73 protein-coding genes, 1 pseudogene and 2 riboswitches are annotated in these 81213 nt (G+C 47.1%); of the genes and pseudogenes, 49 read left to right on the plus strand and 25 right to left on the minus strand.

Features of this window, described 5'->3' with window-relative positions; genetic code table 11:
* Positions 1 to 130: 130 nt before the first annotated feature.
* The gene (locus tag ACTQ34_RS05110) at positions 131 to 1573 is read right to left on the minus strand and encodes a nicotinate phosphoribosyltransferase (RefSeq protein ID WP_441362808.1); all 1443 of its coding nucleotides are present in this window, start codon (positions 1571 to 1573) and stop codon (positions 131 to 133) included.
* A 250-nt stretch (positions 1574 to 1823) separates the two neighbouring features.
* On the opposite strand from ACTQ34_RS05110, the gene ACTQ34_RS05115 reads away from it, so the two are divergent.
* From ACTQ34_RS05115 to ACTQ34_RS05170, 12 genes are all read left to right on the plus strand, one after another.
* Positions 1824 to 3077 carry an argininosuccinate synthase gene (locus ACTQ34_RS05115; RefSeq protein ID WP_441362809.1) on the plus strand — a complete coding sequence of 418 codons (1254 nt, stop codon included), beginning with the start codon at positions 1824 to 1826 and terminating at the stop codon, positions 3075 to 3077.
* Between the two features lie 65 nt (positions 3078 to 3142).
* The gene (argH, locus tag ACTQ34_RS05120; RefSeq protein ID WP_441362810.1) at positions 3143 to 4537 is read left to right on the plus strand and encodes an argininosuccinate lyase; all 1395 of its coding nucleotides are present in this window, start codon (positions 3143 to 3145) and stop codon (positions 4535 to 4537) included.
* Positions 4527 to 5447 carry an N-acetyl-gamma-glutamyl-phosphate reductase gene (argC, locus tag ACTQ34_RS05125; RefSeq protein WP_441362811.1) on the plus strand — a complete coding sequence of 307 codons (921 nt, stop codon included), beginning with the start codon at positions 4527 to 4529 and terminating at the stop codon, positions 5445 to 5447. Before argH ends, argC begins: the two co-directional genes overlap by 11 nt.
* A 39-nt stretch (positions 5448 to 5486) precedes the next feature.
* A complete protein-coding gene (gene argJ, locus ACTQ34_RS05130; protein WP_441362812.1) occupies positions 5487 to 6695 on the plus strand; it encodes a bifunctional glutamate N-acetyltransferase/amino-acid acetyltransferase ArgJ in 1209 nt (402 codons plus the stop codon).
* Between the two features lie 30 nt (positions 6696 to 6725).
* Complete coding sequence (gene argB, locus ACTQ34_RS05135) at positions 6726 to 7598, plus strand: acetylglutamate kinase (RefSeq protein WP_441362813.1); 873 nt, start codon at positions 6726 to 6728, stop codon at positions 7596 to 7598.
* A 16-nt stretch (positions 7599 to 7614) separates the two neighbouring features.
* A complete protein-coding gene (locus tag ACTQ34_RS05140; protein WP_441362814.1) occupies positions 7615 to 8796 on the plus strand; it encodes an aspartate aminotransferase family protein in 1182 nt (393 codons plus the stop codon).
* Positions 8797 to 9711: an ornithine carbamoyltransferase gene (argF, locus tag ACTQ34_RS05145; RefSeq protein WP_441362815.1), complete on the plus strand. Its 915-nt coding sequence runs from the start codon at positions 8797 to 8799 to the stop codon at positions 9709 to 9711.
* Positions 9712 to 9748: 37 nt separating this feature from the next.
* Positions 9749 to 11164 carry an MATE family efflux transporter gene (locus ACTQ34_RS05150; protein ID WP_441362816.1) on the plus strand — a complete coding sequence of 472 codons (1416 nt, stop codon included), beginning with the start codon at positions 9749 to 9751 and terminating at the stop codon, positions 11162 to 11164.
* 149 nt (positions 11165 to 11313) lie between these two features.
* Entirely contained in the window at positions 11314 to 11850 is a 537-nt protein-coding gene (locus ACTQ34_RS05155) for a YcxB family protein (RefSeq protein WP_441362817.1), read from the plus strand.
* Between the two features lie 99 nt (positions 11851 to 11949).
* Positions 11950 to 13632 carry a serpin family protein gene (locus tag ACTQ34_RS05160; RefSeq protein ID WP_441362818.1) on the plus strand — a complete coding sequence of 561 codons (1683 nt, stop codon included), beginning with the start codon at positions 11950 to 11952 and terminating at the stop codon, positions 13630 to 13632.
* A 342-nt stretch (positions 13633 to 13974) separates the two neighbouring features.
* Entirely contained in the window at positions 13975 to 15729 is a 1755-nt protein-coding gene (gene thrS, locus ACTQ34_RS05165) for a threonine--tRNA ligase (RefSeq protein ID WP_441362819.1), read from the plus strand.
* A 59-nt stretch (positions 15730 to 15788) separates the two neighbouring features.
* The gene (locus ACTQ34_RS05170) at positions 15789 to 17606 is read left to right on the plus strand and encodes an S-layer homology domain-containing protein (RefSeq protein WP_441362820.1); all 1818 of its coding nucleotides are present in this window, start codon (positions 15789 to 15791) and stop codon (positions 17604 to 17606) included.
* 3 nt (positions 17607 to 17609) lie between these two features.
* Here ACTQ34_RS05170 and ACTQ34_RS05175 read toward each other — a convergent pair whose 3' ends face one another.
* On the minus strand, positions 17610 to 17903 hold the full coding sequence (locus ACTQ34_RS05175; protein ID WP_441362821.1) for a carboxypeptidase-like regulatory domain-containing protein: 294 nt from the start codon (positions 17901 to 17903) through the stop codon (positions 17610 to 17612).
* Between the two features lie 77 nt (positions 17904 to 17980).
* Between ACTQ34_RS05175 and proS the strand changes: the two genes are divergently transcribed.
* Together proS and ACTQ34_RS05185 are read left to right on the plus strand one after the other, a co-directional pair.
* Positions 17981 to 19420 (plus strand): proline--tRNA ligase, encoded by a 1440-nt coding sequence (proS, locus tag ACTQ34_RS05180; RefSeq protein ID WP_441362822.1) that lies wholly within the window; start codon positions 17981 to 17983, stop codon positions 19418 to 19420.
* 116 nt (positions 19421 to 19536) lie between these two features.
* The gene (locus ACTQ34_RS05185) at positions 19537 to 20334 is read left to right on the plus strand and encodes a mechanosensitive ion channel family protein (RefSeq protein ID WP_441362823.1); all 798 of its coding nucleotides are present in this window, start codon (positions 19537 to 19539) and stop codon (positions 20332 to 20334) included.
* Positions 20335 to 20802: 468 nt separating this feature from the next.
* Here the strand turns inward: ACTQ34_RS05185 and ACTQ34_RS05190 are convergent, their stop codons facing one another.
* The 7 genes from ACTQ34_RS05190 to ACTQ34_RS05220 form a co-directional block, all read right to left on the minus strand.
* A complete protein-coding gene (locus ACTQ34_RS05190) occupies positions 20803 to 21996 on the minus strand; it encodes a tyrosine-type recombinase/integrase (protein WP_441362824.1) in 1194 nt (397 codons plus the stop codon).
* A gap of 78 nt (positions 21997 to 22074) precedes the next feature.
* Positions 22075 to 22278, minus strand: a complete 204-nt coding sequence (locus tag ACTQ34_RS05195; RefSeq protein ID WP_441362825.1) for an excisionase — start codon at positions 22276 to 22278, stop codon at positions 22075 to 22077.
* Positions 22279 to 22696: 418 nt separating this feature from the next.
* Positions 22697 to 22945: a helix-turn-helix domain-containing protein gene (locus ACTQ34_RS05200; RefSeq protein WP_441362826.1), complete on the minus strand. Its 249-nt coding sequence runs from the start codon at positions 22943 to 22945 to the stop codon at positions 22697 to 22699.
* Positions 22929 to 23369 carry an RNA polymerase sigma factor gene (locus ACTQ34_RS05205; protein ID WP_441362827.1) on the minus strand — a complete coding sequence of 147 codons (441 nt, stop codon included), beginning with the start codon at positions 23367 to 23369 and terminating at the stop codon, positions 22929 to 22931. Before ACTQ34_RS05205 ends, ACTQ34_RS05200 begins: the two co-directional genes overlap by 17 nt.
* 632 nt (positions 23370 to 24001) lie before the next feature.
* Positions 24002 to 25762: a methyl-accepting chemotaxis protein gene (locus ACTQ34_RS05210; RefSeq protein WP_441362828.1), complete on the minus strand. Its 1761-nt coding sequence runs from the start codon at positions 25760 to 25762 to the stop codon at positions 24002 to 24004.
* Positions 25763 to 25767: 5 nt separating this feature from the next.
* On the minus strand, positions 25768 to 26049 hold the full coding sequence (locus ACTQ34_RS05215) for a hypothetical protein (RefSeq protein ID WP_441362829.1): 282 nt from the start codon (positions 26047 to 26049) through the stop codon (positions 25768 to 25770).
* 34 nt (positions 26050 to 26083) lie between these two features.
* Positions 26084 to 26884 (minus strand): chemotaxis protein CheW, encoded by an 801-nt coding sequence (locus ACTQ34_RS05220; protein WP_441362830.1) that lies wholly within the window; start codon positions 26882 to 26884, stop codon positions 26084 to 26086.
* 616 nt (positions 26885 to 27500) lie between these two features.
* On the opposite strand from ACTQ34_RS05220, the gene ACTQ34_RS05225 reads away from it, so the two are divergent.
* The 4 genes from ACTQ34_RS05225 (at position 27501) to ACTQ34_RS05240 (ending at position 29794) form a co-directional block, all read left to right on the plus strand.
* On the plus strand, positions 27501 to 27830 hold the full coding sequence (locus tag ACTQ34_RS05225) for a plasmid mobilization protein (protein WP_441362831.1): 330 nt from the start codon (positions 27501 to 27503) through the stop codon (positions 27828 to 27830).
* Positions 27791 to 29131 (plus strand): relaxase/mobilization nuclease domain-containing protein, encoded by a 1341-nt coding sequence (locus tag ACTQ34_RS05230; protein ID WP_441362832.1) that lies wholly within the window; start codon positions 27791 to 27793, stop codon positions 29129 to 29131. The genes ACTQ34_RS05225 and ACTQ34_RS05230 overlap by 40 nt, the downstream gene beginning before the upstream one ends.
* A 92-nt stretch (positions 29132 to 29223) precedes the next feature.
* Positions 29224 to 29490: a helix-turn-helix domain-containing protein gene (locus ACTQ34_RS05235; protein ID WP_441362833.1), complete on the plus strand. Its 267-nt coding sequence runs from the start codon at positions 29224 to 29226 to the stop codon at positions 29488 to 29490.
* Complete coding sequence (locus ACTQ34_RS05240; protein ID WP_441362834.1) at positions 29441 to 29794, plus strand: hypothetical protein; 354 nt, start codon at positions 29441 to 29443, stop codon at positions 29792 to 29794. Before ACTQ34_RS05235 ends, ACTQ34_RS05240 begins: the two co-directional genes overlap by 50 nt.
* Before the next feature lie 172 nt (positions 29795 to 29966).
* On the opposite strand, the gene ACTQ34_RS05245 is transcribed toward ACTQ34_RS05240, so the two are convergent.
* The 4 genes and pseudogenes from ACTQ34_RS05245 to ACTQ34_RS05260 all read right to left on the minus strand — a co-directional run.
* Positions 29967 to 30332 carry a cysteine-rich VLP domain-containing protein gene (locus ACTQ34_RS05245; RefSeq protein WP_441362835.1) on the minus strand — a complete coding sequence of 122 codons (366 nt, stop codon included), beginning with the start codon at positions 30330 to 30332 and terminating at the stop codon, positions 29967 to 29969.
* Complete coding sequence (locus ACTQ34_RS05250; RefSeq protein WP_441362836.1) at positions 30329 to 30535, minus strand: transposon-transfer assisting family protein; 207 nt, start codon at positions 30533 to 30535, stop codon at positions 30329 to 30331. Before ACTQ34_RS05250 ends, ACTQ34_RS05245 begins: the two co-directional genes overlap by 4 nt.
* A 2-nt stretch (positions 30536 to 30537) precedes the next feature.
* Complete coding sequence (locus ACTQ34_RS05255; protein WP_441362874.1) at positions 30538 to 30951, minus strand: DUF4316 domain-containing protein; 414 nt, start codon at positions 30949 to 30951, stop codon at positions 30538 to 30540.
* A 63-nt stretch (positions 30952 to 31014) separates the two neighbouring features.
* Positions 31015 to 31947, minus strand: a pseudogene (locus ACTQ34_RS05260) (DNA topoisomerase); the annotation flags it as partial.
* On the opposite strand from ACTQ34_RS05260, the gene ACTQ34_RS05265 reads away from it, so the two are divergent.
* From ACTQ34_RS05265 to ACTQ34_RS05320, 12 genes are all read left to right on the plus strand, one after another.
* Entirely contained in the window at positions 31943 to 33715 is a 1773-nt protein-coding gene (locus tag ACTQ34_RS05265; protein ID WP_441362837.1) for a BglG family transcription antiterminator, read from the plus strand. The pseudogene ACTQ34_RS05260 and the gene ACTQ34_RS05265 sit on opposite strands and share 5 nt — an antisense overlap.
* A 22-nt stretch (positions 33716 to 33737) precedes the next feature.
* Positions 33738 to 34172 carry a PTS sugar transporter subunit IIA gene (locus ACTQ34_RS05270; RefSeq protein ID WP_441362838.1) on the plus strand — a complete coding sequence of 145 codons (435 nt, stop codon included), beginning with the start codon at positions 33738 to 33740 and terminating at the stop codon, positions 34170 to 34172.
* A 31-nt stretch (positions 34173 to 34203) separates the two neighbouring features.
* Positions 34204 to 34491, plus strand: a complete 288-nt coding sequence (locus ACTQ34_RS05275) for a PTS sugar transporter subunit IIB (RefSeq protein ID WP_373162944.1) — start codon at positions 34204 to 34206, stop codon at positions 34489 to 34491.
* 23 nt (positions 34492 to 34514) lie between these two features.
* The gene (locus tag ACTQ34_RS05280; protein WP_441362839.1) at positions 34515 to 35789 is read left to right on the plus strand and encodes a PTS ascorbate transporter subunit IIC; all 1275 of its coding nucleotides are present in this window, start codon (positions 34515 to 34517) and stop codon (positions 35787 to 35789) included.
* A 45-nt stretch (positions 35790 to 35834) separates the two neighbouring features.
* Complete coding sequence (locus ACTQ34_RS05285; RefSeq protein ID WP_441362840.1) at positions 35835 to 36578, plus strand: SIS domain-containing protein; 744 nt, start codon at positions 35835 to 35837, stop codon at positions 36576 to 36578.
* Positions 36579 to 36847: 269 nt separating this feature from the next.
* The gene (locus ACTQ34_RS05290) at positions 36848 to 37291 is read left to right on the plus strand and encodes an NfeD family protein (protein ID WP_441362841.1); all 444 of its coding nucleotides are present in this window, start codon (positions 36848 to 36850) and stop codon (positions 37289 to 37291) included.
* A 26-nt stretch (positions 37292 to 37317) separates the two neighbouring features.
* Positions 37318 to 38229: an SPFH domain-containing protein gene (locus ACTQ34_RS05295; RefSeq protein WP_441362842.1), complete on the plus strand. Its 912-nt coding sequence runs from the start codon at positions 37318 to 37320 to the stop codon at positions 38227 to 38229.
* Between the two features lie 126 nt (positions 38230 to 38355).
* Positions 38356 to 38868 (plus strand): hypothetical protein, encoded by a 513-nt coding sequence (locus ACTQ34_RS05300; protein ID WP_441362843.1) that lies wholly within the window; start codon positions 38356 to 38358, stop codon positions 38866 to 38868.
* A 92-nt stretch (positions 38869 to 38960) separates the two neighbouring features.
* Positions 38961 to 40895, plus strand: coding sequence for an HlyD family efflux transporter periplasmic adaptor subunit (locus ACTQ34_RS05305; protein WP_441362844.1), 1935 nt, complete (start codon positions 38961 to 38963; stop codon positions 40893 to 40895).
* A gap of 10 nt (positions 40896 to 40905) precedes the next feature.
* On the plus strand, positions 40906 to 41664 hold the full coding sequence (locus ACTQ34_RS05310; RefSeq protein WP_441362845.1) for an ABC transporter ATP-binding protein: 759 nt from the start codon (positions 40906 to 40908) through the stop codon (positions 41662 to 41664).
* Positions 41665 to 41702: 38 nt separating this feature from the next.
* Positions 41703 to 42911 carry an ABC transporter permease gene (locus ACTQ34_RS05315; protein WP_441362846.1) on the plus strand — a complete coding sequence of 403 codons (1209 nt, stop codon included), beginning with the start codon at positions 41703 to 41705 and terminating at the stop codon, positions 42909 to 42911.
* Positions 42912 to 42927: 16 nt separating this feature from the next.
* Entirely contained in the window at positions 42928 to 45201 is a 2274-nt protein-coding gene (locus tag ACTQ34_RS05320; protein ID WP_441362847.1) for an S-layer homology domain-containing protein, read from the plus strand.
* A 183-nt stretch (positions 45202 to 45384) separates the two neighbouring features.
* Here ACTQ34_RS05320 and thiD read toward each other — a convergent pair whose 3' ends face one another.
* Positions 45385 to 46167, minus strand: a complete 783-nt coding sequence (gene thiD, locus ACTQ34_RS05325; protein WP_441362848.1) for a bifunctional hydroxymethylpyrimidine kinase/phosphomethylpyrimidine kinase — start codon at positions 46165 to 46167, stop codon at positions 45385 to 45387.
* Positions 46164 to 47063: a radical SAM protein gene (locus ACTQ34_RS05330; RefSeq protein ID WP_441362875.1), complete on the minus strand. Its 900-nt coding sequence runs from the start codon at positions 47061 to 47063 to the stop codon at positions 46164 to 46166. The genes thiD and ACTQ34_RS05330 overlap by 4 nt, the downstream gene beginning before the upstream one ends.
* 111 nt (positions 47064 to 47174) lie before the next feature.
* Here ACTQ34_RS05330 and metF point away from each other — a divergent pair, with 111 nt between their 5' ends.
* Genes metF through ACTQ34_RS05345 form a run of 3 tightly spaced genes read left to right on the plus strand, consistent with a single transcriptional unit; the run spans position 47175 to position 51054 of the window.
* Complete coding sequence (gene metF, locus ACTQ34_RS05335; protein ID WP_441362849.1) at positions 47175 to 48035, plus strand: methylenetetrahydrofolate reductase [NAD(P)H]; 861 nt, start codon at positions 47175 to 47177, stop codon at positions 48033 to 48035.
* The gene (locus ACTQ34_RS05340; RefSeq protein WP_441362850.1) at positions 48032 to 48679 is read left to right on the plus strand and encodes a vitamin B12 dependent-methionine synthase activation domain-containing protein; all 648 of its coding nucleotides are present in this window, start codon (positions 48032 to 48034) and stop codon (positions 48677 to 48679) included. The genes metF and ACTQ34_RS05340 overlap by 4 nt, the downstream gene beginning before the upstream one ends.
* A 2-nt stretch (positions 48680 to 48681) precedes the next feature.
* Positions 48682 to 51054: a homocysteine S-methyltransferase family protein gene (locus tag ACTQ34_RS05345; RefSeq protein WP_441362851.1), complete on the plus strand. Its 2373-nt coding sequence runs from the start codon at positions 48682 to 48684 to the stop codon at positions 51052 to 51054.
* Positions 51055 to 51282: 228 nt separating this feature from the next.
* Here the strand turns inward: ACTQ34_RS05345 and ACTQ34_RS05350 are convergent, their stop codons facing one another.
* Both ACTQ34_RS05350 and ACTQ34_RS05355 read right to left on the minus strand, forming a co-directional pair.
* Complete coding sequence (locus ACTQ34_RS05350) at positions 51283 to 52281, minus strand: helix-turn-helix transcriptional regulator (RefSeq protein WP_441362852.1); 999 nt, start codon at positions 52279 to 52281, stop codon at positions 51283 to 51285.
* Entirely contained in the window at positions 52274 to 52798 is a 525-nt protein-coding gene (locus ACTQ34_RS05355; protein ID WP_441362853.1) for an O-acetyl-ADP-ribose deacetylase, read from the minus strand. Before ACTQ34_RS05355 ends, ACTQ34_RS05350 begins: the two co-directional genes overlap by 8 nt.
* A gap of 135 nt (positions 52799 to 52933) precedes the next feature.
* On the opposite strand from ACTQ34_RS05355, the gene ACTQ34_RS05360 reads away from it, so the two are divergent.
* Positions 52934 to 53956: a tyrosine recombinase XerC gene (locus ACTQ34_RS05360; RefSeq protein ID WP_441362854.1), complete on the plus strand. Its 1023-nt coding sequence runs from the start codon at positions 52934 to 52936 to the stop codon at positions 53954 to 53956.
* Between the two features lie 51 nt (positions 53957 to 54007).
* Here ACTQ34_RS05360 and dapB read toward each other — a convergent pair whose 3' ends face one another.
* From dapB to asd, 3 genes are read right to left on the minus strand one after another with little or no spacing between them, the layout of a single operon-like run.
* On the minus strand, positions 54008 to 54775 hold the full coding sequence (gene dapB, locus ACTQ34_RS05365; RefSeq protein ID WP_441362855.1) for a 4-hydroxy-tetrahydrodipicolinate reductase: 768 nt from the start codon (positions 54773 to 54775) through the stop codon (positions 54008 to 54010).
* Between the two features lie 31 nt (positions 54776 to 54806).
* On the minus strand, positions 54807 to 55697 hold the full coding sequence (dapA, locus tag ACTQ34_RS05370; RefSeq protein ID WP_441362856.1) for a 4-hydroxy-tetrahydrodipicolinate synthase: 891 nt from the start codon (positions 55695 to 55697) through the stop codon (positions 54807 to 54809).
* Positions 55698 to 55711: 14 nt separating this feature from the next.
* Positions 55712 to 56794, minus strand: coding sequence for an aspartate-semialdehyde dehydrogenase (gene asd / locus ACTQ34_RS05375; protein ID WP_441362857.1), 1083 nt, complete (start codon positions 56792 to 56794; stop codon positions 55712 to 55714).
* Positions 56795 to 56929: 135 nt separating this feature from the next.
* A riboswitch (Lysine riboswitch) is annotated at positions 56930 to 57111 on the minus strand.
* Positions 57112 to 57192: 81 nt separating this feature from the next.
* Between asd and ACTQ34_RS05380 the strand changes: the two genes are divergently transcribed.
* The 7 genes from ACTQ34_RS05380 (at position 57193) to groL (ending at position 66182) form a co-directional block, all read left to right on the plus strand.
* Positions 57193 to 58887, plus strand: a complete 1695-nt coding sequence (locus ACTQ34_RS05380) for a SpoIID/LytB domain-containing protein (RefSeq protein ID WP_441362858.1) — start codon at positions 57193 to 57195, stop codon at positions 58885 to 58887.
* A 62-nt stretch (positions 58888 to 58949) separates the two neighbouring features.
* Positions 58950 to 59975, plus strand: coding sequence for a tRNA preQ1(34) S-adenosylmethionine ribosyltransferase-isomerase QueA (gene queA, locus ACTQ34_RS05385; protein ID WP_441362876.1), 1026 nt, complete (start codon positions 58950 to 58952; stop codon positions 59973 to 59975).
* A gap of 48 nt (positions 59976 to 60023) precedes the next feature.
* Positions 60024 to 61166: a tRNA guanosine(34) transglycosylase Tgt gene (tgt, locus tag ACTQ34_RS05390; RefSeq protein WP_441362859.1), complete on the plus strand. Its 1143-nt coding sequence runs from the start codon at positions 60024 to 60026 to the stop codon at positions 61164 to 61166.
* 93 nt (positions 61167 to 61259) lie between these two features.
* Complete coding sequence (locus ACTQ34_RS05395; RefSeq protein ID WP_441362860.1) at positions 61260 to 62822, plus strand: oligosaccharide flippase family protein; 1563 nt, start codon at positions 61260 to 61262, stop codon at positions 62820 to 62822.
* A gap of 110 nt (positions 62823 to 62932) precedes the next feature.
* Positions 62933 to 64057, plus strand: coding sequence for a THUMP domain-containing class I SAM-dependent RNA methyltransferase (locus ACTQ34_RS05400; protein ID WP_441362861.1), 1125 nt, complete (start codon positions 62933 to 62935; stop codon positions 64055 to 64057).
* Positions 64058 to 64243: 186 nt separating this feature from the next.
* Complete coding sequence (locus ACTQ34_RS05405) at positions 64244 to 64528, plus strand: co-chaperone GroES (protein WP_110436870.1); 285 nt, start codon at positions 64244 to 64246, stop codon at positions 64526 to 64528.
* 28 nt (positions 64529 to 64556) lie between these two features.
* The gene (gene groL / locus ACTQ34_RS05410; RefSeq protein ID WP_441362862.1) at positions 64557 to 66182 is read left to right on the plus strand and encodes a chaperonin GroEL; all 1626 of its coding nucleotides are present in this window, start codon (positions 64557 to 64559) and stop codon (positions 66180 to 66182) included.
* 123 nt (positions 66183 to 66305) lie between these two features.
* On the opposite strand, the gene ACTQ34_RS05415 is transcribed toward groL, so the two are convergent.
* On the minus strand, positions 66306 to 67166 hold the full coding sequence (locus ACTQ34_RS05415; RefSeq protein WP_441362877.1) for a helix-turn-helix domain-containing protein: 861 nt from the start codon (positions 67164 to 67166) through the stop codon (positions 66306 to 66308).
* A 159-nt stretch (positions 67167 to 67325) separates the two neighbouring features.
* Between ACTQ34_RS05415 and ACTQ34_RS05420 the strand changes: the two genes are divergently transcribed.
* The 8 genes from ACTQ34_RS05420 to ACTQ34_RS05455 all read left to right on the plus strand — a co-directional run bounded on the left by ACTQ34_RS05420 (position 67326) and on the right by ACTQ34_RS05455 (position 77803).
* Positions 67326 to 68687, plus strand: a complete 1362-nt coding sequence (locus ACTQ34_RS05420; RefSeq protein ID WP_441362863.1) for an MATE family efflux transporter — start codon at positions 67326 to 67328, stop codon at positions 68685 to 68687.
* A 360-nt stretch (positions 68688 to 69047) separates the two neighbouring features.
* Positions 69048 to 71675: an alanine--tRNA ligase gene (gene alaS / locus ACTQ34_RS05425; RefSeq protein ID WP_441362864.1), complete on the plus strand. Its 2628-nt coding sequence runs from the start codon at positions 69048 to 69050 to the stop codon at positions 71673 to 71675.
* Positions 71676 to 71712: 37 nt separating this feature from the next.
* Positions 71713 to 72051 (plus strand): histidine triad nucleotide-binding protein, encoded by a 339-nt coding sequence (locus ACTQ34_RS05430; RefSeq protein WP_441362865.1) that lies wholly within the window; start codon positions 71713 to 71715, stop codon positions 72049 to 72051.
* Positions 72052 to 72112: 61 nt separating this feature from the next.
* A complete protein-coding gene (locus ACTQ34_RS05435) occupies positions 72113 to 74347 on the plus strand; it encodes a ComEC/Rec2 family competence protein (RefSeq protein WP_441362866.1) in 2235 nt (744 codons plus the stop codon).
* A 55-nt stretch (positions 74348 to 74402) separates the two neighbouring features.
* On the plus strand, positions 74403 to 75398 hold the full coding sequence (gene holA / locus ACTQ34_RS05440; protein ID WP_441362867.1) for a DNA polymerase III subunit delta: 996 nt from the start codon (positions 74403 to 74405) through the stop codon (positions 75396 to 75398).
* Position 75399: 1 nt separating this feature from the next.
* Entirely contained in the window at positions 75400 to 76005 is a 606-nt protein-coding gene (locus ACTQ34_RS05445; RefSeq protein WP_441362868.1) for a toprim domain-containing protein, read from the plus strand.
* Positions 76006 to 76047: 42 nt separating this feature from the next.
* Positions 76048 to 76179: riboswitch (FMN riboswitch) on the plus strand.
* An 89-nt stretch (positions 76180 to 76268) separates the two neighbouring features.
* Positions 76269 to 76883 (plus strand): ECF transporter S component, encoded by a 615-nt coding sequence (locus ACTQ34_RS05450; protein ID WP_373166620.1) that lies wholly within the window; start codon positions 76269 to 76271, stop codon positions 76881 to 76883.
* A gap of 20 nt (positions 76884 to 76903) precedes the next feature.
* The gene (locus tag ACTQ34_RS05455; protein ID WP_441362869.1) at positions 76904 to 77803 is read left to right on the plus strand and encodes a metallophosphoesterase; all 900 of its coding nucleotides are present in this window, start codon (positions 76904 to 76906) and stop codon (positions 77801 to 77803) included.
* 129 nt (positions 77804 to 77932) lie between these two features.
* On the opposite strand, the gene ACTQ34_RS05460 is transcribed toward ACTQ34_RS05455, so the two are convergent.
* From ACTQ34_RS05460 to ACTQ34_RS05475, 4 genes are all read right to left on the minus strand, one after another.
* Positions 77933 to 79378, minus strand: coding sequence for a hypothetical protein (locus tag ACTQ34_RS05460; protein ID WP_441362870.1), 1446 nt, complete (start codon positions 79376 to 79378; stop codon positions 77933 to 77935).
* A 3-nt stretch (positions 79379 to 79381) separates the two neighbouring features.
* Positions 79382 to 80134 (minus strand): ATP-binding cassette domain-containing protein, encoded by a 753-nt coding sequence (locus ACTQ34_RS05465; protein ID WP_441362871.1) that lies wholly within the window; start codon positions 80132 to 80134, stop codon positions 79382 to 79384.
* Positions 80135 to 80149: 15 nt separating this feature from the next.
* Positions 80150 to 80626: a hypothetical protein gene (locus ACTQ34_RS05470; protein WP_441362872.1), complete on the minus strand. Its 477-nt coding sequence runs from the start codon at positions 80624 to 80626 to the stop codon at positions 80150 to 80152.
* Positions 80613 to 81213: hypothetical protein (locus tag ACTQ34_RS05475; RefSeq protein ID WP_441362873.1), on the minus strand; the 601-nt coding region annotated here is incomplete at its 5' end. The genes ACTQ34_RS05470 and ACTQ34_RS05475, both read right to left, overlap by 14 nt.

Below are 81213 nucleotides of genomic sequence, written 5' to 3' on the forward strand. Positions count from 1 at the left end.
AGTTTGCTTGCTCCTTTCGAATGTTTGTGTGGTAACTTCATTCTACCAGAGCCTGCAAGCTATGTCTTCTTTTATGCGATTTTCAATTTGCGCAACTTATTGTACCTTATCCGGTCGTTCTTGTTATATGTTAAATGCGGCATGCTTCCAGCAATGCATGCTTGCAGTCCCACAGCTTTTGAGATAGATCTACAAAGTAGGTCTGCGGGTTTTCAAATCGCTTGATTTGCTCCCAAAGTGTATCTACTTCGGATAGACAATAGTCGCGGATAGCATTGATGTTCGGGCTGGTGTATACACAGCGGCCTTCTTTGAAAAGCTGCACACGCAATGGACGCACAGTGTAATCGGTGACCACTCTTTGCTTCCATGTATGAATGGGATGGAACAGGGTATAAGGTTGATTGCTGTCAATGACCTCATCATAAATTGTCAGCACATCTCCCAACGCTTTGCCGGTTTTATTGTCAAATAAGCGATACACCTGCTTAAAGTGAGGTGTAGTGATTTTCTCCACGTTTTCGGAAACTTTGATTTTGGGAATGATTTCACCCTCGGCGTTTTCAACTGCGGCAAGCTTGTACACACCGCCAAATACCGGTTCGGATTTGGAGGTGATTAGACGCTCGCCAATGCCAAAAGAATCCACGCATGCACCTTGCACCAGCAAATCGCGTACCAGATATTCGTCCAGTGAGTTGGATGCCATGATTTGCATATCCGGGAAACCGGCCTCATCCAGCATTTTACGAGCCTCGATGGAAAGATAAGCAATATCTCCCGAGTCCAAACGGATGCCGCGCGGGCGAATGCCTTTCTCTTCGACCATCTCGCGCGCAACGCGCAATGCGTTAGGTACACCGGACTTGAGAACGTTGTAAGTATCCACCAGGAAAATGCAATTATCAGGGTAGATATCCGAATAGGCTTTGAATGCCTCGTATTCGCTGTCAAACATTTGTACCCATGAATGTGCCATGGTGCCACCGGCGGGAATTTTGAAATCACGGTCGGCCAGTACGCAAGCGGTACCCTGACAGCCGCCAATATAGGCTGCGCGCGCGCCGTAAATAGCGCCGTCATAGCCTTGCGCACGACGGGAGCCGAATTCAAGCACCGTACGACCCTGTGCTGCGCGTGTAATGCGATTTGCTTTTGTGGCAATCAGCGTCTGGTGATTGATAGTAAGCAGAACCATTGTTTCTACAAACTGCGCTTGTATCATCGGTCCTGCAACAGTGACCAGCGGCTCACCGGGGAATACCGGCGTACCTTCCGGCACCGACCAGACATCGCACTGGAATTTAAAATGTCTAAGATAATGGAGGAATGCTTCAGAAAAACAGCCGCGGCCGCGCAGGTATTTGATATCTTCTTCGGTGAAGTGCAGATTTTTAAAATAGTCGATGAGCTGTTCGACGCCTGCCATGATGGCATAACCGCCGCCATCCGGCACACGACGGAAAAACATGTCAAAATATGCGCGGCGATCCGCGATTCCTTTTTCAAAGTAGCCATGTGCCATGGTAAATTCATAAAAGTCGGTCAACATGGTTAGATTCTTGTCTGTCATTGCGAAAACGCCCCTTTGCGCACGTAACCTGTGCGCTTTTATTCATTCTATGTATCTGTCTTGACACAGTACATTTATAGATATCATAGTACGATTTCGCCAAAAGTGCAAGTATTTCTTTAATGGAGAAAATACATAATATGAATAAATATGCATAACATAAAATATTTATAAATTATTCTTGCCAAACGATGGGATAGGGAGTATAATGAAACAGTCGAAAAAATGACAGGTATGGAGGTCAAGAGAAATGGAAAAGAAATATAACAAAGTTGTTCTGGCATACTCCGGCGGTTTAGATACTTCGGTACTTATTCCGTGGCTCAAAGAGCATTATGGCTGTGAGGTTATTGCGGTGTCCGGTAACGTCGGTCAGGCTGGTGAGTTGGAAGGCCTGGAAGAGAAAGCACTCAAGACCGGCGCGTCCAAGCTGTATATCGAAGATCTGACCAAAGAGTTTGTTGATGATTATATCATTCCGACCATGAAGGCCGGTGCTACTTATGAGCAGTATCTGCTTGGCACTTCGTTTGCGCGTCCAATTATTGCCAAGCGCATCGTTGAGATTGCACTCAAAGAAGGTGCGGATGCCATCTGCCATGGGTGCACAGGCAAGGGCAACGATCAGGTGCGTTTTGAACTGGCAATTCATGCGTTTGCGCCGCAGATGGATATTATTGCTCCGTGGCGTTTCTGGGAGCTGAACAGCCGTGAAAAGGAGATTGCTTACGCGGAAGCACATAATATTCCGCTGAAGATCAATAAGGAAACCAACTATTCTAAAGATAAGAACCTGTGGCACCTGAGTCATGAGGGCCTTGACCTTGAATTGCCTTCCAATGAGGCGCCGATCAATCGGCCGGGCTTCCTTGAGCTGGGTGTTTCGCCTGAGCAGGCGCCTGACAAGCCGACTTACGTTACCATCCACTTTGAGAAGGGCGTTCCGACTGCGGTAGATGGAGAAGAGATGGATTCGGTTGCCATCATCGAAAAGCTCAATAAGCTTGGCGGTGAAAATGGTGTCGGTATTCTGGATATTGTTGAGAACCGTTTGGTCGGCATGAAGAGCCGCGGTGTATATGAAACTCCGGGTGGTGCGGTGCTGTACGCGGCACATCAGAAGCTCGAGGAGATTACGCTTGATAAGGAGACGGCGCATTATAAGGCACAGGTTGCAATGAAATTTGGCGAGTTGGTTTATAACGGCCAGTGGTACACTCCGTTGCGTAAGGCACTCTCCGCATTCGTAGATTCCACGCAGGAGACCGTTACCGGCGATGTGAAGCTCAAGCTGTACAAGGGCAATATTATCCCGGCATCCGTCACCTCGCCGTACAGCCTGTACTCCGAGGATATGGCGACCTTTAACGAGGACGATTGCTATGATCAGGCGGATTCTGCAGGCTTCATCAATCTGTTTGGTCTGCCGCTCAAGGTACGTGCGCTGAATGACCAGATTCTTTATAAAAAGACCGGAAAGCACTTCCCGTCGGTAGAAAAGTAATTTAATGTTGTAGGGCGGCATGTCCGAATGTGCCGCCCTACGGGTATTTTGTGAGGTAACGCAATATGGCAAAATTATGGGCAGGACGGTTTCAGAAGGAAACCGATCTGGTGGTAAACGATTTTAACTCGTCCATCCTGTTTGACTGCCGGTTATATAAAGAGGACATTACCGGATCGATCGCACATGCCACTATGCTGGGCAAGCAGGGTATCATTGAGAAACACGAGGCTGAAAAGATCGTTGAAGGATTGAAGGGGATCCTCAAAGACATCGAGGACGGTAAGGTGGAGTTCTCGCTTGACTATGAGGATATTCATATGAATATCGAACAGCTGCTGACCGAACGCATCGGCGATACTGGTAAACGGCTGCATACCGGCCGTTCGAGAAATGATCAGGTGGCACTTGACATGCGCATGTATGTCAAAAGCGAGATACAAGAAATCATTTCTATGATCTGCACGTTCATGAAAGCGTTGTGCAAAAAAAGTCGCGAAAATCTGGATGCAGTCATGCCGGGTTATACACATTTGCAGCGCGCGCAGCCGACCACATTTGCACATTACATGATGGCATATGCCAATATGCTCAAACGAGACATTGGCCGTTTGCAGGACTGCTTCGATCGCATGGATGAGATGCCGCTCGGATCGGGTGCACTGGCATCCACGACTTATCCTATCCACCGTGAGTTCGTCCGCCAGCAGCTTGGCTTTGCTCGCCTGACCGATAACTCGCTTGATGGTGTTTCCGATCGCGACTATTGTGTTGAGCTGCTTTCGGCGCTGTCCATTTTGATGATGCACCTGTCACGTTTGTCGGAGGAGATTATCTCGTGGTGTTCGTGGGAATTCAAGTTCGTGGAGCTGGATGACGCCTATTCCACCGGATCGTCCATTATGCCGCAGAAGAAGAATCCGGATGTATGCGAACTGATTCGCGGTAAGACCGGTCGCGTGTATGGCGCGTTGACGACCATGCTTACCGTACTCAAGGGTCTGCCGCTTGCGTACAATAAGGATATGCAGGAGGACAAGGAGGCGGTGTTCGGTGCAATTGACACGGTTAAGCAGTGCCTTGAGGTATTTACGCCCATGTTCTCCACGATGACGCTGCGCCGGGATAATATGCGCAAGGCAGCGTCCGGCGGCTTCATCAATGCTACCGACTGTGCAGATTATCTGACCAAGAAGGGGATGCCGTTTCGTGACGCGTATAAGACGGTTGGCCGTTTGGTCAATCAGTGTATCAAAGCAGATGAAACGCTTGAAACCATGACAATGCGCGACTTTGCTGCGATTTCGGATAAATTTGGCGACGATATTTACGATGCGCTCGATCTGCGCACTTGTGTCGCCGGAAGAAAGGTAATCGGCGGTCCGGCACCGCAAGAGGTCACGCGCCAGATTGATAAAATCGAAAACTTCATCGCGGAGGTAGAGGGCGATGAAGCCTAAGATATATATTGACGGCAAAGAGGGCACAACCGGTCTGCAGATTTATGACCGCCTTTCTGGTCGGGATGACATTGAACTGCTACTGATTGACGAGGATAAGCGCAAGGATACAGATGAGCGCCGCAAGTTTTTGAACGCAGCGGATATTGTGTTTCTGTGTCTGCCGGATGCTGCGGCGAAAGAAGCGGTTTCTCTGATTGAGAATCAGAACACTCGCGTCATTGATGCTTCGACCGCACACCGTACCAATCCAGACTGGGATTATGGCTTTGCTGAGTTATCCAAAGCACATCGTATGGCAATTGCGGACTCCAAGCGGGTTGCCAATCCCGGCTGCCATGCGAGCGGATTTATCGCTTCGGTGTATCCGCTGGTAGCGTGCGATGTCGTGCCGGCAGATTTTGCCTTTACCTGTTCATCACTGACCGGGTATTCCGGCGGTGGTAAGAAAATGATTGCAGAATATGAGGACACAACTCGCGATCCGAAACATGATTCTGAACGTATCTACGGCTTAAAGCTGCATCACAAGCATCTGCCCGAAATGGAATACGTCTGCGGACTGATGCAGTCGCCAGTGTTTGTGCCTGTGGTGGGCGATTTTTATAAGGGCATGGCGACAACTGTTATGCTGCCCGGTCTGGATGCAAAATGTGTCCACGAAGCACTTTCAAAGCATTACGAAGGACAGAAGCTGGTCACGGTCGCGCCGCTTGGTGGTGATGAGCCGGTGATTTATGCCAACACGCTTGCCGGTCATGACAGCCTGCGGCTGATTGTGTGCGGTCATGAGGAACAGACCATCGTCACCGCGCTGTTTGACAATCTCGGCAAGGGAGCGTCAGGCGCAGCGGTGCAAAATATGAATATTATGCTCGGAATCGAAGAAACGACTGGGCTGACACTGTAATTATCCTGAAGGCGCTGTGCGTAAAGGAGAAATGAAACAATGAAAATTATTGAGGGCGGCGTGTGCGTCGCACAAGGCTTTACTGCGGGCAGTATTCGCTGTGGCATCAAGGACAGCCGCATAAATGATGACACTGCAATTATCTTTAGTGCGTGCGAATGTACTGCTGCAGCGACCTATACGATGAACCGCGTCAAGGCGGCGCCGGTATATGTCACCATGGAGCATCTGGAAAACGGTGTGGCGCGTGCGATTATCGCCAATGCCGGCAATGCCAATGCCTGTGCGCCGGACGGTATGGAGAATGCGCGCCGTATGGCGAAGGCAGCAGCTGAACTGCTTGGCGTGGATGAGGAGGACATTGTCGTCGCTTCAACCGGCGTCATCGGTCAGCGGTTGCCGGTTGAGCGCATTGAGGAGCACCTGTCGGAAATCAAGCTGGAAGAGAACGGCTCGGAGAAAGCAAATCTCGCCATCATGACGACCGATACTCGGACTAAGACTGCGGCGGTCGAGTTCACCATTGGCGGAAAAACTTGCCGCATCGGCGGCATCTGCAAGGGCAGCGGTATGATTCATCCAAACATGGGAACCATGCTGTCGTTTATTACGACCGACTGCGCGATAACGCATGAAATGTTGACAGATGCCCTACAGGAAAGCGTACGTAAGACATATAATCGCGTTACAGTCGATGGTGATACCTCGACCAACGATATGTGTGTTGTATTGGCTAACGGTAAGGCAGGCAACGAACTGATTGATTGGCAGGACGAGGATTATCAGCTGTTCTGCAAGGCACTGGGAGAAGTAAACACTCGTCTGGCGCGTCAGATTGCGGCAGATGGTGAGGGCGCGACGAAGCTGGTTACCTGTACAGTAAGCGGTTCGCGTTCGGAAGAGACAGCTGAGCGATTGGCCAAGGCGGTTGTCGGCTCGAATCTGGTCAAAGCAGCCATGTTCGGCGCGGATGCCAACTGGGGTCGAGTGCTGTGTGCGATGGGCTATTCCAAGGCGCCGTTCCGGCCGGAATATGTTTCCGTTGCGTTTTCGTCTGCTGCGGGCAGCATTACGGTTTGCGAAAAGGGCGAGGCAGTCGATTTTGACGAGGATGCTGCCAAGAAGATTCTGTCCGAAAAGGAAGTCGTTATTGCAGTCAATGTCAATGAGGGAGAAAACTGTGCAACAGCGTGGGGCTGCGATCTGACCTATGACTACGTTAAGATAAATGGGGACTACCGTACCTGATAATTTCAGAAGATAAAGGGAAGAGGCAACATGGATACACAACTTGATGCAGAGCTCAAAGCCAAGATACTGGTTGAAGCGCTGCCATACATTCAGAAATATTACGGCCAGACCGTTGTGGTGAAATACGGCGGAAATTCTATGATAAATGAGGAGCTTAAGGACGCGGTCATCCATGACCTTGTGCTGCTCAATCTGGTCGGCGTAAAGGTTGTCGTGGTGCACGGCGGCGGGCCGGAAATTTCCGAAATGCTCAAAAAGATCGGGAAGGAATCCCGTTTTGTCAACGGCTTGCGTTATACGGATCGGGAAACGATGGACATTGTGCAAATGGTGCTGTGCGGCAAGGTCAACAAAGACCTTGTGACGCTGCTCGAGAAGGCGGGCGGTCGCGGCATCGGTCTGGGCGGCATGGATGGCGGCATGTTTCAAGCAAAGCGTTTGACCGACCGCACCGGTACGGACTATGGTTATGTTGGAGATATCGTAGATGTGAATCCTGCGCCGGTTATCGATGTGCTTGAACAAGGATATATCCCGGTTGTTTCGACAGTAGCGCAGGGCATTGATGACGAGACAAACTACAACATCAATGCAGATACCGCAGCATGTAAGCTCGCGGTAGCGCTGGGCGCAAAGAAACTCATTTTGTTGACCGATGTGCGCGGTCTGATGCTTGATCCGGATGACGAATCAACGCTGCTGACCAACCTTAAGGTTTCCGAGGTGCCGCGTCTGATGCGCGACGGCGTTATCAAAGGCGGTATGATCCCCAAGGTGGATTGCTGCGTGGAGGCGGTTCGCAAGGGCGTAGATCAGGCAAATATTCAGGATGGTCGTGTCAAGCATTCGATTTTGATTGAATTGCTGTCAAAAGTGGGCGTTGGCACGATGTTCCAGTAAGAAAGAAGCGAAATAAATGACATATCAAGAACTCAAGGCTGAGGAAAATCAATATGTGATGAATACCTATGGCCGTTTCCCGATCGCGCTTGATCATGGCGAGGGCGCGACGGTGTGGGATGTGGAAGGCAAGAAATATATTGACCTTGCCTCGGGTATCGGTGTCAACTGTATGGGGTATAACAACCAGAAGATTATTGACGCCATCACCCAGCAAGCGCACAAGCTGATGCATGTGTCGAATTTGTTTACCACTGCACCGATGGTACAGGTAGCTAAAAAGCTGGTGGAGAAGACACACTTGAACGGCAAGGTGTTTTTTGCCAACTCGGGTGCAGAGGCGAACGAGGGTGCAATCAAACTTGCGCGCAAGTATTCGTATGACAAATATGGAGAAGGGCGGTATAAAATTGTAACGCTCATCAATTCATTCCACGGACGCACTGTGACCACGCTTAAAGCCACTGGTCAGGACCGATTCCACAACTACTTTTTCCCATTTACCGAAGGGTTTGATTACGCGGTAGCAAACGACTTCGATTCGGTACGCAAAAAGGTGGATGACATGACCTGCGCGGTGATGATGGAGCTAATTCAGGGCGAGGGCGGTGTGTTGCCGCTCGATCCGGATTTTGTCAAACAGGTCGAAGAATTGTGCCGTGAAAAGGATTTGCTGCTCATTATAGATGAGGTGCAAACCGGCATTGGCCGCACAGGCAGCCTGTTCTGCTTTCAGCAGTATGGCATTCGACCGGACGTCGTGACTATGGCCAAAGGCCTCGGCGGAGGTATGCCGATTGGTGCGGTACTGGCGGCAGAAAGCTGCTCGAATGTTTTGACACCCGGTACGCACGCAACGACTTTTGGCGGCACGCCCATTGTATGCGCTGCGGCAAATGCTGTGCTCGATACCATAGGGGATGGGCAATTTCTTGCTCAGGTGCGCGAAAAAGGCGAATATCTGAAAAATGGGATTTTGTCGCTCGATTCGCCCAATATTCACGGCGTGCGCGGTATGGGACTGATGCTGGGTATCATCGTAGATGAAGGAAAGCATGCGACTTTTGCAAATAAACTGATCGATAAAGGTGTGCTGGCAATTACGGCTGGAAAAAACGCCGTTCGTCTGTTGCCGCCGCTGACCATTTCAAAGGAAGAGATGGACGAAGCGCTCAATATTATGAAAGAGGTGTTCTGATTGAAGCATTTACTTAAACTGCTGGATTGTTCGACTGAGGAGATCATTGGTCTGCTCGATCTGGCCGATCAGCTGAAGTATGAAAAAAAGCATAATATTTCTCATCGCCATCTGGAAGGAAAGAGCCTTGGCATGATCTTTCAGAAGTCTTCCACACGTACACGCGTCTCGTTTGAGACTGGCATGTATCAGCTGGGCGGACAGGCGTTGTTCCTATCCAATCGTGATTTGCAGATCGGCCGCGGCGAGCCGGTACAGGATACTGCCCGTGTACTCAGCCGCTATTTGGACGGCATTATGATTCGCACCTATGCACAGAAGGAAGTCGAGGATCTGGCAAACTACGGTTCGATTCCGGTCATCAATGGTTTGACCGATTTCTGCCATCCGTGTCAGGTGTTGGCGGATCTGATGACCATTCGCGAGAAGTTCGCGGTGCTCGAGGGAATCAAGATGTGCTATATCGGCGATGGAAACAATATGGCTAATTCGTTGATTGTAGGCGGACTCAAGACTGGGATGAAGGTATCGATTGCAACGCCGGAAGGCTATCGGCCGCACGAAGAGGTCATGGCATTTGCCCAGGGCAATCCGGATTTCTTTATTACCGATGATCCGATGAAGGCAGCAGAAAATGCAGATGTTGTTATTACCGATACTTGGGCATCCATGGGTATGGAGGCAGAGAAGGAAGTCCGGATGAAGGCGTTTAAGGGTTATCAGGTCAACGATGAACTGCTTGCTGCGGCAAAGCCGGGATGCATGGTGCAGCATTGCCTGCCGGCCTATCGTGAGCAGGAAATCACCACAAAGGTGTTTGAAGAACATGCGGATGAGATTTTTGAAGAAGCGGAAAATCGTCTGCACGCGCAAAAAGCAGTTATGGTCTCGCTGATGGGGAATCAGGAAGTGTAAAGTAGATTGCTGAAAGAGCAGACGAGGGAGGGGCGGAATGCTCCTCCCTTATTTCTGTCAGGTCGGTGTGATTTGCAATGGGGGTAATAAATTGAGCGCGCAACAAATTGATTTTTCCAGGGGGAGTGTGCGTAAAAGTACATTGGCCGTGGCGGCGCCGATGTTGGTGGCACAAGCACTGAATCTACTGTATAACATTGTAGATAGAATCTATATTGGAAAAATTCCGGGAGAGGGAACAATTGCATTAGCTGGTCTGGGTATCAGCTTTCCGATCATTACACTGGTAACAGCGTTTGCAAATTTGTTTGGACTGGGAGGTGCACCTCTGTGCTCCATTGCACGCGGACAGAAAGATGAAGCAGGAGCACGCAAGGTAATGACGAATGCCTATTTCATGCTGATTGCAACAGGGCTTGTCATTACCGTTTTTGGAATTGCATTTCATAAGCCTATTTTATATCTGTTTGGTGCAAGTGACGCGACTTATCCCTATGCTGCGCCCTATATGATTATTTATCTACTGGGCACGGTTTTTGTGATGACTTCGCTCGGGCTAAATCCATATATCAACAGTCAGGGGTTTGCGCGTATTGGCATGCTGACAGTGTTGCTTGGCGCTGTATCTAACATTGTGCTGGATCCGGTGTTTATTTTTGTATTTCAGATGGGAGTGCGCGGTGCGGCCGTAGCAACGATTTTGTCGCAATTATTATCGGCTGTATGGGTGCTGCGTTTTTTAACCGGAAAAGAGGCTGAGCTAACCATGCACTTTCACGGGTTTCGACCGGATTTTGGATGTATCCGTAAAATTACGCTTTTGGGAACAGCAAGTTTTGTAATGTCGTTTACCGATTGCCTGGTACAAGTGGCATGCAATACGACGTTGCGTCAGTTTGGGGGAGATATATATATCAGTGTGATGACGGTTATCAATTCTGTGCGCCAAATTGCGCAAACACCGGTGATGGCAATCTCGGACGGTGCCTCTCCGGTAATCAGCTATAATTATGGCGCCCATGCGTTTGCGCGGGTACGTGAGGCCATTCGATTTATGACACAGCTTGCCTTTGGATACACAATGCTCATATGGGGGCTGGTTTCTGCCTTTCCAATGTTTTTTATCAAAATATTTAACCATGAGGCTGAACTGCTTACGCTGGCGGTTCCTGCGCTGCATATTTACTTTTTTGGTTTTGTGATGATGGCATTTCAGTTTTCTGGGCAATGTGTATTTAAATCGCTTAATAAACCGCGCTTGGCTATCTTCTTTTCCTTGCTGCGCAAGGCTGTGATTGTAGTTCCTCTTACATTGTGGCTACCGCATGTGGGTGGATTAGGTGTCAATGGAGTATTTATCGCTGAACCGATTTCTAACTTGATTGGTGGCTTGTTGTGTTATGCCACGATGCGCGTTACGGTAATGCCAGAATTAAAGCGGAATGAGGCATAATGAGATTGTACGCAGAAAGAAATATCTGATTTTATGGATATAAGCGGACGTGTGCGCGTGAAAAAACATATCAGAATGCCTTGCTTTTGTAGAATCTTTTCGGTATAATGTCTGCGTAAGCGGCAAAAATGCCAAAAGGAGAACGATTCATGGAATTGCAATACAACATTACCCAGCAGGATTATATTGATTTTAATTTGAATTATTATGTAAACAATGCGGTGATACAGCGCGGTATTTTAATGACGCGTATTGCTACGGCAGTGATTGTCGTTTTAGGCGGCACGGCATTGATGTACTGGGTCAAAGGCTTGAGCGTGTGGAGTGTGCTGGTTTATCTGATCCTTGCGGCGGTCTGTTTCTTTGGTACGCCGTGGTATATGAAACGCAAGGTAGTCAAAAACACGGAGCGTATTCTGCGAAACGCGCGAAATAAACAGCTTTGCGGCCCGAAGACATTGACGCTGCGGGAGGACTCGTTTGAACTTTCCGGAGAAAATGAAGATACCACGTATCAGTATGAGGCTGTCCAGCGTACTGCTTCGGATGATAAACACTATTATATCTTTGTGGATGAGTTTTCTGCGATTATCGTGCCGTTTTCTGCATTCTCTGACGAGACACAGAAACAGGAGTTTTATGACCGTATTACAGTAAATATCAAGGACGAAGCGCTTAAATGCTGAAAAAAGCTCCCCTTAGGGGGAGTTTTTTGCGTTTCACAGGGAACGACATCCTAAAGCGGTACGTCTAACCAGGTACAATAAAACGAGGGAGGGATTATCATGAAACGACGGATTTTGGCGACAGTACTCAGCTTATGTCTGCTGTTGCCGGCGGCGGCCGGAGCAACCAGCTATTCGGCGGAAGGAGAACAGGCGGCGTTGTCACGCATTGGTTTCCTGAGCGAACTAGCGCAGGCAACCGGTGTGGATACCAGTGTGTATGCTGATGTGGAGTTGCCGTTTACCGATTGCTCGCGGGAGCCAAGCGTTGCGTGGGCGTGGTACAACTGGCTGATCAACGGAGATGGAACAGGTGCCTGTCGTGCCAATAATGTCAACCGTGAGGAAGCGGCGACCATTCTTGGACGTTGGATGGACAACACCTATACTGAGCTGCCGGGGGGCTGTGGTACGGGTGCACCGAGCATGGATAATATCTCCGAATGGGCGCAGGATGGCGTAATGAAATGCTGGATGTACGGTATCATCGACACGAACGATGCGGCGGATTTCCGGCCGAAAGATCCGGTGACAGTGGCGGATGCGAAGGAGTGGTGCGGCAATCTGAGCAAGCTAGCGGACTTACCTGCGGATTTGCAGGCGAATGAACCGGACTTTGCCGATGCGCTGGTACGAGCAGCAGCTCCGGAAAAAGGAAACTGGACCCTTTCTCCGTATTCTGCGCGGCTATGCCTTGCGATGCTGGCAAACGGCGCGAAGGGGAAAACGCAAGCGGAACTGCTGGACGCTTTGCGGATTGACGATTTGGCTCTTTTCAATCAGATCGCGCAAGAGCAGAATGCGTTTTATTCTGGATTGGAGCGCATCATGACTATGCAGATTTCAAACTCGGTTTGGCTAAACCAGAGCTGGTTTGATGATAAGGGTGCGTTTCTTCCGAGCTTTGTGAAAACAATGGATGAAAACTATCATGCCACGGTCGAAGAGGTCACGAATGCGGATTCGGTCGAACGCGTGAACGCATGGGCGAATGAAAAGACCAATGGCAAGATCCCAACCATCCTGACCGAGGATAACCGCGAATTCGTCACTGCGCTGATCAACGCAGTGTACTTCAAGGCTGCGTGGGAAAATGAGTTTCCTGAGGGCCGAACCGATAAAACCGATTTTACGAATGCGGACGGCACGACTGGCACGGTGGATATGATGCATCAGACAAACGGCTTCGGCTATTACTCGACGCCGGGTGTAGAAGCGCTCAAAATGGATTATCGCAATTATGCGGTTGACAATGTGGATGGGGATGGTTTTGAACGCTTTATTGATGCGGATCTGAGTATGTATCTGATTAAGGCGGATGATGCGATAGACGTACAACACTTGTTAGATGGTGCTGATTTTGTTTACGGAGATGTGGAGGTTTCTGTTCCAAAATTCAAGGTGGAGTACGGTACTGCACTTGATGATGCTTTGAAGGCAATGGGCGTTAAGACCGCCTATGACCACGAAAAAGCCGACTTAACGGCCATGCTTAACCCGACCGGTCTGCCGGGCGGACAGCTTTTCCTTGATACGGTGCTTCAAAAGGCTTATATTGCGGTGGACGAAAAGGGTACCGAGGCAGCAGCGGTCACTGCTGCGATGGGTGGTGCAGGAGCCGCGATGCCTGAGCGACCAGAACTAGTGCGGGAGTTTACTGCGGACAGCCCGTTCTGGTTTGTCATCCGCGACAACAATAATGGGGAGCTGTTCTTTGTCGGACGGTATGAAAATGCGGAATAAACGGTTGACAAATGTGTTTTTGGGGTATAGTATAAGCATATATTATTGTAAAAGGCGATGAAGGAAATCCCGCAGATACCCCAAAACACCTGCAAGAGAGCGGACGACGTGGCTGAGAGCGTTCGCAGGTGCGGGAAAAGCGGCACCGATTCCTGAGCTCTGCGGCGGAAAAGTGCAGTATGTCGCAGCGTTTCGTCCACGTTACGGACTCCAGAGCGGCAAGCCTCCAAATGGGCTTGCAAGCAGGGTGGAACCGTGGGTTTAGTATAAGCTCACCCCTGATTTGATGTCGGGGGTGGGCTTTTTTGTTCTCCCCGCAAAAACAAAAGGAGGAACACCATTATGTCCGAAGAAAACAAGTACACGTTTGAAAATCCGGAATATCGTGATACCTACCGACACACGGTATCGCACATTCTCGCGCAGGCCGTCAAGCGCCTGTATCCGGAAGTGAAGCTCGCGATCGGTCCGTCGATCGAAAATGGTTTCTATTATGATTTTGATGCGCCGTTCTCTTTTACGCAGGAAAATCTGGATGCGCTTGAAGCTGAAATGAAGAAGATCTGCAAAGAAAAGCTGCCGCTTGAGCGCTTTGAGCTTCCGCGTGCGGAAGCCCGCAAGCTGATGGAGGACAAGGAAGAACCTTACAAGGTGCAGCTCATTGATGATCTGCCGGAGGATGCGACCATCTCGTTCTACAAGCAGGGTGAGTTTACTGACCTTTGTGCCGGCCCGCATCTGGATTCAACCGGCCGTGTGAAGGGCAACGGTCTTAAGCTGATGAACGTCACCGGTGCGTACTGGAGAGGCGACAGCAAGAATAAGATGCTGCAGCGTATCTATGGCACGGCTTTTCCGAAGAAGGATGAGCTGGATGCATATTTGAATATGCTGGAAGAGGCCAAGAAGCGTGATCATCGCCGCCTTGGTAAGGAACTCGGACTATTTATGCTGACGGAGGAAGGCCCGGGGTTCCCGTTCTTCCTGCCCAATGGCATGACACTCAAGAACACCTTGATCGATTATTGGCGTGAGGTGCATAAGCGTTACGGCTATGTCGAGGTTTCCACCCCGGTCATCCTCAGCCGTAAGCTGTGGGAGCGCTCCGGCCACTGGGATCATTACAAGCAAAACATGTATACCACAGTGATTGACGACGAGGATTTTGCCATCAAGCCGATGAATTGTCCGGGTGGCATGCTGGTTTATAAGTCTCAGCCGCACTCCTATCGTGAGCTGCCGCTGCGTGTAGGTGAATTGGGCCTGGTGCATCGCCATGAGTTGTCCGGCGCGCTGCACGGTCTGTTCCGTGTACGCTGCTTCACGCAGGACGACGCGCATATTTTTATGACCCCGGATCAGATGAAGGACGAGATCAAGAACGTTGTTAAGCTGTTTGACGAAGTATATTCGGTTTTTGGCCTGTCCTATACGATTGAACTGTCTACCATGCCCGAGGATCACATCGGCACGGTTGAGCAGTGGGAGCATAATCAGGATATTCTGAAGGAGGCTATCACCGAGCTGGGCAAGCCCTTTACGATCAATGAGGGTGACGGTGCGTTTTATGGTCCGAAGCTGGACTTCCATCTGGCCGATTCGCTTGGCCGCACCTGGCAGTGTGGTACGATTCAGCTGGATTCCCAGCTTCCTGAGCGGTTTGAGCTGGAATACATTGGCGCAGATGGTGAAAAGCATCGACCGATCATGATTCATCGCGTCGTACTCGGCTCAATTGAACGTTTTATCGGTGTCATCACCGAGCATTTTGCCGGTGCGTTTCCGACTTGGCTTGCACCTGAGCAAGTAAGAGTCATGCCGATGACCGATCGCAACATTCCGTGCTCACAGGAGGTTGTGAAGCAGCTGACTGCGGCTGGCTTCCGCGTCACGATGGATGACCGTAATGAGAAAATCGGCTATAAGATCCGCGAGGCGCAGGTGCACAAGGTGCCGTATATGATCGTCATTGGCGATAAGGATGAGGAAAAAGGCATTATTTCTGTGCGTGAGCGCAAGACCGGTGAGACTACGCCGATGGAGTTGTCCGAATTCATTGAGAAGCTGAGTTACGAAGTCAAGGAAAAACTGAAGTAAGAAATCGCATTCGGCAGGGTAGTTTGTAAACCGACCACATACCGAAAGGGGATCTTGGTATGAAAAAGCTGGTTTCTGTCTGTTTTGTCTGCATGCTGTTGACGTTCGCCGCAGGGGCGGCGAACGTCGGCACGATTGATAACGGTTATCCGGGAGACACTGAGGCGCAGGCGCAAATGCTATCTGATCTCGGACTGTTCCGAGGTACGGAAAAGGGGTTTGAACTGGAAAAGCCCATGACCCGCGCCGAAGCCGCTGCGATGCTCACGCGGTTGCTTGGCGCGGAGCAAGCGGCGCTTTCCGGGGAATGGGCGCACCCGTTTACCGATGTGCCTCAGTGGGCGGACAAATATGTTGGCTGGTTGTATCAAAGCGGGCTGACCAAAGGTATCGCAGTCACAACTTACGGTGCGGAAGAGAATGTCACTTGCAGGCAGTACTGCACATTTCTTGCGCGTGCCGCCTCAGATGATGCGTCCTATACGCTTTTGTTGTATGGTGGTGATACGGAGGAGACTGGGTGTGACGAAGCCGGTTTTGTTCGCGGCGATGCGGTTTCGCTGTCTGTGCGTCTGCTGGAGCAGTATTATACCAAGTACGGAGATACTAACGGCTTTACGGTAGCGCAGAAGCTGATCAATCAGGGTGTTTTTACTGTGGAACAGCTCAAAACAGCCGCATGGGATGTGTTGCCGCGCACCTATACGCAAGCAGGCAGCACGCCCTATGGTTCCGACCAGGTACTGTCCTGCGTGATTGCAGGTGTCCCGGTGGTGCGCAGCAGCGATGATACGATCCGTGCACTGAATGCACCCGGACTGCAAGGGATATACGCATACCGGAATATGGCAGGACAGGATTACCAGCTGTTTTCACTCGATCCCGATACGTTGCAGACGACCGAGCTGCTGCGTTGCGCATCTGATAGCCAAGTCGCTGCACTGGGACACGCTGGTCAAACGGATTATCTGATTGTGACCGAATCTGGGCAGCAGAAAAGCACATTGTATGCGGTGAGCGGTACAGCGGTAGAAGCTGTGATGGAACTGCCAAAAGATGCAAAAACCCTTGCGTTATTTTCCTGCTTACAAGGCGAGAACGGCTGCGTATTCCAGTATGATGATAGTACGTTTTATTGCCTTGAGGAAGATGGTATTCGCAAACTGCCGCTTGGCTCTGGCGAAAAGCTGGCTAAGGTCATGCAAGATGGTCTGCTGGTGACACAAAATGTGTCGACAGATCATACGGTGATTTCTGCTTGGACATGGGACGGCAAAGCTGCCGGCAGCTTTACGGTGGACAATGCCTATCCGGTTCTAGAAGGAATGGAGTCGGAGGATACGGAGTATGTTGCCTATTGGTGCAGCCTGTTTGCGCCCAATTTAAAGAGCGATAACGGCACAGAGATATGGGGCACGGCCGGTTTGTACCGGGTGACGGACGGCGTGTTGACGCAGGTAATAGATACGCCGGTATATGACTGCGAAATTGATCCGGCGGACGGCAGTTATGTGCTACTCACATCTCCGGTTGATGAGCGTCCCGGCTTTTCTGGTAGCGGTGTCTTTACCCTGACAGGGACGCAGGTGCTTCGCATTGCGCAGGACGGCACACGTCAGATGTTACTGGCAGATGAGCCAGATCACGGGCTTACTTTTTCGGAGATTTCAAAGGCGAAAGACGGAAAAGTACAGGTGGTTTATACCTATGTGATGGGCATGGGCGATACGTATCGGTATGAATATGCGGTGGAGAACGGCAGATTGCGTGCGTTGGTTCATACGCCCGGCATGGGATATTCCGGTTATACGGAAGAAGAATGTATGGCAGAGCAGGCGCGTCTCGATGCGCTGGGCGTCGGTGTCGGCGCGGACTAACCGCTACTCAAGCGCGCGGAAATTGTCCGAGCGGCGGAACACTTTGACATGGTACAGCCTTCCGGGTTCAAGCGGCCCGAAAGCAAACTGTCCCTGTTCATCGGTATATAGTGCGCCGACCGGCGTTTCTGGTGCATCCGCGCAGAAAATTGTGACAAGCGCGCCGGCGGCGGCTTTTCCATCCACGCCGGACACGGTGCCGAGCAGTGCGGGCCGTTGATCGGCTGACAGTGCGACCTTGGTTTCTATTACCTCATTGTTTGCGGGTTTAACAAAAAAAGACTGGGAAAAATTCATTGGGGAAAACCCCTTTCTGATACAAAATTCTACTGGCATTTTATGAAAATAAGATAGAAAAGGTGAGAAACACAATTATGGCAGATAAGAAAAAACTGGTCAGTGAAATCACATCTATGGATGTGGATTTTGCGCAGTGGTACACTGACATTGTAAAAAAGGCTGAGATGATTGATTATTCCTCGGTCAAGGGCTGTGTTATCATGCGTCCGTACTCACAGGCGATTTGGGAGAATATTCAGAAGACGCTTGATGGTATGTTCAAGGAGACAGGACACGAGAACGTCGCTATGCCGATTTTCATTCCGGAAAGCCTGCTGCAAAAGGAAGCTGATCATGTGGAAGGCTTTGCGCCGGAGTGTGCATGGGTGACCTACGGCGGTTCGGAAAAGCTGGAAGAGCGTTTGTGTGTCCGCCCGACTTCGGAGACTCTGTTTTGTGAGCATTATGCCAAGATCGTACGCTCATGGCGTGATCTGCCCAAGTTGTATAATCAGTGGTGCTCGGTCGTACGTTGGGAAAAGACCACTCGCCCGTTCCTGCGCAGCCGTGAGTTCTGGTGGCAGGAAGGTCACACAGTGCACGCTACCGCCGAGGAGGCGATGGAAGAGACGCTGCGCATGCTAAATATTTACGCCAAGTTCTGCGAAGAATATCTTGCAATTCCGGTCCTCAAGGGTGAAAAGACAGAGAAGGAGCGCTTTGCAGGCGCGGAAAAAACCTATACCATTGAAGCCATGATGCATGACGGCAAGGCGCTGCAGTCTGGTACAAGTCACTATTTCGGCAACGGCTTTGCTAAGGCGTTTAATATGCAGTACACCGACAAGAATAATACGTTGCAGTATATGGAGCAGACATCATGGGGCGTATCTACCCGTTTGATTGGTGCAATTATTATGACCCACGGTGATAATGAGGGTCTTGTGCTGCCGCCGCGCATCGCGCCGACCCAGTTGGTTGTTATTCCGGTTGCAGCCCACAAGCCCGGTGTGACTGAGAAGGCACAGGAGCTGCTGGATATCGTTAAGGAGGCCGGTGTGCGGGCCAAGATTGATCTGTCTGAGAATAGCCCCGGATGGAAATTTGCCGAGTATGAGATGAAGGGTGTGCCCCTTCGTCTTGAGGTCGGTCCGCGTGATATCGAGCAGGGTCAGTGCGTACTGGTGCGTCGTGATAGCCGTGAAAAGACGGTTGTCAAGTTTGAGGATTTGTCATCTACAATACCTGCGTTGCTCGAGGAGATCCAGAAGGCGCTGTTTGAGAAGGCGATGAAGAATCGTGAGGAGCATACCTATACGGCGAAGAGTCTGGATGAAATGAAGGATATTATCAAAAATCATATTGGATTTGTGAAATCTATGTGGTGCGGTGATCTGGCATGTGAAGAAAAGGTCAAGGAAGAGACCGGGATGCCCAGCCGTTGTATGCCATTTGATCAGGAGCACATTTCTGACGTTTGTCCGGTATGCGGTAAACCGGCGCACAAGATGGTTGTATGGGGCATTGCCTATTAAGCGGACGTATATCAATAAAATGTAGACAGTACGGAAGGAGATAATGCATGCTTGATTTCCTGCAACCTTTTTTACAAACCCCAGTAGGATCGTTTGTAGGATCTGCGGTTTTTGCGGTGGTCGTATTAGCGATCACGTTTCTGCTGGCAAAGCTGGTGAACCGTGTGATGCGCCGATTGGTTGACCGTCATCGGCAAAGCAATAGCGGTGCAGCGACCGTGCTTGGATTTGCAAGATATATTGCGGTTGCGGCGGTATATTTTGCGGGAGTCATGGTTGTGGTATACAGCATTCCGCTTTTGTCGAGCGCGGTGCGGACATTGCTGACCGCCGGCGGGGTAATTGCAGTGGTGGCAGGTCTTGCTGCACAAGAGGCGCTGGGCAGTGTGGTCAGCGGTATGATGATTCTGGCGTTCAAACCCTTCCGCATGGGCGATGTAGTGCGGTATATTGATAACGATATTTCGGGTGTGATTGAAGAGATTACGCTGCACCATACAGCCATCCGCACTTGGGAAAATAAGCGTGTGATTATTCCCAATAGTAAAATGAACAGCTCGATTATTGAAAACGCTGACTATGCCGATAGCAAAGTTTGTGTTTTCATGCAGATTGGCGTTACCTATGAGTCCAATATTGACCTTGCGAAAAAGCTGCTGGCGGAAGAAATTCTGCATCAGCCTGATTTTATGGATGTACGCACGCCTGAACAAAAGGCAGCAGGTGCGCCGGAGGTGCAAGTAGTTGTGCTGGAGTTGGCTGATTCTGCTGTTACGCTGCGCGCATCACTTTGGGCAAAGGATAACAGTACAGCCTTCAGTTTAAAATGTGCGGTATTAGAGAATATCAAAAAACAATACGAGAAAAATGGAATTGATATTGCGTACCCACATGTGGTTGTACTGCAACAATGAAATGATACAGATCGCCCGCGTGACAATTCACCAATAGTTCGTAGATACAAATACTTTTTGACCACCAGTTCTGTATAAAACAGGACTGGTGGTTTTTGTTGCGCATTTGGCTCGAGATGGCGTTTGCTATCATGACAATTTTTATGTTGTGTATCTCCTGCATGAAAAAATGTTTCAAACGCCTCCACCAATCCTGATAGCTATACACCGGTCTGTTGCATTCGCTCTATCTGCAAGATGCAATTTGATGATATAAAAATTGCCGCAACACTTGAACGTTTTTTTTACCATAAACTTATATATATAAATTGATTATCTTCTTATAACTTCTCAAATGCCGTCAAAGCCCTATGTTTCAGGGCTATATGGCATTTTGTTTTATGGGAGATATTCTTAAAAGTTTTTATATCCCCTCATGTTTTTCTGCTCAAAGGTAGTAAACAGGGTAGTAAAATCGCTATTTACTACTTACGCAATCAGCCGTTCCATTTCAGCAACTGCGCTGTCAGAAGTCGCATGGGCATAATAGTTTAGCGTCATTGTGATGTTGGAATGTCCCATGATGTACTGCAATGCTTTTGGGTTCATTCCAGCGTTTGCTAAATTGGTGCAGAACGTATGACGTAAGGTGTGCGGCGTTGTGACTTTCGGTAATGCTACCTCATGGTACTTGTTGTACTTCTTCACAAGCCCCCGGAACATACTTTCATAGTTGACCGCTACTTTCGGTAGCCCGTCCCGGTTGAGGAATATAAAGTCGTTGTGTCCACCGACGATTATCGGTGTTGTACGCTTACGGTTTCGTAGCACCCGCTTAAACGCTTCACATACCTTTGTACTCATAGGGATTTGCCGGACACCGCTTTTTGTTTTCGGTACTTCAATGTGATACCCAATGCCAGAAACTTTCAGCAGTTGGTGATCTACGTTGATTAACTTATTATCAAAATCAATGTCTTTGTCGGTCAGCCCGCAGAGTTCGGAAATGCGAAGCCCTGTCCCTAACAGTATGGTGATTTCGTCGTAATACTTCTGATAGACTTTATCACCCGCTATAAAGGATAGGAAAGACGCTTCTTGCGTAGGGGATAACGGTACCTTTGGCTCCGTGTCATCTTCTATGACGGTGTTAAGCTGAAAGTCGAACGGATTTTTACGGATACAATCGTCCTGTATAGCTGTGTAAAAAGCAGCTTTGAGGGAACGCTTGTAGTTGTTGATAGTCTTGAAAGAATACTCTTTTTCTTTCATGCGTAAAGCCCATTCTTTCGCATCGGAGAGCTTCACGTTTTCGATAGGGCAGCCGCCCAGACTATCCTCCTGCAAAATCCGCATGAGCTGTTGTCGTCCCTGCTTCGTACCATGACGCACATTCGCCCGGTGGCGTATCTGCTTTGCGTAAAGTTGGCAGACGGTCATTTTCTTGCCGATAGGGTCTATCCTGTCGTCAAGGTCTTTTTGGATTTCTTTCTCTTTTTCTCGAAGAGAAATATCTTCCCGTTTTCCTGCCGGGGTCTTGTCGGTGGGTACTAACTTCCAAGCATAAACAAATTGTGGTTTTCCAAAAGTATCTGTATATTTGTAAGCATATCTCCCGTCTTTTCTCTGGCTCTCACCTGTCCGTAAGATACGGCTTTTATTATCGCGTCTTTTCTGTGACATTTTGCGTCATGCTCCTTTCCATGACGGAAAGAGCCTTGATATGCTTATGAATATTATAGCATATTCAAGGCTCATAATCTATATGGTATCTAAATTGTCAATCACTTTTTCAAACTGTTTTCGCTTTATCTGAATACGATTTCCGTTCACAATTACCCAATTTGCAGATAAGTTTTCCTCTGCCAGCTTGCGCAGTTTGTTTTCACCGATACGAAAATATTTCGACGCTTCCTCAATAGTCAGAGTATACTTTTCCCAAATAGGCACATCAGTATTGCTCATAAAATACCCCTTTCGTGAAATTGAATAAACATCTGATAGTTACTAAAATATAGGCTTTCGTCAGACGATTGTTAGCTACAATCTCACGGGAATTTCACCCCTGCGGCGGTCTGCCGTAGCCCTACCCATTGCCTGCGACGCTTTGAACGCTCGGACTGTGGCTGTAAGGGAGTATCATTATGTATTCTGCGCGTCGTCGCCCACAAGCCGCTACACTTGTTTTCCGGCGTAGTGTTTCCCGCTCGTTCCCGTTCGGGAAGTCATGGCGCACCCTCCGCATGGCTCGGCGCAAAAGGAATGTATCTGATTTGCCCTATACTGTGTCGCTGTTATCTTGCGCCACTTTCTTTGTCAAGGAGCAGAGAGAATATAAGGCTTTTCCATGCGACGGAAAGGGGAGTACGTCGCTATGGTGATGTTACACCTTAAACTCTAGTACAGCTTTAATCAGCCGTGAACGTAGACGGTCGCGCATATCCTCATCAATCCCAAAAAAGGTATTACCCCGCTCATCTCGAAGCTTGCGGGTAGCAAGTGAGGATATATATCCATCGTAATGCTGTACGACGATTTTAACCGCGTCCGGGTCGCCCTTGGTGGCGGCTACGATTACCGGATATGGTAACAAACCGCGTTCGTCCAAATCACTGTTACCATTCATTTTCATCATAGGCACGTCCCTCCAAATATTTTTTTAGTAGCTCAAAGGAGCTTGTCCGTCGAAATTGTACTGTACTTCTTGGAACATTCAATTGTTGCGCTATCTGCGCGTCCGTCATGTCAAAGAAGTAGTACAGCAGTACGGCATTGCGCTTTTCCTCCGGCAGCGCGTGTAGCGCGTCGGCAAGCAGTTTTGCGGTAAAGGTCTTTCCTGCCACAAAGAAAAACTTGTCAGCTTCATCAAACGAATATGTATCTGTCGTGTAAAGCTGTGATTCCTCATCTGGTGTTAAATCAGAAAAAGTAACCTCCCGAAGCTGCCTGTTTCTAACGTCGCGGTGGGCATTGCTGGCTTCATATTTCAACGCCTTTTTGCAAAATCCGTTAAAAGCACAACGTATTTCAAACTGGGTGCGATAAGGTTCATTCAAGGTATTCACCTCCTTTCGCAGCCGCGAAAGCGGGTGATAGGTGGATTTCCCCTTTCACTACCCACACCACTTGAAAATTTGATTTTGCCAACTTCAAGCAGTAATTTTTGAAAAAATTTAAAATTTTTTTAGGAGCTATCCATGCGCAACACCTCCTATGAGTTTTTCATAGTTAAAAGGAAAGGAAGTGAGGGGGAGAACGACAGCTCATAAAAGAATGTTTCTGTACATGATAAAAGGCACCCATGCGAGCATGAAAACTCGCATAGGTGCCTTGAAGTAAAATATGGACATATAGAATATAAAGGCTGTTGTTTGATAATAGGTCAACAAAAAATAAATAAGCCACAATCATCGGAACACAGAAAAGTTACTGCAAGACAAAAATATTGCAGCAAATTTCTGAAAGAATGATTATCGCCCTTATTCATGAAGAAAGGATTGTTTTCTCGGCATTGCATTCTGTTAACTCTCTTTTCCATCTTCCTAATAAAAAACATATTTTTCCCCCTTATATCCTCAATGCTATAAAAAGACTTGAATAGCAATGCCAAGTAAAAGAATAGAACAGGGGGGCAGGGTATGTCATTCCCTGCCCCCCTGTATCAGAGAGTAACACATGTATCATTGTGTTAATATTTGATAGTTGTACCGATATTTTTTTCGTCAGACAGAGGAACTATATCTTCCTCAACAGCTCCATTTTCATTTAACTTAAACTGTGCCACTAACTGATTCAGCATACTAGCCTGTCCAGAAAGTTCCTCACTAGACGCTGCACTTTCTTCACTGGTTGCAGAGTTTGTTTGGACAACGGCAGAAATTTGATCTACTCCAATGGAAAGCTGTTTCATTCCATGTGCTTGTTCCTCGGAAGCAACTGAAATTTCGTCCACAATTTTCACAACCTCTGTTACTTTGGCATTTAACTCTCCAAATGCAGTATGCGTCCTCTGCGCCAATTCCTCACCATGATTGACGGCTGCAATAGAGCCGTCAATCATCTGTGTCGTACTCTTTGCTGCTTCTGCCGTTTTTGTTGCAAGGTTTCTTACTTCGTCTGCTACCACCGCAAAGCCTTTACCAGCACTTCCGGCTCTGGCTGCTTCTACCGCAGCATTTAAAGCAAGAATATTAGTTTGGAAAGATATATCATCAATCATTTTGATGATGTTTTTGATTTCATCAGAGAAAGTACTGATTTCTCCCATTGCCGAAAGGAGTTGTTCCATATTTTCCATCGTATCCTGTGCCACTTTACCGACATCAGTTACCAGTTTATTTGCCTGATGTGCATTGTGTGAGTTGGCTGTTATTTGTTCCGATGTTTCGGCAATCGTCGCAGCCAATTCCTCAACGCTGCTTGCCTGTTCTGTTGCTCCTTGTGCAAGTTCCTGTGAACCACCGGAAATCTGCTCTGCTCCCGAATTGATTTGGTCGGCAGCGGCTTGAATTTTTCCAAAGGCAAAATTTAATTTTTTAATCAATTTATCCATAGAAACTTCAATTTCTCTTAGTTCACCCGGAAAAGTCATAGACGGTGACACAGAAAAATCGCCATTTGCCAAATGTCCTCCTACAACTGATATTTCTTCAATTACACGCTTTAATTCCGAGAAGCTTGTTCGCATGCTATTGCAAACTTGTCCGAATTCATTTGTTCTATCATAAGTAATGTTTGAACTAAAATCACCTTGAGAAAGAGCTTGAGTTGCTACTTCGATTTCTTTAAGAGGACTCATAATATCTTTGAGTATCTTTTTTTGTATAATTAGGGAAGTTGAAATAAAGATGATTACAAGCACACCTGTAGCTATCTTACCTATATCACTTCTCTGCTTTGTTTTCGTAATTTGTGTAGTCGCCTCCTGATCGATTGCAGCAGAAAAATTCCTTAAATCCTCTCTCAAATCAGCTGAAATGGGAATATATTCTTCTTCTAAAATTTTCCCTCCTTCTAAATCGCCTTCTTCGGTTACTTTTGCATAGGCATTTTCTATTCTGCTTCGTATCTCTTTCATTTCTACAATTTGCTCTTTAAGATGCGCTGTTACCTTTGCATTTTCGTCAGTGAGAATACGGTCGATAACTTCAAAGGATTGTCCGGCTTCAGTCGCTCTCTTGGCATTATCAGCGATTAACGATTCGATATGGTTCTTATCTGTAGATAATTCCATTTCTAGCAGGTTTCTTTCTACCGCTATTATATTTCTGCGGATATTCTGTGTTTCCATTTCTACAGGAAGTACATTATTTTTTACGTTATCAACACAACTATCCAATCGCTCTATGCCAAGAATAGAAACGAAGAGAGCAATGCAGGCTATCAATATGACAGTTACATTTGTTACAATTAACCTCGTTTTTATAGTGCAATCACTTAATTTTTTCATTTTTCTTAATCCTCCTCAATATGACTGCTGTTATCGTCAGAAACTGTTAAAGCGGTGAATATTTCTTTTTTCGCATTTTCTGATGTTTCCATTGTGGGTAGATTGCAAATATAGCACGCAACATCATTCCACTCTTTCAATGAAAACTGTTCAACAGGAATTTTTTTCAAAAGATGAACTAATTTTATTTTCTCTATCTGATCAAGATATTTCAACTGCGATATAAATTCCATACCCATAGAAAACGTAAGGTAGTCCAACAGATGTTTTTCTTGTAATTTTTTCATCTGCCCTCACCTCAATCAAATTCGATACCATTTTCTATATTTTTATTTCTGATAACAATAAAATATGTGCTGCATCAACGACCAGAAGATTGCTTTCCTTTGGAGTTTGAGCCACAGTATGGACATAAGATTCTCTGGAACTAAAATTCAATTCCTGAATATGGTTCAGCTCCTCTGTCGATACAATTTCATCAACAAGTATTCCTATCTGTGATACACCATCAGAAATTGCTACACACATCTTGTGATAGCTTTTTTGATAAGCATCAACTGCGTCATCTAAGGATTTCAACACTTGTTCCATCGCTTTTTCAGCTTCTTCTTTTATAATTCGTTGCTTTTCAGCTTCATCAGTTGCCGCAAAGCAGTGTAGAGCAGATTGATGCAATCTGATATGCGGCTCATTGATTTGACCAAAATAATGTTGTACTACCTGGCTTGTAGGTTTATACTGATCGTACCATCGTCCAAATTTACAACAATGTGGGTCAGTGGCTAGCGTAAATTCTTCTTGGGTATCCACACAACGCTTCAATGTGTTTACCCAATCAATGTGATCCTTTTTCATCAAAGAAATCATGTCTTGAAATTCCGCCATTTCCTCCTGTACTGTTTTCATTTGAAATAGCTTTCTTAAATCCAGTACCGGGAGCATGGTTCCTCTTACATGAATCAATCCAAGAATACTGTCATCTGCTTTTGGCAGGGCTGTTATATTTTGTGTGATTTCAAAAATGGAATCCACATACCTGCAATCAATTGCATAGAGCTGCTCTTGTAATCTTACTGTAAGCCATAAGTTGAATTCTTCTTTTTCCTTATGATTTTGCTCCATTTTCTTCCTCCTTAAATTATTGTATTGCATGCAGTAAGAAGATTTGATTTTAGTACAATATCTTTGTATGTATTACTGCTAGAAGTATCATAGGGAGTATATTAGTGCTAAGTAGCAAAAAAAGGCGCGTCCCGCCCGTGAAAAAAACACGGGCAGAACACACCTATATGTAATGTATATTCTGTTTCAGCGCAGCAAAAAAGGACAGACCTATTCTGTCTGTCTGTCTGTCTGTCTGTCTGTCTGTCAAAATTGTATTGCACAAGGTACATATTGTCAACCCCCTTTGCATAGAAAATCAAAAATATATTTCTTTCCATGTTGGAAATCCGCATACATATATACATTATAAATTATACAAGAAATTCCTATGACTTTCAACTGTTTGCGACATTTTTTTCTTTGCATTTTTGTAATATTTTCTTGATTTATCACCTTTGTAGTTGGCAAAATATGCTTTCCATGTGGTGTAGAGATTGAGGGAAAAAGTTTCTTAGCAAGCATAGGAAAGGGGTACCCTTTCCGTATTTTCGCCCTCCTGCGCTGCGGCGCGTCGCTTGAAAACAGCTTGTTGGGAAGTGTCCCAAACCCTCGGAATGGAAAGGAGTGTGAGCCGATGAACGGCAGGAAACGGACGGTACAAATCAAATTCAGAGTAACAGAGGAAGAACGGGCGTTGATTGAACAGAAAATGCAGCTCGTCCCTACCCGGAACATGGAAGCCTACTTGCGGAAAATGGCAATCGACGGGTACATCATTCAGATAGACCACGCCGACATAAAAGCCATGACAGCGGAGATACAGAAAATCGGGGCAAATGTCAATCAGATTGCAAAGCGCGTCAATGCGACGGGCAGCGTTTACCAAGAGGATATAGAAGAAATCAAGGGGGTGCTTGCGGAGATATGGCGGTTACAAAGATTAAGCCTATTAAAAGCACGTTGAAAAAAGCCCTTGACTATATCCAAAACCCGGACAAGACGGACGGGAAAATGTTGGTGTCCTCGTTCGGGTGCAGCTATGAAACGGCAGACATTGAGTTTGGATTTACCTTATCGCAAGCCCTTGACAGAGGAAACAACCTCGCCCACCATTTGATACAATCTTTTGAGCCGGGGGAAGTCGATTATGAGAAAGCCCATGAAATCGGAAAGCAGCTTGCCGACGCGGTAACAAAGGGGCAATATGAATACGTCCTTACTACCCACATAGATAAAGGGCATATCCATAACCACATCATTTTTTGTGCGGTCAACTTTGTAGACTACCACAAGTACAATTCCAACAAGCGCACCTATTACGGCATACGCAACATCAGCGACAGGCTGTGCCGGGAAAACGGCTTGTCCGTTCTTGTGCCGGAGAAAGGCGGCAAGGGGAAAAATTATGTGGTATATCAGAAAGAAAAAACCGCCAAAGCAAAATTAAAACTTGCCGTCGATACCCTTATCCCCCAAGTGTCCGACTTTGAAGAATTGCTCGCGCGGTTACAGGCAGAGGGCTTTACAATCAAGCGGGGAAAATATGTGTCCTGCTTAGTGCCGGGACAGGAACGGTTTACCCGTTTGAAAACCCTCGGCGCAGATTATACAGAGGAAGCAATCAGAGAACGGATAGAGGGCAAACACACCCGCACCGCCAAAGCTCCCAAGACAGAACAGGGCGTGTCCCTGCTCATTGATATTGAAAACAGTATCAAGGCAGCGCAGAGCCGGGGCTATGAACAATGGGCGAAAATCCACAATCTGAAACAGGCGGCTAAGACTATGAATTTTATTACAGAACACAAGATTGAACAGTACGCCGACTTGACCGCAAAAATCGCAGAGATACAGACAGAGAGCGAACAGGCGGCAGACGCATTAAAAAGCGTGGAAAAACGGCTTGCGGATATGGCGGTGCTTATCAAGAATGTTTCCACGTTCCAAAAGACAAAACCCGCCTATGACGCATACCGCAAGGCAAGGAATAAGGACAGCTACCGGGCAGCCCATGAGCGTGAAATCATCTTACATGAAGCAGCGGCAAAGGCATTAAAGGCGGCGGGTGTTTCCAAGCTCCCGAACCTCACCGCGCTGCAAGCAGAATATGAAAAGCTCCAGGAACAGAAAGAAGCCCTTTACGCCGACTATGGCAGACTGAAAAAACAGGTCAAGGAGTACGACGTTATCAAACAGAACATAGACAGTATTTTACGGCAGCCAAGAGAGCCGGAACGGGCAAAAGGAAAAGAACGCGGGGAGTAGTTTTGTTTATGCTTATGTGATATAATAGTTCCTATCAAAAGCAGTAATCACAAACCAAAATGATACATTTTCAGCAAAGGAAGTGTCAGCGAATGGAACAGGAAATGCCGGACTATGAAACGATATGCGCCGCCGTTGCAGGCGAAAAATGGGCGTTGGAAAAGGTGCTTGATTGTTACAGCGACGAAATCAACCGCCTTGCAATGGTAAAAAAGCGTCAGCCGGACGGAAGCGTAAAAGAGGAAATCGACGAAGATTTACGGCAAACACTCATAATGAAACTGTTAGAAGCTATCCCGCAATTCCCACTTGAAGAAATGGAAAGAGAGGAAACAGAAAATCGGAACCAAAAACCATAAAAAGGTCGGCGGGAAGTTACTGCGGACAGATAAACAATTTCAACATTTGAAACAGCGGCAAAAAGAAGCTATCAGCCTATGGCTGTATGAAGAATACCGCCGTCTTTGGATAGCAACAGGGCATGAGCCACATAAACGGAATAATTGGAAAATCGTTGCCGCTGTTATGGAACACATAGAAGCTGCGGGGATATGGATACCGGAACAGGAAGTAGCCAAATATTTCTATCGTCGGAAAGCCCATTACCGCAATAGGATTGAAAAAGAGTTACAGACAACAGAAGAAACCAATAAACAGGCATAGAAAAAGCCGGGACGCAGACAGTCAGTAAAGACTATCCGCGCCCCGGTTTTTGTGTGGGTGCAGTTATGAAATGTTACGCAGTAGAACGCTGTTTTTAAGGGAAAAGGTATAAAGCCCTTGCCCTATGGGAAAGCGGCTGTCAAAAGCCCGTAAAACAAGGCTTTTTTCGCCCCTATCGCGTAACAAGAGCGCGCCGCTTTCTCATGCGTTCGGCTGCCTGTCTGCGGGTAATTCGTTTCCGGCAGTCCGGGCAGTATTTGACGCTGTTTGACTTTGAAGCAAAGAACGCACCGCACTCGGTACAACGCTTTTTGTCCTCGGTATTCATCAGCTCCGCATATAAGAGCGTGTCGGCGGGAAGCACCGCCATACGGAACCACTTGCAAAGCAGCGAATAGGAAATGAGCTGCGGGCAGACACATTCCTCCCCGTCGTCAAGCAAGATACAGTTACCACCTATGCAGTTGCAGCACTCCCGTTTTACAAGGGCATTGACTTTCCGGCTTTGGGGCGGCGTAAGCCGCTTAACCGCGCTCATGCTTCATCAGCGGCATACAGGGAAAGCTCGGCGTATTCTTCATCAGTCAAAGCGTCCACTTTGGAAAGGGTGCGCTCTGCAAGCTCCCTTATATCCGCGTCCATGTAAGGCAGGGCGGCGGTCATGTTCTCTATAAGCTGCGCCTTGCCGCCCTCATGGTAAATGCTCAAAAGGTTTGTTTCCTCAACGGTTAATTTCATCATGCTCATACCTCCAAATCGTGATTTTTTGTTTTCGCTGTCTTTTTCTGCGCAGCTCGTTCCTTTTCGGCTTTGAGCTGCGCCCGGATAGACGGTTTCTTTTCGGGCGTTTTTTCGCCCTGTTCATTCTCTGCCTTGATTGCGTTTGCATAGTCGATTAAAGAAATCGGCTCGCCCGCCTTTGCTTTCTGTTCCAGTTCCGCGACGGTAGGTGTCTGCGGGGTGTTGTTGATAAGCCCGTCAAAGTTGTTGTCGTTCTGCTCCACAATGTCCTCAATGGTCTTTAAGGGGTTTGCTTTTTCCGGCTGCTCGGCAGCAATGGCAAACGCCCTTGTACCATTTCCCATAATCAGATATTTTCCGTCCTCGGATTGATGATGTAAGCCGTATCCGGCGGCTTCCATTTGCTCGCGGCTCATATCGGTTACATAGAACGTCCCTCGCGGTGTTCGGATTGTTTCGCCTGTTTCCCGTTCATCGGGGATATTTCTTTCACTTTCGGGAAGTGCGGCAAGGTCGGTCTTTGCAAGCTCCATTGTGGGTATGATTGCGTGGTGGTCTGATACCTTTTTGCTGTTCAAGAGCTTTTTCACGTCCGGCGAAAACGCCGCGCCTGCCATAAAGGAAAACTTTTCGCAAAGCAGCTTGATAATGTCCGCCGCCGTATCGCCCATGTCGTCGGTCAGATATGCGCTGTCCGTTCTCGGATAAGTCAAAAGTTTCTTTTCATACAGGGCTTGTGCAAGGTCAAGGGTCTGTTTTGCGGTATAGCCGAAAATACGGTTGGCTTCCCGCTGTAAACTGGTAAGGTCAAAGAGTTTCGGGGGTGCAGCGGTTTTCTTTTCGTTGGTAATGGAAACACAAACCGCCTGTGCAGCTTCGCAAGCAGTTTTCAAGGTATCGGCTTCGGAACGGTTGGAAAATCGTTCGCTTACGGCTTCCGCGCCGGAGAGCATAAGGCGCACATGGTAGTATTTTTCTTTCTTGAATGTGGTAATGGCTGCGTCCCGGTCAACCAACATTTTTAAGGTCGGTGTCTGCACGCGCCCCACGTTTAGGGTCTTACCGTACAGACAGGAAAACAGGCGGGTGGCATTGATACCGATTATCCAGTCTGCTTTTGCGCGGCAAAGTGCAGAAGAATAGAGGTGTTCATACTCCCGTCCGTCTTTGAGGGAAGCAAAGCCCGCCTTGATTGCGCTTTCTTCCATTGAGGAAATCCAAAGGCGGCGCATGGGCTTTTTACACCCGGCAACTTCATAGACAAAACGGAAAATGAGTTCTCCCTCGCGTCCTGCGTCGCAGGCGTTCACCACGTCGGAAACGTCTGCGCGGTGCATAAGCTCTTTTAAGATTTTGAATTGCTTTCCCTTGTCAGCGGAAACGGTGTACTGCCATTCCTGCGGCAGAATGGGAAAGCAAGCCAATCTCTCTCTGACACGAAAGCCAGGCAAGGGTATTCTCCTTGATTGTCCTCATCAAGAAAGGCAGACGCTGAACAAACTCCTGCAAACTGCCGATACCAGATTCTATGGGAAACAGGAACGGGAAAATCTATCCATTGCCTTGTTGCTTCTTAATGAGACAACAACGTTTCAGGAATTAGCAGATGTCTGCCTTGTCAGTAGACAAACTGTTATTAATCAGTTTGAGACATTGGAGCAAAGACTGAGCAAACATACTCTTACGATTGAAAAGGTTCCGGGCAAAGGGTTGCAGCTACAGGGTGAGGAAAAATGTATTCGGTTTCAGTTTTTGGAGTTGCTGGGCATGCAGTTGTGCAAAGAAGAAATCTATAAGATTTTTTCAAAACATTCATCTCTTCAGCCCTATTTTCATACTGCTTCTCAAATCATCAATGAGATTCAGGAATTAAAGAAAATACAGTTCATTGACTATAACCGTGTCCAACTCATTCTTTCCTATACCTTAAGTCGTATTAACAGCGGACATTCACTGAGAACGGACTGGGTATATAAAGATGACTCTGAACTCAAAAAAGTGATTGCAAAATACTTCGTTCCTCAGTCTGAACAATATTTTATTTGTTCCCTGATTCAGTCCGAAAGAACCAGTCAGTCTACATCGGCTGCAAGCATTCCCGATGAAGCTCAAATGATTTCTCAGGAATTGATTTCGTCGCTTGCCAAGGTGCATCCCATTGAGCAAGATGCCCTTCGGGAGATGATTGATGGACTTACGGTTCATCTTAGAGCAGCTATTTACCGTACTCGTAACCAAATTCACATACACAATGAACTGTTGAACGAAATTAAATTATCGGTTTCTTTGATGTTTGAGTTTACCTCAGAAGAAATGTGTAAAATAAAAGACAAGTATGGAATCGCCTTTGATGAAAGTGAGATCGCGTATATCGCCATGTACTTGACCTCTATCTATGAGACAAGCATCAAAACAAATGTATCCTTAGACGTATTGATTGTCTGTTCCTATGGTCTGGCTGCAAGCGCAGTATTAAAGCTCCGACTTGAGCAGGCATTTCCCGACTGCAATGTATGGGGGCCATGTTCTTTGGATGCAGTAGAAAAATATTTGCAAACCAACAAAATTGATTTAATTATATCTGCTAATGACTTTTCTCACGAACGTCTTCCTGTAATTGTGGTAGATCCGTTGTTACCCGAAAAAGACTTGGAGCGAATACGTCAGAAATTGTATCACGATTCCTACTCTCTTATGTGTTCTACTTTCCTCAAGTCTTATTCCTCTCAGATGGATAGACATTGCGTCGGCAACTATATTCTGCCCGAAAACATACAAGTTCTTGATAAATGTAATTCATGGAATGAGGCTATCAAAATAGCCTCCGCGCCTTTGCTGAAACGTGGATACATTGAACAGCGATATGTTGATGAGATGATAAACGCAGTAAATAATTATGGAACCTATATGGTTCTTACACCAGAAATTGCTTATGTTCACGCAGGGGTAAATGATGGAATACGAAGAAACTGTGCTGCGCTGCTTCTTTTGAAAAGACCAGTCATTTTCGGAAACTTTGATAGAAAACGGGTATGTGCAGTGGTGGTGCTGGGAATCAAAAACCGCAAGGAAGACAGCGAATTGATTAATCTCGCATACATTCTGGGCAAAGAGCATAATTTGCGACAATTGAAAGAGACACATATTACAATTCAAGATATTTTAGAATTACATGATTAACGCAATGCGGAAGGAGAACCCTATGTCAGCCAACATATCTTTAGATAACATCCTAATTGGGCAATCAGCCTCCAACTGGCAGGAAGCAATACGTACTTCGGCAGCGCCTCTTGTCAAATGCCACTCTATCACGGAAGAGTATGTTCAGCAAATGATTCAAAGCGTCGAGAAATTCGGCCCCTACATTGTGTTAATGCCTGGTTTTGCTCTGGCGCATGCTTCACCGGGAGCCTCTGTGCTTCATTCAGATATTTCCATTGCCACTTTTGTCAAACCTGTTGATTTTGGCAGAGAAAACGGGCCTGTTTCGGTGGTTATGTGTCTGGCATGCACCGATCACACTTCTCACATCGACCGACTTCAAGGCATTGCCGAAACACTGATGGGCAGCGGCAGTGTTGAAAAAATTGCAGCCTGTAAAAATAAAGAAGAACTGTATTCTTTATTTCAGGAATAGACTAACTGTAGAACAAAGGGAGGTAAACTACATGAAAAAACCTAAAATTCAGGCCGTGTGCGGTTACGGCTGCGGATCTTCTCTCATGCTGCGCATGAACGTGGAAGCCATTGCCAAGAAAAACAATGTTGAAATCGAGGCATTCTGCGGAGACGTGGCAACTTGCTGCGCCAATGACTGCGATGTTATCTTCATCTCTAAGGAGCTCGCGCAGCGAATTGAGGGACGCGCTAAGGTGCCCGTTGTTGTTTTCAACAACTTCATGGATAAAAAAGAAGTTGAAGAAAAGACACTCGCGTATTTCCAGACACTTGAATAGTTGAATCGGGAAGGAAGGACATTATGGGAGTCTTAAATTTTATTATCAATGAGATTTTTGGCCAAGGTGCTATCTTTATTGCTTTGATTGCATGTATTGGACTAATCCTGCAAAAGAAATCTTTTTCTGAGATCATCCGAGGAACCGTGATGACTGCGGTTGATTTCTTTATCCTTTCTACCGGCACAGGGCTTATCACGGGCAGTTCTATCGACGGAATATCTACCGCTTTTAACACCATTATGCCACAAGCAGTAGAATCCAAAACAGTGGACATTGGCACGCTGTATGGTACTGAAATCGGCATTGTTATGATTGTAGCATTTGCAATCAATCTTCTGGTGGCTCGTTTTACACGTTGGAAATCTGTATTCCTGACCGGACACATGCTGTACTGGTTCCCGTATGTATTTATTGCGGCTGGTGTAGATGCCGGGCTCACCGGTGGCAAGCTGATTATTCTGGCTGCTGTATTCACAGCCGTATACATGGTGGTTTCGCCCAACCTCATGCGTCCCTTCGTCAAGGCGGTGACCGGGGATGATTCGTTCACGATTGGCCACCCCACTACCTGCTTGTCCGTTATTTCCGGTCTCCTCGGTAAGGTAGTTGGAAATAAGGATCACTCTACCGAGGATCTTAAGATTCCTGCATCTCTTGGATTTTTGAGAGAAATCTCCATCACCGGTTCCTTTGCTATTGCTGTTACATATATCGTCATGTATGGTCTTCTGGTGGCTAATGGTTATGATCCTGCACAGGTATGGGGATATGCGGATGGTACTACTGGTATCTTTACATATATTTTCACCCATGCTATTTACTTTGGTGTTGGTATTACCATTATGCTTCAGGGCGTGCGTATGTTGATTGCGGAGATTGTCCCTGCATTCAAGGGCATTGCAGACAAGTTTGTGCCCAATGCAATTCCGGCTCTTGATGTTCCTGTTATTTTCCCGTATGCGCCCAATGCACTGGTCATTGGATTTTTGGTTGCCATGGTCTCGTCCATTATTACCATTCTGCTCACTGCAGGTATGTTCCCAACCGTTGTTATTCCGCTGGTGTCTACATGTTTCTTTGAAATCGGATGTGCTGCCATTGTAGGTAATGCCACTGGCGGTATACGTGGATGTGTCATTGGTGCGGCAGTTTCCGGCGTTATCATGGTATTCCTGGTAGGCTTTGGTGCATACTTCTTTAACAATACCATTCAACAGTGGATGCTGGTATATGGCGGACAGGATTTCTCTTTGTGGGGAATGATCGAAGGACTGGTTGCACGCCTGCTCGTTTAAACCTGTCTTGTCCACAATACATGCGTAAACGAAAGGTGCGATACGATGGGTTTCAAGTACATAAAGCGTATCTACGAGCTTCTTGACATTATTGAGACGAAAGAAGCAGCAAATATGCAAAAGGCGGTTGATATGCTTTTCGATTGCATTCAACGCAAAGCCACCATTTATACTTTTGGTGCCAGCCATGCAGGTATCTTAAGTGAGGAATTGTACTATCGTGCTGGCGGATTAATGCTCTTCAATCCCATTTTTGGGAGAGAACTTATGCTGGATTCCAGCCCGATAACGCTGACCAGCCAGATGGAACGCTGCCATGGCTATGGGAACGCGCTTGCACAAAACAAAGCAGATTTCCACCCGGGTGATGTACTCATTGCACACTCTGTATCCGGGCGCAATCCTGTGGCCATAGAAATTGCGGCAGAAGCAAAAGAAAAGGGAACTTATGTAATCGCGGTTACAAATCTTTCCTACTCCAAGTCGGTTCCATCTCGCCATGCTTCCGGTAAAAGGCTATTCGAGCTGGCAGATATCATACTGGATAATCACGGTGATGTCGGTGATGCATGCGTGGAAATTAGCGGCATAGAGCAGAAGGTTTCGCCCACATCAACCGTAATTGGTGCGACAATGCTCAACTCGATTGTAGCAGAGCTGACCCAAAAGCTGGTGGATTCGGGAATGAAAAAGCCTCCGATATTTTATAGTGCAAATCTGGATGGCGGTGATGAACTGAATCAAAAGCTGTATCAGGAATATAAAGACGTTATTCGCTATAAATTTTGACAGAGGTAAAGATGCTTAGAGCAATTATGCCTTGCAAAATTTTGAGGGTGCCATGAAAGCAGCCTAACGCAGTACGGTGAATCTCCTTTGGGGGATTCACCGTTTTTGCAATTTGTAGTTCCGTATTATTGGTCTGATGCGACGGAAATTGTAGTGTTATGATGGGAGAATTATTAACAGGAATCGTGCATAGTTTGTCTGGTGATAATGGTTTTACTGTACAATTTGACAGGTTCATGCTATACTGTTTTCAAAGGAGGGATCAATAGATGCTGTTCGGAATTAACAGCCTTTATATCTGGATGGCTGTCATCATCATATGCGTTGCTGTGGAAGCTTTTACATTGGATTTATCTGCCATATGGTTTGCTGTTGGCGGCGTTGCCGCATTGATTGCAGCCAGCCTCTCGCTGGAAGTCTCCTCCCAACTGGTTATATTTGTTTTGTTTTCCGCGGCATTACTTGCATTGGTTCGTCCGTTTTGCCGAAAATTTTTAAAAACAAAAAATGAGCCCACTAATGCAGATCGTATCATTGGTGAAACAGCAATTGTAACAGAACAGATTGACAATGTTCATGAAACTGGTGCAGTTAAAATCTTGGGCTCAATCTGGACAGCGCGCAGCATTGATGATTCTATCATTGAGGAAGGCGTGGCAGTAAAAGTTGTTGCAATCCGTGGTGTAAAGGCCATGGTGCAAAAGGTAGGATAAGATTCTGTAGAGTAAAGGAGAATAGTATGCCGTATTTAATTTATGGACTTTGGATTGTTTTGGCGATTTTGCTGATTGCTTTCTTGGCAAGTAATATTGTGATTGTTCCGCAGGCAAAAGCATATATTGTAGAGCGCTTGGGAACCTATAAGTGCACATGGAATACCGGTCTGCACATCAAAGTACCGCTTTTTGAAAGGGTTGCCCGCAGAGTAACTTTGAAAGAGCAGGTTGTGGACTTCCCGCCGCAGCCGGTTATCACGAAAGATAATGTCACGATGCAGATTGATACAGTCGTATATTTTCAGATTACCGACCCCAAATTGTTCACGTACGGCATCGAAAGTCCGATGGCTGCAATCGAAAATTTGACAGCTACTACGCTTCGAAATATTATCGGCGATTTGGAACTGGACCAGACGCTGACCAGCCGTGATATCATCAATACTAAGATGCGCTCTATTTTGGATGAAGCGACGGATGCATGGGGTATCAAGGTAAATCGCGTGGAACTGAAAAATATCATTCCGCCGGCTGCGATTCAGGAATCTATGGAAAAGCAGATGAAAGCAGAGCGCGAGCGTCGTGAATCCATTCTGGTTGCGGAAGGCAAAAAGCAGTCCGCAATTCTGGTTGCGGAAGGTGAAAAGGAAGCAACCGTTCTTGCGGCGGAAGCCAATCGTTTGGCTAAGATAAAGGAGGCGGAAGGCGAAGCGGAAGCATTGTTGACCGTGCAAAAGGCGCTGGCAGACTCTATTGCAATGCTGAATGATGCCGCACCGTCTGAGCAGGTTATCAAGTTGAAATCGTTGGAAGCATTCAGCGCAGCGGCAGACGGCAAGTCCACCAAAATCATTATTCCCAGTGAAATTCAAGCTCTTGCTGGTTTGGCCACTTCGTTCAAAGAAGTTATTACAGATCCAAAAACAGAAAAGTGATAGGTTTACAGCCCGCCAGGTTTTGGCGGGCTGTTTCTGAATGGATTCTATGATTCCACTGCTTGCAACGTGTTATATCTTATGATAAACTATATTAGTTAAAATGTGCGTTGGAGGAACGGCGTAATGCATCAGCATGTGTTTGTAATCAATGGCAGCGGCGGTGTCGGAAAAGATACGATTTGTGAAATGGCAGCTGCTTTTTGGAAGGTGAAAAACATATCCTCGATCACTCCGATTCTTCAAGTAGCACGTTCAGCAGGATGGGATGGGATTAAAACGCCGGAAGCTAGACGTTTTTTGTCCCAGCTCAAGGAAATATGCACAGAATTTAATGATCTGCCATTCCGGTATTGTATGGAGCAATATCAGGATTTCGTGCAAAGTGATGCGGAAATCTTATTTGTTCACATTCGGGAGCCGGAAGCAATTATGCGCTTCCGCGAAGCGGTCAGTGGGGACTGCAAGACTGTTTTGGTGCAAAGACCAGTGCTGGAACAGACCCGTGGTACTCTGGGAAACCGATCGGATGATGGTGTCAAAAATTATACATATGATGGCATTTTCGTCAATGACGGTGCATTGGAGGAATTACCGGAAAAGGTGTATTCTTTTTTCAAATGCTTTATGGAATCATAGATGGTTGCCGAAAAGGGCAGATGTTGAATAGGAACTCTGTGCAAAATTTCCATGTGTACAATTTAGGATAGAGAAAAGAAAGGAACACTGTTATGAGCGAAGAAAATAAGCAGAAGTCTCAGCCGGTTTCAAAAGGCGGTGCGCATGTCGCCAAACCAGGCGGTAAGGTAGCGGCCCCGTCAACAGAGAGTAAGGCAGAAGGAGAAAACCCAGCTGTACCGAAGCGTAATAAATATGCTGATAAGATGAATAAAAAGAAAAGTCGTCTTAGCAGAGGGGTGCGTATTGGTATTGGTATAGCAGCAATCGTTTTGCTGCTTGCTGCCGGCATCTTTTTGGTATGGAAAACCCGCAATACAGGTACTGAATTGCAAGGGGAAACAACAGCTGAGGCCACCCGTGGCATGTTGGAAACCTATATTGAGGGCAGCGGTGTCACGGCAGCAAAAAAACGTGAGGAGCTTGGCCGAGATTTAAAAGGTAAGGTAACCGACGTTCTGGTTGAAGTGGGCGATGAGGTCAAGAAGGGTGATAAACTGATTGTGGTGAATCCGACGGAAACCCGTCAGGAATTAGAAACCGCACAGAATGAATTGGCAGAGGCCCAACGTTCGGTCACCGCTGCGCAGTCCGAGGTGACACAGGCTCAAAATACATTAAATGCTGCGCAGAAGAAGCTGAGCAAATTGAATGTTACTGCGCCGTTTACCGGTAAAATTATCCCCGTGTCGGATTCTGAAGGGAATACGACAACATATCGTGTTGGTCAGCAGATCAGCGAAGGGGAGGTCATCGGCCATATGGTGGACGACAGTAAGATGACTCTTTCGCTGTACTTCAGCTCTGCATATATGAATGATATTCAAAGCGGACAGTCTGCTACTGTCTCTATTCCTTCTGCGATGAGTGAAATATCCGGCACGGTTTCTTCTGTAGAAAAATCTGAAAAAATTTCTGCAGACGGCGTTAAGATGTTCCGTGTTGTAGTTTCTATGCAGAATCCGGGAACCTTGACCAAAGGCATGGTGGCGACGGCAACAATTTCTGCCGGCAATGCGGGAACGGTATATCCTGCGGAATCCGGTACGCTGGAGTATAGCCGGGAAGAAGCTGTCACTGCACAAGTCAGCGGTGAGATCAGTGCGGTCAATGGAATTGATTATTACAGCTATAGCAGTGGCGCCACAATTATGCGCCTGACCAGTGACTCGGCGCAAGATGAAGTGAAAAGTGCACAAAACGGTGTTACCACAGCGAAAAACGGTGTTACTACAGCGCAGAAGCTGGTTAAGGATAAGCAGGATCGGATTACAGAGCTGAAAAAATTGATTCAAAATGCTACGATTGAATCGCCTATTGACGGTGTTGTGGTCAGTGTTAATGCGGTAGCGGATCAAGATGTAAGTGGCACGGATGCATTGATAGTAGTGGCAGATCTCAATGATATTGTTGTCAACGCCGATATTCTGTCGACGGATGTAGGTGCTGTGCAGCCTGGTCAATCGGCAACGATGAGCATGTCTAATTATGATGGTTCTCAGTTAACTTTGACCGGTACAGTGGATTCTGTCGCACTGGAACCGACACAGGACAGCAGCGGTGGTGGACAGGGCAGTATGCCGACTTTCCGTGCCGTTATTGCAATCGACCCCATTGAAGGGCAATCTATTTACAGCGGTATGATGGTGGACTTTAAAATCACAACGGCATCGTCCATGGATTGTCTCATGGTACCGTCGCGTGCCATTGTAAATACAGACAGCGGCACTGCGGTTTTTGCCAAGCCTCTTACTGATGAAAACGGTGAAGAAATTCCGTTTAGCGAAACTTTGCCGATTCCGGAGGGAACAGAGGGTATACCTGAAGGCTTTGTACTAGTGCCGGTAGAGGTAGGTATTGCGGATTCTACTAATACGGAAATCCTTTGGGGTATTGACGAGGGAACTACGGTGTTCCTTGCAGGGCCGCAGGATATGTATGCTGATATGAATATGGAGTCCGGCGGCGCTGTTATGGCCGTTGGGTAAGGAGGGCGCTATGTTTTGGAAAAAAGCGCCTCAGCCGGATGTTGCAGAGCAGGGAGCGGCAGCAATTGATCTGTTGATCGATGTTCGGCAAATGAGTAAAATTTATAATGAAGGTCGGGAAAATGAAGTCCGCGCTTTGGATAATATTTCGTTGAAGGTGAAATGGGGAGAATTTCTCTGTATCTTGGGACAATCCGGCTCAGGAAAATCGACTTTGATGAATATTCTGGGATGCTTGGATATTCCGACTTATGGTACATATTATTTAAATGGTCAAGCGGTCAGTGATATGAAACCATCTGTGCTTTCCGGTATTCGAAACCGGGAAATCGGTTTCATCTTTCAAGGTTTCAATTTAATTCCAGCACTTACTGCTCTGGAAAACGTTGAGTTACCTCTGATTTATCGCGGTATGAGCAGAGAAGAACGCAGACAATTGGCCACTGATGCACTCATTTCTGTTGGTCTGGAAAAGCGAATGGATCATCGACCGGGAGAAATGTCTGGCGGACAGCAACAGCGCGTTGCTATTGCACGTGCGGTTGCGGCCAATCCACCTATTATCATGGCTGACGAGCCGACAGGCAACTTGGATTCTGCATCGGGTCTGGAAATCATGCGTCAGCTTTCTACATTAAATGCGCAGGGAACATCGATTATCCTGATTACACATGATAATCATCTGGCACAAATGGCAAAGCGGATTGTCACAATTCAAGATGGACATATCATTTCCGATGCTCCCTCGAAAGGAGGATTGGATGTATGAATTGGCTTCAAACCGTCCGAATGGCGTTTAAGTCTATTATGAATAACAAGGTTCGCTCCATTTTGACGATGCTCGGTATTATTATCGGCGTGGCTTCAGTTATTGCGATTGTTGCTTATATCCAAGGCGGTACTAAATTGCAGCGTTTGCAATATGAAGCGATGGGTGTGAACCGTATTGATGTATATGGCTATGGGGCCAAAAGCCGGGACTGGCAGGACTTTGAAGAGTATCTGGATACAGATCTTGCAGATAAAGTGGTTGCATGGTCACCGCAAAGCCAATATTATGATTGGCAGAGCGATGGTATCCAATATCGTCGCCAAAAGCTGACCAACGAAAATGGTATGACTTATATGTATTTTGGCAATCAGGATTATGGAGAGGTTACAAGCCGGAGCATTTCCATCGGACGTGACCTTTCCAAAGACGATTGCGAAAGCAGGGCACGTGTCTGTGTTATCGGTGAAACGCTGCAAAAATATTTTTTCGGAGCCATGAGCCCGCTGGGACAAAAACTGAGAATCGGCGGTAAAAGCTTTGAAGTGATAGGCGTCTATGCCGGAAAGTATGAAGGAAAACTTAACACAGAAGACCAGTTGATTGTATTCCCCTACACATTGCAGAACAGCATGATGAGCATGAGCGGCATGTCGGATAAGCAATATGTTATTAAGGCGGCGAGTAAGGATGATATCTCAGAATTGACGGATACTCTGCTGCCTGGTTTTATGCAGGGCCGCTGCGAGTCCAACGGAGGATATTTCAGTGCATATTCAAACAGCCAGTGGCAGGAACAGTCTGAGGCTTCAGCGAATATGTTTGCGCTGCTTGGCGGCGGTATCGCCGGCATTTCTCTGCTGGTAGGCGGCATTGGTATCATGAACATTATGCTGGTTTCTGTGACGGAACGAACGCGGGAAATTGGCATTCGTATGGCAATTGGCGCACGAAAGCGCGATATTATTGGACAATTCTTGGTGGAAGCGGCAGTTGTGTCATGCTTTGGCGGCATTATTGGCATTGTGTTGGGATGCTTTTTATCCGCTATTTTGGGTAATCTGCTATTGATGCAGCAGATGTCAAGCAGTTATATGCCTACCATAGAACAGTTTACGGTTTTACCGTCATTCGGATTGATCCTTGGCGCGTTTTTGTTTTCTGCATTGATAGGTATCATTTTCGGGCTTTATCCTGCGAATAAAGCTTCTAATTTGCAGCCGGTTGATGCGCTGCGTACGCAATAAAGCGAGGTGAGCGACCTTGAAAAGAAAAATTATAAGCATTCTTTTGGTTATTTTATTTGTTTTTTCTCCTGTGTCTGCTGCATTCACTGATATTTCTGATGGCAAACTGGCGCAGACAGCTTCTGTCCTTGATGCACTTGGCATCATGCAGGGGGTAGGTAATAATCGTTTTGACCCAGACAGTTCACTGACACGTGCTCAGTTCTGCAAACTAGCGGTGACTGCAATGGGCTTTTCGGATGTCAGCGCTTATGGCAGTTATACAATTTTTCCGGATGTAAAAAAAACACACTGGGCAGCGCAGTATATCAATGCTGCGGTTCGGCATCCGGACCTGAAGGAGCAGGCAATCATCCGTGGATATGCGGATGGTACGTTTGGACCGGATAAAATTGTAACTTATGGTGAAGTGTGCACTATGTTGCTGCGCATGCTTGGATACAAGGAAGCCGATGTCGGACCGTTCTGGCCTGACGATTATATTGCGCGTGCGCGGTCGCTTGGATTGACCAAAGGTGTGTCATTATCGGATGATAAGGCATCGGTGAAGCGATCGGATGCAGCGATCATGCTGCTTAACACATTAGGAGCAGAGGTAAAAGGAAATGACGGTGGCCTGCTGCTGGAGCGTGTTGCTTCTGCAACGATCAAGGACAGTATTTTACTGGAAACCAGTGATACAGACAGTTCGCTTGCAGCAAATGAGGCTATTTTCTATGAAGGTGGGGCGGTGAGTGAAACACCGAGAAAAACCGCGGGAACCTTAGATAAGAGCATGATTGGTGTATGTGGCACGATTGTGATCAGTAAGGAAGGCGAAAAGGCTGCTGTAGGAATCATCCCCAATAGTAATAAGGTGGAAACGTATTCGGTAACCGATGTATCGGCCAATGGCATTGAAACCGATCTGCAAACCTTACACCCCAATCGAGACACCAATGTGTATGTGTCCAGAGAAGGCAGAAAGCTGGGAACATTTGCAGAAATGTGGTCTACGATTCAAGTAGGGGACACCTTGAATTGCTACTATAATGAGTATGGTTCTCTGGAATTGATGGCCGTTCTGCCTCGTGTATCCGCATCCGGCGGCAACTCGTTTGTCTATGGCGTTGCTACTTCTGTGAATATCCCGGATGAATATCAAATTGTTAAGAACGGAACCGTAGTTGATCGAACCAGATTAAAAAAATACGATGTGATTACGTTGGATACGGTGAACAAGCAAGCGCTTGTCTCGGATATGAAACTCAGCGGTCAATATCAAAATGGTACGCCTACGTTTAGCTATCCCCAAACGGTTACCATGTACGGAAAAAATTATTCTATTTCAGATGGCGCAGCGGCGACTTTTGCAAACATTAAACTGAAGGATTACATTACGCTTTTGTTTGATACGGAAGGAAATGTTGTAGCAGCCTATCCGAAACGTGATGTAAGTGCAGATATGCAGGGCATTGTTACAAATGTTAAGGATGGTGCCACGGCAACTGTTGCGTTGTTTAATGGCCTTACATTACGGGATATTGCTGTCGATGCTGATGAACTAAGCAGCATGCTTGGCCGTGCAGTTGTGGTTGCGCAATCCTCTGATGGCAAGGCATCTTTGAGTGTTAAATCTCTCAGCGGTAAAGTATCTGGTGCATGGTCGATTGCTGACGGCAAGTTGGGCGACCGTACGGTTTCTTCTAATGTTAAGGTGTATGAAGAAGTCTTGACCGGTGCACCACTGAACGCAATTAAAACTTCAGATATTGTGTCAGCAACAGTGGCTTCCAGTCAAATTCGCTATACGGTTACGGATAGTGCTGGTACCGTGACGAATATCATACTTGGTGATGTTACGGGCGAAAGTTGGATGTATGGCATTGCCAATGGCGAAAACCGTGTAGATGATGATTCGAAAACATATTTTGTCAGACTGAAATATTGGGATGGTTCTGGCAGTGCTGAAGAAGTTTATCGAGTGCTGGCACTGGACGGGGTATCAAGTGGTGTTCCGGTTGGCATACCAAAAGGCTACTCCATAAACGAAAATGTGGTAAACTCTTCGCTTGCAACGCAGAAGCTGGAATTGATAGATACGGTTGATCTTGCAGCATTTGACGGTTCATCCGGTGTGAGAACAAAGGATGGGTATTATGCATTGGCGAGCAATGTTGGCGTGTATGTTTCTGCGCGGAACGAGTTTGTGTCTTTGCAAAACGCAAGGGCTAACTATACTTCTTTCCGACTGTATGCAAACAAGTCTGCTGAAGATGGCGGTAAGATTCGTATAATTCTTGCCTCTTAAGGACAGCGGAAGAGACGCCGCAGAACGAAAGAGTTCTGCGGCGCCATACCAACGTATATTCTGAATGTGGTCACTTGTGTGCCAAACGGTGCGGCCACAGATTTTTGGATAAAAAGATACAACGAAAAAGTCCGGCGTTAGCCGGACTTTTTTTATAGCGCGTTGGTTACGAACGTATGAATATTATTCCCATTTTACTTTGTGCTGTAAGGGACCGGAGCCGTGTCCCAAATCAAGGCCATATTGGATACAAGCGGTCAGATAACGTTTTGCACGTTTAACGCTGCCAGTCAGTGAGATACCTTGTGCCAGTCCGCAGGCGATAGCAGATGAAAGTGTACAGCCTGTACCATGGGTGTTGGGATTGTTAATACGGGTAGCCGGAAGCCAATGCATTTGGTCCTCAGCGAATAATAGGTCATCTGCACAATCTGATAAATGCCCGCCTTTGACAAGCACTGCACTGCTTGTTTTTTCTGCAATTTGCCTCGCAGCCTGTTCCATCTGCACTTTTGTTGAGATATAAGAGCCGGAAAGCGCTGCCGCTTCCGCTAAATTGGGTGTGATAAGTGTGCAAAGCGGAAATATTTCCTCGATAAGAGCCTTCGCGGCATCTGGTCGAAGAAGATTATGACCGCTAGAGGACATCATGACAGGATCAAGAACGATATTCTGTGCATGATGTGCATGCAGTCGTTTCGCGGTTGCGTGAATGATTTCTGCATTATAGAGCATGCCCAACTTGACTGCATCCGGACGTATATCGTCAAATACACAGTCAATCTGCTTCTCTACTAAAGAAGCGGAAATTGGCTGCATTCCGAAAACTCCGGTGGTGTTTTGGGCAATCACAACTGTTATCACGCTCATTCCAAAAAGACCGTGCGCTTCAATCGTTTTCAGATCTGCTTGAATTCCTGCGCCGCCGGTCGGATCGGTTCCGGCAATCGAAAGAACGGTTTTCATGATTTACAATCCTCCAATCCAAAGCCGTCAAATGCGGGAATAAAACTTTTACTAATAGATTCTGAATGCTGGAAGAAACCACCCAGCCCAAGAGAGCGAAACAGTTCACAGGCATCTGCGTATTCGCTGTCTGTAATAGTTCGGTTTAGTTCGGGCCAATCCTGCATGTCAAAGGGCGTATATTGACGCATCAGACTCACCAATGCGGTATCGCCAAAACGGGTGGCGATGTCTCGTAGTACTTGTGCAGTGTCGTTGGAAAGGCCCGGCAGCATTAGATGACGAATAATCGTTCCCCGGATTAATAGTCCGTTATCGTCAAACTGTGGTGCGCCTGTTTGACGAAGCATTTCAGTGATGGCTGCAACCGCAATCTCACGATAATCCTCGGCATGAGAATAGCGGGAAGCATAATAGCTGCTGTAATATTTATAGTCGGGCAAATAGATGTCTACATATCCTTCCAGTAGACGAAGTGTTTCCGAGCATTCGTAGCCGCTGGAATTATATACGACGGGAAGATGTAGTCCTCTGCTGCGGGCAAGCGATAATGCTTGGATGATTTGCGGCACATAATGCACGCCGGTCACGAGATTGATGTTGTGCGCGCCCTGTTGCGCGAGGGATAGAAAGGTTTGTGCCAACTCTTCGGAGGAGAGTGGCTTTCCAAAACCATCTCGCCGACTGATCCCACGGTTTTGGCAGAACACACATCCGAGAGAGCAGTGTGAAAAAAATACTGTACCGGAACCGTGTTCGCCGGAAATTGGTGGTTCTTCCCATAGGTGCAGACTGGCGCGCGCGGCTTCGATCTGGTCGTTGGCACCGCATAGGCCGCGTGTTCGCGTGCGATCCGCACCGCATGCACGTGGACACAATTTGCAGTTTTTCAGCATACCCGTCAATTTTATCCCTCCGTTTAAATTTATTATAGCGTATTTAAGTCTGGAAATAAAGGTAGGAATTGTGATATACTAATTGAAAAAGCAATGCAGGAGATATGCGCTATGAAGATTTCAGATATTTTGAAGCAAGATAAAGTCACGCTGTCATTTGAAGTATTCCCGCCAAAGACAAGCAGCAGCTATGAATCGGTTGCACGAGCAACGCAGGAAATTGCAGCGCTGCACCCGGATTTTATGAGCGTTACTTATGGCGCCGGCGGTGGTACCAGTGAACATACGGTTCAGATTGCGGCAGATCTTCATGCGCAATATGGCGTGAATGTACTTACACATTTGACATGTGTCTCATCTACAAGGCAGCATGTATCCGCTATGCTGGAGAAGTTCAAGCAGCATGGCATAGAAAATGTGCTTGCGCTGCGCGGTGATATTCCGGCAGGTGGGGCACCGGAAAATGAGTATCATTATGCTGCAGAGTTGGTGCGGGATATCAAATCACAGGGAGACTTTTGCGTTGGCGGCGCATGTTATCCCGAAGGACATGTGGAAGCAGCCAACAAAACGGAGGATATTCTGCATTTGAAGGAAAAAGTGGATGCTGGATGCGAGTTTCTGACCACACAGATGTTTTTTGACAACAATATTCTGTATAATTTTCTGTATCGCATTCGTGAAAAAGGGATTACCGTGCCGGTCATTGCAGGAATCATGCCGGTAACCAATGTCAAGCAGATTAAGCGTATCACTTCGATGTCGGGAACCTATCTGCCCGAACGCTTCAAGGCAATCGTTGATCGCTTCGGTGAGAATCCGGAGGCGATGAAGCAGGCCGGTGTCATTTATGCAACCGAGCAGATTATCGATCTGATTGCAAATGGTGTTAATCATATTCATGTCTATTCGATGAACAAGCCGGAAGTTGCAGCTGGTATTCAGGCCAGTCTGTCGGAGATACTCAAATGATTGAATTTGAACGCAGCGAAGCACTGCGATACTTGGGATATCGCAATAATGTGCAGCCGGATGAGGCTGTGCAGCAGAGCCTTGACCGATGTGCAGAGGAGCTACAGAACGTGGTAGCACCCAAATCGGTTTTTCAGGCGTTTCCACTGGATCATCCAGTGGAAGGCACACTCAAATTAGCAGATATATTTATTCGCAGTAAAAACCTATCCCGTACGCTTAAAGGCTGTACCAGTGTTTATTTGATGGCAGCAACGCTGGGGATTGGTGTGGATCGTTTAATTTCTCGTGCTAGTGCGGTGCGGATGAGCGATGCGGTCATATATCAGGCGGTTGCGGCAGCTATGATCGAGGCCTATTGTGATGAGGTCAATGACACATTGCGGCAGGAAGCGGAGCGGGTCGGGTTGTATTGCCGCCCGCGTTTCAGTCCTGGATATGGGGATTTCCAAATTGAACATCAGCGGGATTTTAGCCGTCTGCTGGACACACCAAGAAAAATAGGGTTAACGGTTACCGAAAGCTGTTTGCTCGTGCCGATTAAGTCTGTAACGGCAGTGATTGGTCTGTCTAATTCACGACAGCCCTGTCATCGAAAAGGTTGCGAGGAATGTGAAAAAAACGATTGTGCGTTTAGGAGATAACGATGAATATAAAAGAAAAGCTGGGCCGGGAATGGCTATTTTTTGACGGCGGTACCGGCACAATTTTGCAAGAACATGGTCTTGCTGCGGGAGAATTACCGGAAACATGGAATTTGACGCATCCTGAGGAGATTGTGGCGTTGCACTGCGGCTATTTGGAGGCCGGAAGTGATATTATCAATACCAACACCTTTGGTGCCAATGCGCTGAAATATCCGGATAATTTACGGGAGATTGTGGAAGCAGCTGTTCTGCATGCCAAAAAAGCGCGGGCATTGTCTGGTCGGAGTGATGCTTTCATTGCGCTTGATATTGGACCGACTGGCCGCCTCCTTCAGCCGATGGGAGATTTGCCTTTCGAGCGTGCAGTCGAGCTGTTTGGTGAAGTGATCCGCATCGGTGCGGCAGCGGGGGCAGATCTGGTCCTGATTGAGACCATGAGCGACAGCTATGAGGCGAAAGCCGCTGTGCTGGCAGCCAAGGAGAACTGTGACCTTCCGATATTCGTCACAATGATTTTTGATGAAAATGGTAAGATGCTGACCGGCGGCACAGTGGACTCGGTGGTGGCGATGCTGGAGGGCTTGCGTGTAGATGCACTGGGCGTCAACTGCGGGTTGGGACCGGAGCAGATGAAGCCGATCGTGCAGCGATTGACGCAGGTTAGCTCGTTGCCGATTATTGTCAATCCGAATGCTGGTTTGCCGCGCAGTGAGAATGGAAAAACCGTTTTTGATATTGACGCGGATACATTTGCACAACTTATGGCAGAAATCGCGGATATGGGTGTACAGGTGTTAGGCGGCTGCTGCGGTACGACGCCCGATCATATTCATCGCATGATCGCGAATTGCAAAAACAAACCTATAATGCCGGTTGTTCAGAAGCATCGTTCGGTTGTTTCATCCTTTTCGCAGGCAGTAGAGATCGGGAAAAAGCCAGTGATTATCGGTGAACGGATCAACCCAACGGGCAAGAGCAAATTCAAAGCGGCCTTGCGCGACAATAACATTGAATATATTCTGACTGAAGGTCTCACACAGGAAGACAGCGGCGCACATATTTTGGACGTAAATGTCGGTCTTCCTGAAATTGATGAGCCGAAGATGATGGAGTCGGTCGTGTCTCGCCTGCAAAGTGTGCTGGCACTCCCGTTGCAAATCGATACCTCCAATACGGAAGCGATGGAGCGTGGGATGCGGTTGTATAATGGCAAACCCATGATTAATTCGGTTAGCGGTAAAATGGAGAGCATGCGGGCTGTATTTCCGTTGGTACAGAAATATGGAGGTGTGGTTGTAGGACTGGCACTGGATGAGAACGGCATTCCGGACACAGCGGAAGGTCGGGTGCAAATCGCCCGAAAAATTTATGAAACAGCGGAAGTATACGGTATTTCGCGTGATGATATTGTAATTGATGGGCTTGCGATGACGATTTCGTCAGATAGCAGATCGGCACTTGTCACGCTGGAAACTTTGCGACGGATTCGAGATGAGTTGGGCGGGCATACCATCTTAGGTGTATCCAATATTTCTTTTGGCTTACCGCAGAGAGAGATTATCAACGCTAATTTCTTTACTATGGCACTGCAAAACGGGTTGTCCTGCGCAATTATCAATCCCAACGCAGAAACAATGATGCGCTCCTATCGTGCATTTCTTGCGCTGACCAATCAGGACACACAGTGCAGCGAGTATATTGCAGCCTATGGCAATCAGCCGGCAGCAGTGCTGCAAGGTACATCAACTGGCGCAGATATGACGCTGGGCGAAAGCATAGAGAGGGGATTGAGCGAGCGCGCTGCACAGGCGACTCGTGAGGCGCTCGTACAAACCGAACCGCTGGAAATTGTCAATACTGAACTGATACCGGCGTTGGATCGCGTTGGCAAGGGCTTTGAAAAAGGAACGATTTTTCTCCCTCAGTTATTGATGAGTGCAGAGGCGGCAAAAGCCGCATTCGAGGTAGTGAAAGACGCGATGCGTGGCGCGCCGCAGCAGACTCGTGGAAAGATTATTCTTGCAACGGTAAAGGGTGATATTCATGATATCGGCAAGAATATTGTAAAGGTGTTGCTGGAAAACTACGGTTATCAAGTGATTGACCTCGGGAAGGATGTCGATCCTGCGTTGATTGTGCATACAGCAAAACAAGAGAACATTCAACTGGTAGGGTTGAGCGCATTGATGACAACTACTGTTGTCAGCATGGAGCAGACTATTCGATTGCTCCGGGCGGAAAAGCCGGATACAAAAATTGTAGTCGGCGGTGCCGTGTTGACACAGGAATATGCAGATTCTATTGGCGCAGATTGTTATGCACGCGATGCAATGGCAACTGTTCACTTTGCCGAACAGGTATTTGGGGCATAAAAAAGCAGGGCTGTGGGATTTCCCACAGCCCTGCTGTATATTTGTTTCATGCGGCAGAGGCAAGTTCGCTGAGCGCTTCCTGCTTATTATCGGCGGAAAACAGAAACTCGCCGTTTTCATCATATACCTCAATATGTCCGTTTACATATTCCATCGAGCAGTTCATTTGCGGTTCTCCTTTCCTTTGATGTACATAGTATATCAAAGGAAAAGTACAATAAAACGGATTTAATCAAGGAGTTGTTTTAACTGTTGCTGAAACTGCTGACGCACATCTTGCGGTTCCATGATTTGTACGCCGCCTCCTAAACCAAAAACCCAGGAGAAGAAATGGGGGCTGACAGCAACCGTGACATTGACTGCAAAATATCCATCCTCTAAGGGTTGCACCATGAGTCCTGCGCCGAATCGATCACGTAGTACGCCAATAAACCGGTTTTCACATCGCAGACGCACAATTTTTTCTTCACCAGAAAACATGCCGAAAATCTTACGGGAATAGTCTGCCGGATTGAACCGGTCGTGGAAAAGGCTCTGGCCTTCGCGTGGTTGTTCGGTCAATGCGATGTGCTCCATTTTGTCTACCCGATAGTGGCGGATGGAGTTTGAAGTCGCTTCATAGGCAATCATGTAATAGTTTTCATCATCCCAGGTCAATGCCCATGGGCTGACTTGATATCGTGCACCATCATGACGATATCGCTTCTGGATTCTATCCTGCACGCTGAAATTAAGCACCCATTCAAAATACTGGAAGGTAATCTGCACACCGGCTGATATGGCGGCATGAAGTGTATCAATGTTATAATAAATACTCTCGTTCATGGTTTTGATACGGTCGGCAATATAGACCTGGCGCTGCAAAACACGTGCTTGCGGTTCGCTGGCAAGAGATTCGATTTTGTGAATTAATTCATCGGATTTTTTTTGCGTAATAAATCGCGAGCACTGGATAGCATCAACCAACAACTTGAGTTCCGGCAGTTCAAAATCTCGAGAGGCAACATAGTAACCACCTCCGGGGCCACGCTGCAAAATGATGTCTAGTCCAAAATCTTGCAGAGCTGCGATATCTGAATAGATGCTTTTACGCTCCGCTTCGATGCCACAACATGCCAGCGCACGCAGAATATCGTCCATGTTTAGTTTGTGGTTTTCATCGGTTTTTTGCAGCAAGATTTGATGTAAATAGAGAAGTTTCAGCTTTTGATGCGGATTTTTAGCCATGCTGCTGCTCCGTTTCCTCAAGTGCTTGTTGATATGCAGCCAAAGTAGTGGTATCAAAACAAACCATGGTTACACAGGTGATTTCATTATGTGCTTGCAGATATTCGAGTATGGTAGCGATGGCGATACATGCTGCTCGATGCAATGGAAAATGGTAAACGCCAGTACTGATCGATGGGAATGCAACGGTTTTGCAGCCCAGTATAGAGGCTTGTATGAGAGAATTACGGTAGCAGGATGCTAATAGCTGATCTTCGTTTACCGCACCGCCGCGCCAGATTGGGCCCGGTGTGTGAATGACATATCGACAGGGAAGACGGTATGCTTTGGTGGCTTTTGCTTCGCCTGTAGGACAACCACCCAGCGTACGGCATTCTGCCAAAAGTTCCGGTCCAGCGGCCTGATGAATTGCGCCATCTACACCGCCGCCACCGAGCAGGGACGTGTTTGCAGCGTTTACAATAGCATCGGTTTGGCATTTGGTGATATCGCCTTGGATGATGTGCAGCCGTTCCATTTTGCAAACCTTCTTTCTGTGTGAGTTATTGGACTTATTATACGTCTTGCATAGAGAAAATGCAAGTTTGACGGTTTGAAATCAATAGGCTATAATTAATATACATAAGAGTAAAAAGACTAGGGAGGCACCGCGATGGAAAAACCAATGTCGCAATATGCTACGGATGCACCGCGTGTACTTAAGGATTTTTTGACCTATATTTCGACAATACAAGGAAAGTCAGCCAAAACAGCACATGAGTATTATCTGGATTTGCGGTTATTCTTTCGCGTGCTAAAGCACAATAAGGGACTTGTTCCGAAAGATATGCCGCTCGAACAAATTTCAATTGAAGATATTGATATACCTTTTTTAGAGCAGGTAACGTTATCGGATGCTTACGATTATTTGGAGTATATGTCTGGTGAACGGCCAACACAGCAGAACAGTGCTTTTACTGAGTATGGGCTGAGTGGAACGTCTCGAGCACGCAAAGTGTCTGCAATTCGCGCTTTTTTTCGTTATCTGACAGATAAACGGCATGTGCTCGAGCATAATCCGGTCAGCAATTTGGAATCTCCGACGATTCGCAAAACGCTGCCGGTTTATTTAACGACGGATGACAGTATCCGATTACTGGAATCTGTGCAAGGGGAGTACGCAGAACGGGATTTCTGTATTTTGACTCTATTTCTGAATTGTGGCTTGCGAGTTTCTGAGTTGGTTGGACTGAATTTAACGGATTTCCAAGGGGACACGGTGCGGGTGCTGGGCAAGGGAAACAAGGAGCGCACGGTTTATCTCAATGATGCCTGTAAGCTGGCGCTGGAACGCTATTTGCCCAAGCGGCTTACCCCACATGAGCGTGATAAAAATGCGTTGTTTATCAGCAGAAACCGCAATCGTATCAATGTGCAGACGGTGAAATGGTTGGTTAAAAAGCATTTGGGAGAGGCTGGACTGGATACGCAGAAATATTCCGCGCATAAACTGCGGCATACTGCTGCGACGCTGATGTATCAAAATGGTGTGGATATCCGCACACTGCAAAATATTCTGGGACATACCAGTGTCAATACCACAATGATTTACACCCATATTGAAGACAGCAATCTGCGAGAAGCAGCTGCCAAGAATCCGTTGGCAACGGTGAAACCGCAGGAGAGCAAACAATAGATAATAAAACAAACAGGCTGCACTGCTAAAGCAGTGCAGCCTGTTTGTTTGTCAGTTGCTGTGAGATGCAATAACATCGCTCATATCATATATGCCAGGCTGTTTACAGCTGGCCATAAAGGCAGCGGCATCCACAGCCCCAACCGCAAACACTTCGCGGGAGAGCGCGGTGTGCTTGATTTCGATGATTTCGTCGCGTCCGCAGAACAGAACGCTATGCTCACCAACGATTGTGCCGCCCCGGATAGCGGAAATTCCGATCTCATGCGCCGGGCGCTTTGCGCGGCGCTCATGACGATCGTAGACATATTCTGCATCATAAGGGAGTGCATCAGCTACTGCGTCGGCCAGCATAAGCGCTGTGCCGGATGGCGCATCTAACTTTTGATTATGATGTTTCTCGATAATTTCCACATCGTAGTTTTCGCCGAGTACGGATGCGGATTTACGGAGCAGTTCCATCATCAGGTTGATACCAATGGACATATTGCCTGAACGGAATACCGGAAACTTTGCAGATGCTGCTCGAATATTCTGAAGTTGCTCCGTTGAGTGTCCGGTCGTGCAGATAACAATCGGCGTATTGTGCTGCTCGCAATAGGCCAATAAATGCTCTGTGCTTGAAGCGTTGGAAAAATCAATGATGACATCGCATTTGCCCGGGAACTCGAACGGATCGGCATAAACCGGAAATTCGGCATGTTTCTCCGTGTTGATATCAAAGCCGGCAACGATTTCCATATCCTTTTTATTTGCTACAATATCGCTAATGACGCGGCCCATCCGACCATTGCAGCCGGAAAGTGCAATTTTTAACATCTTTTTAAAACTCCTTTATGGAATCAGCGGCTCAGATTTTGCAGCCTGCAGCGGCCAGTTCCTGACGAATCAGTGCAATGTGCTCTTCGGTTGGCTCAACAAGCGGCAATCGCAGCGCGCCGACATCCCAACCGAGAATTTCCATTGCCTTTTTAACCGGAATAGGATTCACCTCACAGAACAGCGCGTCGATCAAATTATGATATGCAAATTGCATCTTTGCTGCTTCCGGATAGCGGTTTTGCAGGCAGAGCTGCGTTAAGTCGTGTGTTTCTTGGGGTGCAACATTGGAAAGTACGGAGATGACACCCTTTCCGCCAAGAGCCATGAGCGGTACGATCTGGTCGTCGTTGCCGGACCAGACATTAAGCTCATCGCCGCATTTAGCCATTGTAGAAGCAATGAGGCTGAAGTTGCCGGACGCAGCTTTCAGACCATTGATGTTTGGGTGCTTGGATAATTCGTGCAGCGTATCCGCAGTGAAGCAGACTCCGGTGCGGCTGGGAACATTATACAGAATGATCGGTAAATCACAGCTATCTGCAATTGCGGTATAGTGTGCAATCAGACCGCGCTGAGTGGTCTTATTATAATATGGGGTTACCGAAAGACCACCGTCTGCACCGCATTCTTTTGCGAATTTTGTCAGCTGAATTGCATAGTCAGTGTCATTCGAACCAACCCCTGCAATTACGGGAATACGGTGGTTGACATATTCACAGCACCATGCAACTACTTCGCGGTGCTCTTTGTCATGCAGGGTAGAGGATTCGCCAGTTGTGCCGCAAACAATAATCGCATCTGTACCGTGCTCAATTTGGTAGTCAATAATGCGACCAAACTCTTCATAGTTTACTTCGCCGGTAGACTTGAACGGCGTAATAATAGCAACGCCGGCACCGGTAAAAACAGGATTCTTCATAAAAGCTGCCTCCTTTAGCGATCCATATAGCCTTCGGCACACAGCAATTCCGCCATCAGGACGGCACCGCCGGCCGCGCCGCGCAGCGTGTTGTGCGACAGGCTGACAAACTTGTAATCATACAGGGCATCTTCGCGCAGGCGACCAATCGAAATGCCCATGCCGCCTTCCAAATCGCGGTCGAGCTTGGTCTGTGGGCGGTTATCTTCTTCAAAATAGGTCAGAAAATGCTCAGGCGCTGAGGGAAGATTTAATTCCTGTGCACGGCCCTTATAGCTGCGCCAGCGCGCGATCATCTCATCCTTGGATGGTTTGTTCTTGAATTTCACAAATGCTGCCGCCATGTGGCCGTCAGAGCAGGCAACGCGCAGACATTGGGAAGTAATGACAGGGGAGGTAGCCGGTTCGATATGGTCGCCTTCAATATGGCCCCAAACCTTCATCGGCTCTTTTTCGCTCTTTTCCTCTTCTCCGCCAATGTAGGGAATGACGTTATCCACCATTTCCGGCCAAGTATCAAAGGTCTTGCCCGCGCCGGAAATCGCCTGATAGGTGCAAACGGCGACTTCGGTTGGTTCAAAGTCCAACAGTGCAGACAGCGCCGGCACATAGCTCTGGATAGAGCAGTTAGATTTGACGGCAATAAAACCACGTTTGGTGCCAAGACGCTTGCGCTGTGCCGGAATGATTTTAGCGTGATCGGCATTAATCTCCGGGATAATCATAGGTACGTCAGGCGTCATGCGATTTGCGGAATTGTTAGAGCAAACCGGGCATTCCAGCTTTGCATATTTTTCTTCCAGAGCGCGAATTTCATCCTTCTTCATATCTACAGCACAGAAAATGAAGTCAACTTTGGACGCGATTTCTTCAGCATCGGCTGTTGCGTCGTACATAACCATATCTCTGTACTTTTCCGGCATGGGAACAGCCATCTTCCATCGGCCCTCACAGGCTTCGGCATAGGTTTTACCACGGTTGCGTGCAGAAGCGGCGAGTGCTACCACTTCAAACCAAGGATGGTTTTCCAAAAGAAGCGAAAAACGCTGTCCAACCATACCTGTTGCACCGACGATGCCTACCTTGTAGTGATTCATTTTCATCAAATCCTTCCAAAAGATTTACTAACAAATTGATTATTTTCCATACTGGGGGAAACAAAGAAAAATACCGGTTGAAAAACCGGTATGATCTATACTATAATAGAAAGAGTGGACAGGCCACAGCTTTCTAAACAGAATAGCTCTCCACCGGCATTTCTGCTGATGACAGACGCAGGGATATTCTCCGGAACGTCCAGCACAGCCTTGCCGCAACAAGAACCGGCTTCGGCGGAAGACCCTTTCTCGGCTGCTTAACGGGTTTACGGACCCTCCCAGACGATACTGATGAAAACCGCGCCTCTATCTGCGAAAACATACTTTTCGTTCTTATTGTAAGGTAAGGCAATTTATTTGTCAATAGAACGCACAAAAAATTAGAAGGAGTTGAAATAATGAAAAGGATCGTTTCCTTGCTGCTTTGTATTATCATATCGTTTGGAGGCCTATGTGTGGTTCCGGCCTCTGCGGTGGATACTAATGTTATACTGCGTGTTGGTTTGACAATCAGCGGTGCAAGCAGCTTTGCAGACCCTAAACTGGAAAATGTATCTGGAGAGCCAACTGGTTATACACTCGGACAAATGCAGGGTACCACTTTTTCCGGCAGTACGTCGATTTCCTCTTCCCAGCTGACAATTCAGTTGGTAAATGATGCTTTTCAGGTGAGTGATACTGCAACCGGAAAAGTACTGTATACATCGCAGCAGGGGGCGGATCATCTGGCAATTCGTCCGAACAGTGCATTGACCTGGTTTAAGGGTTATAAATGGAATGGCGACTTTGTATATCGTCGTGCTTCCGGCAACAACCTTACAGTTATAAATTATGTCGGCTTGGAAGATTATGTGAAGGGTGTTTTACCGTACGAAATCAGTGCAGATTGGCCGGCAGAAGCGCAGAAAGCACAGGCGGTGTGTGCACGTTCCTTCGCGCTTGGCACGCATAAGCATACGAGTGCTGGATATGATTTGTGCAACACCACGAACTGCCAGATGTATCTTGGTACAAATCTTGCTACAGCGGAATCCGATGCTGCGGTAGAAGCAACACGTGGTGAGTATTTGTCGTATGACGGTGAACTGGTCATCGGTTATTTCTTCTCTTCGGATGGCGGTGCCACAGAGGATGCGGCCAATGTTTGGGGAGGCGACTACCCTTATCTGCAAGGCAAGGTTGATCCCTATGAAACCTATGACAGCTCTTGGAGCGTAACCTTGACAGCTGCAGAGGTGCGTCAGAAGCTGCTGAATGCGGGCTATACGATTGGTACGGTGGCCAATGTTGCAGTAACGAAACGCACGGATACTGACAACGTGAATGAGGTTACAGTAACTGATACGGATGGGAAAAAGGTGACCATTCAGCGTGACAGTGTGCGCACGGTTTTTGGATTGAACAGTATTCGCTATACCATCAAGCCAAATACGACCCAGTCAGCTTCCGCGGCCCTGCCGAAAAGCACAAGTCTGAAAATCAGTCCGTCTACGCATAAGGTGACGTTGGATGGAAAATCTGTAGCACCGCAAGGCTATAACATTGAGGACAACAATTATTACAAGCTGCGCGATATTGCTTACATATTGAACGGTACAGACAGTCAGTTTAATATAACATGGGATTCTGAAAACAGCCGTATCGTGTTGACCAGTGGCAAGTCATATCAGGCAGTAGGCGGCGAGATGACCGATTCGGTGTCTTCGCAGATCACAAGCTGTATGCCGTCAAGTGCGACGATTGTGCTGGATGGGAAAACAGTGTCTCTGACAGGCTATCTGGTCAATGGTAATAATTATTATAAATTGCGTGATGTAGGTAGTGTATTAGGTTTTGGTGTAGACTATGATACGGACAAGCAGACCGTTGTGATCGATTCGAATTCGTCTGCATCAGAGGACCCGGAGGGTCCGGCAGTCCCGGATCCGACCCCGGAACCTACGGTTCCGCCTGTCAGCTATACTTTTACCGGCTCGGGCTGGGGACATAGTGTTGGTATGAGCCAGTGGGGCGCATATGCGATGGCGAAGCAAGGCTTTACCTACGAAGAAATTCTGAAATTTTATTATACCGGTATTTCGATTGCCGGTTGACAAACCTACCGTAAAGGAGGCGTATGGCATGGGCGCTCCGCGTGAGCGCCCATGCTTTTACAATGAAAAAAAGCGATTTTTATTTTGATTTGCCGGAGCGTTTGATTGCACAGCACCCGTTGAAGCAGCGGGATGCGTCACGTTTGCTTGTACTTGACAGGGCCGACGGTTCGGTGTCACACCGTCACTTCCGGGATTTACTGGAGTACGTTCAACCGGGGGACTGCATGGTGTTTAACAATTCCCGTGTTATCCCGGCACGATTGATGGGGCATGCGGTTGGTAAGACAACACCAATTGAGGTTTTACTGCTGACTGATAAGGGGGACGGCCTGTGGGAATGTCTGACTCGTCCGGGACGCAAAACACGCGAGGGCGTAGAGTTGGTTTTCGGTGATGGAATATTGACCGCTACGGTAGAGGCGGTACAGCCGGACGGTAATCGTTTGATTCGTTTCCATTACGATGGTATTTTTCTGGAGATTCTCGATAAACTCGGTACTATGCCATTGCCGCCCTATATCAAGGAGAAGCTGGATGATCCAGAGCGATATCAGACGGTATATTCAAAGACACCTGGTTCTGCTGCAGCTCCGACTGCGGGACTGCATTTTACACCTGAGCTGCTTGAGAGTTTACGAGAAAAGGGCGTGAAGCTTGCGTTCGTGACACTGCACGTCGGTCTTGGTACGTTTCGCCCCGTCAAAGAAGAAGAAATCACGGATCATGTGATGCATTCGGAATACTATATCATGGACGAGCAGACTGCCGAACAGATTAACGTCACTCGGAAAAATGGCGGGAAAATTTGGGCGGTTGGAACAACAGCCTGCCGTACCTTGGAAACAATTGCAGACGTAAATGGAAATGTGCGGCCGCAATCGGGCTGGACGGATATTTTCATCTATCCGGGGTATCATTTCAAAGCGGTCGATCATCTAGTTACCAACTTCCATCTGCCGGAAAGTACCTTAATGATGCTCATTTCTGCCTTTGCCACTCGTGAAATGATTATGGAAGCCTATCGTCAGGCAATCGAGGAAGAGTATCGTTTTTTCTCTTTTGGAGATTCCATGCTGATTTTTTAAGATAGGACAAAATATACGTGGCATTACACCGTATGGGAAGAGGGAATTATGCAAATCGGAACATTTGAATTGTTGAAAACCGAAGGAAATGCTAGAAGAGGCGTGTTTTGCACGGCGCATGGCACCGTGCAAACGCCGGTGTTCCAAAATGTTGGAACTGCCGGTGCTATTAAGGGGGCCGTCGACGCGTTCGATTTGAAAGAACTGGGCTGTCAGATTGAGCTTTCCAACACGTATCATCTACATGTGCGCCCGGGAGATCAGATTGTGAAGCAAATGGGCGGCTTGCATCGTTTTATGCGTTGGGATGGGCCAATGCTGACTGATTCGGGTGGGTTTCAAGTGTTTTCACTTGCGACGCTTCGAAAAATTAAGGAGGAAGGCGTTACCTTCCATTCCCATGTTGATGGCCGTAAGATCTTCATGGGGCCGGAAGAGAGCATGCGCATTCAATCCAACCTTGGTTCGGATATTGCAATGGCTTTTGATGAATGTATTGAAAATCCGGCACCGCGGGAATATGTGAAGAATTCAATTGATCGTACAACTCGCTGGCTCAGACGCTGCAAAACAGAATTGGAGCGCTTGAATAGTTTGCCGGATACGGTGAACCCGCATCAAATGCTGTTTGGTATCAATCAGGGCGGTACCTATGATGACCTGAGAATCGAGCATATGCAGCAGATTGTTGAGTTGGATTTGCCTGGTTATGCTATTGGCGGTCTGGCAGTTGGTGAGAGTACTGAAGTAATGTATCACATTCTGGATGTAGTTTTGCCGCATGCGCCGGTAAACAAACCGCGCTATCTGATGGGGGTGGGTACACCTTCTAATATTATTGAAGCCGTTGCCAGAGGAGTCGACTTCTTTGACTGCGTGATGCCAACCAGAAATGCGCGGCATGGACATTTGTTTACACATAACGGCGTTCTCAACATTATGAATGCCAAATATCAAACGGATGACCGTCCGATTGAGGAGGGCTGCCAGTGTCCGACCTGTCGTAGGTTCTCGCGTGCGTATCTGAGGCACTTGCTCAAGAGTGGAGAAATGTTGTCGCAGCGCCTGTTGGTGATGCATAACCTTTGGTTCTATAATCATTTGATGCAGGAAATTCGAGATGCGCTGGACAACGGCACGTTTGCTGCTTTCCGTGCAGAGTACAGTGAGAAAATGAGCAAACGAATTTAATAATCTAAAAGCCGGATTCCTTGTGTGAATCCGGCTTTTAGATTCATATTTCTGCTTTTCATAGCATACTTTGTTTTGAAATGGGGGTTTGCTGTGATAATTCAGAAAAAGACCATTCTATATGCAGCAGGTGTTCTGGCCTGCGGGAATATTGTACTGCAGGCGCTTGGATTCCTGTATCGTGTTCTGCTCAGTCATTATGCAGGTGCAGAAGGTCTTGGTGTTTACCGGTTGGTTCATTCTGTTTATTTGGTGTGTAACGCTGGATGCCTGTCCGGCATTACCATGGCATGCTCTAGACTGAGTGCTGCAAGCGAGGCACGAGGTGAACGGGGCAAGATTGGTATGATTTTGCGGTTGGCCTTTCTGGTTTTCTTTTCGGTTTGCATGTTTTGTGGAGCGTGTTTGTTGCTGGGAGGAAAGTGGATCGCATCTGATATTTTGGGTGATGGCCGCTGTGCACGTGCGTTTCCATTTATGCTGCTTTGCCTTGCGCTGACTGGTATAGAGAATATCTTTAAATCACTGTTCATTGGTTTGGAACGGATGCAATACGCAGCAACTTCTGAGGTTTGTGAACAGTTGATTCGTATTGCCACGGTTTGGTTTTTGCTTTACCAGTATCAAGGTAAGGACTATGGCACCATTGCCATGTTGATATTTGCTGGTATGGTAATCAGCGAGATATTTAGTGCTGCTTTTTTGAGCGTTCTGTTTCGAAACTGGAAAATGCCAAATGTGAAACAAGTATCGATGGAAAGAGAAACGGTACGTCAGTTTTTCTTTATTGCATTTCCTGTTTCCGCATCGGCTTTGCTGGGCAATGTGATTAGTTCGGCCGGTTCAATTCTGTTGCCTAAACGGTTGATGGTTGCCGGACTAAGTTATGAACAGGCGTTATCCGCGCTGGGAGTCCTGTCCGGCATGGCGATGCCGTTGTTGCTGCTTCCCATCGCCTTGGTCAGCTCGGTTTGTACTGCATTGTTACCGGCTGTGACAGGGGCGCAAGCCATAGGAAATTGCAAACGGGTACGGGCATTGGTTGGCAGAGCAATAACAACGGTTGGCCTGATTGCAGTGCCGGCAACTGCGGTTTTGATTCCGCTTGCACCTAAACTCAGTGTGTTGTTTTTCGGACAATCGCTGAGTGTGCCCTATGTGTCGCTTTTGGGTGCTACAGCAATGGTCTGCTATTATCAAATGGCATCTGGTAGTCTTCTCAATGCACTTGGCCTGCAGCATTGGAATGTAGTAATCTCGGTGGGAGCAGAGCTGTGTCAGGTGCTCTTGATGTATCGTTGGTGTGCGTTTCCGTGGATGGGTATATATGGATATCTTATCGCTATGTTAATTACCGGAGTCGCAGCTTTTCTCCTGAATTTTATTATTCTTTATCGGAAAGTGGGCTTTTCGTTGCGACCAATTCGAAGATTTGGCGTTCCATTGTTTTGCGGAACAGCGTTGTTCTTTTGGACGCGTGTTTTCTATCAGATGTTTTCGCAGATTTGTTATTCCGATATCACGGTGCTGGCGTGTACGGTTGTCAGTGTGGGAATTCTCTATATCATTGTGCTGCGCCTAATGGGAATTCGGTTACTATATTATTTATCCAAACGAATCGAAAAACCGTATTTGCCTAGGCTGCATATGTGGTGAACCGCTTGACAAATGTGCATGAAACAGATAAGATAAACACATAATATGACGGCTCCTGCCCGCGATTCCGGCAGGAGCCTTTTTGTAGGAGAAAAGGGGGAGTACATGACATGGAATTAACCATGTGTTGCCCGACGCTATTCGGACTGGAAGGCATTGTGGCGGATGAGTTGCGATTTGGCGGAAAATTGAGTGATGTACATGCTGAAAACGGTCGCGTACTGTTTGAAGGAGACGAAAATACACTGGCATGGGCCAATCTCAATTTACGCTGTGCGGAGCGTGTATTGATTCGGCTGGGCATGTTTCCTGCCAAAACATTCGATCAACTATTTGAGGGAGTACGCGCGCTGCCGTGGGAGCAGTTTATTCCTAAAGACGCTGCGTTTCCGGTTAAAGGACATAGCTTGAATTCTGCGCTGCACTCTGTACCGGACTGCCAGAAGATAATAAAAAAAGCGGTGGTATCCCGACTGGGGGAATGCTATCATCAAAGCTGGTTTGAGGAAAGCGGCGCTAAATACCAGATCCAGTTTGCAATTATGCGTGATACGGCGGAACTGTACCTGGATACTTCGGGCGCGGGTCTGCATAAGCGCGGCTATCGTGCTAACAGCAACGCGGCACCGCTGCGGGAAACGCTGGCAGCGGCACTGGTTAAGGTGGCTCGCTGGCGAGGAAGAGAACCGTTTCTCGATCCGTTCTGTGGGTCGGGTACGATTGCAATTGAGGCTGCTATGATTGCGCAGCGGCGTGCGCCAGGCCTGATGCGCGCATTTGATGCGGAAAAATGGACTTGTTTTGATGCGTCCGTCTGGCGTCAAGCGCGGGAAGATGCCATTGGTATGTCTGATGGCAGCGCGCGTTTTGATATTGTTGGCAGCGATATCGATTCTGCCTGTGTGCAGCTGTCAATTGAGAATGCACGAAAAGCGGGTGTGGCCAATACGGTGTTTTTTGAACAAGCAGATGCTGTTGCACGAGATTATGCTCGGAATGGAGTGCTAATCGCAAATCCGCCTTATGGTGAACGCCTGCTTGACCTGCAGGAAGCAGAGGTATTATACCAGAAGTTTGGGCTTGCGGTTGAAAAATCCCCAATGAAGCAGTATATTCTCAGTTCAGATCCCTTATTTGAACGTTGTTTTGGAAGAAAGGCTGATAAGCGCAGAAAACTCTATAATGGCATGATCAAATGCGAGCTGCATATGTATTTTAAGCACTCGAAACACTGAATTGCTAAGTGAAAAAATATATCCAGTCAATTCATAAAAAATTCATAAATTTTTTGACGGATTTTCCAAAAAACCTCTTGCCAATTGGCAAGAGTTGATGTAATATAATAGTCGAGTTAGCACTCTGGTTACATGAGTGCTAAACAGTGGCTTTGTTAATATTATTTTTCATAGGAGGCATCCGTTATGAAACTCAAACCCCTTTGCGATCGTGTTGTGATCAAGATGGTAGAGGCAGAGGAGACTACTGCCAGCGGAATTATTCTTACTGCATCGGCGCAGGAAAAGCCGCAGGTTGCTGAGATTATTGAAGTAGGCCCGGGTGGCGTGGTAGATGGCAAGGAAATTAAGATGGAAGTTCAGAAGGGACAGAAGGTCATCACCGGCAAGTACACCGGCACTGAGGTAAAACTGGACGGCGAAAAATATATTATTGTTCGCCAGAGCGATATTCTTGCAATCGTTGAGTAAGAACCGGTATTTCAGGAGGTAATATATCATGGCAAAACAGCTTATTTACGGCGAGGATGCGCGCAAGGCTCTGCAGCGCGGCATCGATCAGCTCGCTGATACGGTAAAGGTTACGATTGGTCCGAAGGGCCGTAATGTTGTACTCGACAAGAAGTATGGTGCGCCGCTGATTACGAACGACGGTGTGACTATTGCCAAGGAGATCGAGTTGGAAGATCCGTATGAGAACATGGGTGCACAGCTGGTCAAGGAAGTTGCAACTAAGACCAACGATGTGGCTGGTGACGGTACCACGACGGCAACCGTTCTGGCGCAGGCATTTGTGCGTGAGGGCCTGAAGAACGTTGCAGCTGGTGCAAACCCGATGGTGATGCGCCGCGGTATCTCCAAGGCGGTTAATGCGGCGGTGGAAGCAATCGCCAAGAATTCTAAGACCGTGGACGGCACTAATGATATTGCCCGTGTTGGTGCGATTTCTTCCGGTGATGATGAGATTGGCAAGCTGATTGCAGAGGCAATGGAGAAGGTCTCTACCGATGGTGTAATTACGGTTGAGGAGTCTAAGACTGCAGAGACCTATTCCGAAGTTGTGGAAGGCATGCAGTTTGATCGTGGCTACGTCACTCCCTATATGTGCACTGATACCGAGAAGATGGAAGCAAACTTGGATGATGCACTCGTGCTGATTACCGACAAGAAGCTTTCCAACATTCAGGAACTGCTGCCGATTCTGGAGCAGGTTGTTAAGTCTGGCAAGAAGCTGCTCATTATCGCTGAGGATATTGAAGGTGAGGCACTGTCCACTTTGATTGTCAACCGCCTGCGTGGTACCTTTACTTGCGTTGCAGTTAAGGCACCGGGCTTCGGTGATCGCCGCAAGGATATGCTGCGCGACATCGCTATCCTGACTGGCGGTACGGTTATTTCTGAGGAAGTTGGCATCGAACTGAAGGATGCAACCATGGATATGCTTGGCTCTGCACGTCAGATCAAGGTTACCAAGGAAACTACCACGATTGTGGATGGCGCTGGAGACAAGCAGGCTATTGCAAACCGTGTAACGGAAATCCGTGGTGCAATTGAGCGTACTACTTCGGATTTTGACCGTGAGAAGCTGCAGGAGCGTCTGGCAAAGCTGGCTGGCGGTGTTGCAGTTATCAAGGTTGGTGCAGCCACTGAGACCGAAATGAAAGAAAAGAAGCTGCGTATTGAGGATGCGCTGAACGCGACTCGCGCAGCAGTGGAAGAAGGTATCGTTGCCGGCGGCGGCGTTGCATACGTTAACGCAATTGCAGCGGTCGAAGCACTGGCTGAGACGGCAGAAGGCGATGAAAAGACCGGTATGCAGATTGTTGCACGTGGTTTGGAAGCACCGATGGCGCAGATTGCCTTTAACGCTGGTATCGAGGGCGCAATTGTTGTAGATAAGGTCAAGAACTGCGGTAAAGTTGGCTATGGTTTTGATGCAGCGACGGAGACTTACGGTGATATGATTTCCAATGGTATCGTTGACCCGACTAAGGTTAACCGCTCTGCGTTGCAGAACGCGGCTTCAGTAGCGTCCATGGTTCTGACCACGGAAAGCTTGGTTGCTGATAAGAAGGAACCCGTAGCACCTGCTCCGGCGGCTCCGGATATGGCAGGAATGTACTAATCTTGTTCCTCAAATGCTTAAAAACGGCACTCACAATCGTGGGTGCCGTTTTTTTATGCAACGGAGCCATGTTAACACTGTTCTTTTTTGATAAGTCAGGTGAAGCAAGCGCTTTGATAAAACTCAAAAAATATTTTTTCGAAATTGTGTGGGGGATAGACCAGTCTTGTCCGTAAAAGCAATAATGAAATTGACTTCACTGCGGTAGCCAACCCGAAACGCAATCTCTTTTACGGATAGGGAAGTGGATTGCAGTAATGCCTTTGCTTCGTCGATTCGATGCAGCATGATATATTCGTGAGGGGAAAAACCGGTTGCGCTGCGAAACAATCTGGAAAAGTGCGAAGTACTCAGACGAACATGCGCTGCAATCTGACTTACGCTGATTTGCTCAAATAAATGCTGGTCGATATAGTGAATTGCTTGAGATATGGCGTTGTCATCTGCAATGGTTTTGGTTGGCGATGAGGGAAAGAGAAGTGCACATAGGATACGATAAATACGCTGCGAACAATCCACTTCACTGATATTGGCACTGCGTAATCCGGAGATGATTTGCGCCATTTCCTGTTCGATTCTATCATCCGGTGACGGAGTAAAAGCCTGTTTACCACCTCGAAAGGCAATAATTTGATTGAAAAAGGCTGCGGCATTGGCACCGTCAAAATGAATCCACATTGCCTCTGCCGCTCCCGCAGTATAAAAGTGATGTGGTTTATGGCAATCAACCAATGCAACTTGACCGCGTTCTGCCGCAAATTGCTGTGTTGTCTCATAAAAAATAGTGCCGGAACGGATAAACGCAAGAAAAAAATTCTTATGACTCTCCTGTCGGGCCGCATCACAGGTATCTGAAAAGTCATATCGTTCATCATAATAATAATGTCCGACACGAGTGACATAGAAAAACAGCGTTCGTGCGGTTGCGGACGGCGTGGAAAAAAAGCGTTCTGAACGCGATAACACTCCCGGTTCATTATTCACTTTCAATGTGATCACCTCTTATATGTATAATAGCACAAAATATAAATAAAATGCAGTGTTTTATTATTGAAAAACTGCGTTAAATCCAGTATGCTTACGTAAGAAATAAACTTTATACTGATAAGACCATGACAAACGCATGTTTATAAGGTGTTAAAGATGATAAAGGAAAAGACATTTTATAAATCATTTATGATTTTAGCGCTTTCATTGGCGCTGCAAAACCTATTGACATATGGCGTGAATATGATGGATACCGTAATGCTCGGCCGGTATAGTCAGGATGCCATGGGTGGAGTCAGTTTGTGTAATCAGGTGCAGTATTTGCTGCAAATGCTGGTAGTAGGCGCTGGAGAGGGCGCGGTTGTGCTCGGCTCACAGTACTGGGGGAAAGGAAATCTGCAACCGATTCCCCATATAATTGGCGTCGCGTTGCGTTTTGGCGGCAGCTTAGCAGTCGTTCTGTTTGGCATGGTATTATTTTTCCCCACACAGCTTTTGAGCTTGCTATCCAATGACAGTGCGGTTATTGTGGAGGGACAAAAGTATTTCCAAATTATCTGTTTTACGTATATTATTTTTACTGTTACCAATATTTTGGTCGCTTCACTTCGCTCGATTGGCATCGTAAAAATTGGTTATATCATTTCCGGTTCTACATTGGTTATCAACATTTGTCTCAATTATTGCCTCATCTATGGCAATCTGGGCTTTCCAGAACTGGGCGTACGCGGTGCTGCGATTGCAACACTGGTATCGCGGTGCGTGGAGCTATTGATTGTTATTCATTATTTGAAATATAAAGAGCACAAGCTCAATTTAACTTTGACAAAACTGCTTCACATTGATATCAGCTACATGAGAGACTATGCCCGCGTTTCTTCTCCTGTGCTCATCAATCAGGCGCTATGGGGCTTGGCACAGATGGTGCAGACTGGAATTCTTGGTCATCTTGGTGGCGATGTGACAGCAGCGAATGCAATTGCAGTACAGGTCTTTCAAGTGTTGTCCGTTGTGGCGTATGGCGCTGCGTCCGCTTCTGGCATTGTGGTTGGGCGCACCATTGGCTCTGGAAATGCGCAGCGCTTGCATCCGCTTGTTCGTACGCTGCAGGTATTGTTCATCAGCATTGGTCTCTGTTCAGGATTTTTGATCTTTATTCTACGCGTGCCGATTTTGATGGTGTTTGGCGGCACATTGACCGAACGGGCATATGAATTATCCATGCAGTTTATGTTGGTGCTTTCCATCACAACCGTAGGTACGTCTTATCAGATGGCTTGTGATAACGGCATCATTCGAGGCGGTGGTGATACGGCCTTCAGTGCGAAGATGAATTTGATTAGCATGTGGCTGATTATTGTACCATTTTCTGCGATGGCGGCATTCTGGTGGAAGTGTGCGCCGGTTGTAGTGTTTTTCTTGCTCAAATGGGATCAGCTGTATAAGGCAATTCCAGTCGTGATTCGACTGCGCAGCTGGAAATGGGTGAAAAAAGTCACCCGACCGGATGCGACATGATAACTGAATATTTCTCTTTCTTTCTCCTGAAAAACCGGCCTGATGGTCGGTTTTTCTGTTGACAAAAAAATATAAAATGATATACTTTTATAAGAACAAATATGATAATGCGATGAGGAAACGAGTTTTTCGGCATCTGGCATATAGCGAGAGGGGAGAGTGCAAGCCCTTTGCCAAACCGGAGGACAGCCACTTCCGAGCAGTCTGTGAAAGCAGACCGTCTGATCCGCGATATCCGATCACTAAGATGCGTCATCAGCGGCGCAAATTAGGGTGGTACCGTGGAAGAATGCTTTCGCCCCTAAAGAGTGTGGGCGGAAGCTTTTTTGCTTTGTAAACTAAAATTTGGAGGATAAAAATATGCAGTACAGAAGTTTGAATGAGCTGCGCGAAATGTATCTGAAGTTTTTTGAAACCAAAGGACATCTTCGCCTGCCGAGCTTTTCTCTCATTCCGCAGAACGACCCGTCGCTTCTGCTGATCAATTCCGGCATGGCGCCGATGAAGCCGTTTTTTACGGGTGAGCAGGAGCCGCCGTGTCATCGTGTTACCACCTGTCAAAAGTGCATTCGCACCGGCGATATTGAAAATGTGGGTAAGACAGCACGGCATGGCACTTTTTTTGAGATGCTGGGTAATTTCTCTTTCGGTGATTATTTCAAAAAAGAAGCCATTGCATGGAGCTGGGAATTTCTGACCAGCCCGGAATGGGTTGGCATTGATCCGGAGCGTTTGTATCCGTCTATCTATGTGGATGATGATGAGGCGTTTGAAATCTGGAATAAACAAATCGGTATTCCTGCTGAACGCATCTTCCGCTTTGGCAAGGAGGATAATTTCTGGGAGCATGGCTCTGGTCCGTGTGGCCCGTGTTCGGAGATTTACTATGACCGCGGTCCGGAATACGGCTGTGGCAAGCCGGGCTGTACGGTCGGTTGTGACTGCGATCGCTATATGGAGGTCTGGAACAACGTATTCTCACAGTTCGATAATGATGGCCACGGCAACTACACTGAGCTGAAGCAGAAGAACATCGATACCGGTATGGGTCTGGAGCGTTTGGCATGTGTGGTGCAGGGCGTGGGTTCGCTGTTTGATGTGGATACCGTACGCAACATCACCAACAAAGTTTCCGAAATTGCTGGCAAGCATTATGGTGACAGCGAAAAGACCGATATTTCGCTGCGCGTGGTAACCGATCATATCCGTTCGACCGTTATGATGATCTGCGATGGTGTTATTCCGTCTAACGAGGGCCGTGGCTATGTGCTGCGTCGTTTGTTGCGTCGTGCTGCGCGTCATGGTAAGCTGCTTGGTATTGACCGCCCGTTCCTTTCTGACGTAGCAACGACCGTAATTCAGGAATCGGGTGGAGCTTATCCGGAACTGGTCGAGAAGCAGAAGTATATTCACAAGGTTATTGAAAACGAGGAAGCAAGTTTCAATAAGACGATTGACAGCGGTCTTTCCATCCTCAACGAGCGTATCGCAGCGGCGGACGGTAAGGAACTGCCTGCAGCTGATGCATTCCAGCTGTATGACACTTATGGTTTCCCGATTGACCTGACTCTTGAAATTTTGGAAGAACAGGGCATGACTACCAATCGCGATGAGTTTGACCGTCTGATGAACGAACAGCGTGAGCGCGCTCGTGAGGATCGCAAGAAGATGGGTGATTTGGGCTGGCAGAGTGAGGATCTCGGCCTGGATAAGTCTATTAAGACCCGCTTTGATGGCTATGAGACGCTGGGAGAAGCGGCAAAGGTGCTGGCCATTGTCAATGAGGGCGAACCGTCCGGTGCTGCTGCCAAGGGCGAAAAGATTACCGTCGTGCTCGACCATACGCCGTTTTATGCGGAAATGGGCGGCCAGATTGGTGACCATGGTATTCTGGAAGGCAAAAACGGCGTAGTATCCGTTTCTGACGTACAGAAGACCAAGGATGGGAAATATATGCACATTGGTGTTGTGACCGAAGGTGAAATTTCGGTAGAAGATGAGGTGCAGGCTAAGGTGGATGCGGAATACCGACAGGCCATCTGCCGTGCGCATACTTCGACTCATCTGCTTCAGAAGGCGCTGCGCAAAGTACTGGGTGACCATGTCGAGCAGGCAGGCTCCTACACGGCTAATGACCATATCCGTTTTGATTTCACACACTTTGCGGCGCTGACACCTGAAGAACTGGCGCAGGTTGAGACGCTTGTCAACGAAGCGATTCTAGCTGGCAGCCCGGTTATCACCGAGGAAATGTCCATTGAGGATGCAAAAAAGAAGGGTGCAATGGCGCTGTTTGGAGAAAAATACGGTGCGGTTGTGCGTGTCGTACAGGCTGGTGATTCTATCGAGCTGTGCGGCGGCACACATCTGGATAATACGGCTAAGGCAGGTGCGTTTAAAATTATTGGTGAAGCATCGGTTGCAGCCGGTGTGCGCCGAATTGAAGCAGTGACCGGTAAGGCGGTACTGGCTTATCTGAATGAACGTCAGCAGTTGTTAGCGGATGCGTCGGCCGCACTTAAGACTTCGCCGAATGAGCTGCCCGCCAAGATAGAACAGACGGTGGGCGAACTGCGTGCAATGACCAAAAAGATTGACAAGCTCAATAGCAGAGTGGCATCCATGCAGATGGTGGATCTGCTGAATATTTCGCGTGATGTCAAGGGCGTGAATGTAGTTGCAACCAAGCTGGAGGATGCTACAGCCGATGTATTGCGTACAATGGGTGATGGCATCAAGGAAAAGGCACCGAATATGGTTGCTGTTTTGTCTGCTGTGAATGACGGCAAGATTAGCCTGCTGTGTGTTTGTGGTGCGGAGGCCGTTAAGAAGGGCGCCCATGCCGGAAAAATTATCAAGGAAGTGGCTAAGATGGTTGGCGGCGGCGGCGGTGGCCGTCCGGATAGTGCAACTGCCGGCGGCAAGCAGCCGGAAAAACTGGAGGAAGCACTGGAAGCGGTCAACAATATTGTTGAAGCATTGCTCTAAATCCGCTATAATAAAAACACAGAAAGGAGCGGTTTGAATGGAAGATTGTCTGTTCTGCAAAATCGTTGCGGGGGATATTCCCTCGAAAAAGGTTTATGAAGACGAATTGTGCTATGCTTTTTATGACATTGATCCACAAGCGCCCACACATTTTTTGGTCATTCCCAAGCAGCATATCCAATCGGTGGTTGCAATAGATTCTTCCAACAGCGCCATTGTGGCACATTGTTTTGAGGTAATCGCTAAAATTGCGGTGGATATGAAAATGGATAGTTTTCGCGTGGTTTCCAATATCGGAGAACAGGCGGGGCAGAGCGTGTTCCATCTGCATTTCCATGTGCTTTCCGGCCGTGATATGACCTGGCCTCCGGGTTGAATGTAAAAGAAGTGGCCTTACCGCCACTTCTTTTTTATCAAATAGGGAAGGGGGAGATAAAATGCGGGAACGGCCACTTGTTTTTCTGGTTCCAGCAGCTGCTGTGGCCATATTTTGCTCGGTATGCCTAGATATTTGTGTAAAACCCAGTCTCTCTCTTTTGCTGCTTTCTCTTTCTTTAGCCGCCGCAGGTGCGTTAATAAATTATGATAAGTTGTTTACACTGTGCTGTATGTTGGCAGCCGCATTTCTTGCTCTGACCGGATTATCCGCATATCAATCTGTTTTTGTAGATCCTGTCCGTATATTGGCAGGTACGCATGCCGAAGTCACAGCAACGGTATTGCAGGATGCTGCAGTATATGACGACAATCAGCGAGCGGAATTATCTGTAGAGGATAATGATGTTTTGCCTCGCAGCTTTCGCATGTATTGTTATTTGCCGCTGACTGAAACGCCGCTTTATGCCGGCGATCGAATTAAAGTCAACGTTGGATTTTATCTGCCTGGGAATTCAGAGGGATTTGATCGCGCAGCATACCAGGCATCGGAAGGCTGCTATATTGCTGCTTCGTATACAAAGAACGAAGACGATACACCAATGTCGTTCACTGTGTTGCAGACAGAGAACGATTCACCACGTTGGATGCCGCAGCGCATTGCACGATTTTGCAAACAGGCGATAGAGGATGCCTTGCCGGAGCGAGAAGCCGGTTTGCTAACCGGCCTGATGATTGGCAACACAGATGGGATGTCGGATGCAGATACCATTTCTTTGCGTATTGCAGGACTCAGCCATCTGGTTGCCGTGTCTGGGCTGCACGTTGGTTTTCTAGTTGCGTTTTGTTATTTATTTTTCGGACGCAGGCTAGGCACCTACCTGTCGGTTCCTCTCATTCTTCTGTTTGTACCGATTGCGGGCGCATCGCCGTCAGTGATTCGTGCTGCGATTATGTATTTAATTGCAGCTGGTGCGTTTATAACCAGACGGGAAGCGGATACCCTGAATTCGTTATTCGCCGCACTTGCCTTGCTGCTGATTCAAAACCCGTATGCAATTGCCGGCTTGAGTTTGCAGCTGTCTTTTGCGGCAACTCTTGGATTGGTTTTACTTGCCGGAAAGATGCAGACACGTATACTGCATCTGTTCCATAAGCTGCCGAAACCTCTTCACAAACTGCTGTCTTTTCTCGTAGGTGCCGTATCTTGTACCGTTTGTGCAACGATTTTTACCGCACCAATTCTGCTTTCTTCTTTCGGCTATATTTCAATCCTATCTGTTCTCAGTAACTTATTGGTGGTTGGCGTAACTGCCGTATGCTTTATTGCGGGTTTTTTCATTTGTGTGGCTTCAGCGATTTGTCCGGCCGTAGTGCCTGTTTTATCCGCAGTCACACAGCCACCGCTACATTATATTTTATGGATGGCCGAGCGCATTTCGAATCTTCCGTATGGAATGGTAAATTGGAGCGACGGTTTTGGACTTGCGGCGCTATTTCTCTGTTTTGCGGTGCTCCTTCTCTGGCTGGTGATGGGTAGCCGCATCAAATGGAAAGTTGTTTTGCCGATTTTTTGTTTGTGCTTAATTGTCCTCAGCGGCATGAGCACTTATCAATATCAGCGAACCTATCGTGTGACCTATTTATCCTGTGGCACGGGACAAGCTATTCTGGTTTCTGATACAACGCATGCAACATTAATTGACTGCGCTGGCGATGGTGGATATCGTGATGCCGCACAGCTGGTACAGGAATGGATGCGTTATCACAATATTGACCACATTGACACTTTGATTTTAACAGCAGTGGATAAGGGACACGCACGTGATTTGCCTTCGCTGCTGCAAACGGTTTCTGTAAATCAGATTCTGATGCCTGCTGGGTGCAAGGCAACAAAGTATAATACGGATTTGCTGGAGCTTTGCGGCCAAGTTGGTGCACAAGAAATCAATCAGTCTGAGGTATTGGACACTGGTGCGGCCTCGCTCACCGTTTTTCCGGTAGCAGATGGAAAACTGGGTGTGAAAATTGCAAACGAAATTTTGGTTCTGCACAGTCCGACGCAAAAGCAGTTGGCGGCCTTTCTGGAATCATCGTCAATTACCGCACCAGAGATTGTCCTTTCGCAGAGAAATATGGAAGACGATGAATTATTAACGCAAGCATTAAATACTATGGGTGCAGAGAGAATTATTGTACAAGCTGGATTTGGTGAAGTTTTGTCTCAATATCATGGACTACCTGTAGAAAGTCCTTATGTAACCGGAGAAATTGTGCGGCAGTTTGTGAAGGAGTGAAAACATGCCACAGGAAAAGACTAAATCCAACGGAAAGTCACAGCTGCTTCGGGATTTGAAAAACGGTACTTTTGCATCGCTTTATGTGCTCTACGGCGAGGAAAGCTATCTAAAAGAATATTATTTGCAGCAGCTCAAAGAGAAAGTCATTGATCCGACATTTGCGGATTTTAATCGGATTGAATTAGAGGGAAAGGGGCTGACTCCAGAGCAGCTTACCGAGGCGGTAGACAGTTATCCTGCAATGTCGGAAAAGAAACTCATCATCGTGACAGATTTTGATTTGTTCAAACCGCCAGCGGGTTTCTCTGATGTGCTGCCCGCATTACTGGAAGATTTACCAGACTATGTTTGTCTGGTGTTCTACTATGATATTTTGGATGGTAAACCAGACAAACGAACAAAGTTATATAAGACGCTGCAAAAGGTCGCTTGTTTTGTGGAGTTTACTCACATGGAAGAGCGTGAACTGGTTGCGTGGTTGGAGCGACGCGCCCGTGCGCTTGGTTGTGCCATCTCACCGGAGGATGCGTCGTACATGATTTTCCTTTGTGGGAATTCTATGACCAATTTGGCGGGAGAGATAGAAAAGGCTGCAGCTCACACCACTACGGGGGAAATCAAAAAATACAACATTGATGCAGTCTGCTCACCGATTTTAGATGCTGTGGTTTTTGATTTGACCGATGCTATAACAGCAGGAAAATTTGAACGCGCAGTGTCTTTAGTAGGTGATTTGATTGCACAGAAGAACAATGAAGTGATGATTTTTACGACAATCACACGCCATATTCAGCGTTTATATGCGGCGAAGCTGTGCGCGGAAGCGCGTGGAGGAGAAAAACAGCTGATGGACATGATTGGCTCTAAATCTCCATATTACGCCAAGCAGTTACAAAACGCAGCACGACGTGTATCCCTAAAATGGCTGCGTCAGGTTGCTTCTCTGTGCGCACAAACCGATGCTGCGCTAAAGGGCAGCGCGGTGGATCGCCAAAAGCAGATTGAATTAACGCTGTTGTCTATGGCATCCGCATTGAGGGAGGGCTAATGTGATACGAGTTCGTGAAGCAATTGTAGTAGAAGGACGCTACGACGTGAATACGGTCCGTCAGGTTGTGGATGCAGTTGTGCTGGAAAGCGGGGGCTTTCGGATTTTTCATGATAAGGACCAGCTCCGCTTACTGCGAAAAATTGCGTTATCACGTGGCTTAATTGTGTTGACGGATAGCGATGGGGCTGGTTTTGTCATTCGCAATTATATAAAAGGAGCATTACCGCCTGGAAGCGTGAAGCAAGCATATATTCCGGACGTTGTCGGCAAGGAGCGACGCAAACGTCATGGTTCAAAGGAAGGAAAGCTTGGGGTAGAAGGGATGCGCCCAGAGGTCATTTTGGAGGCGTTGCGTCGTGCCGGCGCTACTTTTGAGGACGAAGCATACTCTTCCGCACAGGATAAAAAGCCAATCAGCAAGGCAGATTTTTTTGCATGGGGATTATCCGGTCAACCGAACAGCGTAAAACGTCGTACAGAAGTGCTCAAAGCGTTGGATTTACCATCCCATATGACGGCCAATGCGCTATTGGAATTTATCAATGCAGTTTCTTGCCGGGCTGAAATGGAAGAGATCATTGATAGAATATCAGTAGGGGATTGACAAGTATGGCAGATAAGCCTATAATAATATCATAAATAAATAGTTCTGTTTCAGGGCGGAGTGAAAGTCTCCACCGGCAGTATACGGACGGTTTGTCCGATAGTCTGCGAGCCGAAAGGCATGATGGGTGTAAATCCCAACCGACGGTTATAGTCCGGATGAAAGAAACAGGTGTATTTCGGTACGTCTGCATGCCCTTGGATTGTTCCAAGGGCTTTTTGTTACCCAAACAAACAGAACTCCTTGCAAAGGAGAAGATAGTCATGACGAAAACCAGTAAAATTACGTATACCGCAGTATTTGCGGCCATCGCTACCGTTTTGATGTATTTTGAATTTCCGATTCCGTTCATGCCGCCGTTTCTGAAGGTGGATCTGTCGGGGGCCGTTGTTTTGATTGGAGCATTCATCTTTGGCATTGGTCCGGCTATTACGATGATAGGTATCAAAGATCTGATCCATTTGACACAGAGCCAAACTGCAGGATCGGGTGAATTGGCAGATTTTTTGATGTTGTCAACGTTGGTTGTCATTGCGGTACTTATTTATCGTGCGCATAAGTCCAGAAAAATGGCGGCTGTAGGGTGTCTGTGCGGTTCTGTCGCCATGGCCGGCATGGGCATGCTGACAAATTACTGCTTGATTATTCCGTTTTATGTCAATGGAATGGGGTGGAATCTAGATGCTATTTTTGATATGTGCCGAGCGGTCAACCCCGCAATCAATGGAATGGGTGCCTACCTTTTGTTGGGAATTTTGCCGTTTAATCTGATTAAAGGTGTTATTTTAACGATTATAACTATGGTTGCCTATAAGAAACTGAGTGTTTTCATCAAATCAAAGCAAATAGCAATTCATATGCGGCAAAAAGCCAACTAAAAACTAAACAAATGGGGGACATGGACGGAAAACGTTTATGTCCCTTTGTTTTTATGCTGGAGGTTGTAATGGATAGAAGAAAAAGATGGATACATGCATTTGTGCTGTGCGCGATTGGTATTGGAATTGCGGGTTTGCAGTGTGGTTTGGTGACACGAAATTATACACTGGAAACTGAAAAATTGAAGGAAGGGCAGGGAATGCGTCTTTTGATGCTTTCCGATTTGCACAGCTGCATTTATGGAGAGAACCAATGTCAGTTGATGGAGCGAATTATCCGCGAACAACCGGACTGCATCTTGCTGTGTGGAGATATCGTAGATGATAAGATTCCTCGCGACGGAGCAGAACAATTATTGCAGCAAATCACTCAAATTGCACCTTGCTATTATGTGTCGGGCAATCATGAATTCTGGAGCGGTCAAGCGGAAGATATCTTTGATATGATTGAGCAATATGGTGTTCACGTTCTGCGTAACGACCAAGAAACCGTAACTATAAATGAAGTCAGTTTCATACTGTGCGGTGTGGATGATCCTGCCTCAACAGGGACTCAACAGGCTCGTTCATACGGAGAATCGGAAGAATATCGACGTACTTTATCACAGTTCCAAAATCTGGACGAAAAGCAGTTGTGTGTGTTGCTGGCGCATCGACCTGAATATATCACAGAGTATGCAAAGTATCCGTTTGACTTGGTATTGTGCGGACATGCGCATGGCGGTCAATGGCGCATCCCATATCTGCTCAACGGTTTGATTGCACCCAATCAGGGATTTTTCCCGAAATATGCTGGTGGCCAATACACCTGTGGCAGTATGACTGAAATCGTAGGTCGCGGTTTGGCACGTGATTGGAAGCCGCGATTGTTCAATCCACCGGAAATTGTAGTGGTTGATTTGAGTGGTACAGGAGAGTAAATAGCCTTCTAAATTCAATATATATAATTATACAAAAGAAAAGTTTTGTATAATTAAGGGGATGGTAAATCCCAAAAAACGAATTAGAAACTCCGGATACATTCCAACGCTGGCGTATCCGGAGTTTCTTCATTGCCATGTCACTCTAATTGGATGATTGTACAATAGCCGCACGATTTCACTGGTATTGTAAGCGCCTGTCAAATCGTTTTGTAGGCTGCTTTGATATTGTGCCCAAAGTTGCAATCCGTTTCGATCACAGACAACTACATCAAAACCTGTCTGCATCATTCCACTATAGCGATCATAACTTTCACCCGCCAATGCCAGCTTACCATCCTGGTAATCTATCGCACTGCTGTCTATGTTCCTCGGCAGATATTGATAATCCAATGTATTGGTTGTTTGCATATCAATATGGAATTTTCCATCTTTGTCTGGCAGCAATACCGTTGCGGTTTTGTCAATAATGGTAACGATAAAATTTTTGCTTTCTGGCAACAAGTACAGCAATCCGCTTCCGTTTTGTGTTGCTTGAAGTACTAGCCGTTGTATCTGCTGCATGGTATCCATCGAAATCACAGTTAAGTAGTATACATTATTTTCTCGCGTGTACAAAAGTAATGTTTTCCCATCCGACCACTGACACAGGTCAAGAAACTCCTCTTTTGGGTCAATCGGATACACAAGCTGCAGACTGTCAAGATGCAAACGGCCATTTTCTAGTGTTTGTATTGCATTTCCTTGATGCTGCACTTTTCCTGCTGTGTAATTCATCGCATAAATTCCATATCCCCCCGGAATCAGGCTGGTATCCACGATATGGTTTTGGTTTGTACGATTATTGAAAGAAAAATAAATGGTTTCCGGTGTAACAATTCCTTGTGTATAAAAATTGAACTGCTCACCTTCGTTCGAATTCGTACCTGATGAGTAAACCATCCCAGCGCTGTCTTTTTCCAATGAAATTGTGAGTTTCTCGTTCGGAAGTACTGGGATACGGAAAAATTCCTCCAGTTTATTTTGTATCGATGCATCATATCCCGGAACGGTGGTGCTCCAAATGCCAAAATCCTGCTGGATTCCTTTCAAACTGATAAACCCGGCGAGCGGATAATACTTGCAATAATCCGCAACATTAATGGTTTTCTGCGCTTCCTGACCGGGTTTTGCGCTATCATACAGCTCCTGATAGGCAAGATCCAAGCCGGTACGCTTGTTTTTCGGTATATCCAGAAAGTTGCTCCCACTGGAACCGAGATCGGAATACAGTTCAATACCTCGATAAGATTCTTCCGATTCCTCTTCTTGTTCGGTATTAAAAAAGTGATATGCCGTCTGCGTGATCGGCGGCTCATCCCTTTGCAGCAGCATGGTAGAATCCCAAAACAGCTGCCCACCGTAGGTGGCATGCATCTGGATCGATAGACCATCCGCAGCGGCAGAATCTCCCGCCAATACGTTTTCCGTAAACTGGACCTGATCATGTGACGCATACACTGTTTTCACACACCAACCCATCGCAGCGCCACCCAGAAACAATAGCACAGCCATCAAACCAAAGGCTTTGCGCATGGCTCATTCCTCCCCGCCAGTGATATCGTCCAGCGCACGGCTGACACGGTCGGCGCTGTAATGATAGGTCTGTTTGATATAGTCCATCAGACTGGTACTTCTATCTTCTAGTTCGGAAGCCAACACATCTCCTACGATCTGCCCCTGTCGAATCAGTACCGCACGGCTGATAAAGTTAGAGACCTCTTCGATCAGATGCGTGGATAGGAGGATTGTTTCATGTGGTTCAAGGATACCAAGCAAGACTTTGTAGAAATCTTCACGGTTAAATACGTCGTTTCCGGCGAACGGTTCATCCATCAGGATATAATCTGCGCCTTGACATAGAGCAAGAATGACTTCGAACTGATTTTTCTGTCCGGTTGAAAAACTATGTAGTGGTTTGTGCATCGGCAGCTCGAAAAATTCCATCAGCCCAGTAAAACGCTTATCAATGAACTGTGGGAAATGCTCCTTGTAAAATTGCCGGTGTGCTTCGGCAGAAAGAGTCGGAAAAAATGAGTGCTCACTCGTCGCAAATGACAATCGCTCGATATTATTATGCGTAATCGGCGCATTGTCCAGAGTAATGGATCCGTCATAACGCAAAAATCCAAGGATACATTTCATCAGTGTTGTTTTGCCCGCACCGTTTTCTCCGAAGAGTCCGACGATCTCACCCGGCTTAAATGACAAGTCGACCTGCTGCAATGCTTGTTTGCCGCGCAGACGCTGACTCAGCGAATAGCTTTTGCTCACGTTCTTGATTTCCAGCATCACAAATCCCCCTCCCTACCATGTCGGTAGACATTGTGTTGGTGTGACAATATAGTACGCTGCCAAAAACAGCAGTTTTAATAGAAATGCTGCAAGCAAGCTGATGAGTGCACCGATCAGCGGTAGTGTAAAATCACGTCGTATCAGTTCCCAGCGTTGCGGCAGGCGGCGCATCAAGTAGATGCTTTTGCTTCCCATATAGTAGCTCAAATGATAAAATACGGCTGCTAACAGTGAACACAGCGCCATAATGTAAAAAAATGATAGTGATTGACCGAGGAGAACGTTAAAAGGCATCATCATGGCATCGGGTCGCAGCACGCGATCGCCACCGACACGATCAAACAAAAAGTCATAAGCATCACGCAAACTGACGCCATAAATCAGCACGGCAATGCACGTTGCCGCAGCAAGACCAAGCCCTAATCGTTTGGCTTCTTCTTTGATTATCGTACCCGGCGGTGCGAACTTGGAAAGGTCAATCATTTTCATCGCTTATCACCTCTTCCGCATTGAACCACACATCCCACAGTGTGTAAAGAATGAGAGCTGTATGTAATAAACTCAAAATTACGTCTGATGCCAAGCTGCCAAGCGGTCTTACAAAGTAAAACAGCATGGAAGCAACCGTAAGAGAAAGAGGCACATTATTTCGAATATTCCCGCCGTAACGTTTCCGTACCGTTGCCCCAGCCGTCGTAAAAGACAGCGTCCCAAATGTGATGAGCAGATAGATCCATCGACTGATCTCCTCAAGCGGCAATATACTATGCAGGAAGTCACTGCGATAAAATGCGAGAAATAATGTCTGATTTGATGTAATGCCCGCCGCAGGCTGTGTGAGATAATATTGACATAGCAAGGTAATGATAATCACCTCAGTCATCCATAGCAGAGCAAAGCACAAAAAATAGGACAGGCTTTGCCATAAGAATATTGCACGTTCAGAAATTCGCAGACGTCGCAGCGAGGTCTGTCCCAAATTTTGTGTAAACACTGCCGGGCAGTGCAAAATAGAGCCAAAATAATTTAAGGCGGGAGCGGCGCCAGCTGCTGATGCCTTGTCTACAAAATAACAG

The organism is Agathobaculum sp. LCP25S3_E8 (assembly GCF_052117165.1).
GTDB lineage: Bacteria > Bacillota > Clostridia > Oscillospirales > Butyricicoccaceae > Agathobaculum.

Coding starts and splice junctions, on each gene's coding strand:
- ACTQ34_RS05110 (WP_441362808.1), bottom strand. CDS start 1,573: ATGACAGACAAGAATCTAACCATGTTGACCGACTTTTATGAATTTACC.
- ACTQ34_RS05115 (WP_441362809.1), top strand. CDS start 1,824: ATGGAAAAGAAATATAACAAAGTTGTTCTGGCATACTCCGGCGGTTTA.
- argH (WP_441362810.1), top strand. CDS start 3,143: ATGGCAAAATTATGGGCAGGACGGTTTCAGAAGGAAACCGATCTGGTG.
- argC (WP_441362811.1), top strand. CDS start 4,527: ATGAAGCCTAAGATATATATTGACGGCAAAGAGGGCACAACCGGTCTG.
- argJ (WP_441362812.1), top strand. CDS start 5,487: ATGAAAATTATTGAGGGCGGCGTGTGCGTCGCACAAGGCTTTACTGCG.
- argB (WP_441362813.1), top strand. CDS start 6,726: ATGGATACACAACTTGATGCAGAGCTCAAAGCCAAGATACTGGTTGAA.
- ACTQ34_RS05140 (WP_441362814.1), top strand. CDS start 7,615: ATGACATATCAAGAACTCAAGGCTGAGGAAAATCAATATGTGATGAAT.
- ACTQ34_RS05150 (WP_441362816.1), top strand. CDS start 9,749: ATGCTCCTCCCTTATTTCTGTCAGGTCGGTGTGATTTGCAATGGGGGT.
- ACTQ34_RS05155 (WP_441362817.1), top strand. CDS start 11,314: ATGGAATTGCAATACAACATTACCCAGCAGGATTATATTGATTTTAAT.
- ACTQ34_RS05160 (WP_441362818.1), top strand. CDS start 11,950: ATGAAACGACGGATTTTGGCGACAGTACTCAGCTTATGTCTGCTGTTG.
- thrS (WP_441362819.1), top strand. CDS start 13,975: ATGTCCGAAGAAAACAAGTACACGTTTGAAAATCCGGAATATCGTGAT.
- ACTQ34_RS05170 (WP_441362820.1), top strand. CDS start 15,789: ATGAAAAAGCTGGTTTCTGTCTGTTTTGTCTGCATGCTGTTGACGTTC.
- ACTQ34_RS05175 (WP_441362821.1), bottom strand. CDS start 17,903: ATGAATTTTTCCCAGTCTTTTTTTGTTAAACCCGCAAACAATGAGGTA.
- proS (WP_441362822.1), top strand. CDS start 17,981: ATGGCAGATAAGAAAAAACTGGTCAGTGAAATCACATCTATGGATGTG.
- ACTQ34_RS05190 (WP_441362824.1), bottom strand. CDS start 21,996: ATGTCACAGAAAAGACGCGATAATAAAAGCCGTATCTTACGGACAGGT.
- ACTQ34_RS05195 (WP_441362825.1), bottom strand. CDS start 22,278: ATGAGCAATACTGATGTGCCTATTTGGGAAAAGTATACTCTGACTATT.
- ACTQ34_RS05200 (WP_441362826.1), bottom strand. CDS start 22,945: ATGAAAATGAATGGTAACAGTGATTTGGACGAACGCGGTTTGTTACCA.
- ACTQ34_RS05210 (WP_441362828.1), bottom strand. CDS start 25,762: ATGAAAAAATTAAGTGATTGCACTATAAAAACGAGGTTAATTGTAACA.
- ACTQ34_RS05215 (WP_441362829.1), bottom strand. CDS start 26,049: ATGAAAAAATTACAAGAAAAACATCTGTTGGACTACCTTACGTTTTCT.
- ACTQ34_RS05220 (WP_441362830.1), bottom strand. CDS start 26,884: ATGGAGCAAAATCATAAGGAAAAAGAAGAATTCAACTTATGGCTTACA.
- ACTQ34_RS05225 (WP_441362831.1), top strand. CDS start 27,501: ATGAACGGCAGGAAACGGACGGTACAAATCAAATTCAGAGTAACAGAG.
- ACTQ34_RS05230 (WP_441362832.1), top strand. CDS start 27,791: ATGGCGGTTACAAAGATTAAGCCTATTAAAAGCACGTTGAAAAAAGCC.
- ACTQ34_RS05235 (WP_441362833.1), top strand. CDS start 29,224: ATGGAACAGGAAATGCCGGACTATGAAACGATATGCGCCGCCGTTGCA.
- ACTQ34_RS05245 (WP_441362835.1), bottom strand. CDS start 30,332: ATGAGCGCGGTTAAGCGGCTTACGCCGCCCCAAAGCCGGAAAGTCAAT.
- ACTQ34_RS05250 (WP_441362836.1), bottom strand. CDS start 30,535: ATGATGAAATTAACCGTTGAGGAAACAAACCTTTTGAGCATTTACCAT.
- ACTQ34_RS05255 (WP_441362874.1), bottom strand. CDS start 30,951: ATGAGCCGCGAGCAAATGGAAGCCGCCGGATACGGCTTACATCATCAA.
- ACTQ34_RS05265 (WP_441362837.1), top strand. CDS start 31,943: ATGGGAAAGCAAGCCAATCTCTCTCTGACACGAAAGCCAGGCAAGGGT.
- ACTQ34_RS05270 (WP_441362838.1), top strand. CDS start 33,738: ATGTCAGCCAACATATCTTTAGATAACATCCTAATTGGGCAATCAGCC.
- ACTQ34_RS05275 (WP_373162944.1), top strand. CDS start 34,204: ATGAAAAAACCTAAAATTCAGGCCGTGTGCGGTTACGGCTGCGGATCT.
- ACTQ34_RS05280 (WP_441362839.1), top strand. CDS start 34,515: ATGGGAGTCTTAAATTTTATTATCAATGAGATTTTTGGCCAAGGTGCT.
- ACTQ34_RS05285 (WP_441362840.1), top strand. CDS start 35,835: ATGGGTTTCAAGTACATAAAGCGTATCTACGAGCTTCTTGACATTATT.
- ACTQ34_RS05290 (WP_441362841.1), top strand. CDS start 36,848: ATGCTGTTCGGAATTAACAGCCTTTATATCTGGATGGCTGTCATCATC.
- ACTQ34_RS05295 (WP_441362842.1), top strand. CDS start 37,318: ATGCCGTATTTAATTTATGGACTTTGGATTGTTTTGGCGATTTTGCTG.
- ACTQ34_RS05300 (WP_441362843.1), top strand. CDS start 38,356: ATGCATCAGCATGTGTTTGTAATCAATGGCAGCGGCGGTGTCGGAAAA.
- ACTQ34_RS05305 (WP_441362844.1), top strand. CDS start 38,961: ATGAGCGAAGAAAATAAGCAGAAGTCTCAGCCGGTTTCAAAAGGCGGT.
- ACTQ34_RS05310 (WP_441362845.1), top strand. CDS start 40,906: ATGTTTTGGAAAAAAGCGCCTCAGCCGGATGTTGCAGAGCAGGGAGCG.
- ACTQ34_RS05315 (WP_441362846.1), top strand. CDS start 41,703: ATGAATAACAAGGTTCGCTCCATTTTGACGATGCTCGGTATTATTATC.
- thiD (WP_441362848.1), bottom strand. CDS start 46,167: ATGAAAACCGTTCTTTCGATTGCCGGAACCGATCCGACCGGCGGCGCA.
- ACTQ34_RS05330 (WP_441362875.1), bottom strand. CDS start 47,063: ATGCTGAAAAACTGCAAATTGTGTCCACGTGCATGCGGTGCGGATCGC.
- metF (WP_441362849.1), top strand. CDS start 47,175: ATGAAGATTTCAGATATTTTGAAGCAAGATAAAGTCACGCTGTCATTT.
- ACTQ34_RS05340 (WP_441362850.1), top strand. CDS start 48,032: ATGATTGAATTTGAACGCAGCGAAGCACTGCGATACTTGGGATATCGC.
- ACTQ34_RS05345 (WP_441362851.1), top strand. CDS start 48,682: ATGAATATAAAAGAAAAGCTGGGCCGGGAATGGCTATTTTTTGACGGC.
- ACTQ34_RS05350 (WP_441362852.1), bottom strand. CDS start 52,281: ATGGCTAAAAATCCGCATCAAAAGCTGAAACTTCTCTATTTACATCAA.
- ACTQ34_RS05355 (WP_441362853.1), bottom strand. CDS start 52,798: ATGGAACGGCTGCACATCATCCAAGGCGATATCACCAAATGCCAAACC.
- ACTQ34_RS05360 (WP_441362854.1), top strand. CDS start 52,934: ATGGAAAAACCAATGTCGCAATATGCTACGGATGCACCGCGTGTACTT.
- dapB (WP_441362855.1), bottom strand. CDS start 54,775: ATGTTAAAAATTGCACTTTCCGGCTGCAATGGTCGGATGGGCCGCGTC.
- dapA (WP_441362856.1), bottom strand. CDS start 55,697: ATGAAGAATCCTGTTTTTACCGGTGCCGGCGTTGCTATTATTACGCCG.
- asd (WP_441362857.1), bottom strand. CDS start 56,794: ATGAATCACTACAAGGTAGGCATCGTCGGTGCAACAGGTATGGTTGGA.
- ACTQ34_RS05380 (WP_441362858.1), top strand. CDS start 57,193: ATGAAAAGGATCGTTTCCTTGCTGCTTTGTATTATCATATCGTTTGGA.
- queA (WP_441362876.1), top strand. CDS start 58,950: ATGAAAAAAAGCGATTTTTATTTTGATTTGCCGGAGCGTTTGATTGCA.
- tgt (WP_441362859.1), top strand. CDS start 60,024: ATGCAAATCGGAACATTTGAATTGTTGAAAACCGAAGGAAATGCTAGA.
- ACTQ34_RS05400 (WP_441362861.1), top strand. CDS start 62,933: ATGGAATTAACCATGTGTTGCCCGACGCTATTCGGACTGGAAGGCATT.
- ACTQ34_RS05405 (WP_110436870.1), top strand. CDS start 64,244: ATGAAACTCAAACCCCTTTGCGATCGTGTTGTGATCAAGATGGTAGAG.
- groL (WP_441362862.1), top strand. CDS start 64,557: ATGGCAAAACAGCTTATTTACGGCGAGGATGCGCGCAAGGCTCTGCAG.
- ACTQ34_RS05420 (WP_441362863.1), top strand. CDS start 67,326: ATGATAAAGGAAAAGACATTTTATAAATCATTTATGATTTTAGCGCTT.
- alaS (WP_441362864.1), top strand. CDS start 69,048: ATGCAGTACAGAAGTTTGAATGAGCTGCGCGAAATGTATCTGAAGTTT.
- ACTQ34_RS05430 (WP_441362865.1), top strand. CDS start 71,713: ATGGAAGATTGTCTGTTCTGCAAAATCGTTGCGGGGGATATTCCCTCG.
- ACTQ34_RS05435 (WP_441362866.1), top strand. CDS start 72,113: ATGCGGGAACGGCCACTTGTTTTTCTGGTTCCAGCAGCTGCTGTGGCC.
- ACTQ34_RS05450 (WP_373166620.1), top strand. CDS start 76,269: ATGACGAAAACCAGTAAAATTACGTATACCGCAGTATTTGCGGCCATC.
- ACTQ34_RS05455 (WP_441362869.1), top strand. CDS start 76,904: ATGGACGGAAAACGTTTATGTCCCTTTGTTTTTATGCTGGAGGTTGTA.
- ACTQ34_RS05460 (WP_441362870.1), bottom strand. CDS start 79,378: ATGCGCAAAGCCTTTGGTTTGATGGCTGTGCTATTGTTTCTGGGTGGC.
- ACTQ34_RS05465 (WP_441362871.1), bottom strand. CDS start 80,134: ATGCTGGAAATCAAGAACGTGAGCAAAAGCTATTCGCTGAGTCAGCGT.
- ACTQ34_RS05470 (WP_441362872.1), bottom strand. CDS start 80,626: ATGAAAATGATTGACCTTTCCAAGTTCGCACCGCCGGGTACGATAATC.